At 70.7% G+C, this 85,719-nt stretch carries 82 protein-coding genes, 2 tRNA genes and 1 rRNA gene (2 of these 85 cut by a window edge); 23 read left to right on the top strand and 62 right to left on the bottom strand.

Going from position 1 to position 85,719, the window contains the following annotated elements:
* Window positions 1-152, bottom strand: a 16S ribosomal RNA gene (locus tag DEO23_RS08860); the annotation flags it as partial.
* 434 nt (window positions 153-586) lie between these two features.
* Window positions 587-1,285, bottom strand: coding sequence for a demethylmenaquinone methyltransferase (locus tag DEO23_RS08855; RefSeq protein WP_109275580.1), 699 nt, complete (start codon window positions 1,283-1,285; stop codon window positions 587-589).
* Between the two features lie 136 nt (window positions 1,286-1,421).
* Between DEO23_RS08855 and serC the strand changes: the two genes are divergently transcribed.
* Window positions 1,422-2,561 (top strand): phosphoserine transaminase, encoded by a 1,140-nt coding sequence (gene serC / locus DEO23_RS08850; protein WP_240613308.1) that lies wholly within the window; start codon window positions 1,422-1,424, stop codon window positions 2,559-2,561.
* A gap of 68 nt (window positions 2,562-2,629) precedes the next feature.
* Here serC and DEO23_RS08845 read toward each other — a convergent pair whose 3' ends face one another.
* From DEO23_RS08845 to DEO23_RS08775, 15 genes are all read right to left on the bottom strand, one after another.
* Window positions 2,630-3,154: a MarR family winged helix-turn-helix transcriptional regulator gene (locus tag DEO23_RS08845; protein WP_109275578.1), complete on the bottom strand. Its 525-nt coding sequence runs from the start codon at window positions 3,152-3,154 to the stop codon at window positions 2,630-2,632.
* A complete protein-coding gene (locus tag DEO23_RS08840) occupies window positions 3,151-4,644 on the bottom strand; it encodes an NCS2 family permease (protein WP_109275577.1) in 1,494 nt (497 codons plus the stop codon). Before DEO23_RS08840 ends, DEO23_RS08845 begins: the two co-directional genes overlap by 4 nt.
* 37 nt (window positions 4,645-4,681) lie before the next feature.
* Window positions 4,682-5,467: a glucosamine-6-phosphate deaminase gene (gene nagB / locus DEO23_RS08835; RefSeq protein WP_109275576.1), complete on the bottom strand. Its 786-nt coding sequence runs from the start codon at window positions 5,465-5,467 to the stop codon at window positions 4,682-4,684.
* A 288-nt stretch (window positions 5,468-5,755) separates the two neighbouring features.
* The gene (locus tag DEO23_RS08830) at window positions 5,756-7,126 is read right to left on the bottom strand and encodes an NAD(P)/FAD-dependent oxidoreductase (protein WP_109275575.1); all 1,371 of its coding nucleotides are present in this window, start codon (window positions 7,124-7,126) and stop codon (window positions 5,756-5,758) included.
* 68 nt (window positions 7,127-7,194) lie between these two features.
* Window positions 7,195-8,130: a Ppx/GppA phosphatase family protein gene (locus tag DEO23_RS08825; protein WP_109275574.1), complete on the bottom strand. Its 936-nt coding sequence runs from the start codon at window positions 8,128-8,130 to the stop codon at window positions 7,195-7,197.
* Window positions 8,127-8,687, bottom strand: coding sequence for a DUF501 domain-containing protein (locus tag DEO23_RS08820; RefSeq protein WP_420808019.1), 561 nt, complete (start codon window positions 8,685-8,687; stop codon window positions 8,127-8,129). Before DEO23_RS08820 ends, DEO23_RS08825 begins: the two co-directional genes overlap by 4 nt.
* Entirely contained in the window at window positions 8,684-9,409 is a 726-nt protein-coding gene (locus DEO23_RS08815; protein WP_109275573.1) for an FtsB family cell division protein, read from the bottom strand. Before DEO23_RS08815 ends, DEO23_RS08820 begins: the two co-directional genes overlap by 4 nt.
* A gap of 19 nt (window positions 9,410-9,428) precedes the next feature.
* Window positions 9,429-10,709: a phosphopyruvate hydratase gene (gene eno, locus DEO23_RS08810; protein WP_109275572.1), complete on the bottom strand. Its 1,281-nt coding sequence runs from the start codon at window positions 10,707-10,709 to the stop codon at window positions 9,429-9,431.
* A 139-nt stretch (window positions 10,710-10,848) separates the two neighbouring features.
* On the bottom strand, window positions 10,849-11,577 hold the full coding sequence (locus DEO23_RS08805; protein ID WP_240613307.1) for a MazG nucleotide pyrophosphohydrolase domain-containing protein: 729 nt from the start codon (window positions 11,575-11,577) through the stop codon (window positions 10,849-10,851).
* Window positions 11,574-15,176 carry a transcription-repair coupling factor gene (gene mfd, locus DEO23_RS08800; protein ID WP_109275571.1) on the bottom strand — a complete coding sequence of 1,201 codons (3,603 nt, stop codon included), beginning with the start codon at window positions 15,174-15,176 and terminating at the stop codon, window positions 11,574-11,576. The genes DEO23_RS08805 and mfd overlap by 4 nt, the downstream gene beginning before the upstream one ends.
* The gene (pth, locus tag DEO23_RS08795; protein WP_109275570.1) at window positions 15,173-15,778 is read right to left on the bottom strand and encodes an aminoacyl-tRNA hydrolase; all 606 of its coding nucleotides are present in this window, start codon (window positions 15,776-15,778) and stop codon (window positions 15,173-15,175) included. The genes mfd and pth overlap by 4 nt, the downstream gene beginning before the upstream one ends.
* 151 nt (window positions 15,779-15,929) lie before the next feature.
* Window positions 15,930-16,583: a 50S ribosomal protein L25/general stress protein Ctc gene (locus tag DEO23_RS08790; protein WP_109275569.1), complete on the bottom strand. Its 654-nt coding sequence runs from the start codon at window positions 16,581-16,583 to the stop codon at window positions 15,930-15,932.
* A gap of 253 nt (window positions 16,584-16,836) precedes the next feature.
* Window positions 16,837-17,817: a ribose-phosphate diphosphokinase gene (locus DEO23_RS08785; RefSeq protein WP_109275568.1), complete on the bottom strand. Its 981-nt coding sequence runs from the start codon at window positions 17,815-17,817 to the stop codon at window positions 16,837-16,839.
* Window positions 17,817-19,238, bottom strand: a complete 1,422-nt coding sequence (gene glmU, locus DEO23_RS08780; protein WP_240613320.1) for a bifunctional UDP-N-acetylglucosamine diphosphorylase/glucosamine-1-phosphate N-acetyltransferase GlmU — start codon at window positions 19,236-19,238, stop codon at window positions 17,817-17,819. The genes DEO23_RS08785 and glmU overlap by 1 nt, the downstream gene beginning before the upstream one ends.
* Window positions 19,239-19,400: 162 nt before the next feature.
* Window positions 19,401-19,472, bottom strand: a tRNA-Gln gene (locus DEO23_RS08775).
* Between the two features lie 70 nt (window positions 19,473-19,542).
* Here DEO23_RS08775 and DEO23_RS08770 point away from each other — a divergent pair.
* The 3 genes from DEO23_RS08770 to DEO23_RS08760 all read left to right on the top strand — a co-directional run bounded on the left by DEO23_RS08770 (window position 19,543) and on the right by DEO23_RS08760 (window position 22,744).
* Window positions 19,543-20,190 (top strand): TetR/AcrR family transcriptional regulator, encoded by a 648-nt coding sequence (locus DEO23_RS08770; RefSeq protein ID WP_240613306.1) that lies wholly within the window; start codon window positions 19,543-19,545, stop codon window positions 20,188-20,190.
* A gap of 39 nt (window positions 20,191-20,229) precedes the next feature.
* Window positions 20,230-20,739 carry a MarR family winged helix-turn-helix transcriptional regulator gene (locus DEO23_RS08765; protein WP_109275566.1) on the top strand — a complete coding sequence of 170 codons (510 nt, stop codon included), beginning with the start codon at window positions 20,230-20,232 and terminating at the stop codon, window positions 20,737-20,739.
* Window positions 20,740-20,866: 127 nt separating this feature from the next.
* Window positions 20,867-22,744 carry an ABC-F family ATP-binding cassette domain-containing protein gene (locus DEO23_RS08760; protein WP_109275565.1) on the top strand — a complete coding sequence of 626 codons (1,878 nt, stop codon included), beginning with the start codon at window positions 20,867-20,869 and terminating at the stop codon, window positions 22,742-22,744.
* Between the two features lie 87 nt (window positions 22,745-22,831).
* Here the strand turns inward: DEO23_RS08760 and DEO23_RS08755 are convergent, their stop codons facing one another.
* The 5 genes from DEO23_RS08755 to DEO23_RS08735 form a co-directional block, all read right to left on the bottom strand.
* The gene (locus DEO23_RS08755) at window positions 22,832-23,224 is read right to left on the bottom strand and encodes an ectoine synthase (protein WP_109275564.1); all 393 of its coding nucleotides are present in this window, start codon (window positions 23,222-23,224) and stop codon (window positions 22,832-22,834) included.
* 123 nt (window positions 23,225-23,347) lie between these two features.
* Window positions 23,348-24,619, bottom strand: a complete 1,272-nt coding sequence (gene ectB / locus DEO23_RS08750) for a diaminobutyrate--2-oxoglutarate transaminase (protein ID WP_109275563.1) — start codon at window positions 24,617-24,619, stop codon at window positions 23,348-23,350.
* 113 nt (window positions 24,620-24,732) lie between these two features.
* Window positions 24,733-25,293, bottom strand: a complete 561-nt coding sequence (ectA, locus tag DEO23_RS08745) for a diaminobutyrate acetyltransferase (RefSeq protein ID WP_240613305.1) — start codon at window positions 25,291-25,293, stop codon at window positions 24,733-24,735.
* A 245-nt stretch (window positions 25,294-25,538) separates the two neighbouring features.
* Window positions 25,539-26,504, bottom strand: coding sequence for a 16S rRNA (adenine(1518)-N(6)/adenine(1519)-N(6))-dimethyltransferase RsmA (gene rsmA / locus DEO23_RS08740; RefSeq protein ID WP_109275680.1), 966 nt, complete (start codon window positions 26,502-26,504; stop codon window positions 25,539-25,541).
* 98 nt (window positions 26,505-26,602) lie between these two features.
* Window positions 26,603-27,568: a TatD family hydrolase gene (locus DEO23_RS08735; protein WP_165831770.1), complete on the bottom strand. Its 966-nt coding sequence runs from the start codon at window positions 27,566-27,568 to the stop codon at window positions 26,603-26,605.
* Between the two features lie 262 nt (window positions 27,569-27,830).
* On the opposite strand from DEO23_RS08735, the gene rpmF reads away from it, so the two are divergent.
* Window positions 27,831-28,001 (top strand): 50S ribosomal protein L32, encoded by a 171-nt coding sequence (gene rpmF / locus DEO23_RS08730; RefSeq protein ID WP_109275561.1) that lies wholly within the window; start codon window positions 27,831-27,833, stop codon window positions 27,999-28,001.
* A 128-nt stretch (window positions 28,002-28,129) separates the two neighbouring features.
* Here the strand turns inward: rpmF and rsmI are convergent, their stop codons facing one another.
* The gene (gene rsmI, locus DEO23_RS08725; protein WP_109275560.1) at window positions 28,130-28,972 is read right to left on the bottom strand and encodes a 16S rRNA (cytidine(1402)-2'-O)-methyltransferase; all 843 of its coding nucleotides are present in this window, start codon (window positions 28,970-28,972) and stop codon (window positions 28,130-28,132) included.
* 52 nt (window positions 28,973-29,024) lie between these two features.
* Here rsmI and DEO23_RS08720 point away from each other — a divergent pair, with 52 nt between their 5' ends.
* Complete coding sequence (locus tag DEO23_RS08720; protein ID WP_240613304.1) at window positions 29,025-30,677, top strand: dolichyl-phosphate-mannose--protein mannosyltransferase; 1,653 nt, start codon at window positions 29,025-29,027, stop codon at window positions 30,675-30,677.
* A gap of 87 nt (window positions 30,678-30,764) precedes the next feature.
* Here DEO23_RS08720 and DEO23_RS08715 read toward each other — a convergent pair whose 3' ends face one another.
* Complete coding sequence (locus DEO23_RS08715) at window positions 30,765-31,250, bottom strand: S-ribosylhomocysteine lyase (protein WP_109275559.1); 486 nt, start codon at window positions 31,248-31,250, stop codon at window positions 30,765-30,767.
* 96 nt (window positions 31,251-31,346) lie between these two features.
* Window positions 31,347-31,793, bottom strand: coding sequence for a type 2 periplasmic-binding domain-containing protein (locus DEO23_RS08710; RefSeq protein ID WP_240613303.1), 447 nt, complete (start codon window positions 31,791-31,793; stop codon window positions 31,347-31,349).
* 389 nt (window positions 31,794-32,182) lie between these two features.
* Here DEO23_RS08710 and DEO23_RS08705 point away from each other — a divergent pair, with 389 nt between their 5' ends.
* Complete coding sequence (locus tag DEO23_RS08705; protein WP_109275557.1) at window positions 32,183-32,464, top strand: metal-sensitive transcriptional regulator; 282 nt, start codon at window positions 32,183-32,185, stop codon at window positions 32,462-32,464.
* A 203-nt stretch (window positions 32,465-32,667) separates the two neighbouring features.
* Here DEO23_RS08705 and DEO23_RS08700 read toward each other — a convergent pair whose 3' ends face one another.
* A complete protein-coding gene (locus tag DEO23_RS08700; protein WP_109275556.1) occupies window positions 32,668-32,850 on the bottom strand; it encodes a hypothetical protein in 183 nt (60 codons plus the stop codon).
* Window positions 32,851-33,248: 398 nt separating this feature from the next.
* Window positions 33,249-33,749 (bottom strand): winged helix-turn-helix transcriptional regulator, encoded by a 501-nt coding sequence (locus tag DEO23_RS08695; RefSeq protein ID WP_240613302.1) that lies wholly within the window; start codon window positions 33,747-33,749, stop codon window positions 33,249-33,251.
* Here DEO23_RS08695 and DEO23_RS08690 point away from each other — a divergent pair.
* Window positions 33,748-34,578: an enoyl-CoA hydratase/isomerase family protein gene (locus tag DEO23_RS08690; RefSeq protein ID WP_109275554.1), complete on the top strand. Its 831-nt coding sequence runs from the start codon at window positions 33,748-33,750 to the stop codon at window positions 34,576-34,578. The genes DEO23_RS08695 and DEO23_RS08690 overlap by 2 nt on opposite strands.
* A 244-nt stretch (window positions 34,579-34,822) precedes the next feature.
* Window positions 34,823-35,920, top strand: coding sequence for a fatty acid desaturase family protein (locus tag DEO23_RS08685; protein WP_109275553.1), 1,098 nt, complete (start codon window positions 34,823-34,825; stop codon window positions 35,918-35,920).
* A gap of 894 nt (window positions 35,921-36,814) precedes the next feature.
* Here DEO23_RS08685 and DEO23_RS16515 read toward each other — a convergent pair.
* Window positions 36,815-36,946, bottom strand: coding sequence for a hypothetical protein (locus DEO23_RS16515; RefSeq protein WP_276309444.1), 132 nt, complete (start codon window positions 36,944-36,946; stop codon window positions 36,815-36,817).
* Between the two features lie 630 nt (window positions 36,947-37,576).
* On the opposite strand from DEO23_RS16515, the gene DEO23_RS15950 reads away from it, so the two are divergent.
* Window positions 37,577-38,008: a hypothetical protein gene (locus tag DEO23_RS15950; protein ID WP_133249856.1), complete on the top strand. Its 432-nt coding sequence runs from the start codon at window positions 37,577-37,579 to the stop codon at window positions 38,006-38,008.
* A gap of 860 nt (window positions 38,009-38,868) precedes the next feature.
* Here the strand turns inward: DEO23_RS15950 and DEO23_RS08675 are convergent.
* The 4 genes from DEO23_RS08675 to DEO23_RS08660 form a co-directional block, all read right to left on the bottom strand.
* A tRNA-Ala gene (locus DEO23_RS08675) sits at window positions 38,869-38,941 on the bottom strand.
* 97 nt (window positions 38,942-39,038) lie between these two features.
* On the bottom strand, window positions 39,039-39,902 hold the full coding sequence (locus tag DEO23_RS08670) for an inositol monophosphatase family protein (RefSeq protein WP_240613301.1): 864 nt from the start codon (window positions 39,900-39,902) through the stop codon (window positions 39,039-39,041).
* 29 nt (window positions 39,903-39,931) lie between these two features.
* Complete coding sequence (locus tag DEO23_RS08665) at window positions 39,932-40,837, bottom strand: PRA1 family protein (RefSeq protein WP_109275551.1); 906 nt, start codon at window positions 40,835-40,837, stop codon at window positions 39,932-39,934.
* Window positions 40,838-40,874: 37 nt separating this feature from the next.
* A complete protein-coding gene (locus DEO23_RS08660) occupies window positions 40,875-41,501 on the bottom strand; it encodes a GNAT family N-acetyltransferase (protein WP_109275550.1) in 627 nt (208 codons plus the stop codon).
* Window positions 41,502-41,553: 52 nt separating this feature from the next.
* On the opposite strand from DEO23_RS08660, the gene DEO23_RS08655 reads away from it, so the two are divergent.
* The 5 genes from DEO23_RS08655 to DEO23_RS08635 all read left to right on the top strand — a co-directional run bounded on the left by DEO23_RS08655 (window position 41,554) and on the right by DEO23_RS08635 (window position 44,958).
* Window positions 41,554-42,234: a 5-formyltetrahydrofolate cyclo-ligase gene (locus DEO23_RS08655; RefSeq protein ID WP_109275549.1), complete on the top strand. Its 681-nt coding sequence runs from the start codon at window positions 41,554-41,556 to the stop codon at window positions 42,232-42,234.
* A 74-nt stretch (window positions 42,235-42,308) separates the two neighbouring features.
* A complete protein-coding gene (locus DEO23_RS08650; protein ID WP_109275548.1) occupies window positions 42,309-42,650 on the top strand; it encodes an FmdB family zinc ribbon protein in 342 nt (113 codons plus the stop codon).
* Between the two features lie 107 nt (window positions 42,651-42,757).
* A complete protein-coding gene (locus DEO23_RS08645) occupies window positions 42,758-43,393 on the top strand; it encodes an SAF domain-containing protein (RefSeq protein ID WP_109275547.1) in 636 nt (211 codons plus the stop codon).
* A 77-nt stretch (window positions 43,394-43,470) separates the two neighbouring features.
* Window positions 43,471-43,917, top strand: coding sequence for a large conductance mechanosensitive channel protein MscL (gene mscL, locus DEO23_RS08640; protein WP_109275546.1), 447 nt, complete (start codon window positions 43,471-43,473; stop codon window positions 43,915-43,917).
* Between the two features lie 129 nt (window positions 43,918-44,046).
* The gene (locus DEO23_RS08635) at window positions 44,047-44,958 is read left to right on the top strand and encodes an HhH-GPD family protein (protein WP_109275545.1); all 912 of its coding nucleotides are present in this window, start codon (window positions 44,047-44,049) and stop codon (window positions 44,956-44,958) included.
* A gap of 16 nt (window positions 44,959-44,974) precedes the next feature.
* Here DEO23_RS08635 and DEO23_RS08630 read toward each other — a convergent pair whose 3' ends face one another.
* The 4 genes from DEO23_RS08630 to DEO23_RS08615 all read right to left on the bottom strand — a co-directional run bounded on the left by DEO23_RS08630 (window position 44,975) and on the right by DEO23_RS08615 (window position 50,468).
* Window positions 44,975-45,484 carry an amino-acid N-acetyltransferase gene (locus DEO23_RS08630; RefSeq protein ID WP_109275544.1) on the bottom strand — a complete coding sequence of 170 codons (510 nt, stop codon included), beginning with the start codon at window positions 45,482-45,484 and terminating at the stop codon, window positions 44,975-44,977.
* Window positions 45,481-46,299, bottom strand: coding sequence for a DedA family protein (locus DEO23_RS08625; protein WP_240613300.1), 819 nt, complete (start codon window positions 46,297-46,299; stop codon window positions 45,481-45,483). Before DEO23_RS08625 ends, DEO23_RS08630 begins: the two co-directional genes overlap by 4 nt.
* 34 nt (window positions 46,300-46,333) lie before the next feature.
* Complete coding sequence (locus tag DEO23_RS08620) at window positions 46,334-48,994, bottom strand: ATP-dependent Clp protease ATP-binding subunit (protein ID WP_109275543.1); 2,661 nt, start codon at window positions 48,992-48,994, stop codon at window positions 46,334-46,336.
* A gap of 100 nt (window positions 48,995-49,094) precedes the next feature.
* Entirely contained in the window at window positions 49,095-50,468 is a 1,374-nt protein-coding gene (locus DEO23_RS08615; RefSeq protein WP_109275542.1) for an alpha-L-fucosidase, read from the bottom strand.
* Window positions 50,469-50,598: 130 nt separating this feature from the next.
* Between DEO23_RS08615 and DEO23_RS08610 the strand changes: the two genes are divergently transcribed.
* Window positions 50,599-52,086 carry a malate:quinone oxidoreductase gene (locus DEO23_RS08610; RefSeq protein WP_109275541.1) on the top strand — a complete coding sequence of 496 codons (1,488 nt, stop codon included), beginning with the start codon at window positions 50,599-50,601 and terminating at the stop codon, window positions 52,084-52,086.
* Between the two features lie 5 nt (window positions 52,087-52,091).
* Window positions 52,092-53,069: an aldose 1-epimerase family protein gene (locus DEO23_RS08605; protein ID WP_109275540.1), complete on the top strand. Its 978-nt coding sequence runs from the start codon at window positions 52,092-52,094 to the stop codon at window positions 53,067-53,069.
* Window positions 53,070-53,113: 44 nt separating this feature from the next.
* Here DEO23_RS08605 and DEO23_RS08600 read toward each other — a convergent pair whose 3' ends face one another.
* From DEO23_RS08600 to DEO23_RS08530, 15 genes are all read right to left on the bottom strand, one after another.
* A complete protein-coding gene (locus DEO23_RS08600) occupies window positions 53,114-53,437 on the bottom strand; it encodes a histone-like nucleoid-structuring protein Lsr2 (RefSeq protein ID WP_109275539.1) in 324 nt (107 codons plus the stop codon).
* 170 nt (window positions 53,438-53,607) lie between these two features.
* A complete protein-coding gene (locus DEO23_RS08595) occupies window positions 53,608-53,844 on the bottom strand; it encodes a hypothetical protein (RefSeq protein WP_109275538.1) in 237 nt (78 codons plus the stop codon).
* 1 nt (window position 53,845) lies between these two features.
* Window positions 53,846-55,369 (bottom strand): lysine--tRNA ligase, encoded by a 1,524-nt coding sequence (gene lysS, locus DEO23_RS08590; protein ID WP_109275537.1) that lies wholly within the window; start codon window positions 55,367-55,369, stop codon window positions 53,846-53,848.
* Between the two features lie 48 nt (window positions 55,370-55,417).
* Entirely contained in the window at window positions 55,418-56,260 is an 843-nt protein-coding gene (panC, locus tag DEO23_RS08585; protein ID WP_109275536.1) for a pantoate--beta-alanine ligase, read from the bottom strand.
* A gap of 51 nt (window positions 56,261-56,311) precedes the next feature.
* Window positions 56,312-57,229: a Rossmann-like and DUF2520 domain-containing protein gene (locus DEO23_RS08580; protein ID WP_109275535.1), complete on the bottom strand. Its 918-nt coding sequence runs from the start codon at window positions 57,227-57,229 to the stop codon at window positions 56,312-56,314.
* Complete coding sequence (locus DEO23_RS08575; protein ID WP_109275534.1) at window positions 57,226-58,902, bottom strand: PH domain-containing protein; 1,677 nt, start codon at window positions 58,900-58,902, stop codon at window positions 57,226-57,228. Before DEO23_RS08575 ends, DEO23_RS08580 begins: the two co-directional genes overlap by 4 nt.
* Complete coding sequence (locus DEO23_RS08570) at window positions 58,899-59,402, bottom strand: PH domain-containing protein (protein ID WP_109275533.1); 504 nt, start codon at window positions 59,400-59,402, stop codon at window positions 58,899-58,901. The genes DEO23_RS08575 and DEO23_RS08570 overlap by 4 nt, the downstream gene beginning before the upstream one ends.
* A gap of 161 nt (window positions 59,403-59,563) precedes the next feature.
* On the bottom strand, window positions 59,564-60,073 hold the full coding sequence (locus DEO23_RS08565) for a DUF3180 domain-containing protein (protein ID WP_109275532.1): 510 nt from the start codon (window positions 60,071-60,073) through the stop codon (window positions 59,564-59,566).
* Window positions 60,073-60,996: a 2-amino-4-hydroxy-6-hydroxymethyldihydropteridine diphosphokinase gene (folK, locus tag DEO23_RS08560; RefSeq protein ID WP_109275531.1), complete on the bottom strand. Its 924-nt coding sequence runs from the start codon at window positions 60,994-60,996 to the stop codon at window positions 60,073-60,075. Before folK ends, DEO23_RS08565 begins: the two co-directional genes overlap by 1 nt.
* Window positions 60,993-61,853, bottom strand: a complete 861-nt coding sequence (gene folP / locus DEO23_RS08555) for a dihydropteroate synthase (RefSeq protein WP_109275530.1) — start codon at window positions 61,851-61,853, stop codon at window positions 60,993-60,995. Before folP ends, folK begins: the two co-directional genes overlap by 4 nt.
* A 5-nt stretch (window positions 61,854-61,858) precedes the next feature.
* Window positions 61,859-62,476 (bottom strand): GTP cyclohydrolase I FolE, encoded by a 618-nt coding sequence (gene folE / locus DEO23_RS08550; RefSeq protein WP_109275529.1) that lies wholly within the window; start codon window positions 62,474-62,476, stop codon window positions 61,859-61,861.
* 1 nt (window position 62,477) lies between these two features.
* Window positions 62,478-64,541, bottom strand: coding sequence for an ATP-dependent zinc metalloprotease FtsH (gene ftsH, locus DEO23_RS08545; RefSeq protein ID WP_109275528.1), 2,064 nt, complete (start codon window positions 64,539-64,541; stop codon window positions 62,478-62,480).
* A gap of 1 nt (window position 64,542) precedes the next feature.
* Window positions 64,543-65,094, bottom strand: coding sequence for a hypoxanthine phosphoribosyltransferase (hpt, locus tag DEO23_RS08540; protein WP_109275527.1), 552 nt, complete (start codon window positions 65,092-65,094; stop codon window positions 64,543-64,545).
* A gap of 79 nt (window positions 65,095-65,173) precedes the next feature.
* Window positions 65,174-66,253, bottom strand: a complete 1,080-nt coding sequence (gene tilS, locus DEO23_RS08535) for a tRNA lysidine(34) synthetase TilS (RefSeq protein WP_109275526.1) — start codon at window positions 66,251-66,253, stop codon at window positions 65,174-65,176.
* A 33-nt stretch (window positions 66,254-66,286) separates the two neighbouring features.
* Entirely contained in the window at window positions 66,287-67,696 is a 1,410-nt protein-coding gene (locus tag DEO23_RS08530) for a D-alanyl-D-alanine carboxypeptidase/D-alanyl-D-alanine-endopeptidase (RefSeq protein WP_109275525.1), read from the bottom strand.
* 73 nt (window positions 67,697-67,769) lie between these two features.
* Between DEO23_RS08530 and DEO23_RS08525 the strand changes: the two genes are divergently transcribed.
* Window positions 67,770-68,282, top strand: a complete 513-nt coding sequence (locus DEO23_RS08525; RefSeq protein ID WP_109275524.1) for an inorganic diphosphatase — start codon at window positions 67,770-67,772, stop codon at window positions 68,280-68,282.
* Window positions 68,283-68,396: 114 nt separating this feature from the next.
* On the opposite strand, the gene DEO23_RS08520 is transcribed toward DEO23_RS08525, so the two are convergent.
* Both DEO23_RS08520 and DEO23_RS08515 read right to left on the bottom strand, forming a co-directional pair.
* Entirely contained in the window at window positions 68,397-69,143 is a 747-nt protein-coding gene (locus DEO23_RS08520; RefSeq protein ID WP_109275523.1) for a hypothetical protein, read from the bottom strand.
* Between the two features lie 109 nt (window positions 69,144-69,252).
* Window positions 69,253-69,933, bottom strand: coding sequence for a peptide deformylase (locus DEO23_RS08515; RefSeq protein ID WP_109275522.1), 681 nt, complete (start codon window positions 69,931-69,933; stop codon window positions 69,253-69,255).
* A gap of 220 nt (window positions 69,934-70,153) precedes the next feature.
* Between DEO23_RS08515 and DEO23_RS08510 the strand changes: the two genes are divergently transcribed.
* Both DEO23_RS08510 and DEO23_RS08505 read left to right on the top strand, forming a co-directional pair.
* Window positions 70,154-71,233, top strand: a complete 1,080-nt coding sequence (locus DEO23_RS08510; protein ID WP_109275521.1) for an ABC transporter ATP-binding protein — start codon at window positions 70,154-70,156, stop codon at window positions 71,231-71,233.
* Window positions 71,234-71,398: 165 nt separating this feature from the next.
* Window positions 71,399-72,640, top strand: coding sequence for a DUF4032 domain-containing protein (locus tag DEO23_RS08505; RefSeq protein WP_109275676.1), 1,242 nt, complete (start codon window positions 71,399-71,401; stop codon window positions 72,638-72,640).
* 38 nt (window positions 72,641-72,678) lie between these two features.
* Here the strand turns inward: DEO23_RS08505 and rlmB are convergent, their stop codons facing one another.
* The 4 genes from rlmB to DEO23_RS08485 all read right to left on the bottom strand — a co-directional run bounded on the left by rlmB (window position 72,679) and on the right by DEO23_RS08485 (window position 76,993).
* Window positions 72,679-73,674, bottom strand: coding sequence for a 23S rRNA (guanosine(2251)-2'-O)-methyltransferase RlmB (gene rlmB / locus DEO23_RS08500; protein ID WP_109275520.1), 996 nt, complete (start codon window positions 73,672-73,674; stop codon window positions 72,679-72,681).
* The gene (gene cysS / locus DEO23_RS08495; protein WP_109275519.1) at window positions 73,674-75,116 is read right to left on the bottom strand and encodes a cysteine--tRNA ligase; all 1,443 of its coding nucleotides are present in this window, start codon (window positions 75,114-75,116) and stop codon (window positions 73,674-73,676) included. Before cysS ends, rlmB begins: the two co-directional genes overlap by 1 nt.
* Before the next feature lie 112 nt (window positions 75,117-75,228).
* The gene (locus tag DEO23_RS08490; protein ID WP_109275518.1) at window positions 75,229-75,714 is read right to left on the bottom strand and encodes a phage holin family protein; all 486 of its coding nucleotides are present in this window, start codon (window positions 75,712-75,714) and stop codon (window positions 75,229-75,231) included.
* Window positions 75,715-75,826: 112 nt separating this feature from the next.
* Window positions 75,827-76,993 (bottom strand): LacI family DNA-binding transcriptional regulator, encoded by a 1,167-nt coding sequence (locus DEO23_RS08485; RefSeq protein ID WP_165831769.1) that lies wholly within the window; start codon window positions 76,991-76,993, stop codon window positions 75,827-75,829.
* A gap of 214 nt (window positions 76,994-77,207) precedes the next feature.
* Here DEO23_RS08485 and DEO23_RS16510 point away from each other — a divergent pair, with 214 nt between their 5' ends.
* From DEO23_RS16510 to DEO23_RS08470, 3 genes are read left to right on the top strand one after another with little or no spacing between them, the layout of a single operon-like run.
* Window positions 77,208-78,584, top strand: coding sequence for a sensor histidine kinase (locus DEO23_RS16510; RefSeq protein WP_109275516.1), 1,377 nt, complete (start codon window positions 77,208-77,210; stop codon window positions 78,582-78,584).
* Complete coding sequence (locus DEO23_RS08475; RefSeq protein ID WP_109275515.1) at window positions 78,581-79,318, top strand: response regulator transcription factor; 738 nt, start codon at window positions 78,581-78,583, stop codon at window positions 79,316-79,318. The genes DEO23_RS16510 and DEO23_RS08475 overlap by 4 nt, the downstream gene beginning before the upstream one ends.
* Window positions 79,318-80,145: a DUF4097 family beta strand repeat-containing protein gene (locus tag DEO23_RS08470; RefSeq protein ID WP_109275514.1), complete on the top strand. Its 828-nt coding sequence runs from the start codon at window positions 79,318-79,320 to the stop codon at window positions 80,143-80,145. Before DEO23_RS08475 ends, DEO23_RS08470 begins: the two co-directional genes overlap by 1 nt.
* Before the next feature lie 90 nt (window positions 80,146-80,235).
* On the opposite strand, the gene acs is transcribed toward DEO23_RS08470, so the two are convergent.
* Window positions 80,236-82,212: an acetate--CoA ligase gene (gene acs / locus DEO23_RS08465; RefSeq protein ID WP_109275513.1), complete on the bottom strand. Its 1,977-nt coding sequence runs from the start codon at window positions 82,210-82,212 to the stop codon at window positions 80,236-80,238.
* A 96-nt stretch (window positions 82,213-82,308) separates the two neighbouring features.
* Window positions 82,309-83,244: a hypothetical protein gene (locus DEO23_RS08460; protein ID WP_133249855.1), complete on the bottom strand. Its 936-nt coding sequence runs from the start codon at window positions 83,242-83,244 to the stop codon at window positions 82,309-82,311.
* Window positions 83,241-84,239, bottom strand: a complete 999-nt coding sequence (locus DEO23_RS08455) for a helix-turn-helix domain-containing protein (RefSeq protein ID WP_133249854.1) — start codon at window positions 84,237-84,239, stop codon at window positions 83,241-83,243. Before DEO23_RS08455 ends, DEO23_RS08460 begins: the two co-directional genes overlap by 4 nt.
* An 87-nt stretch (window positions 84,240-84,326) precedes the next feature.
* A protein-coding gene (locus DEO23_RS08450; protein ID WP_109275510.1) for an L-serine ammonia-lyase crosses the window boundary here: on the bottom strand, window positions 84,327-85,719 show its 3' portion. Its footprint extends 2 nt past the window's final position; the window shows 1,393 of its 1,395 coding nt (coding positions 3-1,395); the start codon is cut by the window's right edge — 1 of its three bases falls inside, at window position 85,719; it ends in the stop codon at window positions 84,327-84,329.
* Window positions 85,718-85,719 carry a 2-nt sliver of a DEAD/DEAH box helicase gene (locus tag DEO23_RS08445; protein WP_109275509.1) on the bottom strand. Its footprint extends 1,639 nt past the window's final position, so just 2 of its 1,641 coding nucleotides fall inside the window; its start codon lies off the right edge, out of view; the stop codon is cut by the window's right edge — 2 of its three bases fall inside, at window positions 85,718-85,719. Before DEO23_RS08445 ends, DEO23_RS08450 begins: the two co-directional genes overlap by 4 nt.

Below are 85,719 nucleotides of genomic sequence, written 5' to 3'. Positions count from 1 at the left end.
AGGTTATCCCGAAGTGGGGGGCAGGTTACTCACGTGTTACTCACCCGTTCGCCACTAATCCGACCGTGCAAGCACGGCCATCATCGTTCGACTTGCATGTGTTAAGCACGCCGCCAGCGTTCGTCCTGAGCCAGGATCAAACTCTCCATCAAAAATGAAAAACATAATCCTGGCACAACAAACAACTAGCACATTAAAACTAATCTGCTACATCATCCGTCATGCCAAACAAAATTTGGCATCAACAAACAGACACGCTATTGAGATCTCAAACAACACGCACACACCGTGATCAGAACCCTTCCGGGCCATCTCTCCGGGGCAACCCCTAAACCTTAGGGGAACTCGGTTCTCCACGTCAACTCGGCACCCTGTGATCTGGGATACCCGCCAAGCCGACTATCGAATTATCCGAGACCCGAACCAGCACCGGAGAAGAAGAAAACCATGTTCCGACTTCCCCGAACCATCGGCCGGGCACGAGGAATAAACTTACGCACTCCCGGCCCCCACGTCAACTCCACAGCCCCAGGTCAGAGCGTGTCCTGCACCACTCGTGCCTGGCGTGGGCCCCACGGCGCTCGCGTCAGCCGCGAGGGACGAAGCCGCGATGCAGCGCGACGATGCCACCGGTGAGGTTGCGGTACTGCACCTGCTCCAGTCCCTCCTCCATCATCCACTGACGGAGAGTCCCCTGGTCCGGCCAGTCGAGGATCGACTCGGACAGGTAGTCATAGGCCTCGGGACTCGGGGCCACGCGGTGCGCGACTGCAGGGATCGCACGCAGGAGGTACCTGCTGTAGACCGTGCGGAATGTCTTCGAGGTCGGCGTCGAGAACTCGCAGACGACGACTCGGCCTCCCGGCCGCACCACTCGGCGCATCTCTGCGATCGCGCGTCGGGGCCGGTAGACGTTGCGCAGACCGAACGAGATCACCGCCGCGTCGAAGGTGTCATCGGCGAAAGGGAGCTCCTGGGCATCGGCCGCGATGAACGGGATGTGGGGCTGCCGCCGTCGTCCCTCCTCGATCATGCCCGTGGAGAAGTCCGCGGCGAGAGCATCGGCGCCGGCGTCGACCAGAGCCGCGGTCGAGGTCCCGGTCCCGGCTGCGAGATCGAGGACCCTCTCCCCCACGGTGATGTCCAGGGACTCCACCATCGCCCGCCGCCACGAGCGCACCTGCCCGAGCGCGGCGAGATCGTTCATCAGGTCGTAGCGTCGCGCGATGCCGTCGAACATCCCAGCCACGTCGTAGGGGTTCTTCTCCAGATCGGCCCGGTTCATGCCCCCGATACTGCCAGAACACGTCCACGACCCGGAGGGATCAGGCATCCCGAGGTGCCGGGGACGACAATGGGACGACGACAATGGGAGGGCGACGCCCACCCCGTTCTGGATGAAGCACCCTCTAGGAGGCCCCGTGGCAGATCTCGACAGCATCACCGTCCCGACCCACCTGCTGCCCGCTGACGGCCGCTTCGGCTCGGGTCCCTCCCGAGTGCGTCCCGCGCAGATGCAGGCACTGGCGGAGGTCGGGACGAGCGTGATGGGCACCTCGCACCGGAAGGCGCCCGTCAAGGACCTGGTGCGCCGCGTGCGGGAAGGGCTCACCGAGCTGTTCGCCCTTCCCGAGGGGTACGAGATCGTCCTCGGCAACGGCGGGTCCACCGCGTTCTGGGACTCCGCGACCTTCGCCCTGGTCCGTGAGAAGGCGCAGCACCTCGTCCTCGGGGAGTTCTCCTCCAAGTTCGCGGCCGAGACCACTGCCGCCCCGCACCTGTCGGACCCCTCGATCGTGCGCGCCGAGCCGGGGAGCGCTGCCCGCGCGAGCGTCGAGGAAGGCGTCGACGTCTACGCATGGCCCCAGAACGAGACCTCCACGGGCGTGATGCTCCCGGTCGAGCGTCCGAACGGTGCCGGTGATGACCAGCTGGTGCTGGTGGACGCCACCAGTGCTGCCGGAGGCGTCGCCGTCGATCTCACCCAGGCCGATGCCTACTACTTCGCGCCGCAGAAGTCCTTCGCCTCCGACGGTGGACTCTGGATCGCCGCCCTCTCCCCCGCCGCGATAGCCCGCGCCGAGGAGATTGAGAGCTCCGCGCGCTGGGTCCCGGAGTTCCTGTCACTGACCGCGGCGATCGACAACTCCCGCAAGAACCAGACCCTGAACACCCCGGCCATCGCGACCCTGGTGCTGCTCGCGGAGCAGATCGAGTGGATCCTCGCGCAGGGAGGCCTGGCGTGGGCCGACGCCCGCACCCGCGCCACCAGCGGCCTGCTCCAGGAGTGGGCTGCGCGCCGGGAGGAGGTCTCCCCGTTCGTCACGGACCCGTCGGCGCGCTCGCAGGTGGTCACGACGCTCGATCTCGTCGACGACGTCTACGGCGCCGGCATCGCCGACCTTCTGAGGAAGCACGGCATCGTGGACATCGAGCCCTACCGCAAGCTCGGCCGCAACCAGCTGCGGATCGCGACCTTCCCCTCGGTGCCCGAGTCCGACGTGCAGGCACTGATCGAGGTGCTCGATCACGTCCTGGACGCCCTGCGCAACGACGGCTGAACGCCGGGAGAGCCGGGGCCCGCGCGCCCTGACCTGACGGTGGCCGGCCCGGTGGGTCGCTTCTGCTCTCAGCGGGCGGCGGCCCCGTCGGGGCTCGGGCCACTCCCCTCGGGACCTCCATCGAGCGGAGAGCTCGTCGGTGTGCCCGACGGGCTCTCGAGGAGCACCGAGCGCAGCGTGCGCACGGACTCGTCGAGGGCCTCGAGCTCGTCCGTCGAGAGATGCGAGATCCGCTCGCGCAGCCACGTGCTGCGCGCCCGTCGGCCTTCTGCGACGACCTCCCGGCCGCTCTCGGTGAGGGCGAGCAGGATCTGTCGGCGGTCCTGAGTGTCCTGCCGGCGCGCGATCAATCCGTCCGCCTCGAGCCGCCCGATCATCCGGGTCATCACGGGTGGCGAGACCCGTTCGAACTCCGCCAGCCGCCCGGGCGTGGCCTCACCCTCGCGACGCAGGTACGCGAGCACGGCGAACTGGGCGACCGAGACCGCGTCGGTGGCGGCCCGGGACCGCAGGCGCCGCGAGGACGCCAGCAGCACCTGGTGCAGGTCGGCGATCACCTCGTCGATGCGCTCCTCCGCGTCGCCGCTGGTCACGTCAGCAGGCTCTCGAGCGGTCCGCGCAGGAAGTAGAGCACGAACATCGCCGCCACCACGTACATCAGCCAGTGCACGTCACGGGCGCGGCCTCGCACGATCCGGATCACGACGTACATGAGGAACCCTGCGCCCATGCCCACCGTGATCGAGTAGGTGAAGGGCATCAGCATGATCGTCAGGAACGAGGGGATCGCCTTCTCCACGTCGCTGAAGTCGATCGAGGTCACCTGGGTCATCATCAGGAAGCCGACCATCACCAGCGCGGGGGTCGCCGCCTCGTAGGGAACCATCGCCACCAGCGGTGAGAGCAGCGTGCTGAGCACGAACGCGATCCCCGTGACGACGGCCGCGAGACCGGTGCGCGCGCCCTCGGCCACGCCCGAGGCGGACTCCGCGTAGCTCGTGTTCGACGAGACGCCTCCGACACCGCCCGCGATCGCGGCCAGCGAGTCCACCACCAGGATGCGCTGGGAGCGGGGGATGTCGCCGTCCTCCTGGAGGAGCTTCCCCTCGGAGGCGACTGCGACCATGGTGCCCATGGTGTCGAAGAAGTCGGCGAGCAGCAGCGAGAAGACGATCGCGATGGCGCCGACGACGCCGGCAGCGGTGATGCCGCCGACGGGGTCGACCGTGAACAGCGTCGAGAAATCAGGCATGCGCACGGGCGATTCCGTCAACGACGGGACGTTCAGGCTCCAGCCGGTGGGGTTGGCGGGGGAGCCGTCGGACCCGTCGGAGTAGGCGCCGACACCCACCACGGCCTCGATGACGATCGCCAGCACCGTCGCGGCGACGATCGCGATCAGGATGGCGCCCGGGACGCGCCGCACGAACAGCGCGAACATCAGCACCAGGCCGAAGATGAACACGGCTGCCGGCCAGCCGGCGATCGACCCGTCGTTGCCGAGCTGCACCGGGGTGCCGTCGGCCGGGGTGATGAAGCGGGCGTTGAACAGACCCACGAACGCGATGAAGAGGCCGAGGCCCACACCGATCGCGGTCTTCATGAACGGGGGGACGGCGTTGAAGACCGCGCGGCGGAAGCCCGTGAGGACGAGCACCAGGACGAGGATGCCCTCGATCACCACGAGCCCCATGGCACCCGCCCACGTCATCCCGGGCAGGGGCACGACCGAGTAGGCCAGCACGGCGTTCAGGCCCAGACCCGCCGCGAGCGCCAGCGGGAACTTCGCCCAGGTCCCCATCAGGATCGTCAGCACGCCGGCGACCACCGCGGTCCCCGCCGCCACAGCGGGCAGGTTCGGGGACGTCCCGCCGCCCAGGTAGTGACCGGTGGAGTCCGGGACCGTGCCGATGATCAGCGGGTTCAGCACGACGATGTAGCACATCGCGAAGAAGGTGACGATCCCGCCGCGCACCTCTCGACCAACGCTCGACCCCCTCTCGGTGATGCCGAAGAATCGGTCGAGCGCCGAGGGCTCCACGGCACGGTCGGGGGTCGACGTCGGTGGGGGCGAGGTCTGCATGGGTCGATGCTATCGGCGCGTACGACGCCCGCAGGAATCAGCGAGACAGACGCCCCTTCTGCGCCTGGATGAAGCGGTAGTAATCGGTGTGGGTGAGGTGCCGGGCAGCATCCTCGTCCACGACGATCGTGACGCGGGGGTGCATCTGCAGGATGCTCGCCGGGCACTCCGCGCTCACCGGTCCCTCGACCATCGAGTGGACGGCCTGCGCCTTGCCCTCGCCCGTGGCGATCAGCACGATCTGGCGCGCCTCCCTGATCGTCTCCAGGCCCTGGGTGAGGACATGGATCGGCACCTCCTCCGGGCTCGAGAAGAAGCGGGAGTTGTCCTTCACGGTCTGCTCGGTGAGGGTCTTGACCCGGGTGCGGGAGGCGAAGGAGCTGGAGGGCTCGTTGAAGCCGATGTGACCGTTGGCGCCGATGCCGAGGATCTGGATGTCGACCCCGCCCGCCTCCGCGATGGAGGCGTCGTAGCGGACGGCCTCGGCGCGGGGGTCGGGCGCCTCGCCGTCCGGGGAGAGCACCAGCTGGTCGGGGATGTCGACGTGCGCCGTGAAGTTCTCGCGGATGAAGCGGTGGTAGCTCTGTTCGTGGTCGGCCGGCAGCCCGATGTACTCGTCCAGCAGGAAGGCGCGCGCGGCAGCGAAGGAGAGCCCGCTCCCACGGTGACGGGCGATCAGCTCACGATAGGTGGCCACCGGGCTCGACCCCGTCGCGAGGCCCAGGACGGCGCCCTCGGTGCCGCGCTCGCGCAGCACCTCCTCGAAGCGGTCCGCGACGAGCGATGCGGCCTGCTCCGCGTCCTTCGCGATGATGATCTCCACGTGGGCTCCTTCGTCGGTGCGGGGGCCGCATGCGCGGCGCGGCCCCGAGGTGATGTCCGCGCACCGGGCGCCGGAGCTCGCGTGGTCCCGCGCCCCGGAGTCCGGACGGACCCGCTCGCCGTGACCGAGCCTGACCGTTCAAGGGCCTCTCTGATCACGTCTGGTCACATCATAGGCCACCGGGGACAGCATGACGACGGGCCCCCGGATCACTCCGGGGGCCCGTCGGCTCTGGGGACGTCGCCCGGCCGGGGCCGTGCGACGTCAGCTCAGCGCTGTGTCAGCGGATCACTTCTTCTTCGGACCGGCAGCGAGCTCGAACGCCCCGCGGGGGTTCGTGGACTGCGGGATGCCGATGATGTCGCGACGGGAGATCGCGGAGCTCACCCAGTCGGCCACGACGGCCGCCTTGCGGCCGATCGTCGGCATCGTGATCAGGTGGTAGGCGCGCGCCGCACCCCAGGCCGGCAGACCCTTGAGCTCGATGCGCTTGTCTCCCAGCAGCAGGTAGCCCATGCCCTTGTACATGCCCAGCGTCGCCATGGTGCCCATGTTCTTGTGGTAGTAGTCCACGAGCGGGCGACCCTGCACGGAGCGGGTGATGTTGTCGGCGATCCGCTTGCCCTGGCGCACGGCGTGCTGGGCGTTGGGCGGGCACAGCTTGTCCTCGCCCGAGGCGAGGTCCGGGACCGCCGCGCAGTCGCCGCCGGAGAAGACGTCGTCCAGCGCGCCCTCGGCGCCCTTCACCCGGAGATCGGGAAGGCACTCGAGCTTGCCCATCTTCGGACCGCGCTCGGAGAGCACGGGGATGTCGAAGGCCTCGGAGTCGCTGAGCAGCGGGTTCGGCTTGACGCCCGCGTTCCAGACGATGAGGTCGGTCTCGAACTCGTCGTCGTCGCTGGTCTTGACGACGTTGTTCTCGCAGGAGTTCACGAAGGTCTCGAGCTTGACCTCGACACCGCGCTCCCGCAGCTGGTTCAGCGCGTAGGCGCGCTGCTCCTCGCTGACCTCCGGGAAGATGAACGGGGCGGCGTCGATCAGCACGAAGCGCACGTCCGAGGAGTGCAGGTCGGGGTAGTAGCGCAGGGCGTCGCGGACCATGTCCTCCGCCTCGGCCACGGCCTCGCCGCCGGCGAAGCCGCCGCCGATGAAGGTGAAGGTCAGCAGGCGCTTGCGCGTGCGGGGATCCTTCGTGGACGCGGCCTCGGCGAGGTTGGCCAGGATGCGGTCGCGCACCGCGACGGCCTCCTCGACCCACTTGAAGCCGATCGCGTGCTCGGCCAGGCCGGGGATCGGCAGCAGGCGGGGGACGGAGCCCAGGCCGATCACGAGGTAGTCGTAGGAGATCTCGAGATCGTCGCCGTCCTCGGTCTCGACCGCCACGACCTTCTCGGAGCTGCGCACGCCCGTCACCGCGCCGGTGACGACCTTGGTGCCCGACAGCGCCTTGCGCAGCGGGGCGAGGGCGTTGCGGGGGTCGATCGAGCCGGAGCCGACCTCGGGGAGGAACGGCGCGAAGGTCAGGTAGGGACGCGAGTCCACGACCGTGATGGCGACATCGGAGCCGAGCGACTTGCGCAGGTCGCTGGCCGTCGTGAGCCCGACGGACCCGCCGCCGAGAATGAGGACATGGGGCTTTCCGCCGCTGATGGTGTTCATAGCGACAGGATAGGGCCAACCAGGCTTTCGGGTGAAAATCCTCCGGCTGGCAGGACGGGCCGGACGCCTCACACGAGCGAGAGGGCGATCCCGTCGAGGATGTCGTGCTCGGAGCTGCGTACGGTGGTCAGTCCCGATGCCTCCTGCACGCGTGCGAGCACCAGGTCCCAGATCAGGGCCCCCGCTCCGATCACGTCGATCCGACCGGGGTGGATGATCCGGTGGCGCGAGCGCTCGGCCGTGCTCATGGCGAGCACCTGCCAGCAGACCTCCCGCATGGCGGCGATGTCGATCTCGCTGCCGTGGGTGACGTCGGGGCTGTAGGCCTCGAGACCCTCCGCGAGCGCGGTGAGGGTCGTCACGGTGCCGGCGACCCCGACCAGGGTCGTGGTGGCGCCGAGAGGCACCTCGAGCTGGGCCTGGTCCAGCATCGTCTCGATGTCGGCGCGGGCCCGTCCGATCTGTTCGGACGTGGGCGGGTCGTCCCTCAGGTGACGCTCCGTCAGACGCACCGAACCGATGTCCAGGCTGATGCGGTGGCTGGGCACGTCGATGCCCGCGACCAGCTCGGTCGAGCCACCGCCGATGTCCACGACGACCCTCTGCCCCGCCGGGAGGTCACCCAGCGTGGTGACGGCCCCGCGGAAGGAGAGCTCGGCCTCGACGTCCCCCGGGATCACCTCGGGAGCGATCCCGAGGATCGCCCGCACGCCGTCGATGAACTCCTCACGGTTGGAGGCATCACGGGTCGCCGAGGTGGCGACGAAGCGCACCCGCTCGACGCCGTGACGAGCGATCAGCTCCGCGTACTCGCGGGTCGCGGCGAGGGTACGAGCGATCGCCTCGGGATCGAAGCGGCCGGTGCGATCGACCCCGTACCCCAGCCGGACGACCTCCATGCGCCGCTCGAGATCCACCAGTCCCCGGCCGTCCTCGGCCGGGCGCGCGATCAGCAGACGGATCGAGTTGGTGCCGCAGTCGATCGCGGCGACCGGGGCGCTCAACGGCTCTCCTCCGCCGCGCCGTCCGGGACGACCTCGCACCGGCAGACGTCGATCTCCGCTCCCGGCGCGATCTCCTCGAGCACGAGATCCGCCACCGGGTTCACTCCCGGGCCCTCGGCCAGGCCGTGACCGATGATGGCGTGCAGGCACTTCACGCGCGTGGGCATGCCGCCGGCGCTGATGCCCTCGATCTCCTCGACCACCCCGAGCTCGTGACGCCGGGCGAGGTAGTGCTCGTGCGCACGGCGGTAGCCCTCGGCCAGGGTGTCGTCCTCCGCCAGCTGTGCCGTCAGCTCGGCGAGACGGCCCCCTGCCTCGAGGTGCGAGGCCGCCTGCACCATCGTGGGCAGCGTGAGGTAGAAGCTGGTGGGGAACGGGGTGCCCCCGGGGAGCCGGGGCTCGGTGCGCACGACGGCCGGGCGGCCGCAGGCGCAGCGCCGTGCGACCGAGTGCACACCGCGCATCTCGCGTCCCAGCTGTCGGGCCATCTCGGCGAGGTCCTCGGCGCTCGCGGGCGTCTCGAAGGGAAGTGCGTCAAGCGCGCTCTGCGATGTCACTGGGGATCCTGACCGTTCTGATCGACCTGGTCGTGCTGCTGGGGTTTCCCGCCGCCGTCCGAGGACGAGCCGCCCTCGCCGTCGTGCTTGCCCGTGCCGGGCGCCTCGGGGTCGCCGCTGTGGCCGTCGGCCGGAGGCACGGACGTGCTCGCCCCGTCGGCGCGGCTCGCGCCCTCGACGCTGCTCCACAGGGTCGTGAACCAGTCGCCCTTGTCCTTGGTGGCCTGCTCCTGCTGGGCGCTGGTGAGGGGGACGTCCTGGCCCGAGGAGTCCATGAGCCGGTACTGCGTCTCACCCGGCATCGCGTACAGCAGACGTTCGCGGGCCTGGGCGGCGACGTAGTTGGGGTCGTCCCAGCGATTTACCTGCGCCTGCAGGTCCTTCTTGTCCTCCTGCTGCTGGGACACCTTGTCCTGCAGCTCCGCCAGCTGCTGGCGCTGGGCGACGTAGGAGTTGACCGTGGGGACGAGCGTCGCGAGCGCGACCACGATCACGGCGATCAGGATCAGGGCGCGGCGGGTGATGGTGATGACGGGACCGTCGGTCTCCTCCGCCGGGTCGGGGCGCGCGGAGCTGCGCGGGCGCGAGGCCGCGGCCGGGCGCGAGGAGGCGCTGCCGGGACGGGAGCCCGTGGCCGAGCGGGCACGCTCACCGCGTCGCCCTCGGGATGCAGGGACCGGGCGTCCCGCGGATCGCGGGGCGCCCGGTCGTCGTGCAGTCATGCGTTCGAGAGTAGCGCGGTCAGGCGGAGAACCGCGGGAACGCCGTGGCGCCGGCGTAGGTCGCCGCCTCGCCCAGCTCCTCCTCGATGCGGATCAGCTGGTTGTACTTGTTCACGCGCTCGCCGCGCGCCGGCGCACCGGACTTGATCTGGCCGCAGTTCACGGCGACCGCGAGATCGGCGATCGTGGTGTCCTCGGTCTCGCCCGAGCGGTGGGACATCATCGAGCGGTAGCCGCTGCGGTGGGCGAGATCGACCGCGTCGAGGGTCTCCGAGAGGGAGCCGATCTGGTTGACCTTGACCAGCAGCGCGTTGGCGGCGCCGGTCTCGATGCCCTTGCCCAGGCGCTCGGGGTTGGTGACGAAGAGGTCGTCGCCCACCAGCTGGACCTTCTGACCCAGCTTCTCGGTGATGGCCCTCCAGCCGTCCCAGTCCTCCTCGTCCAGCGGGTCCTCGATGGAGACCAGCGGGTAGGCGTCCACGAGCTCGCCGTAGTAGGCGATCAGCTCGTCGCTCGACTTCTGGCCGCCCTCGAAGGCGTACGAGCCGTTCTCGAAGAACTCGGAGGCGGCGACGTCCAGGGCGAGGGCGACGTCCGAGCCGGGGGTGTACCCGGCGTTCCCGATGGCCTCGACGATCAGGTCGAGCGCCGCACGGTTGGACTCGAGGTTCGGGGCGAAACCGCCCTCGTCGCCGAGCCCGGTCGACAGGCCCCGCTCCTTCAGGACGGCCTTGAGCGCGTGGTAGACCTCGGCGCCCATGCGCACGGCCTCCACGAAGCTCCCGGCTCCGATCGGCGCGATCATGAACTCCTGGATGTCCACGTTGGAGTCCGCGTGAGAGCCGCCGTTGAGGATGTTCATCATCGGCACGGGCAGGACGTGGGCGTTGGGGCCGCCCACGTACTGGTAGAGGGGCAGCGCCGAGGAGTCGGCTGCCGCACGCGCCACGGCGAGGGAGACGCCGAGGATCGCGTTGGCGCCGAGGGTGCCCTTGTTGTCGGTGCCGTCGGCGTCGATCATCGCCTGGTCGATCGCGCGCTGCTCCTGGGCGTCCAGGCCCACGACCTCCGGGCCGAGCGTGTCGATGACGGCCTGGACGGCCTTGGTCACGCCCTTGCCCAGGTAGCGGCCCTTGTCCCCGTCGCGCAGCTCGACGGCCTCGAACTGGCCGGTGGAGGCACCCGAGGGGACCTCGGCGCGGGCGAAGGTGCCGTCGTCGAGGAGCACCTCGACCTCGACGGTGGGGTTGCCGCGCGAATCGAGGATCTCGCGGGAGATGACGGCATCGATGAGAGCCATAGGGGTTCCTTCCTTCGGATGAGGTCAGGTCCGGCGCCGACGAGGGCGCTCGGTATCGGTCCCAGTCTAGACGGGACCGGTGGGGCGTTCCTGGGGCGCCCACGCCGGGCGGGGACGCTGCGGGCGGCCGGATCCGCGCTCAGCCGCGGGTGCGGGCGAGAAGGGTGCGCAGGGCCGACTCGGGGTCGATGTCCCGCTGCTCGGCGGAGCGGACCACCTCGAGCAGGGCGAGGGCCACGTCGGCACCCCACTGCTCGGCGTCCTCCGCCTCGGCCGCGGTCTGCGCGGTCTCGACGAGGTCCTCGATGCGTCCCGCGGAGCGTGCACGATGGACGGTCTTGGCCGCGCTCTGCAGCGCCGGCAGCGCGTGGGGGATCCCCTCGGACCAGGCGGGATCGACCCCGGACCCCTGGTCCTGCGCATCCGCTGCGGGTGACGCCTCGCTCCCGGCCTTCTCGGCGGCCTTGACCGCGTGCCACTGGGCGATGATCGCCTCGACGTCGTCGCGGTCCTCGAGGGCGGACTGGGGGCGGTCGCCGAAGACGTGGGGGTTGCGCCGCTCCATCTTCCCGATGAATGCGCGGGCCACGTCGTCGACGTCCCAGGCCGGGCTCTCCTCCTGGCCCAGGCGGGAGTGGAAGAGGATCTGGAACAGCAGGTCACCGAGCTCGTCGGGCAGGGGGCCGTCCGCGCCGGGACTCCCCTCCTCGATCGCCTCGAGGACCTCGTGGGTCTCCTCGAGCAGGTAGCGGGCCAGGGAGTGGTGGGTCTGCAGGGCGCTCCAGGCGTCGCCGTCGGCGGCGCGCAGGGCCTCCATCACGGCGACGGCGCGCAGCAGCTCGCTGCCGCGCGCCGGGACGCCGCTCATGCCGCGTCCCCGCCGGTGGCGGGACGGAGCACACCGATCGCGGTGCGCGCCCAGTCGAGCAGCTCGTGGTCGCGCAGCTCGACCCCGCCCAGCCGCTTGGTCATCGGCCGCGGCACCAGCACCTGACGCACGGCGGGTTTGAGCATGGTGCCCGGGTACAGGCGCTTGACGCGCATCGCCACGGAGTCCGTGAGCTCGAGGTGGGCGAAGCGGATCATCTTGCCCTGTGCCTGCACCTCCTCGATCCCGGCGTCCCGGCACTCCAGGCGGAAGCGTGCCACGTCCAGCAGCACCTCGACCGGCGGCGGGGGCGTGCCGTAGCGATCGCTGAGCTCGGCGCGCACCTCCTCGATGGTGGCGCGGTCGCTCGCCCCCGAGAGCTTGGAGTACGCCTCCAGCCGCAGGCGCTCGGAGGCGATGTAGTCGTGGGGCACGTGCGCGTCCAGCGGCAGCTCGACCTTGACGTCCTTGGTGGGGGCGGAGGACTCGCCGCGGAAGGCCGCCACGGCCTCCCCCACCATCCGCACGTAGAGGTCGAAGCCGACCCCCGCGATGTGACCGGACTGCTCACCGCCCAGCAGGTTGCCGGCCCCACGGATCTCGAGGTCCTTCATGGCGACCTGCATGCCGGCGCCGAGGTCCGTGTTGGTGGCGAGCGTGGTGAGACGGTCGGTCGCCGTCTCGGTGAGCGGCTTGGAGCCGTCGTAGAGGAAGTAGGCGTAGGCGCGCTCGCTCGAGCGGCCCACCCTGCCGCGCAGCTGGTGCAGCTGGGAGAGCCCGAAACGGTCGGCGTTCTCGACGATCAGGGTGTTGGCGTTGGCGATGTCCAGCCCGGTCTCCACGATCGTCGTGCAGACCAGCACGTCGAACTCCTTCTCCCAGAAGTCGACGATCACCTGCTCGAGCTGGTTCTCGTTCATCTTGCCGTGGGCGACCTGCACGCGCGCGTCGGGCACCAGCTCCCGCAGGCGCTGGGCGACGGCGTCGATGTCCTCGACCTTGTTGTGGATGAAGAAGACCTGGCCCTCGCGCAGCAGCTCGCGGCGGATCGCGGCGGTGACCTGCTTGTCGTCCTCGGCGCCCACGTACGTGAGCACGGGGTGGCGCTCCTCCGGGGGCGTGGCGAGGGTGGACATCTCGCGGATCCCGGTCACGGCCATCTCGAGCGTGCGCGGGATCGGGGTCGCCGACATCGAGAGCACGTCGACGTTCGTGCGCATCGCCTTCAGGGTCTCCTTGTGCTCGACCCCGAAGCGCTGTTCCTCGTCGACGATCAGCAGACCGAGGTCCTTGAAGCGCACCTGCCCGGTGATCAGACGGTGGGTGCCGATCACGATGTCGACGCTGCCGTCGCGCAGCCCCTCGATCGTGCGCTCGGACTCGGCGTCGGACTGGAATCGCGAGAGCCCCCGCACGGTGACCGGGAAGCCCGTGTACCGCTCGGTGAAAGTGTCCAGGTGCTGCTGGGAGAGCAGCGTGGTGGGCGCGAGCACGGCCACCTGCTTGCCCTCCTGGACGGCCTTGAAGGCCGCGCGGACCGCGATCTCGGTCTTGCCGTAGCCGACGTCCCCCAGGATCAGCCGGTCCATCGGCACCGACTTCTCCATGTCGCTCTTGACGTCGTCGATCGTGGAGAGCTGATCGGGTGTCTCGACGAACTCGAAGGAGTCCTCGAGCTCGCGCTGCCAGGGGGTGTCGGGACCGAAGGCGTGGCCGGGGGCGGACTGCCGGGCGGAGTACAGGCGCACCAGCTCGTCGGCGATCTCCCGGATCGCCTTGCGGGCCTTCGACTTGGTCTTGGCCCAGTCGGTGCCGCCCATCCGGTTGACCGTCGGGTCCTCGCCGCCGACGTACTTGGTGACCTGGTCCAGCTGGTCGCTGGGCACGTAGAGGCGGTCGCCGGGCTGGCCCTTCTTGGAGGCGGCGTACTCGATGACGAGGTACTCGCGGGTGGTGGTCTTCGCGCCGCTGCCCACGGTGCGGCTGGTCATCTCGACGAACCTGCCCACGCCGTGGTGGGCGTGGACGACGTGGTCCCCCGGCCGCAGCTGCAGCGGGTCGACCACGTTGCGCCGGCGCGAGGGGATGCGCCGCTCTCCCCCGCTGCGCCGCTGACCGGTCTTGCCGGTGACGTCACGTTCGGAGACGATCATCAGCCGCAGGGACTCGTCGACGAGACCGTCCGCGAACGGCCCGACGGTCACGAGCGGCTCGTCGGCCTGCGGCTGCTCGGTGAGCGGGTGGACGTAGCGGGCCGGGACGCCCTGCTCCTGGAGGGTCTCGGCGGCATGGCGGGCGCCACCGCTGCCGGTCATCGTGACCACGATCCGCCAGTGGTCGTCGCGGCGGGCGGTGAGGTCGCGGGCGATGTCCTCGCTGCGGCCGGAGTAGCCGGGATGGTTGGTCGCGCTCGCGGTGAGGTCGACGTCCTCGTCCAGGCCGAAGGGGGCGAGCGTGTGCCAGCTCTGACCGCGCTGACGGGCGTGGTCGCGGACCTCGCCGACGGGGACGAAGCTCGCCGCGTCCACGTCGATCGGGAGCCCGCCGCCCGCGGCGGCGCTCGACCACGCCGCGGCGAGGAACTCGTCCGTCGTGGAGACCAGCTCGGCGCCGCGGGCACGCACCCGCTCGGGGTCGATGACCAGGAACCGGGAGGCGGCAGGGAGCACGTCGACGACCTGCTGCATGGCGTCCACGAGCACGGGGCTGAGCGACTCCATGCCGTCCACCGCGATCCCGGCCGCGATCCTCTCGAGCATGTCGCGCACGCCCGGCAGCTTCTCGGCCATCTCCCGGGCACGCTCGCGCACGGAATCGGTGAGCAGGATCTCGCGGCAGGGCGCCGCGTCGAGCCCGTGCGGGACGGACTCCAGCGAGCGCTGGTCGGCGATGGAGAAGTACCGGATCTCGTCGACCTCGTCGCCGAAGAGGTCCACGCGCACAGGATGTGGCTCGGTGGGCGGGAAGACATCGAGGATGCCGCCGCGCACCGCGAACTCGCCACGCTTCTCGACCATGTCCGTGCGCACGTAGGCGGCGTCGACGAGGTCCTGCTCGAGGCGGTCCAGGGGGTAGTCCTCCCCCACGCGTGCCCGCACGGCGCGCAGGTCGCCCAGTCCGGTGGCGATGGGCTGGATGAGGCTGCGCACGGGCAGCAGCAGCACCGAGACGGGCTGCTCGGTCTCCGGGTGGGCGATCCGTCGCAGGGTCTGCAGGCGCCGGGCGACGGTGTCCGCGCGCGGCGAGAGGCGCTCGTGCGGCAGGGTCTCCCACGCCGGGAGCTCGGCGACGCCCTGGGTCCCGGTCATCGCTTCGAGCGCCGCGCGCGCGTCCTCGGCGGCGCGCGTGGTGGCTGTCAGCACCACCAGCGGGGCGTCCGGGGTCGCCCTGCGGGCGAGGTCCGCGATCGCGAAGGGGACCAGGGCCGTCGGGGTGATGGTCGTGGAGTCCTCGACGGCGCCCTCTGCCGGGGTGACGAGCTCGCGCAGGCGCGCGAGGTCCTCTCCGCTCGCGACGAGGTCGAGCAGCGGACCCAGGGGCGGGGCCTCGGCGGGCCCCGTGCCCTCGGGCTGCTGGTGTGTCGCTGCGGGCGCGGTCATCGCGGCTCCCTCGTGTGGACGATCTGCTGGGCGTCGGTGAGTCCCTTCAGCACCAGCGTCTCGATGGCGTCGGAGGCCTCGCCGATCACCAGGTCGAGCTCCTTCTTCTCGCTCCCCCGGAACGGGGAGAGCACGTAGTCGGCGGTGTCCTGGCATCCGGGCGGGCGCCCCACCCCCACGCGCACCCGCAGGTAGTCCTTGGCCCCCAGGGCCTTGGTGATGTCCCGCAGGCCGTTGTGCCCGCCCTCGCCGCCGCCGCGCTTGAGGCGGATCACGCCGAAGGGCAGGTCGACCTCGTCGTGCACCACGACCACGTTATCCGCCCCGATGCGGTAATAGCCGGCGAGGGCCGAGACCGGGCCGCCGCTGGTGTTCATGTATCCGGTCGACTTCGCGAGGATCGTGCGGGCGTCGGAGCCCGGCAGGCCCATCCGCCCCTCGAGGACGACGGCGGGACCGCGACGGGCGGCCGTGAAGCGTCCACCGGTCTGCGCGGCGATGTGATCGAGGACCATCTGCCCCACGTTGTGCCTGGTCGAGGCATACTTCGGCCCCGGGTTTCCGAGTCCGACGACGAGGAAGGTCCCGTTCGTGACGGTCATCGGGGCGTCCTCCAGGGATCGTGGGGCGGGGCACCGGCGGGCGTCGGAAGGACCGGAGGCCGGACCCAGAACGCTACCGGGGCGCCGCGCAGTGCGCGACGCCCCGGTGACGAGCTGTGAGCAAGCGATCGCACGCTGCGATCGCGCGGGCTCACTCCTCCTTCTCGGAGTCCTCGTCCGTGCTCTCCTCGGACTCGCCCTCGGCGGACTCCTCGGACTCGCCCTCGGCGCCCTCAGTGCCCTCCTCGAACTCCTCCGGCTCCTCCTCGACGCGGGGCAGCTGCACCGAGACCACGAGGATCTCCGGGTCGGTGACGAGCTCGGCGCCGCCGGGCAGGACGACGTCGCCGGCGAAGAGCTGGTAGCCCTCCTCCTGCTCCTCGACCGTGACCTCGATGCTCTCGGGCACGTGCAGGGCCTCGACCGAGAGGGTGAGGGCCTGCGCGTCGACGACCGCGATCGCCGGGGAGACGGGCTCACCGGTGACGAAGACGGGGATGTCGACCTCGACCTTCTCGCCACGGCGGACGAGGATCAGGTCGAGGTGGGTGATGTTGCGCGAGAGCGGGTGGCGCTGGAGCTCCTTGATCAGGCCCAGGTGGCTCTCGCCGCCGGGCAGGGTCAGCTCGATCAGCGCGTTGGGGTTACGGGCGATCAGCGCGGTCTCGTGGCCGGGCAGCACCATGTGCACCGGCTCCGTGCCGTGGCCGTACAAAACGGCGGGGATCTTGTTCTCCGAGCGGATGCGGCGGGCAGCGCCCTTGCCGAACTCCTCGCGCGTCTCGACGTTCAGCTTCTCAGCCATGGGATTCTCCTTGCGGTCTGCGGGGCGGCGAGCAGCGCCGCGGGAACCGCACCGCCCGTGCGCACGCACGAAGGGTCTCTCCCGCACCGCGTCGATCACGGAGAGCAGAGCTCTCCCTCGCCGAAGTGACCTGGGGAGGTTAGCACGGCCCGGGCCGACGACCGACGGCCCGGCGAGGCACTGTGATGCGCCTCGCCGGGCCGTCGGGAGCGGTCGTCCGGGAGCGTGCGGCGGCAGCTCCCGGGGGCCGGGATCAGACCTCGCCGTCGAACAGGCTGGTGACCGATCCGTCGTCGAAGACCGCGCGGATCGCCCGCGCCAGCAGCGGGGCGATCGAGAGCTGGGTGAGCTCGGGGAACTGCTTCTCCTCGGGCACCGGCAGGGTGTTGGTGCACACGACCTCGAGCACGCCGCTGTTGCGCAGACGCTCGGCCGCCGGGTCCGAGAGGATCGGGTGGGTGGTCGCCACGATCACGTTCTTGGCGCCGTTGGCGGTGAGGGCGTCGACGGCCTGCACGATGGTTCCGGCGGTGTCGATCATGTCGTCCACCAGCACGCAGGTCTTGCCGTCGACCTCACCGATCACGCGCTTGGCGATCGCCTGGTTGGGCTTCTTGGGGTCGCGGGACTTGTGGATGAACGCGAGGTTCACGCCGCCCAGGCGCTTGGCCCACTGCTCGGCGACCCGGATCCGGCCGGCGTCCGGGGAGACGACGGTGAGGTCCTCCTCGCCGTACTTCTCGCTGACGTAGCGCGAGAGGATCGGCAGCGCCATCAGGTGGTCGAGCGGGCTGTTGAAGTACCCCTGGACCTGCGGCGCGTGCAGATCCACGGAGATCATGCGGTCGATGCCCGCGGTCTCGTAGAGGTCTGCCACCAGGCGCGCGGAGATCGGCTCACGGCCGAGGTGCTTCTTGTCCTGGCGCGCATACGGGTACGAGGGGGCGATCGCGGTCACGCGCTTGGCGGAGGCCCGCTTCAGCGCGTCGATCATGATCAGGTGCTCCATCAGCCACTGGTTGATGGGGGCGGGCATGGACTGCAGCACGAAGGCGTCGGCCCCGCGCACGGACTCGCCGTAGCGCACGTAGATCTCGCCGTTGGCGAAGTCCCAGGCGTCCATCGGGAGCACGTCGACCCCGAGCTCCTCGGAGACCTCCTGGGCGAGCACAGGATGAGCCCTCCCCGAGACCAGGACCAGTCGCTTCTCGCCTGTCGCGGTGATACCGCTCATCAGTTCTCCTGTTCCTTCCCGTCCGCGGACGAGCTCCCCGGGGCGTTGTCCCGCTTCGCAGCTGCGCGTGCCGCCTCGTCGGCAGCGGTACCGGCGCGGCGACGCGAGGTCCATCCTTCCACGATCTTCAGGGAGGTGTCGTTGACGGCCAGCGCTCCGGGCGGCACGTCCCCGCGGACCGTGGTGCCGCCCCCGGTCACGGCGCCGTCCCCGATCGTGACAGGGGCGATGATCACGTTGTCGGACCCCACACGCACGTGCTTGCCGACGGAGGTGCGGTGCTTGTCCACCCCGTCGTAGTTGGCGAAGATCGTGGCGGCGCCGATGTTCGTCCCCTCGCCGATCTCCGCATCGCCGACGTAGCTCAGGTGCGGGACCTTCGCGCCCTCGCCGATCTGGACGTTCTTGGTCTCGCAGAAGCCGCCGATCTTCCCGCGCGCGCCGAGGACGGTGCCCGGGCGCAGGTAGGTGAACGGGCCGACGCTCGCGCCGGGGCCGATCTCCGCGAGCAGCGCATGGGTGCGCACCACGCTCGCGCCCTCGTCGACCTCGGTGTCCTCGAGGGTGGTGTCCGGCCCGATGCGGGCCTCCTCGCCGATGCTGGTCGCCCCCAGCAGCTGCACGCCGGGCTGGATGACGGTGTCCTGGCCGATGGAGACCTCGGCGTCGATCCAGGTGGTCGCGGGATCCACGATCGTCACGCCCGCGCGCATGTGCTTCTCGAGCAGGCGGCGACGCATCTCGCCGCCCAGCTGCGCGAGCTGGACGCGGTCGTTGGCACCCTCGACGAGCATGGCGTCGTCGGTGACCAGCGCCCGCACCGCGCCGCCGCCGGAGCGGGCGATCGCGAGCACGTCGGTGAGGTACATCTCGCCCTGCGCGTTGTCGGTGGTCACCTGGGCGAGCGCATCGCGCAGCACCGCCAGGTCGAAGGCGTAGATCCCGGAGTTGACCTCGTCGATCGCCCGCTGGGACTCGTCGGCGTCCTTCTGCTCGACGATGCCCACGACCTCCCCGGTGCTCTCCTCGCGCAGGATCCGCCCGTACCCGGTGGGGTCGGGGACGCGGGCGGTCAGCACGGTGACCGCGCTGGCGGTCGCCTCGTGCTCCGCGACCAGCGCGCCGAGGGTCTCCGAATCCAGCAGGGGGACGTCGCCGTAGGTCACCAGGACGGTGCCGCTATCGGCGCTGACCCGGTCGAGCCCGCACTGGACGGCGCGGCCGGTGCCGGGGACCTCGTCCTGGTCGGCGATCAGGACGTCCGGTGCGTGCTCGGCGAGGTGGTCCACGACCCGCTCGCGCTCGTGACGCACGACGGCGACCAGCTGGGCGGGCGAGGTTCCGCGCGCCGCCTCGAGGGCGTGCAGCACGAGGGAGCGACCGCAGATGGGGTGGAGGACCTTGGGGATCCTCGACTTCATCCGGGTGCCGGCTCCCGCGGCGAGCACGATGACGGCGGCAGGGGCAGGAACGTTCACGTGGTTCTCCTCGGTGCGCTGGCGCAGGGGGCGGATCCGAGCCGCAGCGACAGGTGTCGTGCGTTCCCGGACGGGCCGGACGCCGACGTTCCCGTCGGCGGACCGTTCCGCCATCAGGACTCGAACCTGAAACTTCAGAACCAAAATCTGAGGTGTTGCCGATTACACCATGGCGGATCGTCCCTCATGGACGCACCGGGATCCTATCGGCCGCTGGCCGGCGCAGCAGACGTGGGAGACTCTCCCCATGCCCGCCGCCTCGGAGAAGGTCCCCTCCCGCCCGCGCACCCCGCGGATGAGCGGACGCGAGCGCCGCGAGCAGCTCGTGCAGATCGGCTGCTCCGTGTTCGCCCAGAAGGGCTACGACGCGACCAGCGTCGAGGAGATCGCCGCGCGCGCCCAGGTCTCCAAGCCCATCGTGTACGAGCACTTCGGTGGCAAGGAGGGGCTGTACGCGGTGATCGTGGACCGTGAGACCTCGACCCTGCTCGGGGCGCTCGAGACCGCCCTGGAGGACCATCGCGCGCACCCACGCTCCCTCATGGAGCGGGCGGCGCTGGCCTTCCTGACCTACATCGACGAGCGCGAGGACGGCTTCCGGATCCTGGTGCGGGACTCCCCCGCGACCCACCAGGGCGGCTCCTACTCGACCCTGCTGGGGGACGTGGCCGCGAAGGTCGAGTCGATCCTGACCGCGCAGCTGCGCCTGCGGCGCTACACCGCCGCCGACGCCGCGCTCTACGCCCAGATGCTGGTCGGCATGGTCGCGTTCACCGGCCAGTGGTGGCTGGAGACCCGGATGCCCTCCAAGGAGGAGGTGGCCGCGCGGATGGTGAATCTCTCCTGGTTCGGCCTGGGCGCCCTCGAGAAGGCCCCTCAGCTGCGCGGCCGCTGAGTCCCTCTGGTCCCCCGCCGGATTCCGTACACTCGCCCCATGCCGAGTTCTCCCCTGCGCACCGACGAGGTCGACCGGATCGTCGCCGGCTGGGCGCGGGCCCGGCCGGACCTGGACACCTCGCCCCTCGAGGTCTTCTCCCGCATCTCGCGGCTCGCGCACCATCTGGAGTCGGCGCGTCGGGCGGCCTTCACCGCCACCGGGCTCGAGGGCTGGGAGTTCGACGTGCTGTCGGCCCTGCGTCGCGCGGGAGCGGAGCCGCTGAGCCCGGGTGCTCTGGTCCGTCAGACGCTCGTCACCAGCGGCACCATGTCCACCCGCCTGGACAAGCTCGCCTCCAAGGGCCTGGTGCGCCGCTCCCGCGATCCTCATGACGGGCGCGCCGTGCGTGTGAGCCTCGAGCCTGCTGGCATCGAGAAGGTCGACGCGGCCATGGAGATCCTGCTGGAATCGGAGCGAGAGGTGCTCGGCGGCGGCGATCCGTCCAGCAGCGTCGATCTCGCGCGCACCCTGCGCGATCTGCTGCTGCCCTTCGAGACCGAGCGCTGAGCGGCCTCGTACCTCGCACAGGTGCCGCTCGCCGGCGCCGGCCGGATCATTCCGGTGCTGCGGTCCCGGCCGCGGCCACTCCCCCGTCTTCCCTGCCCATCCCATCGACCACAGGAGTCCGACCCGCATGGCCCATCTGCTGGGAGCCGAGAAGATCCATCTCGCCCTGCCCGACCGCGTGCTCCTGGACGCGGTCTCCCTCGGCATCGACGACGGTGACCGGATCGGCGTGGTGGGACGCAACGGCGACGGCAAGTCGACGCTGCTGCGGATCCTCGCCGGCTCCCAGCAGCCCGACGACGGTCGCGTCACCGTGCGCGGCGGGCTGCGCGTGGGCGCCCTGTCCCAGCAGGACGTCGCCGAGGTCGGGGAGAGCGTGCGCACCCGTGTGGTCGGCGACCGTCCCGCCCACGAGTGGGCCTCGGACCCGAGGATCCGTGACGTGCTCTCGGGCCTGCTCGGCGAGGTCGATCTCGAGGCGGAGCTGACGAGCCTCTCGGGTGGTCAGCTGCGCCGGGTCCATCTGGCCGAGCTGCTGGTGCGCGACGTCGACGTGATGCTGCTCGACGAGCCGACCAACCACCTCGACGTCGAAGGCATCACCTGGCTCGCGGCGCACCTGAAGCGCCGCTGGTCCTCCCGCACCGGCGGACTCGTCGTCGTCACCCACGACCGCTGGTTCCTCGACGAGGTCTGCACGCGGATGTGGGAGGTGCACGACGGCGTCGTCGATCCGTTCGAGGGCGGCTACGCGGCGTACGTGCTGCAGCGGGTCGAGCGCGACCGCCAGGCCGCGGCGATCGAGGCCAAGCGGCAGAACCTGATGCGCAAGGAGCTCGCGTGGCTGCGCCGGGGCGCGCCGGCGCGGACCTCGAAGCCGAAGTTCCGCATCGACGCCGCGAACGAGCTCATCTCCGGCGAGCCGCCGGTGCGCGACACCGTCGAGCTCACCCAGCTGGCAACGTCCCGGCTGGGGCGTGACGTGATCGATCTCGAGGACGTCAGCGCCGGGTACGACGGCCAGACCGTCCTCGAGGACGTCACCCTGCACGTGGGTCCGGCCGACAGGATCGGCGTCCTCGGCCCGAACGGTGCCGGCAAGTCGACCCTGCTGGCCCTGATCACGGGCGACCTCGAGCCGATGAGCGGGCGCATGAAGCGCGGCAGGACGGTCACCGTCCAGCAGGTCACGCAGCAGCTCGAAGGGCTGGCCGGGCACCTCGACGAACGCGTCAGCGACGTCGTCGGCCGCTACCGCACCACCTTCAGAGCCGGCAAGGACGAGGTCTCCCCCGGGCAGCTCCTCGAGCGTCTCGGCTTCACCGCCGCCCACCAGAAGGTCAAGGTCGGCGCGCTCTCGGGCGGGCAGCAGCGCCGGCTGGACCTGCTGCTGACCCTCCTGGACGAGCCGAACGTCCTGGTCCTGGACGAGCCGACGAACGACATGGACACCGACATGCTCGCGGCGATGGAGGACCTGCTGGACACCTGGCCGGGCCCGCTCATGGTGGTCTCCCACGACCGCTACCTGCTCGAGCGCGTCACCGATCTGCAGTACGCGGTGCTCGACGGCGGCGTGCGGCACCTGCCGGGCGGCGTCGAGCAGTACCTGCAGCTGCGGGCGCAGGGCGCGGGGTCCGGGGAGTCCTCGAGCACGACGGCGGCGTCGGGCTTCGGGGCGTCCTCGGCGTCATCCTCGGCGTCGGCCTCGGTCGGCGGGAGCACGGCGGACGGTGCTGCGGCCTCCTCGCCCACCACGGGCTCGTCGGCCGGCCCCGCCCCGACCGGACGCGAGCAGCGGGAGGCGCAGAAGGCACTGGCCGCCGTGGAGCGGAAGATGGACAAGCTCAGCCGGCGCAGCCGCGAGCTCGGCGAGCAGATGACCACCCACGACCCCTCGGACTACGCGGGGCTGCAGGAGCTCGGCGCGCAGCAGCAAGGGGTGGACGCCGAGCTGGCCGAGGCGGAGGAGCGCTGGCTGGAGCTGTCCGAGCAGGTGGGCTGACCCGCTCGAGGTCACGACAGAGCGACGCGGGCCCCTCGCGACCGACCGGAGTCGGCTGCGAGGGGCCCGCGTCGTGGGGCGGTGGACTCAGGCGTCCTCGGTGACCAGCGGGTAGACGCCGTCCTCGTCGTGGATCTCGCGCCCCGTCACCGGCGGGTTGAAGACGCACACGCAGCGGATCTCCTTGCGCACCCGCACCTTGTGCTTGTCGTGCTTGTCGAGCAGGTACAGCGACCCCGGTGCCAGGGGGTGCACCTCACCCGTCGCCATGTCCTCGATCTCCCCCTCGCCGTGGGTGATGAAGACGGCCTCGATGTGGTTGGCGTACCAGAAGTAGCTCTCCGTGCCCTCGTAGAGAGTGGTCTCGTGCACGGAGAAGCCGACGCCCTCCTTCGCCAGGATGATGCGCTTGCTGCGCCAGTTCTCGGACTTGATGTCCGAGTCCGTGTCGGTGACCTCGTCGAGAGTGCGAACGAGCATGTGTGTCCTTCCGTCGTGGATCTGGTGGTGGTCGGCGGGTCCTCGGCTGGATCCCGCGCATGGCGCCCGGGCCCGGCCCGGGCGCGCGCCCCGGCGCGACCGCGCCGGGGCAGGGTCGGTGCCTCAGGCGCTCAGCACCTCGGCGACGGCCTCGTCGATGATGTCGAGGCCGGCCGTGAGCTGGTCGTCGGGGATGGTCAGCGCCGGCAGCAGCTTGATGACCTCGTCCGAGGGGCCGGAGGTCTCGACCAGCAGTCCGCGCTCGAAGGCGAGGGAGGAGACCTTCCCGGCCAGCTCTCCGCTGGGCATCTCGAGACCGCGGGCCAGGCCCCGGCCCTTCACCACGAGCTGATGGTCCTCGAACCGTGCGGCGAGCTGGTTGAAGCGGCTCTCGATGAAAGCGCCCTTGGTGCCCGTCGAGCGCTCGAGCTCGTCGTCGCTCCAGAACAGCTCGATGGCCTTGGTGGCGGTCGCGAAGGCAGGGCCGGGGCCGCGGAAGGTGCCGTTGTGCTCGCCCGGCTCCCAGATGTCGAGCTCGGGCTTGATCAGCGTCAACGCCATCGGCAGGCCGTAGCCGCTGATGGACTTCGAGAGCGTCACCATGTCCGGCTCGATGCCGGCCTCCTCGAAGCTGAAGAAGCCGCCGGTGCGCCCGCAGCCCATCTGGATGTCGTCCAGGATCAACAGGATCTCGTGCTTCTTGCACAGCTCGGAGAGGCCCCGCAGCCATTCGGCACGGGCCGCGTTGATGCCGCCCTCGCCCTGCACGGCCTCGACGATGACGGCGGCGGGCTTGTTCAGACCGCTGCCGGCGTCGGTGAGCAGGCGCTCGAGGTACATGAAGTCCGGGACGACCTGGTCGAAGTAGTCGTCATAGGGCATCGGGGTGGCGTGGACGAGCGGCACACCGGCACCGCCGCGCTTCAGCGAGTTGCCGGTGACCGAGAGGGCGCCGAGCGTCATCCCGTGGAACGCATTGGTGAAGTTCACGATCGACTCGCGTCCGGTCACCTTGCGCGCCAGCTTGAGGGCGGCCTCGACGGCGTTGGCCCCGCCGGGCCCGGGGAAGGCCACGGTGTAGTCCAGGCCGCGCGGCTCGAGGATGCTCGAGCGGAACGTCTCCAGGAACTGACGGCGCACGTCGGTGAACATGTCCAGGCCGTGGACGACACGGTCCTCGAGGATGTGGTCGAGCAGGACCTTCTTCAGCTCGGGGTGGTTGTGCCCGTAGTTCAGGGCGCCGGCGCCGGCGAAGAAGTCGATGTAGTCGCGGCCGTCCTCGGCGGTCAGGGTGCTGCCCTGGGCGCGGGTGAAGCTCACCGGCCAGCTGCGGGAGTAGCTGCGGACCTTTGACTCGAGCTCGGTGGTCTCGAGAGGTGTGGTGGTCGTGGTCATCTGTCTCCTCTTCCTGTCTGAGGTGTGATCGAAGATCTCTGCGGTCCTCGCATGGTCGGGACCGGCTCCGGGCGCGCGGGAGCGCCCGTGAGGACTGAGGGGACGCCGATGCGTCAGTGGGTCGAGCCGAGGTCGCCGATCACGTGGAGGTGCTCGGTCGGATGCCCCTCGTCGGGGAAGTCGGCCTCGGCGAACAGCGGCTGCGTCGAATGGGCAGCCCCGTGGCGCTCGGCGAAGGAGGCGAACAGCCGGTTGGAGGCGGCGTTGTCCGCGGTGATGGTGGTCTCGAGTGTGGTCACGTCCGAGAGGTCGTCCACCAGGGAGTCGAGAAGACGGGCACCGATGCGGCGCCCCCGCGCCACGTCGTCCACGGCGATCTGCCAGACGAACAGGGTCTGCGGCGCGTCCGGACGGCGGTACCCCAGCACGAAGCCGACGACCTCACCGTCCTGCAGGGCGACGCGGGTGGTGGCTGCGAAGTCCCGAGCCATCAGCAGATAGGCGTAGGACGTGTTCAGGTCGAGCGTGCCGCTGTCGCGCGCCACCCGCCACATGGCGGCACCATGATCGGCCGCCGGGGGGAGGATCCGGATCCGGTCGTCGCCGGAGCTCTGCGGGGTCTCGCTGTGATGGTTCGGCTGGTGGTCGATGGAGTTCGTCGTCAGGCCCGTCACGTCGATCGACACTAGCGAGAACGCCGACGGTTCGGGACCTCATGGTCCGCGGAACGGACGATCCTCGGACATTTTCCCGGATCTCGGGGCCGCAGCGCGCCCCAGAGGTCGTCGGACCTCTCCACCCCCCGGTATTCATACTCACCTGGAGGTTCATCGGGTGGTCGCGGCCACATCCGGGCCCGCTGCTCAGGCGTGTGTGATGACCGTCACCGAATCGACGCCGTCGGGGGTCCCCGGGCCGGTCACAGGGCCTCGCGGCCCGGCCCGCGGTCGATCTCCAGGTCCGTCGCGGGCTCGGTCTCGGGGTCCGTCCCGCGCTCCACGGCCCGGGCGATCGCGAGGAACTCGTGGACGGTCAGGGTCTCCCCGCGGCGGGTGGGGTCGATGCCGGCGGCGGCGATGATCCCGCTCGCCCGCTGCGAGGAGCCGGCCCATCCGGCGAGCGCCGCCCGCAGCATCTTGCGGCGCTGGGCGAACGCCGCATCGATCACCCGGAACGTCTCCCTGCGTTCGGTCTCGGTGCCCAGCGGCGTCTGCCGACGCGTCAGCAGCACGAGGGCGGAGTCGACGTTGGGGACGGGCCAGAACACCCGGCGCGAGATCTTGCCCGCCCACTCACGGTCCCCGTACCAGGCAGCCTTCGCGCTCGGCGCTCCGTAGGTCCGCGAGCCCGGCTGGGCGATCAGACGGTCCACGACCTCGGACTGCACCATCACCAGGCAGCGCTCGATGCTCGCGAAGCGCTCGAGCATCGTGAGCAGGATCGGGGTGGCCACGTTGTAGGGAAGATTCGCCACCAGCGCCGTCGGCCGGCCCTCCCGCTCCCGATCGGCCGACGGAGCATCGGCCGCGGCCCTCCGAGCTCGCGGGATCTGCGGCAGCTCGGTGACGGTCAGGGCGTCGGCGTGGACGAGGTGGAGACGGTCCTCGCCGACGCCGCGGGACGCCAGCGTGCGCGGGAGCAGCCCGGCGAGACCGCGGTCGAGCTCGATCGCGACGACGTCGGCCCCGGCCTCGAGGAGCCCGAGCGTGAGGGACCCCAGCCCGGGGCCGACCTCGAGCACCACCTGGCCGTCCTCGACGCCGGCGCGCTCGACGATCGCGCGCACCGTATTGGGGTCCACCACGAAGTTCTGGCCGCGCTGCTTGCTGGGGCTGAGGCCGGCCCCGTCGGCGAGCTCACGGATCTCACGGGCGCTGAGCAGCATCGAGCCGGACTCGGGGATGGCGGAGGGGGTGGAGGCGTCGCCGGTGTCACGGCTCGGCTCGCCGTGGCCGCGACCCTTCTCCTCGGGACGGTTCTCGTTCATGCCGCCGGCCATCCGTAGACCTCGCGGGTGGTGCCCGCGATCGTGGCGCAGGCCGTCTCGAGGTCGGTCCCCGTCACCTCGGCGATCGTGGCCATGGTGTGCGGGATCAGATAGGAGGAGTTCGGCCGGCCGCGATAGGGCACCGGCGTGAGGAAGGGGGCATCCGTCTCGACCATCACGCGTCCGAGGCCGACGTCGGCCATGGCATCGCGCAGGTTCTGCGCGTTCTTGAAGGTCACGTTGCCCGCGAAGGAGAGGTAGAAGCCGCGCGCCACGCACTCGCGGGCGAACTCCACGTCCCCCGAGAAGCAGTGCAGGACGGTGCGCTCCGGGGCGCCGTCCGCGTCGAGCACCTCGAGGACGTCGCCGTGGGCGTCGCGATCATGGATCTGCATCGGCAGACCGGTCTCCTTGGCGAGCGCGATGTGATGACGGAAGGAGTCGATCTGTGCGCTGCGCGCCTGCTCGTCCCCCCGCGAGGTGCGGAACCAGTCCAGTCCCGTCTCCCCCACCACGACCATGCCGGGGCCGCGCACCAGCTGGTCGATCTCGGCGAGAGCCTCGTCCAGCCCGATGAGCTCGGTTCCCTCGTGGTCGTGGCCGCGCGCGTGGAGGGCGGCCTCGTTGGGGTGGACGGCGACCCCTCCGCGCAGGCTCGAGGGGCAGTCCTCGTCGGCCAGCAGCCGCGCCGTCCACAGCGCCGCCTCCCGGTCCGAGCCGATCGTGATCTGAGCGCTGATGCCTGCCGCAGCGGCCTGCTCGACGTGTTCACGGACGCTGAGGCCCTTCTCGCCGTCGGCGAAGTCGAGGTGGCAGTGATTGTCGACCACGGCCACGGGGAGCGGCTCCGGCACGGGTGGCCAGGAGCGGTCGCGTGAGGACCGTCGCGGGTCGAGCTCCTCGCGGTGATGGACCGGGGAGGAGGGGTCGGTCGCGCGGGGGTCGTCGGGTGCGATCGGCATGCCACCATGGTAGGCGGGCGGGGGCATGACTCCGACGGGATCGCTCGCCGGCCGGGCCGTGACGGCAGCTCCCGGAGCCCGGTGGTGCATCTCACCCGCCTGGCCCAGGGATGCCCCCAGGTCCTGTGGCAGAATGGTGGACCGTTGCGTGTCCTTCCGCGCGCCCGGCGACGTCCGCGTCGTCTCAGTCCTCCGGGACGGGCCAGCTCGCAGGGCGGACACCCACGCCGACCATCATCCAGGACCGTCAAGGAGCGTTCCCATGGCAGTGCCCAAGTTCAAGATGTCCCGGGCTCGCACCCACTCGCGTCGCTCGCAGTGGAAGGCCCAGAACCCCGACCTCGTGCAGGTGACGGTCCGCGGCCGCAGCGCCGCCGTCCCGCGCCGTCTGGCGAAGGCCTACCAGCGCGGTCTCATCGAGATCGACGACTGAGCTTCTTCTCAGACCCTGACGAGAGGGCCCCGACCTGATGGTCGGGGCCCTCTCGCATGTCCGGCGTGCGCGGCCGGCGTGTTCGGTCGGCTGCCGAGCGGAGTGCCCCCGCCGCTCAGGCGCACCGCTCAGCCCCGCCGCTTCTGCGCGCCGTCGTAGAGCTCCCGCGCCCCGACGCCCGGGGCCGTGCGGGCGACCTCCTTGGCGGCGTCCTTCATCCGCTCCCCTGCCGCGACCCGGGCGAGCACCTGGTCCACGAGGTCCTCGGGATCGGCGGGAACGGTGTCCGCGCCGGCGACGACGATCGCGATCTCGCCGAGCACCTCGTGGCCGTCGGCCCAGGCCGCGAGCTCGGCGAGCGACCCACGCAGGACCTCCTCATGGGTCTTGGTGAGCTCCCGCGCGAGGACGGCCTGCCGCCCGCCGCCGAACCCCTGGACCATCGCAGCGAGCGCCGCGGCCGTACGGCGGGGCGACTCGAAGAAGACCAGCGTGCGACGGGCGTCGGCCAGGTCCGCGAACAGACGCTCTCGCTGACCGGGGCCGCGAGGGACGAATCCCTCGAAGGAGAAGCGATCGGGTGCGAGACCGGAGACGGCGAGCGCGGTGAGCACCGCCGACGGGCCGGGGAACACCTGCACCGGCAGCCCCTCGTCGGCGGCGGAGCGGACCGCACGGTAGCCGGGGTCGGAGACCACAGGCATGCCCGCATCGGTCACCAGCAGGACCTTCTGCCCCTCCCGCAGGGCCTCGAGCAGCCAGGGCGTGCGTTCGACCTCGTTGTGCTCGTGGTACGAGATGACCTTCCCCGAGAGCTCCACCTCGAGCGACCGCACCAGGCGCTGCAGGCGCCGGGTGTCCTCGGCGGCGATCAGGTCCGCCTCTGCCAGGGCGCGCATCAGACGCACCGAGGCGTCCAGCGGATTGCCGATCGGGGTGGCGGCCAGGACCAGGACTCCGGGAGCGAGCATGGGGACCATCGTAGAGCGCGGACGTGCAGGTCCGATGCCCTAGCATGACCGCGTGCAGGCAACCACCCGGAGCGACGAGGACATCCCGCCCCACAGCCATCTGCGGGACGAGGAGGCCGACGCCGGTCAGGCCGAGCACGATCACCCCGCCGTGCTGCGCGCCCTGCGCACGCGCCTGCACTGCATGGACCTGCCCCGCGGCCTCGGGAGCGTGCGCGCCTGGGCGGGCGTGATCCTGGTGACCGTCCTCGCCCTCGTGCTGCGCGTGTACCACCTGGGGTCCATCCACGACCTGATCTTCGACGAGACCTACTACGTCAAGGACGGCTGGACGCTGATCCACAACGGCGTCGAGATGAACTGGCCGGACAAGCCCGATCCGGCGTTCACCTCCGGGGACGTGAACTCCTACGAGGACAGCGGCGAGTACGTCGTGCATCCGCCGATCGGCAAGTGGGTGATCGGCCTGGGCATGCTCATCCTCGGCGGCGATTCGTCGTGGGGGTGGCGGCTCTCCGTCGCCGTGCTCGGATCGCTGTCGGTGCTGATGTGCACGCTGATCACCCGGCGTCTGTTCCGCTCCACCGGCATCGGCCTGATCGCGGGCCTGCTGCTCGCGGTCGACGGGCTGCACCTGGTCATGTCCCGCACCTCGCTGCTGGACCTGGTGCTGATGTTCTTCGCCCTCGCCGCCTTCGGCGCGCTGCTGATCGATCGCGACCGCTTCCGGGAGAAGCTCGCACGCCACGCCGCGGCAGCCGTCGTGCGTGGGGAGACCCTCCCCCTGCTGGGATACCGCGCGGGCTTCCGTCCCTGGCGGCTGAGCGCAGGGATCCTGCTGGGACTGGCGTGCTCGGTGAAGTGGTCGGGGATCTACTTCCTCGCGATCTTCGGGATCATGACGGTGCTGTGGGACTGGTGGGCCCGACGACGGGTGGGCGAGCGTCGCTGGATGGTCAACGGGCTGTTCCGCGATGCGGTCCCGGCGTTCGTCGCCATGGTCGGCGGCGCGCTGCTGACCTACCTCGTCTCCTGGACGGGCTGGTTCGCCTCCGACAAGGGGTACATGCGGAACTGGGCCGAGGAGAACGGTCATCCCGACGGCAACCCCGTCGTGAACGCCCTGCGCTCATTGCTGCACTACCACTCCGAGGCCTACGACTTCCACATCCATCTGGACTCGCCGCACCCCTACCAGGCCAATCCCCTGGGCTGGTTGCTCCAGATCCGGCCGACGAACTTCTACTACCGCTCCTACGACTACGGGCAGATGGGCTGCCAGGTCGAGAAGTGCGCCTCCCAGGTGTTCAGCGTGGGCAATCCGCTGATCTGGTGGCTGGGTGCGCTCAGCATCGTGGTCGTGATCGTCGTCGGGGTGTGGAAGCGCGACGGCCGCGCGTGGGCGGCCCTGGCCGGCATCGTCGCCGGCTACCTGCCGTGGCTGATGTACTTGGACCGCACGATCTTCACCTTCTACTCGGTGGTCTACGAGCCGTGGCTGATCATGTGCCTCGCCTACGCCCTCGGGCTGCTGGTCGGCCCGCCGGGCGCGGACCGGGAGCGCAAGCTCGCCGGGACGTTGCTGTGCGGAAGCCTGCTCACCCTGATCGTGCTGATCTCGGCATTCTTCTGGCCGATCTGGACGGGACAGGTCATCGACGTGCGGCAGTGGGAATGGCGGATGTGGCTCCCCAGCTGGACCTGAGCGCCCAGGATCGTGCGATGCCGCCGATCCGCGCGAGGGCGAGCCGATGGGCCGGGGCCACTCGGGCCCCGACCCGCTGCACCCGGCTCAGGCGCTCTCGGCGTCGTCGCCCACGTCCTCCCATTCCTCACGGCGCGCCAGGAACGCCTGCGCGGCGTCCTTCGCTCCGGTGAGGGTGTGGTGGGCACCCCAGCCGCACTGGACCTCGTTGGCCGCGGGGACCTCCTCGGCCTGCAGCAGGTCGTGCAGGGTCGCCTCGAGGACCGGGGCGAAGTCGGCGACCTCGTGCTCCCCGGCGAGCAGGGCGTAGAACCCGGTGCGGCAGCCCATCGGGGAGACGTCGATGACGTCGTCGGTGTGGTTGCGCATGTGCTCGGCCATCAGGTGCTCGAGAGAGTGGACGACCTCGGAGTCCAGGTGTGCCACATTGGGCTGGGCGAAGCGGACGTCGAACTTGGTCAGGACGTCGCCGTGGGGAAGGGTCTTGCGGTCGGCAATGCGCAGGTAGGGGGCGCGCACGGCGCGGTGATCGAGATTGAAGCTCTCGACGTTCATGCGGGGTGACTCGGTCACGGCTCGGCTCCTCGGTTCTCGGGATCGTCGCCTCGAGCCTATCGCCGCCCGCGCGGGCCGACGACGACGCGTTCACACAGCGCCGATGCCCTTGACCTACCGGGAAGAGCGGGGCGTGCGTCCGCGCACGGTGGCCACGAAGTCCTGGCGCACGTCGTCGTCCTCGCTCGTCGGCCAGGCCAGCGCGATGTGGGTCGACTCGGCGTCGGTGATCTCCCGGTGGACGACGTCCTTGCGGTGGTGAAGGCGCGCGAGGGACAGCGGCAGCCTCGCGTGCCCCACGCCGCTGGCGACCACGGCGATGCGGTCGGCCGCGTCGTCGTCGTGCTCGGGGGCGATCTCGGGATCCTCGGCGAGGTCGGCGAGGGTGAGTTCCTCGTGCAGGGAGAGCACGTTCTCGGTGCCGACGACGGCCGTGGGACGCTCCTCCCACAGGTTCACCAGGTGCAGCTCGGGAAGCTCCGGCGAGGTCAGCGGCAGACGCACGAAGCACATGTCGACCTCTCGCTCGGCGAGCACGGCGCTCTGTCGCGAGAGCGGCACGGGGATCAGCTCGAGGCGTGCGGCACGGCCCCCGCTCCTCCAGCGTCGCCCGAAGCGATCGGGCTCGACCCCCGGTACGAAGCCGACCCGCAGCACGGGCAGTTCGGCGGGCGAAGCGTCCGAGCGAGACGATCGTGACGAGGAGGGCGAACGGGAGGGGCGGGCCTCGGAACGGTCGCTCCAGCCGGTACCGCGGCCGGAGGGTCGTGCCGGACGGCCGGAGCCTGCAGCAGCGGAGCGGGACCGACGATTCATGGCCTCACCCTACGGCGCACGGTGCGCCCGGCGGTGCCGTTCCGTTCGGCGCGCAGCAGGCACCGCTGCTGGGCGGATCGTTGCCGGGCATACCGGGGAGGGGTATCGTGACGGGCCGGATCAGGAGGTGTCGAATGCACGGGTACAGCGACGACAAGGCCAAGCTCGAACGTCGGATGAAGCGCATCGAGGGCCAGGTGCGAGGTATCGCGAAGATGATCGAGGACGAGCGCTACTGCATCGACGTCCTCACGCAGATCTCCGCCGTGAACAGCGCCCTGGAGAACGTCGCGCTCGAGCTCCTCGACGACCACCTCGGGCATTGCGTAGCCGACGCCGTCAAGGGCGGCGGCTCGAACGCCGACGAGAAGATCGAGGAGGCCACGCAGGCGATCCGTCGCCTCGTGCGTTCCTGAGGATCTGCGAGGCTCGGCGCGCGGCGGGCGCGCCGCACGAGCGATCAGGATCAGAGGAGCACCAGCACCCTGAGAGCGTTCCACTGACGACGAGGAAGCCCTCCCACCCGGCAGGTGGGAGGGCTACCTCGTCTTTCAGCACCGTTCCCCCGACGCGTCCGACGCTCTCCACGAAGGTCAGCGCACGGACCGCGACGGACCCCTCAGGCCTGTGCTGCAGTATCGGCCAGTGAGGTGTCGCCGCCTACGCTGCGGGCCGGTTGCTCCGGCCGGGCGTTCTCGGCGACATCGAGCAGATGGTCGAGGTCGTCAGGACTGATCGGCGCCTTCTCCCCGTCGGCCCTGCAATCCGCCGCGAGCCTGCGCAGCTGTGCGTACGTGGACATCTCGCACCCCCTTGTTCTCCGTTCGTTAGCTCCACATAATCGCTCTTTTCCGACCGTTTCGTGGCCGTTCGCCCGAAAATGCCTGAAGGTCACAGAACGGGCGTTCCGAGCGAGGCGATGAGGTCACCGGCAGCACATCGAGAGCCGGCGAGGAACGGGGCCGCATGCCGCGCGACCGAGCCGTGGCAGCGCGAGGGCGCTCCGCCGACGGAGGGTCCAGACCTGCCCCACCCCCGATCGCACGACGTGTCGTGCGATCGGGGCGACTCCTCTGTGGAGCATGCGGGCTCGACCCCCATCGAGCCGCACGAGAGAAACGATAGATCATCTACCTATGCATTCGTAATCGTGGTGGCGGCGACCACAGTTCGCCCGAGGTCGATGCCCTCCGCACGTGTTCACCCCGCGGATCGCGCGTCGTAGTCGCCCTGGGCCTCGCGGACGATATCGGCGTGCGCGATCGTCCAGTCATACAGCTCCCCGAAGGGTTCGACCAGGGACTCACCGAGTGGCGTGAGTGCGTATTCGACGCCGATCGGCGAGGTCGGGATGACCCTCCGCGTGATCATCCCGTTGCGCTCCAGGCGCCGGAGCGTCTGGGTGAGGACCCGCTGGGTCACCCCGGACAGTCGGCGCTTGATCTCGTTGAAGCGCGTCGGCTGCTGGAGAACGGAGAGCGCCATCATCGACCACTTGTCAGCGATCTGATCCAGGATCGGCCGGCTCGGGCAATCCGCCGCGAAGAGCACGCCGTCGCCGCCATGAGCGGCATAGGGGCTGGTATCCGTCATGTGCCTTAGGACCTCCGAAGTGCGTTCTTGACGACGCCCGTGGGAGAGCGCAGGTTGGGTATTCATCGCAAACCTACATGCCTGACGAATACCCGAAGGGGCGTCCATGCAGCAGTCCTACTCAACCCTGCATCTCACCGTCACGGACGGCGTCGCGGAGATCGTGCTCGACAACCCGCCCGTCAACGTCATCAGCGCGATGCTGATGACGGACCTCGGCAGCGCTCTGGGAGATCTTCGGGAGGACCACTCGACCAAGGTCATCGTGTTCTCCTCGGCGAATCCGGACTTCTTCCTCGCCCACGTGGACATGCACATCCTCGACGACGAAGACCTCCTCACCGAGATCGCGGACGCCGCCCCCGAGGGCGTGAACGTCTTCCAGTCCGTCGGAGAGCTGCTCCGCAACCAACCGCAGCCGGTCATCGTGAAGCTCGCGGGCACGGCACGGGGCGGCGGTGCCGAGTTCGTAGCGGCTGCCGACATCGTGGTCGCCGCCACCGAAACCGCACGGCTCGGCCAGATCGAGAGCCTCATGGGGATCGTCCCCTCCGGCGGAGGAACCCAGTATCTCCGCGAGCGCGTCGGCCGCAACCGGGCCATGGAGATCGTCCTCACCGGCGACCTCTACGATGCCTCGACGGCTGCCGCCTACGGATGGGTCGACCGAGCAGTCCCTGCGGCCGAACTCGACGAGCACGTGGCACGCGTCGCACGCAACATCGCCGACCTCACGGACGGCGTCGCGCTCCGGACGAAGGAGATCTTCTCGCCCGCGCGACCTCTCGATGGCTACCGGCGCGAGCAGGCCGCATGGTCCCGCTTGGTCGCCGACCCGGCCGCGCTCGCGCTCATGAGCCGCGCCCTGGAGTCGGGTGCACAGACGCCCGAGGGCGAATCGGACCTGGAACACCTCATGCGATCCGCGGCGCGATGAGATTCGCGAGCGCCGGGTGTCATCGAGAAGGCGCTGCGTCTCGAGCCGGTCTCGAGCCGGGCGACATCTTCGAGCTCGAAGTGCCCAGCGACGTTCTGGGTGTCCTGGCACGCGCGCCCGACGCGCACCCCTTTCCTGGCGCTGCACAGGTCGAGCGCAGGGAGAGCCTGTACCGTCGGACACGTCGAGGAGCTCCTCGACGAACTCGGCGTTGGTTCACGCGCCACTGCGAAGGTAGGCCGCCATGGTCACTCGCCCACTCGAGCAGAGCTCGACCCTCTCCCCGAAGCACTTGGATGCAGAGTCCTTCCCGCCGCAGCTGCGGGCGTTCATGGAGGTCTCCAAGGACATCAAAGCCGCTGGACTTCTCGATCGGGCACGCTGGTACTACGTGCTGATCGGGGCGGCCATCTTCGCTCTGCTCGCCGCGTGCGTCACCGCGTTCATCGCCCTCGGAAGCAGCTGGTTCCAGCTCATCGTCGCCGGAGCCCTGGGCATCGCCTTCACGCAGATCGCGTTCATCGGACACGAGGCCGGGCACCGCCAGGTCCTGGCGGGCGGTAAGGCCAACACGCATCTCGCTCGAATGCTCTCGGGCATCGTGGGCCTCAGCTACACCTGGTGGGACTCCAAGCACTCGCGCCACCACGCCAACCCGAACAAGGTCGACAAGGACCCCGATGTCGCCGTCGACACGATCTCCTTCCTCTCCGAAGACGCCGCCAGAGCCCGTGGGCTCCGACGATGGATCACCCGTCGCCAGGGATGGCTCTTCTTCCCGCTCCTCACACTCGAAGGGCTGAACCTCCACCTCCACAGCTTCAAGCACCTTCTGCTGACCCCGAACCTGAAGCACCGACCCTCCGAACTCGCCCTCCTCACGGCACGCTTCGTGGTTGTCGCAGCGCCCGTGTTCCTGCTGCTACCCCTTGGCATGGCATTCGCGTTCCTGGGTGTGCAGTTCGCCGTCTTCGGTGTCTACATGGGTGCGTCCTTCGCACCCAACCACAAGGGCATGCCGGTCATCGCTCGCGGAGCACGCCTGGACTTCTTCTCCAAACAGGTCCGCACCTCGAGGAATATTCAGGGCGGATGGTGGGCGACCGCGCTGCTCGGCGGCTTGAACTACCAGGTGGAGCACCACCTGTTCCCCTCCATGCCGCGGGTTCACCTGTCGAAGGCCCGCGAGATCGTGCGTTCCAAGTGCGCGAGCCTGGACGTCCCCTACACCGAGGTTCCGCTCCATCGCTCGTACATGATCGTCGTGCGTTATCTCAACGACGTGGGCCTCGCCGCCCGCGATCCCTTCGAATGCCCGGTGCTCGCCCAATACCGGTCCTGAGGCCCGGCGCCACGAGCTCCCATTGCCGTGCGACGCTCTCACCGCAGCGCAACGCCCCCTCGGACGAGGGCAGGGCGTTCACGTGCTGCAGCGCTGCGGGTCTCATGGGCCACTCGTCGTCACTCCGAAGTCGCCGCGATGAACCATTCCCACGATCTCCATGACCAGCGCATCATTCGGGACGACAGCGGTTCCCCGACCCAGAATGAGCCGCGATCTCACACGACGCTCGAGGAACGGATCCGCGGGATCCATCCGACTCAGATCGCGATGGAGCAGGCCTGCACTCGTCGGGAACTCGCCCCGAAGCTCTTGGAGGAGCGTGACAGCCCTGTGCGTCATCTTTGCAGTCATCTGGTGAGGCTAAGCCCTCGTCATGTACGCACCCTGGCACTCGTACTCACCGTTGCGGACCCGACGCCTGCCGCATCCCGCACTCCGATCCGAGGGGTGGCGTTACGTCGAGATGCCACGGCATCAATTCCACGCGCAGCCCGCAGATCCTCGCCAGAATCCGACCCGGACCGATAGGACGATCTGCTCGATACGATCCGCAGCCGCGTGATGGTCGACCTCTCCCATGCCGTCTCCCGTCCGCCTGGATCAGGGGGCTCCTCGCCCCGGCGCATCCTCAGATGCTCGCGCGCCGCGCACGTTGCTCAGAGTACGGATGCATCTGCTGCCAGGTCCTCGTGCGCACCTCGCACCCCCGATACCTGCCCCGCTCCCGCCCGCTCGACATGCGAGCAGCGTTCGCCCTCGGGCGTTCTCGTGGGAATTCCACCAATCGCTTTCAGCACCATTCGGCTGAGCGTCACGTGCCAGCGCGCCATTCCCTTCCGCGAACTGCTGGGCCAATCGTCACAGCGCGTTCCGCAGAGGCTCGGTGAGTCGTCACGATGGCGGCCCGAGCTCGAACGCCCCCATGCCTGGCCGACCGAACAGCTCGGGGCGTTCGCTGCCGTTGCCGCCGTAGGTGATCGCGAACGCCTGCGACGTGATGTCGCTGTTCCGCTTCGGGAACATCCCGTTCAGGTAACGCGGGGCGTTCGCGTAGCTGGCCTGGAGCCGACGTCTCTCGGCCTCTCATCCGATGTCGCGAAAGGACCAGGACCGCTCCCTGTCGAGCACATGGAGGTAGCTACCGAGTAGCTGCCGAGTCTCGACAAGCGGTTGCTGTCGTCGCAGGGACACGTGCGCAGCACGCGACCCCGCGTACGGAGCGCCACCGGTGTCGTCGTCATCGCAAGCGTCGCCATCGCCTCCCGCGATGCCTACACCTTCCTCGTGCTCGCCCTGACAACGGGCCTCGCCCCTGAACACGGAGGGCACCGGGGAAGCCGCCTGAGCCGAGAGAGCGATCGGCAAGGACGCGATGCCTGAGGACTCCCGTGCCCCCGGTCACACCCAGAGTGCGACCGGGGGCTCCCCTAGGGGCCGGGCGCGGACTCGACCCCCATCGAGCCGCGCGGCGTAAGACGATAGGCAAACTACCTATCGGTTGCTAACTGAGGTGACCTCGGCCACTCGGCGTCAGCTCGAGATCACCGCCGCTGTATGCACGAACCCGTCGACTCGATCCCTCCCGCAGGGGCTCGGCGGTAGGGAAGAGAGGGAACTCGCTCAACGTTCCCGAGTCGCGCTACGGTGCTGGCCGTGCGAGCAGTCCTCAATGCCTTGGTCATCCTCTTCGCTGCCGGAGTGCTGGCGATGATCGGGATTCTGGCAATGGGGCAACAGCGGGCGGACGATCATTCCAAGCCCGTCGAAGTGCAGGCGACTGTCACACGCGCAACGTCGCGTCCGACGGGCTCACGGGGTAGCACTCCAGTGGTCTTCTTCCGTGCCGGTGACGGGCGTAGCGGGCACGTCGAAGGGCGGCATGCCGCAGTGGGAGATCGGATCACCGTCTACCGCCACGGCTCAGGCTCCTACTACTGGGCCCCGCAGACGGACTGGTTCTCGCGCAGCGTTCCCTGGGCTCTCTTGGCACTCAGCATGTTCGCCGTCCTGCTCGCCATCAACGAAGCCCGCAAAGGGATCCGTGGTGCAAGCACCCCGTCCCCTCCTCAACTCAAGGGCCAGTAGCCCCAGAAACCTGGCTAACCCCAGGCGCTGCAGTAACGTTCGTGAACGCGTTCTCGCAGGAGTTCGGCCCGAACTAACCCGCTCGAGCGCTAGGTTGGCCGACACGATGGGAGCCACAATGCGTGTAGAGGTGGATGGGCAGGAGTTCGAAGTCGAGAAGGGCCAAGGCGGCAGCTATCACTATTCGGCACTGTGCGGGCCCCATCCAAGCTCGGGATTCGCTGTCGGCCGGCCGGGCCCAGAGCCGTTCAGTCATCGCGAGCACGTCGAGCTGATCACCGACTGGCTTCGGGAGATCGACCCTTGCACCGGGTACTTTCCTGAGGATTCGTGAACTCCCCCGACGTCGACGGCCCCAACTCCCGCTGAAGTCCGGACGCGTCACCGCGCCGAGTGGCTAGAGCTTCGCCAAGTCACGACGATTTCGTTCGGCCTCCGACGTTCGACGGCATCTCCTACGTCGATCCCTACGATTACGTCGAGATGCACGACGTGCAGTGCGACGACATCCACGAAGTGCTGGACTGGGCCGAAGCGTTCCTCGCCACTTCTGAGCTGACCCCGGGGACCAGATACTTCGTTGCCATCAGGAGCCGGCACGCTGCCGATACCGACGGCGACAGGTCGGGGGTCAGCCTGACATGGATCACGCCGCCACCAGAGACAGCGTTCCAGTCACCGCATCCGGCCCCACGGGTGAGGTCGATGAGGCTGTACCGGTACGGACAGCATGGACTAGGCGTCCGAAGATAACTGCGCCGCAAGGTATCTCTCGAGCTCAGCTCGCATTACACGCACTCAGGTTCATCGAAACGAGAAAGACCCCTCACCGTCCAGGTGAGGGGCCTTCTGTACTTCCGTGGAGCTTAGGGGAATCGAACCCCTGACCTTTTCATTGCGAACGAAACGCTCTACCAACTGAGCTAAAGCCCCGCGCCGCCTGAGCGACCAGTCAAGCCTAGCATCGCGAACGCGGTGCTCACGACCGCTCCCGGCCCCCTTGACGAGGATCACAGCGCGGGCATCGCCCTCAGCCTTCGCGGGCGGCCTGGACCTCGTCCATGAGCTGATCGAGGACCCCCAGCCTCTCGGGTCCCGTGCACGCGACGTAGGCGGGCTGCTCCTGGACGGGGCGGTCCTGTCCCGAGGTGCCGGGCCAGGTGCGCAGGCTGCCGCCCGCACGCTGGACCAGGTGGAAGCCCGCCGCCACGTCCCAGGCGTTGATCGAGGGCAGCATCGTCGCATCGGCCCGGCCGGCGGCCACGTAGGCCAGCTCGATCGCGGCCGAGCCGAGGTTGCGCACGGCGGAGACGCCGTCGGCCAGACGCCGCGCGTGCCCGGCAGCGACCTCGGGCAGCTCGCGATGGGCACGATAGCCCGGGTAGCTGGTGAGCACGAGGGCGTCCCTGGCGTCGAGGGTGCGACGCGGCTCGACCTCCGCGCCGTTGATGCGCAGGGGCCCGTCGGCCGCGGAGAAGACCTCGCCGAGGATCGGGGCGTCGATCACGCCGGCGACCAGCTCGCCGTCGATCGCAGCGCCGATCGAGACGCAGAACAACGGCAGACCGGCGGCGAAGTTGCTGGTGCCGTCGATCGGGTCGACGTAGAAGGTCACCTCACCGTCGATGCGTGCGATCTCGTCGTGCGCGCCGGTGTTCTCGCCGACGGGCCGGCGCTCGCCGCCCTCCTCGCCCACGATCCGCGCTCCGGGCACCCGGCGCGCGAGCTCACGGACGATGATCTCCTCGCACGCGCGGTCGTGAGCGGTGACGATGTCATGGCTGTCGTTCTTGTACTCGCGCTGCAGGGCACTGCGGTCGAGGCCCCGCACGTAGTCGGCGGCGAGGCCTGCGGCGGCCTCGGCAGCTTCAAGGATCTGCTCTGCTGCGGTCACTCGGTCTCCTGTGGTCGGCGTGAGAATTCTCAGGCGCGGCGGCGGGCGAGGATCTCGTTCAGTCCGAGCTCGTCGGCCTTCGGCGCCTCGGGGTCCTCGCGCAGCGCCTCGTCGGCGACGTCCACGGTCTCGACCTCGAGGGCCACCTGCTGCGGAGCCACCGCGTGACGGTGGGCCGCGTGACGCGTCGCGAGGTCCTCGACGTCCCCGCGCATCGTGTAGGTGGGCCTGGGGACGGGGCGCGGCACCCATTCGCCCGGGGCCGCCATGGAGGCGCTCGCGGACTCGATCTGCTCACCGAGCTCCCCGGAACCGTCCTCACCGGAGGTCGCCGTGGCGAGGACCTTCGTGTCCTCGCCCGCAGCGTCGGCGCGGTGCGCCGGATCCGCAGGCTTCGCGCCAGCCCGCTCCGTCTCCTGCGGGGCGTCCTCACCGCGACGCAGCTCGCTCGCGCGGCGCAGCCGGGCACGGCGGTCGAGCTCGGCGCGGCGCAGGCCGATGATGTATCCGGCCAGCAGCACCACCGGCAGCAGCACGCTCCACACCGGCAGGATCGAGGACCCGGCGAGCACGGCCACACCGATGGTGAGGACGATCAGCCCGAGAAGGACTGCCCTCAGCGTGCGACGCTGTCGGCCGGCCTCGACGAAGGGGTCGACACGGGTGCCGGGATCCGTGTCGAATCGGGGCCGCGCGGTCGGATCGGCAGGCCTCAGCAGCAGGCGTTCATCGGACATGGCGTGCACCTCACGGGCTCTGGGACGGGTGTGGGCTGCCTCGGAGAGGTCCCGCGCGGTGCGGGAATCGCGGGAGCGCACGGCGTCGCGCGCTCTCGAGACCAGTTCCCTGCGCTCGGCGCTGCGCGGGACGGCATAGCCGACCCAGACGAGCAGCAGGAGCGCGAAAAGGACTGCTCCGAGGTTGAAGGTCTCCACCCGCCCAACCCTAATGACACCGCTGTGATTCAGCTGGTCACGACTCGCCCATCGCGCTCATGTGTTCTCGTCGGTACCGCGCGAGCACGCCGCGTCCGGCGGAGTCCGAGGAGACCTCCTCCGCCGTCAGCGCGAAGCTCAGGTGGTCGCGGAACTGGCCGTCGACGTGGATGAAGCGCTCGCGGATGCCTTCCTCGCGCAGGTGCAGCTTGCGAGCCACGCGCACGCTCGCCTCGTTCTCCGGGCGGATGTTGACCTCCACCCTGTGCAGGCCGAGCTCGGCGAAGCAGTGATCCATCAGCAGCGCCACGGCCCGCGGCGCGTAGCCGTTGCCGGCGCGGCCGTGGTCCACCCAGTACCCGATCGCGGCCGAGGACTGCGCCCCGTAGACGATGGGGCCGGCACTGACCTGGCCGGCCGCACGGCCACCGATGCACAGCAGCAGATTCAGATGCCGCCCGGCGCGGCCCTCCCTCTCCGCCCAGCGCAGCAGCTCACCGTGGGAGGGGCGACCGCGGCTGCGGTCCGGATCGGTCGCCTCCCACGGGGCCAGCCATTCGCGGTTGCGCACCAGCAGCATCTCGAAGGCCCGACGATCACGGCGACGCAGCGGACGCAGGGTCAGCTCGGCATCGGAGAGCGTGAGCGGCCAGGCATGGGGCATCCATCGATCGTAGCCACGCGCCGGCCTCCTGCTGCGGTGCCATGCTGGGGAGATGGACGACATCTCGAGGTCGGGCGAGCAGCAGGAGGCGACGGCGGTCGCCGGGGAGGCCGCTCGGCGGAAGCGAGCCCTGCGCACGTCGCTGCGGGCCGAGCGTGCGGCGACCTCCCACCGCGCCGTCGACGAGGACGCCCTGCTCGCCGCGCACGCGGACGCGGTGATGGACCTGCTCGACGGGATCCCGAGACCCACCGTGGCGGCCTTCGATCCCACCGCGACCGAGCCGGACGTCCGCCGACTCGTGCGCGCCCTGCTCGACCGGGGATCACGCGTCCTCCTGCCCGTACAGTCCGGGGACGGCGGCCTCGCGGGCGGCCACGGCCCCACCGAGCACGCGAGCGTCGACTGGGCCACCTGGGACGGTCGTGCACCGCTGGTGGCCGCCAGCGTCCGCGGCTTCGGTGCCGAACCGACGTCCGAGCGACTGGGCGCGGATGCGTTGGCACAGGTCGACCTGGTGCTCGCCCCCGCCCTGGCCGTCGACCTCTCGGGCACCCGGCTCGGTCACGGCGGCGGCTACTACGACCGCGCCCTCGCCCACTCCCGCGGGAGCACCGTGGTCGCCGTGGTCCACCCCTGGGAGGTGCTGGCGGCTCGTGCCCTCCCGCGTGAGGCCCATGACCGGCCCGCGCACGTCGCGCTCACCACGCAGGGGCTGCTGAGGCTCGGTTAGCGCACAGGGCGGCGGTACCATCGATCCGGCGCCGCCGACGGCGCCCCCGGATCCTCATCGCAAAGGACTGCCCCGTGCCCACCTACGTGTACGCCTGCAAGAACTGCGGACATCGTTTCGAGAAGTACCAGAGCTTCAGCGAGGACTCCCTGACCGTCTGCCCGGAGTGCGACGAGCAGGCGCTGCGGAAGGTCTTCGACAGCGTGGGCGTGGTCTTCAAGGGCTCCGGTTTCTACTCGACCGATTCCGCGGCTTCCAAGACCTCCGCGAACTCGGCGAACTCGGGGGGCTCCTCGCAGGACTCCGCCTCCTCGTCCTCCGGGTCCTCCGCGTCCTCCTCGGACTCGGCGGGATCGAAGGACTCCTCCAGCACCTCGAAGACGACGGCGACGGCGGGCTCCACGAGCTCGGAGTGACGCCCGGCAACCTCTGCGCCGGTCCTGCCGTTCCTCCACAGCACGCGCTCGTCCACAGCGGCGACTCCGCGGCCGACGGGGGCCGTTCGCGTACGTAGCGTGCTCGCATGCTCCGACGCCTCCACGCCTCACTCCCCCACTGGCATCGCGCGGTCCGCAGGCGGCGTCGGCTGCTGAGCGTGCTCCTCGCCGCGGTGATGATCGCCCTTCTCGCACCCGGCCTGCTGCCTGCCTCCGCCCACACCCGCAGCGTCGTGGTGGCCGCGCGGGATCTGGATGCCGGGACCGTCCTGGACAGTCAGGACCTGCGGAGCGTCGAGGTCTCCGAAGCACTCGCCCCCGAGGACTCGACGAGCACGACCGAGGACCTCAAGGGCATGCGCCTCTCCACGGCGCTGGGGAAGGGCACCGTCCTCGCACCGGGCCGTCTGCGCGCCGACAGCGAAGCCCCGGATCTGACCGGCCTCGCCGTGATCGCCGTACCGGTCGAGCCCGCACTGGTCCCCCGGCTCGGGATCGGGGACTCCCTGGCACTGATCACCTCGACCGAGGCCCCCGGCCGGACACGCCGCATCGACGCCACCGTGGTGGAGGTTCCCGAGAGCTCCGCTGGTTCGCGGGCGCTGGGAGGGACACCGCAGGTGGGCGGACAGGATGTCTTGGTCGCGATCGACACGGACGAAACCGGAGATGTCGCCCAGGCGGTGCGTGAAGGATGGCTCCAGAGCGCTCTCGTGTTCTAATTTCCCCTGCGGGTCCTTCCCCGTATTCCTCTGTGTCACCCCATCCCCCGCGCCGAAGCGCAGTTAGGACACGCACCATGAAGGGTTTCAAGGAATTCGTCATGCAGGGCAACGTCATCGACCTCGCGGTCGGTGTCGTGATCGGCGGAGCGTTCACCGCTCTGGTCACCGCCTTCGTCAACTTCATCATCAACCCGATCGTCGCCGCGGCCGGAGGTGCCGACAGCATCGGTCTGGGCTTCCACGTCATCGGCACGAACGACAAGACGTTCGTCAACATCGGTGAGGTCATCTCCGCGGTCATCACGTTCCTGATCACCGCCGCGGTGGTCTACTTCGTGTTCGTGCTGCCGATGGCCAAGGCGCGCCGCATGGCCGCCATCCGCCGTGGCGAGGACCCGGACGCCGAGCCGACCTCCCCCGAGGACGTGCTGCTGCTCACCGAGATCCGCGACCTGCTCCAGCAGCAGAACGCATCCGGCACCGCCGGCGGCCCGACCGGCGGGACCCAGCGCGAGCTCTGATCCGCGCCGCCGGCACGGCCGGTACGCGAAGAACCGCCGCAGCAGCGGCAGCCCACGACGGGGCGGGACCACCAGGTCCCGCCCCGTCGTCGCGTTCGCGCTCCCTCCCGCCTGGGGTACCGTTCCGGGGTGCCCGCCCCCGCCAGCAGCCTCCCCGATGCCCCGCAGGAGATCCTCGACGACACCGCGATCGACGCGGTCATCGACTGGTTCACCGTCGCGGGCCGGGACCTCCCCTGGCGCCACGACGATACGAGCAGCTGGAGCATCCTGGTCTCCGAGATCATGCTGCAGCAGACCCCGGTCGTTCGGGTGCTGCCACGGTGGCTGGAGTGGATGCACCGTTGGCCGACCCCGCGCGACCTGGACGAGGCACCGACCGCCGAGGTGCTGCGCGCCTGGGACCGACTGGGCTACCCACGGCGCGCGCTGCGATTGAAGGACTGCGCGCACGCGATCGTCACCGATCACGACGGTGAGGTCCCGCGGGGTCCCGAGGCCCTGCGTGCCCTGCCGGGCATCGGCGAGTACACCGCCGGCGCCGTGACGGCCTTCGCGCATCACGGGCGGGCGGTAGTCGCCGACACGAACATCCGCCGGGTGCTGGTGCGCAGCGTGAGGGGCGAGGCCTCCCCCGGTGCCGCCTTCACCGCATCCGAGAGAGCGCTCGCGACGAACGTCCTGCCCGAGGACCCTGCTCGATCGGTGCGCTGGAACCAGGCCGTGATGGAGCTCGGGGCGCTCGTGTGCACGGCTCGCTCCCCACGCTGCGACGCCTGCCCGCTGAGTTCCCGGTGCCGGTGGTTCACGGCGGGGCGCCCCGCGCAGCAGGGCCCGCCCGTGCGCCGTCAGGCCTTCGAAGGGACGGACCGGCAGATGCGGGGCCGCATCATGGCGCTGCTGCGTGAGGGCCCCGCCTCCGTCGATCAGGTCCTCGGCCTCGCCGACTCCACGGCCGACGACCGCCCGCAGCGATGCCTCGACTCCCTGGTCCGCGACGGTCTCGCGACCCTCGAGGAGGGGACCGTGCGCCTGCCCTGAGAGCGGTGGTGCGAGCTCAGTGTGATCCGAGCGGACGGATCATGCGGGTGTTGCCCAGGGTGTTGGGCTTGACCCGCGCGAGATCCAGGAACTCCGCGATCCCCTCGTCGTTCGAGCGCAGCAGCTCGGCGTAGAGCTCGGGACTCAGCGGGTCCGGGCCCATCTCCTCGAAGCCGTGCCGCGCGAAGAAGTCGACCTCGAACGTCAGGCAGAAGACCCTGTCGAGTCCGAGGGCTCGAGCCCGCTCGAGGAGGGCCTCCAGCATCCGGTGGCCCAGCCCCGTGCCCCGCACCTCGTCGCTGACGGCCAGGGTGCGCACCTCCCCCAGGTCCTCCCACATGACGTGCAGGGCGCCGCAGCCGACGATCGCACCGTCCTCGCGCTCGGCGACGAGGAACTCCTGGATCGCCTCGTAGTAGACCACGAGCTCCTTGCCCAGCAGGATCTGCCGCGAGGCGAGCGGCTGCACGAGAGCGTTGATCGCCCGGACGTCGGCGGGCAGCGCCGGACGCAGCTGGATGCTCATGTGGGGGATGCCGCCCTTCGGCCGTCGTGCCCCTCGTCGGTGGGGAGGTCGCGCTCGACGCTACGCGAAGGCTCCGCCTGCGCGTCGTCGCTGTCCACGTCCGCGCACTCGTCCTCGCTGTCGGCACGTACGGCGGCCGCGGCCTGCTCGGGAGCGTCCGCCTGCCCGGAGGTCTCGACCGCGCGGTCGTGGCGCCGATCGAGGCGATTGTTGAGCAGGGAGACCAGGCGCTCGACGATCAGGGCGACGACGACGGCGATCACCACGGCGACCGTGATCGCCAGCAGATGATTGTCCTCGAACCAGCTGCCGGCGATCGCGCCGATGGCGCAGGAGTAGGCGGACCACACGAAGGTCGCCGCCAGGGAGCGACGCCAGAATCTGCGCCAGGGATAGCGGACGGCGCCCGCGGTGAGGTTCACCGCGGTGCGGCCGAAGGGGATGTAGCGGGCGGTCATCAGGAACAGCAGGGCACGGCGGTCCAGCCCGCGCTCCGCGGCCTGGACCGCCGCCAGGCCTCGACCGCGGCGCAGGAAGCCGAAACGCTCCCAGCCCACGGTCCGCCCGATCAGGTAGGCGATGTTGTCCCCGGCGAAGGCGCCGCCCCACCCGGCCAGCGCCGTCAGCCAGATCGGCGGGACCGAGGAGGAGGCCCAGAGCGAGCTCAGCGCGACGATGACCGACTCGCTGGGCACCGTCGGGAAGAACGCGTCGACGGTGCACAGGCCGAACACCACGAACTGGACCCACCAGGTGTCACCTGCGGCCAGCACCCAGTCCTGGATCGCTGTCATCCATGTCGCGACGGTGTTCACGCCGGGCTGCTCCGGGCCTCCTCGATCCCCGCGATCAGCGGGACTGGCTCACGTCGGTGTCGGTCGCGGCGGCCGACCCCGAGGAGCCGTCGTCGGACGAGCCGTCGCCGGCGGCCTCGGACCCACCCAGGGAGGACGCGCTGGGCTCCCCCTCGGGATTGTCCGGGTGCGAGGCGTCCTCGGCGCGGGCCTCCGTCATCGCGCTGACGGAGACGTCGTCGGGCAGCGCCTCGAGGGCACCGCCCTCGCCGCGGCGGCGGAACAGCAGCTCGCCCAGCAGGCCCTCGCCCTCGGAGTCCACGACGATCTCGTCGCCTGCCGAGACCTGGCCGAACAGGATCCGCTCGCTGAGGGTGTCCTCGATGTCGCGCTGGATCGTGCGGCGCAGCGGCCGTGCACCCAGCACCGGATCGAAGCCCTTCTCGGCCAGCAGGCTCTTGGCCGCGGGGGTCAGCTCGATCGTCATGTCCTTGTCGTGCAGACGCTGGTCGAGCTTGCCGACCTCGAGGTCGACGATCTCGACGATCTCCTCGTGCGAGAGCTGCGGGAAGACGACCACGTCGTCGACGCGGTTGAGGAACTCGGGCTTGAAGTGCTGCTTGAGCTCCTCGTGGACCTTCGCCTTCATGCGCTCGTAGTCGGTGGAGAGGTCACCGCCGGCCTGGAAGCCGACCTGCACGCCCTTGGCGATGTCGCGGGTGCCCAGGTTCGTGGTCATGATGATGACGGTGTTCTTGAAGTCCACGACGCGGCCCTGCGAGTCGGTCAGACGACCGTCCTCCAGGATCTGCAGGAGCGAGTTGAAGATGTCCACGTGGGCCTTCTCCACCTCGTCGAACAGCACCACGCTGAAGGGCTTGCGACGCACCTTCTCGGTGAGCTGACCGCCCTCGTCGTAGCCGACGTACCCGGGGGGCGAGCCGAACAGACGGGAAGCGGTGTGCTTCTCGCCGAACTCCGACATGTCGAGCTGGATCAGGGACTCCTCGTCGCCGAACAGGAACTCGGCGAGGGCCTTGGCCAGCAGCGTCTTGCCGACGCCGGTGGAGCCCGCGAAGATGAACGAACCGCCGGGACGCTTGGGGTCCTTCAGGCCCGCACGGGTGCGGCGGATCGCCTGGGACAGCGCCTTGATGGCCTCGTTCTGCCCGATGACCTTCTTGTGCAGCTCGTCCTCCATGTGCAGCAGACGCGAGGACTCCTCCTCGGTGAGCTTCACGATCGGGATGCCGGTCGAGGCGGCGAGCACCTCGGCGATGACCTCCTCGGAGACCGTGGTCACCGCGTCGGTCTCGCCGTTGCGCCAGGCGTCCTCGCGCTCGTCGCGCTCGGTGCGCAGGGTCTGCTCCTCGTCACGCAGGGAGGCGGCCTTCTCGAAGTCCTGGCCGTCGATCGCCTCCTCCTTGCGGGTGCGGACGTCCTCGATCTTCGCGTCGTACTCCTTGAGCTCCGGCGGCGCGGTGAGACGGCGGATGCGCAGGCGCGCCCCGGCCTCGTCGATCAGGTCGATCGCCTTGTCCGGCAGGAACCGGTCGTTGACGTAGCGGTCCGAGAGGTTGGCGGCGGCGACCAGGGCACCGTCGGTGACGGTGACCCTGTGGTGCGCCTCGTACTTGTCGCGCAGGCCCTTCAGGATCTCCACGGTGTGGGCGATCGAGGGCTCGTCGACCTGGATCGGCTGGAAGCGACGCTCGAGCGCCGCGTCCTTCTCGATGTGCTTGCGGTACTCCTCGAGGGTAGTCGCACCGATGGTCTGCAGCTCGCCGCGGGCCAGCATCGGCTTGAGGATGCTCGCGGCGTCTATCGCCCCCTCGGCCGCACCGGCGCCGACGAGGGTGTGGATCTCGTCGATGAAGAGGATGATGTCGCCGCGGGTGCGGATCTCCTTGAGCACCTTCTTCAGGCGCTCCTCGAAGTCACCGCGGTAGCGGGAGCCGGCGACGAGAGAGCCCAGGTCCAGCGTGTAGAGCTGCTTGTCCTTGAGGGTCTCCGGGACGTCGCCGCGCACGATCGACTGGGCCAGGCCCTCGACGACCGCGCTCTTGCCGACGCCGGGCTCGCCGATCAGCACCGGGTTGTTCTTGGTGCGGCGGCTGAGCACCTGCATGACGCGCTCGGCCTCGCTCTCCCGGCCGATCACCGGGTCGAGCTCGCCGTCGCGGGCGGCCTGGGTGAGGTTGCGGCCGAACTGGTCGAGCACCAGCGAGCCGGCAGGCTGTCCCTCGGCGGGTCCGCCGGCGTTCGCGGGCTCCTTGCCCTGGTAGCCCGAGAGCCGCTCGATGACCTCCTGGCGCACCCCGGCGGGCTCGGCGCCCAGACGCGAGAGGACCTTGACGGCCGTCCCCTCGCCCTCGCGCAGCAGGCCCAGCAGGATGTGCTCGGTGCCGATGTAGTTGTGGCCCAGCTGCAGGGCCTCGCGCAGCGAGAGCTCGAGGACCTTCTTGGCGCGCGGGGTGAAGGGGATGTGCCCCGTGGGCGCCTGGTTGCCCTCGCCGATGATGTCGCGCACCTGGTCGCGGGCGGCATCGAGGGTGACTCCGAGCGCCTCCAGGGCCTTGGCCCCGACGCCCTCGGCCTCGTGGATCAGGCCCAGCAGGATGTGCTCGGTGCCGATGTAGTTGTGGTTCAGCAGGCGGGCCTCGTCCTGTGCGAGGACGACGACGCGCCGCGCGCGGTCGGTGAAGCGTTCGAACATGTCTCTCCCCCATCGGGTGGTGGTGATGGATCGAGCGTAGCGGCAGTGAGAGCGCGGATCGACGGCTGTTCGCCGCAGGCGTGACAGCGCCGTGGCCCGCTCAGTCCTGCGGCTCCTCGGTGCTCGCGCGCGACCCGGCGGGGAGGCAGGGCGCGGGGACGGGGCTGCTGTCGCCGTGGACGAGCACCTCGGTGAGTGCCGGGGCGGGAGCTCCGTCGATGCCGCCGATCTCGATCACCAGACGGTCCGTGGTGACGGGCGGGTCCAGGCGGTGGATGCGCCGCACGCCGACGGTCTCCCCGGCGGCGAGCACCGTGCCGGCCGGCCCGTCCGGCCGCGCCCCGTCGGGCCCCTCTGCCGGGAGCCGCACGGAGTGGGCGCAGATCCTCTGTCCCGCACCGAGCTCCTCGCGCAGTTCGAGGTGGTCGATCCGCTGCACCGCGGGAAGAGTGGCCTGCAGGCTCGTCCGCTGTCGGGTTCCCGGTGACTGCGGCCTGCCCGTGGTCTCGAGGCGGGTGGCCACGGGGGCGCCGAAGCGGGCGTCCAGGGCCTCGCGCAGCTCGTGCAGACGCGCGGCGTCGGCCGGGTCGATGCGGCCACGGCGATCCGGGGGGACGTTCAGCAGCAGCCCGGCGCCGAGGCCGACGGATCGGGCATGGATCGCCAGCAGGTGCTGCAGCGTCTTGGGCTCCTCCCCCTCCTGCCAGAACCAGCCGGTGCGCAGCGACACGTCGCACTCGGGCGGCAGGTAGCGGGCACGACCCAGGGCGGTCACCTCGTCGTCGTAATTGTTGAGGTCGGTGGACTCGGTGACGTACCAGCAGGGATCCGAGGCCAGACCGTCCTCGTTGCCCACCCAGCGGATGGTGGCCGGCCCCATGTTGAACACCATGGCGTGGGGCTGCAGGTCCTGGATGAGCGCTCCGATGCGGTCCCAGTCGTACTCGCGTCCAGCCGATCCCGCGCCGTCGAACCAGAGCTCGGCGAGCGGGCCGTAGTCGCTGCACAGCTCCCGCAGCTGGGCCAGGTAGAACTCGTCGTAGGCGGCGGCATCCTGGTAGCAGGAGGCGTGGCGGTCCCAGGGCGAGAGGTAGAGGCCCAGGCCCAGGCCGTGGGTCCTGCAGGCATCGGCGACCTCGCGCACCAGGTCACCTCCCCCGCCCCTGAACGGGGAGGAGGCGACCGAGTAGTCCGTCGTCGCGGTGGGCCACAGGCAGAAGCCGTCGTGATGCTTGGCGGTCAGCACCACGTACCGCGCGCCCAGATCACGGGCGGTGCGCACCCATTCGTCGGCGTCCAGGTCCGTGGGGTCGAAGCTCGATGCCGGCAGTGTGCCGTCGCTCCACTCCTTCCCGGCGAAGGTGTTCACGCCCACGTGGAAGAAGACCCCGAGGCCTTGCTGCTGCCAGCGCAGCTGGTCCGTGGTGGGGGCGGGGATGGTCGGGGCGGGGTCGTGCGTCGTCGCATCTGCCATGGGAGCAGTCTGCCAAGGGCGTGCGCCGGTGGTGTCCGCCCTCACTCTCCGCCCACCGCCCGACGGCCCGTGCGGCCGACGTTCCGGGGTAGCCTCGATGTCGTACATCGACGATGAGGACGGGAGTGTCATGGGCGAGCTCACGGTGGACGTGACCAGAGCGGATGCGGTGCTGATCGGTGGTGGCGTCGCGAGCGCGACGCTGGCGGCCCTGCTCAGCGAGATCGAGCCCGACTGGGACGTGCAGATCCTCGAGAAGCTCGACGACGTCGCCCTGGAGTCCAGCGAGGGGTGGAACAACGCGGGCACCGGCCACAGCGCCCTGTGCGAGCTGAACTACACCCCGCAGGACATCGACGGCTCCGTCAGCCCCGCCAAGGCGATCTCCATCAACGAGCAGTTCCAGGTCAGCCGGCAGTTCTGGGCGCACCTGGTGGAGTCCGGGAAGATCGCCGACCCGAGCGTGTTCATCAACTCCGTGCCCCACATGAGCTTCGTGCACGGCATCGAGAACGTGGACTACCTGCGCCGACGTCACGACGCCCTGGTGCGCAGCCCCCTGTTCGACTCGATGGAGTTCACCACCCGGCACGAGCAGCTCGCCGAGTGGGCTCCGCTGGTGACCGAGTCGCGCCCCGAGACGGAGACCATCGCTGCGACCTACGCCCCCGACGGCACCGACGTCGACTTCGGGCGCCTCTCCCGGGAGCTGCTGGACGTGGCCCGACGCGCGAACACGACGGTCTCGACCGGCTGGGAGGTCACCTCGCTGCGTCGGATGGGCTCGGACTGGGGCGTGATGGCACGCTCCGCCTCGGGCGAGGTGCGCGTGGTGCGCGCACCGTTCGTCTTCGTCGGCGCCGGCGGCAACGCGCTGCCGCTCCTGCAGGACTCGGGCATCCCCGAGATCCGTGGCTTCGGCGGCTTCCCGATCTCCGGGCAGTGGCTGCGCTGCACCGACCCCGAGATCATCGATCGCCACCAGGCGAAGGTCTACGGCAAGGCGGCCGTCGGCGCACCGCCGATGAGCGTCCCGCACCTGGACACCCGCTACATCGACGGCCAGCGCTCCCTGATGTTCGGCCCCTACGCGGGCTGGTCCCCGAAGTTCCTGAAGACCGGGTCGAACCTCGATCTCTTCGCCTCCATCAAGCCCGGGAACATCGCGCAGATGATGGCGGTCGCCCCGCCGAACCTGGATCTGATGAAGTACCTGGCCGGAGAACTCGTCGCCTCCCCCGCCAAGCGCTTCGACGCCCTGCGCGAGTACATGCCCTCCGCCCGCTCGGAGGACTGGGAGCTGATCACGGCCGGCCAGCGGGTCCAGGTGATCGCGCCGGATCCCAAGAAGCTCGGCGTGCTGCAGTTCGGCACGCAGCTGATCGCCGCCGGCGACGGGTCCATCGCCGGCATGCTCGGTGCCTCCCCGGGCGCCTCGACGGCCACCACGATCATGCTGGGGATGCTCGAGAAGGTCTTCCCCGAGCGCTTCGAGCGCTGGCGCGACGGGATCCGCTCCATGATCCCCAGCTTCGGGACCCATCTGTCCGAGGACGCCGAGGCCGCGAGAACGTCGCTGGCCCGCACCGCCCACCTGCTCGGACTCGAGGACAGCTGAGGACCATGCACCGCGCCGACCCCGCCTCCACGGACGACTCCCCCGCCGCCTCCGACGCAGCCGGCCCGCTGCGCGAACGCGGAGCGCTGCACCGGATCACCGCCGGGCCCTACGTCGCCGAGGTCTCGGAGGTCGGCGCGACCCTCGAAGGTCTCACGGTCGACGGCCGTGACCTGCTGCTGCGCAGCCCTGACGAGGGGCCCATGCTGTTCTACCGCGGCGCGATCGTGGCGCCCTGGCCCAACCGCATCGGCGACGGCCTCTACACCTGGGACGGCGAGGAGCTGCAGGTGCCGATCACCGAGGTCGAGCGCCACAACGCCCTGCACGGTCTGCTCAGCTTCCAGGCCTACGAGGTGGTCGAGGAGGCCGAGGACGCGATCGTCCTGGGCACGGTCCTGTATCCCACCACCGGCTATCCGTTCACGCTGGAGGTGAGGGTCGAGTACCGCCTGGAGGGGTCCTCGGGCCTGACCACGACGGTCCGCGCCCGCAATCGGGGCCGCAGCGACGCCCCCTACGGCGTCTGCCCGCACCCCTACCTGCTGGCGGGCCCGCAGTCGCTCGAGGAATGGACGGTCGTGTGCCCGGCCGCCACCGTCCTGGAGGTCAGCGAGGATCGACTGCTGCCCACGGGCACCGCGCCGGTGGATGCCGGCTCGGATCTGGACCTGCGGTCACCCCGGCCGATCGACGGGCGCTTCCTCGACCACGCCTTCACCGACCTGGCGGCGGACGCCGACGGGCGATGGCGGGTGCGGGCACAGGCTCCCGGCGGGACCGGGGTGGAGATCTCCGCCGACGAGAGATGCCCCTGGGTGCAGGTGCACACGGGCGATCGCCCGGAAGCGGAGAACAACCGCAAGGGTCTCGCGGTCGAGCCGATGACGTGCCCGCCCGACGCCTTCCGCACGGGCACCGACGTGGTGCGCCTGGCCCCCGGGGCGGCGCACGAGGTCTCCTGGTCGATCAGGGGCTGGTGACGGGCTCCGTCACCTCCGTGCGCGCCGCCGGGGTGCGCTCCGCGTCAGTTCGCGGCGTAGTACGCCTGGCGCAGCTCCTCGGGGATCCGGCCGCGGTCGGAGACCTCGTGGCCGTTCTCGCGGGCCCAGGCGCGGATCTTCGCCGAATCGCTCGAGGAGGCGGGGCTGCCGCCGGTCCCACGGATGCGACGGCCGGCGACGCGGCGGGCCCGTGAGGTCCACTCGCCGAGCTCCTCGCGGAGCTTGTCGGCGTTCTCCTTCGACAGGTCGATCTCGTAGGCGACGCCGTCGAGCGCGAAGCTCACCGACTCCTCGGCCTTGGACCCGTCGAGATCGTCGATGAGCTCAACGAACGTCTTCCGTGCCATGAGGGATTCTCCTTGATGTCGTGGGGCGCCGAACAGTCGTTGGACGCGGGCCCATTATCCGCACAGAGATGCTGAGAATTCAATGCGGATCGATAATCACGAGCGAAACGCGTGCATTTCTTCTCGATTCGCTCCCGGAAACGAGATGAGGCCCTGCGACGGTGAGCCCGTCAGGAATGGCCCTCGGTTCCGTGATGCGTCCCGGCTCCGTTCACAGCGGCGCGGGGTCGCTGGGGCGAGGACGCACGCCTCGCGGCGTCGTCGCGCAGCGCCTTCTCCGCCACCCTCTCCGCCTCGCGCTCACGACGGTCGGCGCGCAGGATCGCGCGGATCGCGAACCAGAACAGCAGCCCCACACCGATCGGCGGCAGCAACGACGCCGCCTCGTACCAGAATCCGCCGTCCATCTCAGGCCTCCGGCTTCACGAGGGGGAAGGTGATGGTCTCCCGGATCCCGAGTCCGGTGATCGCCATCAGCAGACGGTCGATCCCCATTCCCATGCCGCCCGTCGGCGGGAGCGCGTACTCCATCGCCTCGAGGAAGTCCTCGTCCAGGCGCATGGCCTCGTCGTCGCCCGCGGCGGCGAGCTGCGCCTGCTGCTCGAAGCGCTCGCGCTGGATCACGGGGTCCACGAGCTCCGAGTAGCCCGTGGCCAGCTCGAAGCCCCGCACGTAGAGATCCCACTTCTCGACGACTCCGGGGACGTCGCGGTGGGCGCGCACGAGCGGGCTCGTCTCGACGGGGAAATCGCGCACGAACGTGGGGGCGTGGAGGGAATCGCCGACGCGGTTCTCGAAGAGTTCCTCGACCAGCTTGCCGTGGCCGAACTTCGGGTGGTCCAGATCCAGATCGAGCGAGCGGGCGATGGCCCGCAGACGATCGACCGTCGTCTCCGGCGTGATCTCCTCGCCGAGGGATTCGGAGAGGGATCCGTAGATCGTGATGGATTCCCAGGAACCCGAGAGATCGTATTCGCTGCCGTCGTCGAGAGTGACGACCTGGGATCCGGTCGCCGCCTCGGCGGCCTCTTGGACGAGGGTGCGGGTGAGTTCGCCGATCGTGTCGTAGTCGCCGTAGGCCTGATAGGCCTCGAGCATCGCGAATTCCGGGGAATGCGTGGAATCGGCGCCTTCGTTGCGGAAGTTCCGGTTGATCTCGAACACGCGCTCCAGGCCGCCGACGGCCGCGCGCTTGAGGAAGAGCTCGGGGGCGATGCGCAGGAACAGATCCATGTCGAAGGCGTTCATGTGGGTCACGAACGGTCGCGCCGCCGCGCCGGAGGGGATCACCTGGAGCATCGGGGTCTCGATCTCCACGAAGTCACGGTCCGTGAAGGACTCGCGCAGGGAGCGCATCACCTCGGCGCGTCGGCGGACGGTGGTGCGGGCCTCCTCGCGCACGATCAGGTCGACGTAGCGGTGACGCACCCGCGACTCCTCGGAGAGGTCCGCGTGGAGCACCGGCAGGGGTCGCACGGCCTTCGCCGCCATCTGCCACTGGTCGGCGAACACGGAGAGCTCGCCGCGGCGGGAGGCGCCGACGCGTCCGCGGAAGAAGACGTGGTCGCCGAGGTCCACGTCGGCCTTGTAGGCGGCCAGGCGCTCCTCGCCGACCTCGGCGAGGCTCAGCATCACCTGCAGCCGCTCCCCCGCGCCGTCCTGCACGGTCGCGAAGCACAGCTTGCCGGTGTTGCGCTGGAACACGATGCGTCCCGCGATGCCGACCACGTCCTGCGTCTCCTGGCCGGCCTCGAGGTGGCCGTATTCGGCGCGGACCGCGGCGATGGTCGTGGTGACGGGAACGGAGACCGGGTAGGCCTCCTCCCCCCGCTCGATCAGCCGCTCGCGCTTGGCCTTGCGGACGGCGATCTGGTCGGAGGTGTCCAGGGCGTCCGGGGCGCGATGCTGATCGCTGGAGGGGTGAGAGTTCATGGGGGCGATTCTCGCATCATGGGGCTGTGCGTCCCAGGCCGGGTGCCCTCAGGGCCGTGTCGCCTCCACCACAGCGGCATCCAGCAGCCGCACCCCGTCGACGACGGCCGCGAGCATCACCAGTGCCTGCCCGCGATACCCGGTGGCGATCTCCTCGAAGGTCACGGGATCCACGGCGAGCGCATAGTCCCAGGCGACACCTGCGGACCCGGCGTCGCGAGCCCGCTCGAGAGCGGCGATGACGCCCGTGGTCGAAGGGGCGGCCTGCTCGACGTCCCGGATCGCGCGGGAGAGGGCGAGGGCGTCACGGCGCCCCTGCTCGCTCAGGCGCACGTTGCGGCTCGACCGCGCCAGCCCGGTCTCCTCGCGGGCGATCTCGACGGGGTCGATCCGCACCGGCAGTTCGAGGTCGCGCACGAGAGCCTGGATGATCGCGAGCTGCTGGGCGTCCTTGCGGCCGAACACCGCGACGTCCGGACGGGTCAGGGAGAGCAGCTTGGTGACCACGGTGACCACGCCGTCGAAGTGGCCCGGCCGGGAGGCGCCCTCGAACAGGGTCCCCAGGCGTCCCGAGCTCACGCCGACCGCGGGCGGCAGGACCGGGTACATCTCCTCGACGGAGGGGGCGAAGACGAGGTCGACGATGCCCTCGACCATCGCGACGTCGGCCGGGACGTCACGCGGATAGGTCTCGAGGTCCTTCGGGTCACCGAACTGGAGGGGATTGACGAAATCGGTGAGGATCACGCGGTCGGCGAGCTCCCGGGCGCGGGCGACGAGGGCCAGATGGCCCTCGTGCAGGGCGCCCATGGTCATCACCACCGCGACGCTCCCCGTCATCGCCGCGCGTGCCGTGCGCAGGGTGTCCTTGGTGGTCACCAGCTGGGTCATACGCGTCCTCTCAGCGTCCGCGGGGCCCGCGGGGTCCGGACCGGGTGCCGCTCATGCCTCGTCCGCCGCCTCGTCAGCGGGCCCCTGCGCCGCCCCGTCCGCGGGCCCCTGAAGGATCTCACGGATCGTCCGGTCCTCCTGCTCACCGAGACCCGCCCTCGCGAGCGCCGCCAGGGCCAGGGCGCGATAGGTCGAGCGGGTGTCGCCCGTGGCCCCGTCGGCCTCGGCGAGCGCCTCGAGGTGCGCGGTGACGGTGCCGGCATCACCGCGCGAGACGGGACCCGTCAACGCCTTGCGCCCGCGGCGGAGCGACTCCTCGAGGGCTGCCGTCAGCAGCGGGCGCAGGTAGACACCCGGATCCTCGATGCCGATGCTCGCGAGCAGTTCGCGTGCCTGGTCGACGAGCACCACCAGGTGGTTCGCCCCGTGCGAGAGTGCGGCGTGGTAGAGGGCGCGGTCCCCCTCGGCGAGGGTCACCGGCTCGCCCCCGATCTCGACCACGAGGGCCTGGGCGATCGGCAGGAACGACTCCCGTGCGGTGACCGCCACGGGGCAGCCCACCAGCCGCGGGAGATCCGCGGGCGTGCCCGTGAAGGTCATCGCCGGGTGCATCGCGAGGGCGATCCCGCCGGTGCGCTCGAGGGGCGCGAGGGAATCGATCCCGTGCAGCCCGGAGGTGTGCGCGAAGATCTGCCCGCCGGGGGCCAGGCCCGTGGCGGCGATGCCCGCGGCCAGCGGTGCGAGCTGATCGTCGGGGACGGCGAGGAGGACGAGTTCGCTGCGTTCGACGATCCGGTCGACCCCGAGCAGGGGGACGTCGGGGAGCATCTCAGCGGCACGCGCCCTCGACGCCTCGGACACGGCGTATGCGCCGGTGATCGCATGCCCCTCGGCGCGCAGGGCCGCTCCCAGGGCCGCTCCGACGCGCCCTGCGCCGATGATGCCGATCCCCAGGCGGGGTGCGCTCATGGTCTGCCTCCTGCATCGTGTGAATCGGCACGGTCCTGACGGGTCTCGGCTTCCGGCGCCCGATCACCAGCGGGTGCCGCACCGACCGATCCGCCCCGTTCCGTCGGTGACCCGGCACGGGGGGCGAGGGGTGGGACGGCCCAGCTCGCGCGGTCCCGGTAGCGGCGGCCACTGCCGGCGTCCTGGCGGAGCTCCCGCTCGATGTCGAGCAGGTCGGCGAGCGGGACACCGGCGAGTTCGGCGCTCGCGGCAGCCACCCCGACGCTCAGGGTGGCGCTGTCGGTCATCCGCCCGACCGGCCCCTGGGTGAGGGTGAGCCCCTGGATCCTCTCCCGCGGGATGATCTGGACGGTGGGCGCGATGATCCCCGAGCGCAGGACGAGCGCCCCGGGCAGCAGGAAGGCGCGGCGCGTCCGACGACCGATGACGAAGATGCGGTGGCGGGGACCGATGCCGCCGAGGTCGCGGGCCGGCACGCTCAGCAGACGTTCCAGCAGCTGCGGGTCGTCATCGGTGCCCAGCGGTGGCAGCAGGTGGCCGAGCGTGCGCCGGACCTCCTCCCGGGTGCCCACGGGGAGCACCTTGCTCGCATCCGAGGTGTCGTCGTCACCGAGTCCCGCGACGCTGACCCGGACGTCGCTCCATCCGGGGCGACGCCACAGCAGGGGTCTCCGCAGCCGCATCTCCTGCACGCGCCCGGCACCGAGGTTGTCGGTGCGGGTGGAGAACAGACCGCGGCGCATGCGGAGCCCGCGGTCGGTGTCGCGCGAGACGAACCCCCAGCCTCCCTCGATGCGGCGCAGCACGGCCTGTTGGATCGCGAGCAGCGCGGGCAGGACCACCGCGAGCAGACCGACGCCGACCCCGTCCGTGCGCCAGGCCACCACGACGGTGACGAGGATCCACAGCACGCCGGCGAGCAGGCCGAGCAGCCACCCGAGGTCGCGCAGCATCGCATGGAGGAGCCGGGTGGTGGGGATCCGCGCGATCAGGTCGCCCTCGGTCACGCCGTCCAGGACGACCTTCTCGAGATCACCCCGCAGGCCTCCTCGGGCGGCGCGGTCCGATGATCCCGGTGCCTCGGATCCTCCCGCCGCTGCGTCCGCAGCGGATGCGACCCGGCGCACCTTCCCCTGCCCGGCCACCGAGAGGATGCGGGTGCGGATCGCCTCGGCGTCGCGAGAGGTGACGTAGGCGAGGTCGAGGAAGGAGTCGGAGCCGCCGGCGAACTCGACCCGTACCTTCGCCAGGCCCAGCAGTCGGGGCACCGCGGGGCGCTGCACCGACACGGACTCGATGCGCTCCCGCGGAGCGGTGAGCCCGGTGCGGGTGACCAGCCCCGAGCGCCGCGTCACGCCGTCCTCGGAGATCTCGTAGGTGGTGCGCCACCAGGCCAGGGCGCTGAAGGCCACGGCGAGGACCAGGGCCACCGCGAGGGCGCCGACGCCCAGCAGTGCCCGGCGCACCGTGAACTCCTCGAGCAGCTGGGTGAGGTTCTGCGCGGCGATGACCGCGATCACCCCCGCGAAGATCTTCCATCCGGTCAGCAGTGGCGTGAGCGGATGGGTGCGCCGCGTCGTGGGAGCGAAGTCGTTGCGCCCGCCCGACCGGTCCGACCCGTCCGACCCGTCCGGTCCGTTCGCGGCCTCCTCGGGGCCCGCGGGGGCGTTCACAGCGACTGCATCCTCTCGATGCCGCGGCGGGTCAGCAGCTCCTTGAGCTGCTCGGCCTCCTCGCGGGTCAGCCCCGGGATGGTGCCGTCGGCGTCGTCGGACGCGGTCGAGTACGCCAGGCGCGCGATCCCGTACCGCCGCTCGACCGGGCCCTCGTGGATCTCCACGGACTGGACCCGCCCGTACGGGGTGGTGGTGACCGAGCGGAACATCAGGCCCTGCGCGAAGGTCAGGTCCTCCTCCCCCACCCGGTATCCCAGAGCGCGCACCCGCCGCGGCGTCAGCAGCAGACCCGGCAGGCACCACAGGATCGGCACCAGGGCGAGCAGGTGCATCCACCACCACCCCAGCCATGCTCCGAGGACCACGCATCCGATCGCGAGCAGCACCGAGAGCGCCCACCACGGGATCGAGGCGACGTAGCGGGCGGGCACGAGGCGTGGCGATACCGGGGTGAGACCCCGCCCTCCCAGCCGGGGCGGTCGTGTCGTGTCGTCCATGCGGACATCATCCCAGCCTGGCCGGTCCCGCACGGACCACGATGGGCAGAGGATCCCCCCGGACTTCCGTCGACGGGTGAGGGGAGAGCGTGCGACGTACGTCCACCCTCGGCCGCCCGGACGGATGGCCCGGGGCGCGATGAGGTGAACCCGGGGACGGGTCAGGAGGCGCTCGGGTGGGCGGCGCCCTCGCTGTCGCCGTCGTCCGGGGGCAGGGTGCCCCAGCGCTCGACGATCACGCCGAGCACGGCCAGGACGGCCCCACAGAGGGCGGCGAAGCCCGTGGGCAGCAGTGCGCCGACCGGGGAGCCGATACCGGAGAAGGCCAGGAACACGAACTGGCCCAGCTGGATCCCGCCGACGATCGTCCCCGTGTACGCGCAGGCCCGCGCGAGGACGACGATCCGGTACGCGGTGATCATGTCGATGTGGTGGCGACGCGGAGCGATGGTGGGCGTGTGCACCCGCTCCTCGCTCTCCTTCATGTAGCGCCGCAGGGGGATGCCGACGATCAGCAGCACGGCGGCGATCACGAGCAGCAGCAGCCCCGTGAACCAGCCGGTCACCGGGAACACCGCCCCGCGACCTGCGATGTACCGCGAGAGCACCACCCCGAACAGCGTCGCCAGGGCGCCGAGCAGGCCCAGCGTGGGCACGGAGACCGGGCGCATCAGGAGCCGAACCCGGGGACGTGGGGTCCGGGACGCACGCCGTCCCGGTCGGGCGCCGCCTCCAGCAGAGCGGCGATCGGCCCGTGTCCGGGCAGCATCGCCTCCGGGCGGGCGGCCTGCCAGGGGGCGAGCACGAAGGCGCGCTTCCGGGCGCGGGGATGGGGCAGGGTGAGCTCCTCGTCGTCCTGGACGAGATCCCCGTAGGTGATGACGTCGACGTCAAGGGTGCGCGGGCCCCAGCGGACCGCGCGCACGCGACGGGCGTCGCGCTCGAGGGCGTGGGCCAGCTCGAGCAGCTGCCAGGGGCCGCGGTCGCTGAGCACCCCGATCGTGGTGTTCAGGAAGGCCCCCTGGTCGACGCCGCCGACGGGATCGGTCTCGACGACGGGCCCGGTCCAGGCGACCTCGATCCCCTCGGCCGCGCGGAGCAGCTCGAGGGCGCGCGTCAGATGCTCCTCGCGGTCCCCGAGGTTGCTGCCGAGGGCGAGGACGGCGGGGACGGGTCCGGCGCGTCGACCGATGCGGACGCGCACGTCGCCGAAGGGGTGTGGGATCGGGGCCGAGGGCTTGTGGAGCATGACCTCGATCCGGCGCACCAGGATCTGCTCGGTGAGCACCCGCTCGGCGATCCGGGAGGCGAGGGTCTCGATGAGCTGATGGGGCCCGCCCTCGATCTCGGCCACGGCGGCGTCGGCGACCTGGGCGTAGTTCACGGTGCGTCCCAGGGCGTCGGTGCGGGCGGCGGGTGCGGTGTCGACCTCCATCGTCAGGTCCACGAGGAAGTCCTGGCCCTCACGGCGTTCGGTCTCCAGCACGCCGTGGTGGCCGCGGGCCCGCAGGCCGATCAGCTCGATCCGGTCCGTGGGCTCCGGCCGCAGGGCGGCGGCGAGCTCGCGCGGAAGGTCCTGCACGGAGATGCTCATCTCTCGCTCCGCTCGTAGCGGGCCTGGACCGTCAGGGCCGTGACGGAGGAGGCGACGTCGTGCACGCGCACCGCCCAGGCCCGCTGCCGGCCGCTGAGCTGGCTGACGGCGGCCGTTGCTGCGTCGACGTCTCCGCCCAACCTCGCGAGGAACCGTTTGCGGGAGGCACCGATCAGCACCGGCAGCCCGTGGGAGCGCAGCGCATCCCAGTCACCGAGGACCTCCCAGTTCTGCTCGCCGGTCTTGGAGAACCCCAGTCCGGGATCGGCCACCAGCCGACCGTTCTCCACGCCGGCTTCGCGCAGCGCGTCCAGGCGCTCGCCGAGCTCCCGGGCGACGTCGCGGGGGGCGTCCTGGTAGGTCGTGAGGTCGTTCATGACGTCGCTGTGGCCGCGCCAGTGCATCGCGATCACGACCGGCGGGCCTCCGAGACGGGTGCGGGAGGAGGCCATCACCCCGGGCATGCGCTCGTCGGCCGCACCTCCCGAGACGTCGTTGAGGATCAGGGCGCCGGCCTCCACCACGGCCTCGGCGACGGACGCGCGCATGGTGTCGACGCTGACCACGACATCCTCGGCGGCGAGAGCACGCACCACCGGCAGGACGCGACGCAGCTCCTCCTCCGCGTCCACGCGCTGGGCGCCGGGGCGCGTCGACTCGCCGCCCACGTCGATGATCGCCGCCCCCTCGGAGAGCATGCGGCGGGCGTGGTCGAGGGCGGCCGCCGGGTCGTCGTGCCGGCCGCCGTCGGAGAAGGAGTCGGGGGTGACGTTCAGGATGCCCATCACCACGGTGGTGTCCCGCTCGAGGGACTCCGGGAGCCCTTCGGGCCGCAGCAGCTCCGCGCGCGTGCGCATCGGCCTCAGCCCCTCATGATCAGGGACATCGCCTCGGAGCGGGTGGTGCCCTTGCGCAGGATCCCGCGGACGGCGGAGGTCACGGTCTGCGCACCCTCGGCGCGCACCCCGCGCATGGACATGCACATGTGCTCGGCCTCGAGCACGACGATGGCGCCCGCCGCCTGCAGCTCCTCCATGAGGGCGTCGGCGATCTGGCTGGTGATCCGCTCCTGGACCTGCGGGCGCCGCGCGTAGACGTGCACGAGGCGGGCGATCTTGCTGAGTCCCGTGACGCCCAGCGCCCCGGGGATGTAGCCCACGTGGGCGGTGCCGAAGAAGGGCAGCAGATGGTGCTCGCACATCGAGTGGAAGCGGATGTCGCGCACGAGCACGAGCTCCTGGTGCTCGATGTCGCCGAAGGTCACCGCGAGCGGCTCGTGGGCGTCCATCCCCAGGCCCTCGAAGACCTCCTCGTACATCCGCGCGACCCGACCGGGGGTCTGCACGAGCCCGTCGCGGTCGGGGTCCTCCCCGATCGCGGCGAGGATCTCGCGCACGGCGGCCTCGACCCTCGGGCCGTCGATCAGCGGTGATGCGTCACCGGTGGTCGACGGCCCGTTCGAGGTCGCCTCGTCGGTCATCTCAGGCACCGTGCGACGAGTCGTCGGTCCGGTCCGTGCCGCCGCCGGGGTGACCGGGGATCTGCGGACCGTCGCCACCCGGGGAGGGCAGCTCGGGCGGTCCGGGGGTGAGCGGCTCGCCGGCGTCGCCGTGCTCCTCGCTCGCGTCGAGGGGCTCGCCGCCCACGAGCGGCGCGGTGAACACGGGGCGGGTGTCCGAGGACTGCCACACGTCCCGCGACGGGCGCTTGACGACGTCCTCGAAGACGGCGGCGAGCTGGTGCTCGTTCAGCGTCTCCTTCTCGAGCAGCTCGAGCACCAGTCGATCCAGCACGTGGCGGTTCTCGGAGATCACGGCCCAGGCCTCGGTGAGCGCGTCGTCGAGCAGACGACGCACCTCCTCGTCGATCAGCTGCGCCGTCTCGTCCGAGACCTGCACCTCGCCGCCCTGCTGCATGCCGACGAAGACCTCGTCCTGGCCGCTGCCGTAGAACACCTGGCCGACCTTCGCGCTCATGCCCAGCTGGGTGACCATGGTGCGGGCGATCTTGGTGGCGTTCTGCAGGTCCGAGCTGGGCCCGGTGGTGACGTCGTGGAAGATGCCCTCCTCGACGGCGTAGCCGCCGAGCGCGTAGGAGAGGCGGTCCAGCAGCTCGTTGCGGGACTGGTAGTTGCGGTCCTGGGTGGGCACGACCATCGTGTAGCCGCCGGCCTGGCCGCGCGGCAGGATCGTCACCTTGTTGACCGGTGCCGAGTAGTTCAGCGCCGCCGCCACCAGCGCGTGACCGCCCTCGTGGTACGCGGTCATCTGTCGCTCGCGGTCGCTCATCACCTTGGAGTAGCGCTGCGGGCCCATCGAGACGCGGTCGATGGCCTCGTCCAGCGCCCGGGAATCGATGATCTGGTTGTTCGAGCGTGCGGTCAGCAGCGCCGCCTCGTTGAGCACGTTCGCGAGGTCCGCGCCGGACATGCCGATGGTGCGCCGCGCGACGATCTCGAGGTCGACGTCCTCCGCGAGCGGCTTGCCCTGCGCGTGGACGCCCAGGATGTGCAGACGGCCCTTGAGGTCCGGCAGGCCCACCGCGACCTGGCGGTCGAAGCGGCCCGGGCGCAGCAGCGCAGGGTCCAGGATGTCCACGCGGTTGGTGGCCGCGATGAGGATGACGTTCTGGTTCTCGTCGAAGCCGTCCATCTCGACGAGCATCTGGTTCAGCGTCTGCTCGCGCTCGTCGTGACCGCCGCCCATGCCGGCGCCGCGATGGCGGCCGACGGCGTCGATCTCGTCGATGAAGATGATCGCTGGGGCGTTCTCCTTGGCGGTGGAGAACAGGTCGCGCACGCGGCTCGCGCCGACACCCACGAACATCTCCACGAAGTCCGAGCCGGAGATCGAGTAGAAGGGCACGTTCGCCTCGCCGGCGACGGCCTTGGCGATCAGGGTCTTGCCGGTGCCGGGAGGCCCGTAGAGCAGGACGCCCTTGGGGATCTTCGCACCGACGGCGTGGTACTTCTCCGGGGAGACCAGGAACTGCTTGATCTCGTCGAGCTCCTCGACGGCCTCGTCGGCGCCGGCGACGTCGCCGAAGGTGACCTTGGGGGCCTCCTTGTTGAACAGCTTGGCCTTGGACTTGCCGAACTGCATGGCCCGGCCGCCGCCGCCCTGGGCGTTCATGATCAGGAACCAGAAGGCGCCCAGCAGCAGGAGCATCGGCAGGAAGGAGATCAGCAGGCTCGACCACACGGAGCTGGTGGCCACCTCGTCGGTGAAGCCCTTGTCCGGGTCGGACTTCTGGACCGCGTCGACGACGGAGTCACCGCGCGCGGTGACGTAGGAGAAGTAGACCTTCTTGCCCTTGTCGCCGTAGTCCTCGGTCAGCACCAGGTCGACCCGCTGCTGGTTGCCGTCGATGATCTTCGCCTGCTCGACCTTGCCCTGGTCCAGCAGCTGCAGTCCCTGCTCGGTGTCGACCTGCTGGTAGCTGTCGCGCCCCAGGAACGTGAACGCGAGGACGCCCAGCAGCAGGGCGACCGCGATCCAGATCGCGATCGACGCGCCGGGGCGCTTCTTCTTGGTGGTGCTTGCCATCTCAGTCCTCGTACACGGAGCGCTTCAGGACGCCCACGTAGGGAAGGTTCCGGTAGGACTCGTCGTAGTCCAGGCCGTAACCGATCACGAATTCGTTGGGGATGTCGAAGCCGACGTACTTGACGTCGATCTCGACGCGCGCAGCGTCGGGCTTGCGCAGCAGCGTGGCGACGTCCACGCTCTTGGGGCCGCGGGAGCGGAGGTTCGCCAGCAGCCACTTCAGGGTGAGACCGGAGTCGATGATGTCCTCGACGATCAGCACCCGGCGGTCGGAGATGTCGGCACCGAGGTCCTTGAGGATCCGCACCACGCCCGAGGACTTGGTCCCCGAGCCGTAGGAGGAGACGGCCATCCAGTCCATGTCGACGTCGAGGTCGATCTTGCGGGAGAGGTCGGCCATCACGAAGGCGGCGCCCTTGAGGACCCCCACCAGCAGCGGCGGGTCGTCCGCGTAGTCCTCGGTGATGCGGCTGCCCATCTCGCGCAGTCGCTCCTGGATGGCCCGCTCATCGAGCAGGACGCGCTGGACGTCCTGATGGGGGGTGGTGGACACGCGGTCTCCTCCGTGGGTCGGGTGCGGGTCGTCCTCGCGTGCACGGCTCCGGGCGCCGGCGGTCGCATCCTCCCGGGTCTCAGGCGGATCTCCAGACCAGCAGCCCGTCGCGACGAGCGACCTCGATCCTACCCGGAAGAGGCACGGCTGACTGACCGTGCCATGAGACGACGAGGGAGTCGACGGCCAGCACCTGGCGGCGCATCAGGGACTTGTCCGACGGGGCTCCGCCGCGATCCTCGGCCAGACGTGACGCATCACGCAGCACGCGCGTGCGCAGCGGGGCAGCCAGAGGGGCGAGGGCATGCACGTCCAGGGCGAGCAGGTCCCCGTCCTGATCCCGGCGGGAACCGTCCCTCTCGAGGCCGGGGATGAGCTCGGCGGCCTCCGCGTCGAGCATCTCGGAGTCCGGGCGCACCAGGGCCGCGGTGCGGGCGAGGTTGCTCGTGATCTGCTCCCCCAGCTCCTCCCGCAGCATCGGCAGCACCCGGTGGCGCACGCGCGAGCGCAGCATGGCGGTGTCCGCGTTCATCGGGTCGTCCCACCACTCGAGGTCGTGCAGCCGGCAGATCTCCTCGGTGTCCGGGCGCGAGATGGCGGTGTCCTCCTGACGGCCGTCCCCCAGGAAGGGACGCAGCAGGGGGCCGCGGGTGGGCGGCATCCCTGCCAGCGCCCGGGGACCGGCTCCCCGGGCGAGCGCCATCAGCACCTGCTCGGCCTGGTCGTCGAGGGTGTGGCCGAGCAGGAGGGCGAGGGCGCCGCGCCCGTCGAGGAGGTGCTCGAAGGCCTCGTGGCGGGCCGAGCGGGCGGCGTTCTCCAGCCCGCCGGACGCGGCCGTGTCCACGTCGACCCTGATCACGTGGACGGCGCTCGCCCCGAGTCGTTCGGCGCTCGCGCGGGCACGTTCGGCGACCTGGGAGGAGTCCTCCTGCAGGCCGTGGTCGATGATCACGGCCTCCGTCTCCAACCCCATCCGGCCCCCGACCCAGCAGGTGGTGGCGAGCAGCGCGAGCGAGTCCGCCCCGCCGCTGAGGCCCACCAGGATCCGGGCTGCGAGACCCCCGGCGGCGGTGTCGTCCGCGAGCAGGGCGAGGCGCTCGAGCAGAGCCGCACGCACCGCGGCACGGGCGCGGGCGACCACGCGGGGCGGACCGGGCATGGGGTTACCTCCTCGGGGCGGCGGTGTGCGGGGTCAGGACGCGCGGACGAGCTCGGCGGCGACGTCGTCGGAGGCGGCCTTGGCCTCGTCCGCGTCGGCGCCGTCGAAACCGTGGACGACGATGTCGAAGGCGACCGTGCGCCCGTCCGGCAGCACGGTCACACCGGCCAGGGCCGAGGTCCCCGCGAGGTACCCGGTCTTGCCGCGCACCACACCGCGTGCCCAGGCGGCGTCCTCGTGCCCGAAGCGGTCGGCGAGGGTGCCGCTGAGCCCGGCGACCGGGACGTCGTACAGCAGGGGCTCGAGCTGCGGCGCCCCACCGGAGGAGACCTCGCCGAGGATCGCGCTGAGCATCCGCGGGGGGACGCGGTCCTGTGTCGACAGTCCGCTGCCGTCACGGACGACGAGGGCGTCGAGGTCCTCGGCCGGGACGCCGACCTCCTTCCCGAGAGCCCTCACCTCGGCGCCGACGGCCTTCGCGGCGTTCTCCGGGGTGGCCTCCATGCCCTGTGAGCGGGCGACCAGGTGGGCCATCAGCTCGGCGAGCGTGTTGTCAGAGGTCTCCAGGGCGTGCTGGAGGATCTCGCGCAACGGTGCGGAGCGGGTGATGGCCTCCTGGACATCGCCTCCGACCTGCGGGGCCCGGCCCGGACGGACATCCCCGGAGATCTTCACCCCGTGCTTCTCGAGGCGCGCGGCGAACTCCTCTGCCGCGTCCTTCTCGGGGTCCGCGGACTTCTTGCCGTACTGCTCGCCGTCCAGCCAGCCCTCGTCGACGGCGAGCGCGGCCGTGGGGGTGACCCATCCGCCCTCGCGCCCGTTGTCACCCCAGGCCGGGTTGTCCCCTCCTGGCAGGGCGCTGGTGTCCAGCCGCAGGTCCACCGTCGTGACGTCGTTCGTCCGTGCGAGCTCCGCGGCATCCTTCGCGAGCGCGTCCAGACGCTTCGGGGTGAGGGTCATGTCTCCCTCGCCCACCAGGGTCAGCGTGCTGCCCTCGAGGACGGCGCGCGTGCGCAGGCGCGAGTCGCCGTCGACACTGCGCAGCAGGGCGGAGGCGGTCAGCAGCTTCAGGGTCGATGCCGGCGGACGCGGGGTGTCGGCATCCCGCTGGGCGATCACCTCGCCCGAATCCGCGTCCACCACCGAGTAGGCGAGTCCTCCGGCGATCACCGGGTCCTTCGCGTGCCCGGCCAGCCGGTTGCTCAGGGAGTCGTCGGCGGCGTCCGTGGCCGAGGTCGCAGGGGTCGGGACGACCGCGCGGGCGTCCTCGCGCTCGTAGTCCTCTCCCTGCGCGCGGGGACCGGCCGGCTGCTCGGTGGAGTCCTGCCGGAGGGTGAGCACGCCGGGGAACGCATCGGTGAGGTCCCCCACGGCATAGAAGCTCACGGGCACGGCCGCACACAGCGTGATGGCGATCGCGCGCCAGACCTTCTCTGTCCGCATGTCTCCACGATATAGAGTGTCAGGACCATTGACCGCGCCCTCAGGGCACGAGCATCGCAACGGAGCCGCACACGTGGAGTTCGACGTCACGATCGAGATCCCGCGAGGGAATCGCAACAAGTACGAGGTGGACCACCACAACGGGCGCATCCGGCTGGACCGGATGCTGTTCACGGCCACCCGCTACCCGGACGACTACGGGTTCATCGAGGGCACGCTGGGTGAGGACGAGGACCCGCTGGACTGCCTGGTCCTGCTCGAGGAGCCGACGTTCCCGGGCTGCCTGATCCGCTGCCGCGCGCTGGGCATGTTCCGCATGCGCGACGAGTCCGGCGGCGACGACAAGATCATCGCCGTCCCGGTGGGCGATCAGCGCCAGGTGCGCCGCCAGGAGCTGACCGACGTCTCGGAGTTCCACCGCCTGGAGATCCAGCACTTCTTCGAGGTCTACAAGGACCTCGAGCCCGGCAAGAGCGTCGAGGGGGCCCACTGGGAGGGCCGCAGCGACGCGGAGGCCGAGATCCGCCGCTCCTACGAGCGCGCCAAGGGCACCGAGCACGAGAACGAGTTCACGGTCGAGGTCTGACCCCGGGGCCGCCCGCGGGCGGCCGTGGACGAGAGTCGGGCGCATCCCGGCGCCAGGATCCAGGATCCTCGCGTCGGGATGCGCCCGATTCGTCTGTGGCGGCGTGGCCCGGGATCAGGACCCGAGCTGGGCGCGGTCCCCGCTCGCGCCCGAACCGAGGTCGTCGACGTGCGAGAAGATCTCCCGCTCCGCCTTGAGGATGCCGCGGGCCACGAGCCGGTTGCCCACTCCCCCGACCACGGCGCCCACGCCGAAGGGGATCAGGCGTCCGGCCCAGACGCCGCCCATGCGCGCGGCGATCTTGCGTCGGATCCAGCGCTTGATCTGCTTGTTGACGGTGGAGACGACGAAGTCCGGGGCGACGCCGTTGAGCACGGCACCCCACTGCAGTCCCTGTCGGCCCATGGCCTTGGAGACCAGCTCCTCGCCCTTCTCGCCGCCCAGGACGCCGAGGACGACCATCTTCCGGCTGCCCTGGTCCCCCATGTCGACGCCCCGCACCTTGGCGACCGCGAGCATGAGGAAGGCGCAGGCCTCGGCGAAGGCCGCGCCCTCACCGGAGGTCATCGCGATCGCAGCGGCCGTCCCCACACCGGGGAGGGCGGCGGCACCGCCCACGCCCGCACCGGAGACCGTGAGCAGGCGCAGGAACTGCTTCTCGACGTGCTCGACGAGCTGGTCGTCGGAGTACTCCGGGTGCTTGCCGCGCAGCGAGGCCACGTACTTGTCGGCCACCGGCCGCTGGATCCTCAGGGCATGGTCGACGAGCCCGAGCACCCTCTCGTCGGGGGCCTGGACACCTCCGGTGCCCGTGCCGTCCTTCGCGGCGTCCTTGTCGTTCTTCGCGTCCTTGCTCGCCACGATCGACTCCCCTTCCGCTGGACTGCACCTCCGGGTGTTCCCGGGGCCGTGCCTCACCCTAGCGTCGCCGTCCGTGCGGAGCATGTGGACGGCGGCTGCGGCCGACGGCTCAGCGCAGGACGACCTCGCCGGGCGCGAGCTGCGTGATCGGTCCGCTCAGCCCCAGCCCCTCGATCGCCTCGGAGAGATCGGCCCACCGCGCGGCGTACCGCGAGTCGACGAGGGAGCGCGGGACGCACAGGTCGTGGCAGAGGATGCCGTCGAGGTGGTCGGTCTCGTGCTGGAGGATCCGGGCCGGCCAGCCCGAATGCTCCTCGTCGACCTCCACGAGCGTCCCGTCCTCCTGCAGCAGACTGCCGCGGAAGGCGATCCGGCGCGCTCGGGGGACGATCGAGCTGAGCCCGTCGACGGAGAGGCAGCCCTCGTGGGCGAAGACGGTCTCGCTGCTGACTGCCCGGTAGGAGGGGTCGAGCACCGTGCGCAGGGAGAAGGGCACGCGCTCGAGCAGGTCGTCCTCGGGGTCCCGGTCGGCCGCGGCGATCCTGTCTTCCGCCACGAACAGGCGCAGCGGCACCCCGATCTGGGGAGCGGCCAGACCCACGCCGGGCGCATCGCGCATGGTCACCACCATCGCCTGCACGAGAGCGCGCAGGAGCTCCGGCTCGAGGCGTCCGCGGGCCTCGCGCATGGGCCCGCGCAGGGCGGGATGGCCCGCCTGGACGATGCGCAGCGGCTCGTCGTCGCGGGAGCGGCGGGACAGCAGGCGCTGGACGTACTCGGTGAGATCCATCGGTCCAGTATCGCTGCCCGGGCGGATCCGCAGCGGCCCCGACCGCCACGCCGGACACCCCGCCGGGGCGTTGTCCGGAGCACCCTGAGATCTGGGATACACTTCCGATCGCCGGTGCGATGTTGCCCACATGCCTTCGAGGCGGTGCACTGCTGCATCGGCACTCATGACACTTCACAACGGATCGTCCGGCACGTACCTGCCGGTGGAGGGAATCACCATGGCTACAGTCACGTTCGACCACGCGAGCCGCGTCTACCCGGGCCAGGAGCGCCCGGCGGTGGACGGCCTCGACATCGCGATCGAGGATGGTGAGTTCCTCGTCCTGGTGGGCCCCTCGGGCTGCGGGAAGTCGACCTCCCTGCGCATGCTGGCCGGTCTCGAGGAGATCGACGCGGGTCGCATCCTGATCGGCGAGCGCGACGTCACCGACGTCCCGCCGAAGGATCGCGACATCGCGATGGTGTTCCAGAACTACGCGCTGTACCCGCACATGACGGTCGCCGACAACATGGGCTTCGCCCTGAAGATCGCCGGCACCCCGAAGGCCGAGATCCGCAAGCGCGTCGAGGAGGCCGCCAAGATCCTCGACCTCGAGCAGTACCTGGACCGCAAGCCGAAGGCGCTCTCCGGTGGTCAGCGTCAGCGTGTGGCCATGGGCCGCGCGATCGTGCGTTCCCCGCAGGTGTTCCTCATGGACGAGCCGCTGTCGAACCTCGACGCGAAGCTGCGTGTGTCCACCCGTACCCAGATCGCCTCGCTGCAGCGTCGTCTCGGCGTCACCACCGTGTACGTGACGCACGACCAGACCGAGGCCATGACGATGGGTGACCGCGTCGCGGTGCTCAACGGCGGCGTGCTGCAGCAGATCGATTCCCCGCGTCGCATGTACGACCACCCGAACAACGTGTTCGTCGCGGGCTTCATCGGCTCCCCGGCGATGAACCTGGTCGAGCAGAAGCTCACCGACCAGGGCGTCCAGTTCGGTGCGGTCACCGTGCCCGTGGACCGCGCGACCCTCTCGGACACCGACGAGACCTCGGTGACCGTGGGCGTGCGTCCGGAGGACCTGGATCTCGCCGAGAACGGCCTCGCCGTGGAGGTCGACGTGGTCGAGGAGCTGGGTGCGGACGCCTACGTCTACGGCCGCCTGGCCGGCTCCGACGAGAACGCCAAGCCGATCATCGCGCGCGTGGACGGCCGCAAGCCCCCGATGAAGGGCGAGACCGTGCACTTCCAGCCCAAGGAGGGCCACGTGCACCTGTTCGACGTCAAGAGCGGCGCGCGCCTGGGCGACTGAGCCCCGGCCGGCAGCTGACACGATCGGCCGCGGCGGGTCCCGAGGGGGCCTGCCGCGGCCGATCTGTGTCGGGGGCGGCCGCTGCGCGACCCCGCGGGCAGCCTGCGACCTGTGCGTCCCTCGTCCCCGTGCGCGAGGATCCGTCGGCAGGGCAGAATGGACCGCATGGCATCCCTGGAGATCACGGCGTCACGCCCCGACCCCGCGCTCCTCGACCTGCCCTGGGAGAAGCCCCTCGAGGACTGGCCCGAGTCCATCCTGGCCGCCCTCCCCCGCGGCATCTCCCGCCACGTGGTGCGCTTCGTGCGTGTCTCCGGGAGGGTGCTCGCCCTGAAGGAGATCAACCGCGACCTCGCCCAGCGCGAGTACGACATGCTGCGCGTGCTGCGGAAGATCGGCATCCCTGCGGTGGAGCCCTTCGCGGTGATCAGCGGGCGCGCGGACACGGCCGGTGAGCCGATGGACGCCATCCTGATCACGCGTCATCTGCAGTTCTCCCTGCCCTACCGCGCGGTGTTCTCGCAGATCTCCCACGAGGACACGGCCCGGCGTCTGCTGGACGCGCTGGCCGTGCTGCTGGTGCGTCTGCACCTCGAGGGCTTCTTCTGGGGCGACGTCTCGCTGTCCAACACCCTGTTCCGCCGCGATGCGGGAGCGTTCGCGGCCTACCTCGTGGACGTCGAGACGGGCACCCTGCACGAGAGCCTGACCGACGGGCAGCGCGCCTACGACCTCGACCTGGCACGCACCAACATCATCGGTGAGCTGATGGACCTGCAGGCCGGCGAGCTGATCGACGAGGACTCCGACCCCGTGGACGTCGGCGACCAGCTGCTCGCCCGCTACGACGAGCTGTGGTCGGCGCTCACCGAGCGCGAGAGCTTCGCGGCCGACGAGCGCTGGCGGGTCTCGGCGCGCATCGAGCGGCTCAACAAGCTGGGCTTCGACGTCGGCGAGCTCGAGCTGACCACCGACCTGGACGGCACCACCGTCTCCATCCAGCCCAAGGTCGTGGATGCGGGGCACCACGCCCGGCGTCTGATGCGGCTGACGGGGATCGACGCGCAGGAGAACCAGGCACGCCGGCTCCTGAACGACCTCGACCAGTACGGGGCGATCACCGACCAGCAGGCCGAGGAGGAGGAGTTCGTGGCCCATGAGTGGCAGCAGGAGCACTACGAGCCGATCGTCCGCGCGATCCCCCGCACCATGCGCTCGAAGCTGCAGCCCCCGGAGTTCTTCCACGAGGTCCTCGAGCACAAGTGGTACCTCAGCGAGAAGCAGGGCCGGGACGTCCCGATGAGCGAGGCCGTGGCCGACTACGTCGAGACCGTCCTGCCCCACCGGCCGGATGAGAAGTCCCTGGTGACCACCGAGACCTCAGCCCTGCCGATCGTCGAGAGCTGATCCCGGGCCGACCGGAGGGGCCGAGTGCTCGGGTCGCCTCAGGCCAGCCCCGTGCCTCCCCGGACCCCCGCGATCTCGTAGAGGGCGATCGCCGCGGCGACGGAGGCGTTCAGCGACTCGGTGTCCCGACCCATCGGGATGGAGACGACCTGGTCGCAGGTCTCGCGCGCCAGACGCGAGAGCCCCTTGCCCTCCGCGCCGACCACCAGCACCACGGGCTCGGTGCCGAGGGAGCGGTCCTGCGAGGCGAGATCGCGGGTGGAGACGTCGCCGTCGGCGTCCAGGCCCAGGGCGAACACACCCTTGGTCTTGAGGTCCGCCAGGCTGCGGTTGAGGTTCGTGACCTGTGCGACGCGCACGCGGCCGGCGGCGCCGGCGGCGACCTTCCAGACGCTCGCGGTCATCGAGACGCTGCGACGCTCCGGGAGGATCACCCCGTGGACGCCGAAGGCGCCGGCGCTGCGCAGGATCGCTCCGAGGTTGCGCGGATCGGTGATCCCGTCCAGGGCGATCAGCAGCGGCGGCTCGAAGGAGTCGTGGGCGATGTCCAGCAGCTCGTCGACGCTCGCGTACTCGTAGGGCGGGATCGTCAGGGCGACGCCCTGGTGCACCGCGTGATCGGTGATCCGGTCCAGGTCGGTGCGGGTGGCCTCGGCGATCGGCAGGCCCTGGGCGGTGGCCAGGCGCAGGATCTCGCGGACCCGCTCGTCGGTCTCGATGCGCTGCAGGATGGTCAGCGAGGTCGCGGGGATCCTCTCCTGGAGCGCCTCGAGAACGGCATTGCGTCCGGCGACCTGGTTCTCGGCCGAGGACGCAGGCCCGCGGCCCTTGCGGCCACCGGCGCCCCCGCGCCCGGATCCGCCGCTGCCGGATCCCCCGGAGCCGCCCTGGTAGTTCTTGTGGCCGGGGCGGTCCGTGGCCTTGGGCGTGGGGCCCTTGCCCTCCAGGCCGCGACGGCGCACGCCGCCGGAGCCGACGGACGCGCCCTTCTTGGAGCGGCGGGTGGCACCGCGCCGCGAGCTGTTGCCTGCCATCAGGAGTCCTTCCGATCTCGGGGTGCGAGGCTCCAACGGGCGCCCTCGGCGCCGTCCTCGACCCGGATGCCTGCGTTCTCGAGCGCGTCGCGGATCGCGTCGGCCCGTTGGTAGTCCTTGGCCGAGCGGGCCTCGGCGCGCTCGGCGAGTCTGTCCTTCACCAGGGCGTCGAGAGCGGCGTGCGCGTCGTCGCCGGCGCCCGCGTTCTCCTCCCAGCTGACGGGGTCCAGCCCCATCACGTCGAGCATGGCGCGCAGCTCGGCGAGCAGTCGGCGGATCTCCTCGTCGTCGCGGCTGCCCGCTGCCAGGGCCGTGTTCAGCGCACCCTGTGTGCGGTGGATCGAGGCCATCGCCTCGGGGACCGAGAGGTCGTCGTCCATCGCCTCGACGAAGGCCTCCGGCAGCTCCACGGCGCGCAGGTCCTGCGCGAGCACGTCCTGCTCTCCGAGCTGTTCCCGCGCGCGGCCCACGGTCGCCGCGAAGCGCTCCCAGACCACCTCGGCCTCGCGCAGCGAGGTCTCGTTGTACTCACTGGTGGCGCGGTAGTGGGAGCCCAGCAACGCGAGCCGGACGGCCGGGGCGGGGTGGGCGGCCAGCGCGTCCTCGCCGGTGACGAAGTTGTCCAGGCTCTTGCCCATCTTCATGCCGTCCACGGTGAGCACGCCGACGTGCATCCACGTGCGCGCGAAGCCGTGACCGGCGCCGTGGGACTGTGCCTGCTCGTTCTCGTGGTGGGGGAAGCGCAGGTCCAGGCCGCCGGCGTGGATGTCGAAGGTCTCCCCGAGGTAGCGGTGAGCCATCGTGGAGCACTCGAGATGCCAGCCCGGTCGGCCGCGTCCGAAGGGCGTGTCCCAGGCGGCGGTCGCCGGCTCAGAGGGCTTGGCGGCCTTCCAGAGCGCGAAGTCGCGGGGGTCGCGCTTGCCCGGCTCGGGCTCCTCCCCCGCGTCCTGCATGTCCTCGAGGGCCTGGTGGGTCAGGGAGCCGTAGTCCTCGAGGCTGTGGACGTCGAAGTAGACGCTGCCCTCGCCGTCGGCGTAGGCGTGGCCGCGCTCGATCAGGCGCTCCATGAAGGCGATCATCTCGGTGACGTGACCGGTCGCCCGCGGCTCGTAGTCCGGGGTGCGGCAGCCCAGGTCGTCGAGGATCTCGTGGAACTCGCGCTCGAAGCGGTAGGACCAGGCCCACCACGGCACGTCGTTCTCGGCCGACTTCGCGAGGATCTTGTCCTCGATGTCGGTCACGTTGCGCACGTAGGTGACCGCGTACCCGCTGCGCTCGAGCCAGCGGACCAGCACGTCGACGGCGAGGAAGGTGCGCAGGTGCCCGATGTGGGGCGCCCCCTGCGTCGTCGGACCGCAGGCGTACAGCGACACCGCGCCCTCTCGCACGGGGCGGAAGGGCGCGGTGTCGCGTGTGGCGGTGTCGAAGAGGTTCAGGCTCACGGCACCAGGGTACGTGGCTCGGGACGCTGCGCGCGCCGCCGGGCGAGATGCATCTCCTGGTCTGCCGGCCGGGTCGGCGCGTGGACGCCGACCGTCGGGCAGCCCCGAGGGGTCACTCGGAGACGCGGGCGCTGACCTGCTTGCCGTAGAGCTCGTCGAAGGTGTCGTCGTAGGAGACGGCGTTCGAGCGGCGCTTGCCCTGCACCGCGTCGACGGCGCCCTTGGCGGTGTCGATCGTGGTCTCGGGAGCGCGGATCTTCTTGACGACCAGGAAGGCGACCAGGCCCGCGATCGCCGCGACGACGATGAACACGCCCGCGACGATCAGGTAGGAGGCCCACCAGGGCAGCCCGGCGGCCTGCAGGCCGGAGGCCGCGGCAAACAGCAGCATCACCCAGGCGGAGAGCAGCAGGAAGAGCAGCACGGCCGCGCATGCGGCGACCACGCCCGCCTTGATGGCGATCCCGGTGATCTCCTTCTTGGCGATGTCGATCTCGTGGTGCACGACCCCGAGGACCTCGTCCTTGATCGAGGCGACGAGTTCGCCGATCGACCGCTGGGTGGGCGGTGTCGTCGGGTCGTTCGTGGTGTTGATCATGATCGGAGCCTATCGCAGGTGGTGGATGACGTCGCGCTGTCGGGGCGCGATGCGGGCGGGGATGTGGCCTGTCCGTCCGCGCAGGTGCGGGCGGAGCGGCCGGGTGCCGGGGTCAGTCGATGTGGACGCGGGCGCGCCGCTCGACCTCCGGGCGGGGACCCGCGGCGGTGCTCTGCCGCGTGACCAGGGAGGGGGCCACGGCGACGTCCCGGACCTCCTGCTCGTGGCCGGAGACCCGCTCGACGAGGAACTGCGCCGCGAGCGCCCCGAGTCGATCGGAGTTGGGATCGACGCTGGTCACCTGGGTGACGCCGGAGGAGGACAGCGAGGTGTTGCCGTACCCGGCGACGGCGAGCTCGGTGGGCACCTCGTAGCCGGCGTCACGCGCGGCGGCGAGCACACCGAGCGCCGTCACGTCGTTCGCGCAGGTGACGGCGGTGGGCACCTGGCTGCCGCGCAGCAGCATCGACCCTGCCGTCTGCCCGACCTGCTCGGTGAAGTCCCCGGGCTCGACGCGGGCGTGGTCCTCGAGGTTCTTGCGCTGCATCGCGAGAGTGAAGGCGTCGGCACGCTCCCGGGCGACCTGGGACCCGACGCCGCCGACGTGGGCGATCTCGGTGTGGCCGAGGCTCACCAGATGGTCCACGAGCAGGCCCTGGCCGACCTCGTCGTCGATGCGGATGGTGTCGAAGCGGCCCGTGAAGGAACGCGAGCAGCCGATGCCCACGAAGGGACGTCCCGCGGTGGCCTCGATGACGCTGTCCACGTCGTGGAGGTCGGAGACCATCAGGAAGCCGTCGACCCCGAGGTCCACGAGCGAACGCACCGCATCGGTGTCGGCCGCGATCGGGTACTCGGGCACACGCCGCCTGGTGGGCACCACCACGGCCGAACGTCCGGTCGCCGAGAGCTCGATGCGGATGGCCCGCACGAGATCGGAGATCCAGGTGTTGCGCATGGTGTTGACCAGGACGGCCACGACGCCCTTGTGGGCGTCCTCCCCCGCGAGCTCCTCGAGGGGGAAGTCCAGACGTTCGGCGGCCTCGCGCACCCGCGTCTTCAGCTGGGGACGGATGTCGTCGAGGTCGCGCAGGGCACGCAGCGCGACGGCGCTGGAGATCCCCAGGCTGTCGGCGACGTCGCGCAATGTTCCGCGCGTGGGCCCCTGGTCCGACGCGACGGATTCGCGGACGGACTCGCCCTGCTCGACGACCTGGTCCGTCGCACCCTCGTCCGGGGCACCGTCCGAGTGCGGGTCGACGCTGTCCGATCCCTGCATACCGTTCGCTCCTTCGCTCATGGATTCATTGAACCCCACGTCGGGGCGTCGGTGCGAAGCAGCACGCTGGCCGGGACGGGTCTCACAGCATCACCGGCCGTCCCGGAGCGGGCACAGCGGGAGGAAGCGGGCGCTCACCCGGTGGGGTTATCCCCCGCCAGGAACTGCGGTCCGCCCCGGTGCGCCCCCGCGGTGCCGCGCCTACGGTTGCTCCATGAGCTCCGCCGCCGCCCCTCTCGACGCCCCTCGGTCCCCGGATCCTGGCGCCGTGCATGCCGCGCATGCCTCTCCCGCCGACGACGCGGAGGTGCCGCGCGCGCACTTCCTCGTCGGCGCCGCGAGCGTCCTGGTCTCCGGTCTGCTGTCGATCAGCTGGCTCTGGATCAGCGTGTGCGTGCTCCTGATGGGGATCGCCTCGATCGCCGCCGCCCTCACCGGGGTGCTGCTGATCATCCTGTGGGTGCTCGCGATGCGGGTCGCCGCCGCCGGCGAGCGCCGCCGCGCCCGGGCCGTGCACGGGGTGGACGCCGTGGTGCCCTCCCGCAGGGTCTCGACCTCCCGCGGGTTCGGCGGACGGCTGCAGAACCTCGCCCTCGACCTGATCTCCTGGTCGTTCTGGCGCTCCGTGCTGCACCACCACCTGACGATGCTGATCGCCTTCGTCCCCTGCACCGTGTTCTTCCTGGGCCTGTGGTGGGCCTGGACCTTCGGCGAGCTCGCGCTCACGCTGCCGGACGCGCGCCTGGGCGGATGGCAGCCCGGGCCGCTGCTGCTCGCGATCGGCTCGGTGCTCGCCCTGGCGATCGCCCTGGGGGCGCTCGCGGCCGGGGTCCTCGCCGAGCGCGGACTGGCCCGGGTGATGCTCCCGAGCACCGACGACGACCTGCGCGAGGAGGTCGCCGAGATGTCGGTGCGCCGACAGGGCGCCGTGGACGCCGCCGAGCAGGAGCGGCTGCGGATCGAGCGGGACCTCCACGACGGCGTCCAGCCGCGCCTGGTCGCGCTCGCGATGACGCTGGGCATGGCCCGCTCCAGGATCACGGCCGACCCCGACGGCGCCACCGAGCTGGTGGGCGAGGCCCATGAGGAGGCCAAGGCCGTGATCACCGATCTCCGTCAGCTCGCCCGCGGCATCCACCCCGCCGTCCTCACCGACCGCGGGCTGGACCCCGCCCTCTCCGCCCTCGCCGCGCGCTCCCCGATCCCCGTGGACCTGCAGGTCCACGTGCCCGGGAGGATCGGGCGCGAGCAGGAGGCCGTGGCCTACTTCGTGGTCGCCGAGGCGCTGACCAACGTCGCCAAGCATTCCGGCGCGCGCTCCGTGCGCGTGGACGCGGACGTCCGCCACGACCCCGGCCCGGGACGGAGCGTGCTGCACCTGCGGATCGCCGATGACGGCGAGGGCGGGGCGACGGTGCGCCGGGACGGCGTCTCCACGGGCCTGGCAGGGCTCACGGACCGGGTGCGCGCGACCGGCGGCCAGCTGGACGTCACCAGTCCCGTCGGAGGCCCGACGGTCCTCGAGGCCTCCATCCCCCTTCCCGGGGACACCCCGCACGACGAGCACTCCCCGAAGGAGACGACCCGATGAGCACCCCTGCTGCCTCCCCGCCACGACCGACGCGCACGTCCGGCGCCTCGGCACAGGTGTCCGGCTCTGCCGGTCACGGGCTCCGGGTCGTCATCGCCGAGGACTCCGTGCTGCTGCGCGCAGGGCTCGAGCGCCTCCTGACCGCAGCGGGCCACACGGTCGTCGCCGCCGTCGAGGACGCCACCGGCCTGCTCGACGCGGTCTCCCGTCACCAGGTCGACCTGGCGATCGTGGACGTGCGCATGCCGCCCACCTTCACCGACGAGGGCATCCGCGCGGCCGTCCTGATCCGGGCCCAGAACCCGCAGGTGGCTCTCCTCGTGCTCTCCCAGTACGTCGAGGAGCGCTACGCCTCCGAGCTGATCGCCGACTCCGGCGGTGCGCTGGGGTACGTGCTGAAGGACCGGGTGGCCGACGTCGAGGAGTTCCTGCGCGTCGTGCACACCGTCGGCGCCGGCGGCACCGCGCTGGACCCCGAGGTGGTCCAGCAGATCCTGGTGCGCTCGCGCAAGCGCTCGGTGCTGGACTCCCTCTCGCCCCGCGAGCACGAGGTCCTGCAGCTGATGGCCGAGGGCCGCTCGAACGCCGCGATCGCCGAGACCCTGTTCGTCTCCGCCGGCAGCGTCGAGAAGCACATCTCCTCCCTGTTCGCCAAGCTCGCCCTCACCCCCGTGGACGGCGAGAACCGCAGGGTGATGGCCGTCCTGCGTTACCTGGAATCGGAGGAGCGCTGATGCCCACCACCCTGCTCCCGCCCCGTCCGCTCGGCGCCGCCCGCGGCAGGGACCGCACCGTGCGCGTGGTCCTCACCGTGATCGCGCTGGTCGCCGTGCTGCTGAGCGTCGGCGGTATCGCCGCCCGCAGCATCGCCTCGCACATCGAGGCCTCGACCTACCCGGTGGTCTCCTCCCGACTGGAGGCCGGGGACCCCCGCGACCTCACCGTCACCACCGACGTCACCGACATCCGGGTGATCCGGACGGACGAGGCCGACGAGGTGACCCTCGCTCTCGTCGACCCCGGGACCACCACCCTTCCCGCGGCGGACGCCCGCCTGCGCGCCCGCTGGATACGGAGCGGCGACCAGGACAGCGGCGAGAGCGTGAGGGTGAAGCGACCTCTTCTCGACGGGCCCACCACCTGGTTCCGAGGCGAGTCCCGCGACCTGCTGATCGCGGTGCCTCGCGACACGGCCCGGGACCTCACCCTGCGGGTGCGCAGCTCGGTCGGGGGGATAGACGTCGACGGTTCCTTCGCAGGCCTGGACCTGCACGCCGACACCGGGGACATCACCGCCTCCGAGGTCTCCACGACCGGGACCCTGCGCGCCGCGACGGACGTCGGCGACATCGACGTGTCGTTGGCCGACGCCGGAGCGGGCGCCATCCGTGCGACCACCAGCACCGGCGACATCTCCGTGCAGGCGCCCTGCTGCAAGACCTGGCAGGTCGACGCCGACTCCGACGTGGGCACGGTCGACGTGGACCCCTCGCTGCGTGGTGGCCAGAAGACACTGCGGACCCATTCCGACATCGGTGACGTGACGGTCGTCCGCCGATGACGAGGTGATGCCGCGGCTGCCGTGACGCGCTGCGCCCCCTCACCTGTCCGGTGAGGGGGCGCAGCTCATGGATCGGAGGAGACCCTCAGGTCACTTGCCGTCCTTCAGACCCTCCTGGATCAGGTCCATGACCGAGGAGTCGGCGAGGGTCTGGGTGTCGCCGATCGTGCGGTGCTCGGCGACGTCCCGCAGCAGGCGACGCATGATCTTGCCCGACCGGGTCTTGGGCAGCTCGGTCACCAGCAGCACCTTCTTGGGCTTGGCGATCGGCCCGATCTCGCTGCCCACGTGGGCGCGCAGGATCTTGGCGGCCTCCTCCTCGCCGCCGGCGGCCTCGACGTCGTCCTGGGTGCCCTCGCGCAGGATCACGAACGCCACCACGGCCTGGCCGGTGGTCTCGTCCTCCGCGCCGACCACGGCCGCCTCGGCGACCCAGTCGTGGGAGACCAGGGCCGACTCGATCTCGGTCGTGGACAGGCGGTGCCCGGAGACGTTCATGACGTCGTCCACGCGTCCCAGCAGCCAGATGTCGCCGTCCTCGTCGCGCTTGGCGCCGTCGCCGGCGAAGTACTTCCCGGAGAAGCGCGACCAGTAGGTCTCCTTGAACCGCTCGGGATCGCCCCAGATACCGCGCAGCATGGAGGGCCACGGCTCGGTGAGCACGAGGTACCCGGTGGACTGGTCCGTCACGCTCTCGCCGTCATCACCTACCACGTCGGCGCTGATGCCGGGCAGCGGCACCTGGGCGGAGCCCGGCTTGGCGTCGGTGATCCCCGGCAGCGGGGAGATCATGATGGCGCCGGTCTCGGTCTGCCACCAGGTGTCCACGATCGGACAGCGGTCCCCGCCGATCACGCCGCGGTACCAGGTCCAGGCCTCGGGATTGATGGACTCCCCCACGCTGCCCAGCAGGCGCAGCGAGGACAGGTCGAACTTCTCGGGGATGTCGTCGCCCCACTTCATCGCCGTGCGGATGGCGGTGGGCGAGGAGTAGAAGATGCTCACGCCGTGCTTCTGGACGATCTCCCACCAGCGGCCCTGGTGCGGGGTGTCCGGGGTGCCCTCGTAGATGACCTGGGTGGCGCGGTTGGCCATGGGCCCGTAGACGATGTACGTGTGACCGGTGACCCAGCCGACGTCGGCCGTGCACCAGTAGACGTCGCGATCGGGCTTGAGGTCGAAGACGTCGCGGTGGGTGTAGCTGGCCTGCGTGAGGTAGCCGCCGGTGGTGTGGACGATGCCCTTGGGCTTCCCCGTGGTGCCGGAGGTGTAGAGGATGAACAGCGGGTGCTCCGCCTCCACCCAGACGGGCTCGTGCTGATCGGAGGCGGCGTCCCGGGCCTCGTGCCACCAGACGTCGCGGCCCTCGCTCCAGGCGACGTCACCGCCCGTGCGACGCACCACCAGGACGTTGGTGACGCTCGGCGCCCCGCCCTCGAGGGCGGCGTCCACGGCATCCTTCAGGGGCAGCGCCTTGCCGCGGCGGAACTGGCCGTCGGCGGTGATGACGACCTTCGCCTCGGCGTCCTCGATGCGCGAGCGCAGGGCGTCGGAGCTGAAGCCGCCGAAGACGACCGAGTGCGGGGCACCGATGCGGGCGCACGCCAGCATCGCGAAGACGGCCTCGGGGATCATCGGCAGGTAGATCGCCACGCGGTCGCCGGTGGTGACGCCGAAGCCCTCGAGGACGTTGGCCATCCGGCTGATCTCGTCCTTCACCTGGGCGTAGGTGAAGGTGGCGTCGGCGCCGTCCTCGTACTCCGCCAGCAGCGCGACCTGGTCGCCGTGCCCGGACTCCACGTGGCGGTCCACGCAGTTGTAGGCGGCGTTCAGCTCGCCGTCGGCGAACCACTTCGCGAACGGCGCCTCGGACCAGTCGAGGACCTCGGTGGGGTTCTTGTGCCAGCTCAGCGAGGCGGCACGCGACTTCCAGAAGCCCAGTCGGTCGCGCGCGGCCTCCTGGTAGAGCGAGGGGCGTGCGTTCGCGTTCTGGACGAAGTCGGAGCTCGGGGGGAAGGTGCGGTTCTGCGCGGTGTGGGTGCCGGTCGAAGTGGCGTCGTCGGACATCATTGCTCCTGCGTACGGGGCTCGGCGACCGTGGTCGCGGGCTTGTCGGTCTTCGCTCTCACCGTATCGCAGGAGACCCACGTCACGGGAACGCGCTCACACTTCGGCGGCGACCGGACGACGCTCCCATTCGTGCAGGCAGGTCCCGGCGGCGACCTCCGTCATCACGGCCTTGAGCACCGGCCCCTGGGCACGGAGCACGCGGGGCGGCTCGCCGCGAGGTCGTTCGCGCCCGACGGTCGAGAGCGTGCGGCGCACCGTCCACGGCTCATCGGCGGATGGCAGGTGGATCTCGGCGATGGCGATGTCGACGGGTCGGAGGTACACGGTCAGGAAGCGGCCTCGTCGCAGCAGGCCAGGCACCGGACAACTCCATCGGACGACGGCGCCCTCACCCGCCACGAGCCGGCGAGGGAGCACGATCTCGATCGCGCTGAGTTCGTCCGAGAGGGGCGCGACGCGCGCGAGCCGCCCGCCGATCTCGATCCTGAGGTCGGTCTCGAGCGACCCGGCCGAGATCCCCACCACGAGGAACAGACGGTCCGCTCCGCTGCGGTTGGCCGACAGCACGACCTCGTGGTGCAGACGCTCCTGGCCCGTCGTGGCATCGAGTGCCAGGACGGTGTGCACGCACTCGCGGCGCATGCCGTCATCCCACCGCAGCCCCCAGTCTCGCCGCACGGCATCGATCTCGTCGCCGTACGGCAGCATGCCGGCGACCTCGGCCGCGCTGCGGTATCTCCACGTCTCAGCGTCGATGTCCACCAGGTCCACGAGCTCGCCGTCCTCGAGGGCGAGGCACTGCTCGATCGCGCGCACGACCCCCAGACTGGAGCGGCGGCGGGGCCTGGAGCGTCCGCTCACCCAGTAGGACAGGGTCGTCGAGGAGGTGGGGGCCCCGGCGGCCGCGAGCATCCCCGCGAGCTCGGAGAAGCCGACACCGCGGGCGAGCATCATCTCGCGCAGTCGCCGCGCGAACGCCGCCCCCTCGGCACCACCGGCAGCTGCCGGCGCCATCGTCCTCTCGCTCATCGCCGGCCCCACGACCACGACACCCGAACGGACCCCGCGTCCAGGCCATGGACGACGACCGTCGCCCCGCCGTCCGGTCCGACGTTCACCGGCCACTGCGCGAGCGAGCGCGGGGCGGCCTGCGACTGCACGCGGCAGTCGGCCTCCGCGGGCAGGACCGAGGGGTCGAAGCGGGCCTCGAGGACCGTGCTGGAGACCGGGAACTCGGTGTGGAAGACGTACCCGCCGTGGTCACCCAGGCTCGGCCCGCCGATGTCGACGGGCTCGACCGCGTAGTCGAGGATCCCGAGCCCGCCGGGCACGATCGGCTCGTCCAGGAGCAGCTCGGTGAACAGCAGGCCCCGCTCCGGCCACGCGCGCTGCCGACCCACGCGCACGCCCGGTCGCGGCACCAGACGCAAGGCCGTGCCCGAGGCCCCATGGGCGGTGACGCCGATCCTGGAGACCCGCTCGCGGGTCGCGCGCAGCACACGGCGCACGCCCACCCGCGTCAGGCGGTGCGCCCGGTCGATGTGCAGGCAGTGGTGGATCAGCAGACGCTGGAGGGTGTCGCCCTCGTCGAGTCCCATCTCCGCGCGTGCTCTCTGCACGGGGTCCTCGGCGATGCGGTCGGCGCTCCAGTGCCGGGCCGGAGCCTGGCGCACCAGGGCGTCCAGGAGGTAGCCGCGCGGCACACGCAGCACGACCTCGAGCTCGGCGACCGCGCGCATCGCCTCGTTCCGACGAGGGCGCGAGCGCCCGTGCCGCCACAGGGAGAGGGTCGAGGGGGAGATCGCGCTGCCGGCCGTGCGCAGGCGCTCGCACACCCGCTCCAGCGCCAGCCCCCTCGAGCTCAATGCCGCGTCGAGGCGGGCCCCGAAGTCACCGTCGGGGAGGGTGGAGGCCGACGGCGAGGGCGCGCTCGCCCTGCGAGCGCGGGCCTCCGGAGGGGCGGTGCGCGGCGCGGTCGCACCGGGCATGGCGGTGCCGGGACCCATGTCCCCTGCTCCAGCCATCTGCGCCCCTGGATCGACCGTCGGCCCGCCGGTTCCGGGCCCCACCCCGGACACTCTATCCAGCGCGGGGCACCGGGCCCGGGCGGATCAGCACTCCGGGAGCGAGACGGGGACCGCCGTGACGGCGAGCCCGCCCATGGCGGTCTCCTTGTAGCGCTCGGACATGTCCTTGCCGGTCTGGCGCATGGTCTCGATGACGGTGTCGAGGGAGACGAAGTGCTCGCCGGTGCCGCGCAGGGCGAAGCGCGCGGCGGTGATCGCCTTCACGGCCGCCATCGCATTGCGCTCGATGCAGGGGACCTGGACGAGACCGCCGACGGGATCGCAGGTCAGGCCGAGGTTGTGCTCCATCGCGATCTCGGCGGCGTTCTCCACCTGGCGCGGCTTGGCGCCCATCACCTCGGCGAGCGCGGCTGCCGCCATCGAGCAGGCCGAGCCGACCTCGCCCTGGCACCCCACCTCGGCACCGGAGATCGAGGCGTGCTCCTTGTAGAGCGATCCGATCGCACCGGCGGTCAGCAGGAAGCGCACGGCGACGTCGTCGGGATCCGTGTCCGGCAGGTAGTGCGTGGCGTAGTACAGGACGGCCGGGATGATGCCCGCGGCGCCGTTGGTGGGCGCGGTGACCACCCGGCCGCCGGCGGCGTTCTCCTCGTTGACGGCGAGCGCTGCCAGTGACACCCATTCGAGGGCGTTGATGGCGCTGTGGTCTGGGTCCTCGGCGCTCAGGGAGTCGTACCAGGAGTCGGCACGGCGGGTGACGTCGAGGCCTCCCGGGAGCACCCCGGGGGTGCGCACCCCGCGCTCGATGCACTCGCTCATCACCTCCCAGATCCGCAGCGCGCCCGCGCGCACCTCGTCCTCGCTGCGCCACTGCAGCTCGCGACGCATCATCGCGGAGGAGACGGAGATGCCCCGCTCCTCGCACACGCGCATGAGCTCGTCGCCGGTGGTGAAGATCGCGTGCCCGGCCTCCTCGGAGGCGACCTCGGCGATCGAACGGTCCATGTCGGCCGCGTCGACGACGAAGCCGCCGCCCACGGAGAACATGGGCCGACTGAGGACGGTCTCCCCGTTCTCGTCGTAGGCCTCGAAGGTCATGCCGTTGGAGTGCTGCGGCAGGAACGTGAGCGGATGCAGGACGATCGAGGAGGGGCGGAGGGACACGGGCAGGCGCCCGTCCAGCAGAAGCCCCCCGTCGCGCTCGATCGCGGCGACGCGTTCGCGCCCCGCGACCGGGTCGACGGTCTCCGGGTCCGCGCCCTCCAGACCCATCACGAGGGCATCGAGGGTCCCGTGTCCCTGCCCGGTGGCGGCCAGGGAGCCGTAGAGGTGCACACCCACGTCGGCGACCCGGGGCCCGACCTCACGGTCCTCGAGGGCCTCCCGGGCGAACAGGGCGGCCGCCCGCATCGGGCCCACGGTGTGGGAGCTGGAGGGCCCGATGCCGATGCTGAAGAGGTCGAACAGGCTGATGCTC

Source organism: Brachybacterium endophyticum (genome assembly GCF_003130585.1).
In the GTDB taxonomy this organism is placed as follows: domain Bacteria; phylum Actinomycetota; class Actinomycetes; order Actinomycetales; family Dermabacteraceae; genus Brachybacterium; species Brachybacterium endophyticum.
The sequence above is the reverse complement of the archived record's forward strand: the minus strand, read 5'-3'. Positions and strand labels throughout refer to the sequence as shown.

What these genes read in the sequence shown, in the direction of transcription:
- DEO23_RS08855 (WP_109275580.1), bottom strand. Translation starts at nt 1,285, where the DNA reads ATGAACCGGGCCGATCTGGAGAAGAACCCCTACGACGTGGCTGGGATG.
- DEO23_RS08840 (WP_109275577.1), bottom strand. Translation starts at nt 4,644, where the DNA reads ATGCAGACCTCGCCCCCACCGACGTCGACCCCCGACCGTGCCGTGGAG.
- DEO23_RS08830 (WP_109275575.1), bottom strand. Translation starts at nt 7,126, where the DNA reads ATGAACACCATCAGCGGCGGAAAGCCCCATGTCCTCATTCTCGGCGGC.
- DEO23_RS08815 (WP_109275573.1), bottom strand. Translation starts at nt 9,409, where the DNA reads ATGACTGCACGACGACCGGGCGCCCCGCGATCCGCGGGACGCCCGGTC.
- eno (WP_109275572.1), bottom strand. Translation starts at nt 10,709, where the DNA reads ATGGCTCTCATCGATGCCGTCATCTCCCGCGAGATCCTCGATTCGCGC.
- DEO23_RS08805 (WP_240613307.1), bottom strand. Translation starts at nt 11,577, where the DNA reads ATGAGCGGCGTCCCGGCGCGCGGCAGCGAGCTGCTGCGCGCCGTCGCC.
- mfd (WP_109275571.1), bottom strand. Translation starts at nt 15,176, where the DNA reads ATGACCGCGCCCGCAGCGACACACCAGCAGCCCGAGGGCACGGGGCCC.
- pth (WP_109275570.1), bottom strand. Translation starts at nt 15,778, where the DNA reads ATGACCGTCACGAACGGGACCTTCCTCGTCGTCGGACTCGGAAACCCG.
- DEO23_RS08790 (WP_109275569.1), bottom strand. Translation starts at nt 16,583, where the DNA reads ATGGCTGAGAAGCTGAACGTCGAGACGCGCGAGGAGTTCGGCAAGGGC.
- DEO23_RS08785 (WP_109275568.1), bottom strand. Translation starts at nt 17,817, where the DNA reads ATGAGCGGTATCACCGCGACAGGCGAGAAGCGACTGGTCCTGGTCTCG.
- glmU (WP_240613320.1), bottom strand. Translation starts at nt 19,238, where the DNA reads ATGAAGTCGAGGATCCCCAAGGTCCTCCACCCCATCTGCGGTCGCTCC.
- DEO23_RS08770 (WP_240613306.1), top strand. Translation starts at nt 19,543, where the DNA reads ATGCCCGCCGCCTCGGAGAAGGTCCCCTCCCGCCCGCGCACCCCGCGG.
- DEO23_RS08765 (WP_109275566.1), top strand. Translation starts at nt 20,230, where the DNA reads ATGCCGAGTTCTCCCCTGCGCACCGACGAGGTCGACCGGATCGTCGCC.
- DEO23_RS08760 (WP_109275565.1), top strand. Translation starts at nt 20,867, where the DNA reads ATGGCCCATCTGCTGGGAGCCGAGAAGATCCATCTCGCCCTGCCCGAC.
- DEO23_RS08755 (WP_109275564.1), bottom strand. Translation starts at nt 23,224, where the DNA reads ATGCTCGTTCGCACTCTCGACGAGGTCACCGACACGGACTCGGACATC.
- ectB (WP_109275563.1), bottom strand. Translation starts at nt 24,619, where the DNA reads ATGACCACGACCACCACACCTCTCGAGACCACCGAGCTCGAGTCAAAG.
- rsmA (WP_109275680.1), bottom strand. Translation starts at nt 26,504, where the DNA reads ATGCTGCTCAGCGCCCGTGAGATCCGTGAGCTCGCCGACGGGGCCGGC.
- DEO23_RS08735 (WP_165831770.1), bottom strand. Translation starts at nt 27,568, where the DNA reads ATGCCGATCGCACCCGACGACCCCCGCGCGACCGACCCCTCCTCCCCG.
- rpmF (WP_109275561.1), top strand. Translation starts at nt 27,831, where the DNA reads ATGGCAGTGCCCAAGTTCAAGATGTCCCGGGCTCGCACCCACTCGCGT.
- rsmI (WP_109275560.1), bottom strand. Translation starts at nt 28,972, where the DNA reads ATGCTCGCTCCCGGAGTCCTGGTCCTGGCCGCCACCCCGATCGGCAAT.
- DEO23_RS08705 (WP_109275557.1), top strand. Translation starts at nt 32,183, where the DNA reads ATGCACGGGTACAGCGACGACAAGGCCAAGCTCGAACGTCGGATGAAG.
- DEO23_RS08700 (WP_109275556.1), bottom strand. Translation starts at nt 32,850, where the DNA reads ATGTCCACGTACGCACAGCTGCGCAGGCTCGCGGCGGATTGCAGGGCC.
- DEO23_RS08690 (WP_109275554.1), top strand. Translation starts at nt 33,748, where the DNA reads ATGCAGCAGTCCTACTCAACCCTGCATCTCACCGTCACGGACGGCGTC.
- DEO23_RS08695 (WP_240613302.1), bottom strand. Translation starts at nt 33,749, where the DNA reads ATGGACGCCCCTTCGGGTATTCGTCAGGCATGTAGGTTTGCGATGAAT.
- DEO23_RS08685 (WP_109275553.1), top strand. Translation starts at nt 34,823, where the DNA reads ATGGTCACTCGCCCACTCGAGCAGAGCTCGACCCTCTCCCCGAAGCAC.
- DEO23_RS16515 (WP_276309444.1), bottom strand. Translation starts at nt 36,946, where the DNA reads ATGTTCCCGAAGCGGAACAGCGACATCACGTCGCAGGCGTTCGCGATC.
- DEO23_RS08660 (WP_109275550.1), bottom strand. Translation starts at nt 41,501, where the DNA reads ATGCCCCATGCCTGGCCGCTCACGCTCTCCGATGCCGAGCTGACCCTG.
- DEO23_RS08655 (WP_109275549.1), top strand. Translation starts at nt 41,554, where the DNA reads ATGGACGACATCTCGAGGTCGGGCGAGCAGCAGGAGGCGACGGCGGTC.
- DEO23_RS08645 (WP_109275547.1), top strand. Translation starts at nt 42,758, where the DNA reads ATGCTCCGACGCCTCCACGCCTCACTCCCCCACTGGCATCGCGCGGTC.
- mscL (WP_109275546.1), top strand. Translation starts at nt 43,471, where the DNA reads ATGAAGGGTTTCAAGGAATTCGTCATGCAGGGCAACGTCATCGACCTC.
- DEO23_RS08630 (WP_109275544.1), bottom strand. Translation starts at nt 45,484, where the DNA reads ATGAGCATCCAGCTGCGTCCGGCGCTGCCCGCCGACGTCCGGGCGATC.
- DEO23_RS08620 (WP_109275543.1), bottom strand. Translation starts at nt 48,994, where the DNA reads ATGTTCGAACGCTTCACCGACCGCGCGCGGCGCGTCGTCGTCCTCGCA.
- DEO23_RS08615 (WP_109275542.1), bottom strand. Translation starts at nt 50,468, where the DNA reads ATGGCAGATGCGACGACGCACGACCCCGCCCCGACCATCCCCGCCCCC.
- DEO23_RS08610 (WP_109275541.1), top strand. Translation starts at nt 50,599, where the DNA reads ATGGGCGAGCTCACGGTGGACGTGACCAGAGCGGATGCGGTGCTGATC.
- DEO23_RS08605 (WP_109275540.1), top strand. Translation starts at nt 52,092, where the DNA reads ATGCACCGCGCCGACCCCGCCTCCACGGACGACTCCCCCGCCGCCTCC.
- DEO23_RS08600 (WP_109275539.1), bottom strand. Translation starts at nt 53,437, where the DNA reads ATGGCACGGAAGACGTTCGTTGAGCTCATCGACGATCTCGACGGGTCC.
- DEO23_RS08595 (WP_109275538.1), bottom strand. Translation starts at nt 53,844, where the DNA reads ATGGACGGCGGATTCTGGTACGAGGCGGCGTCGTTGCTGCCGCCGATC.
- lysS (WP_109275537.1), bottom strand. Translation starts at nt 55,369, where the DNA reads ATGAACTCTCACCCCTCCAGCGATCAGCATCGCGCCCCGGACGCCCTG.
- panC (WP_109275536.1), bottom strand. Translation starts at nt 56,260, where the DNA reads ATGACCCAGCTGGTGACCACCAAGGACACCCTGCGCACGGCACGCGCG.
- DEO23_RS08580 (WP_109275535.1), bottom strand. Translation starts at nt 57,229, where the DNA reads ATGAGCGCACCCCGCCTGGGGATCGGCATCATCGGCGCAGGGCGCGTC.
- DEO23_RS08570 (WP_109275533.1), bottom strand. Translation starts at nt 59,402, where the DNA reads ATGGACGACACGACACGACCGCCCCGGCTGGGAGGGCGGGGTCTCACC.
- DEO23_RS08565 (WP_109275532.1), bottom strand. Translation starts at nt 60,073, where the DNA reads ATGCGCCCGGTCTCCGTGCCCACGCTGGGCCTGCTCGGCGCCCTGGCG.
- folK (WP_109275531.1), bottom strand. Translation starts at nt 60,996, where the DNA reads ATGAGCATCTCCGTGCAGGACCTTCCGCGCGAGCTCGCCGCCGCCCTG.
- folP (WP_109275530.1), bottom strand. Translation starts at nt 61,853, where the DNA reads ATGCGCACGCGCGCGGAGCTGCTGCGGCCCGAAGGGCTCCCGGAGTCC.
- folE (WP_109275529.1), bottom strand. Translation starts at nt 62,476, where the DNA reads ATGACCGACGAGGCGACCTCGAACGGGCCGTCGACCACCGGTGACGCA.
- ftsH (WP_109275528.1), bottom strand. Translation starts at nt 64,541, where the DNA reads ATGGCAAGCACCACCAAGAAGAAGCGCCCCGGCGCGTCGATCGCGATC.
- tilS (WP_109275526.1), bottom strand. Translation starts at nt 66,253, where the DNA reads ATGCCCGGTCCGCCCCGCGTGGTCGCCCGCGCCCGTGCCGCGGTGCGT.
- DEO23_RS08530 (WP_109275525.1), bottom strand. Translation starts at nt 67,696, where the DNA reads ATGCGGACAGAGAAGGTCTGGCGCGCGATCGCCATCACGCTGTGTGCG.
- DEO23_RS08515 (WP_109275522.1), bottom strand. Translation starts at nt 69,933, where the DNA reads ATGGATCTCACCGAGTACGTCCAGCGCCTGCTGTCCCGCCGCTCCCGC.
- DEO23_RS08510 (WP_109275521.1), top strand. Translation starts at nt 70,154, where the DNA reads ATGGCTACAGTCACGTTCGACCACGCGAGCCGCGTCTACCCGGGCCAG.
- DEO23_RS08505 (WP_109275676.1), top strand. Translation starts at nt 71,399, where the DNA reads ATGGCATCCCTGGAGATCACGGCGTCACGCCCCGACCCCGCGCTCCTC.
- rlmB (WP_109275520.1), bottom strand. Translation starts at nt 73,674, where the DNA reads ATGGCAGGCAACAGCTCGCGGCGCGGTGCCACCCGCCGCTCCAAGAAG.
- DEO23_RS08490 (WP_109275518.1), bottom strand. Translation starts at nt 75,714, where the DNA reads ATGATCAACACCACGAACGACCCGACGACACCGCCCACCCAGCGGTCG.
- DEO23_RS08485 (WP_165831769.1), bottom strand. Translation starts at nt 76,993, where the DNA reads ATGCAGGGATCGGACAGCGTCGACCCGCACTCGGACGGTGCCCCGGAC.
- DEO23_RS16510 (WP_109275516.1), top strand. Translation starts at nt 77,208, where the DNA reads ATGAGCTCCGCCGCCGCCCCTCTCGACGCCCCTCGGTCCCCGGATCCT.
- DEO23_RS08475 (WP_109275515.1), top strand. Translation starts at nt 78,581, where the DNA reads ATGAGCACCCCTGCTGCCTCCCCGCCACGACCGACGCGCACGTCCGGC.
- DEO23_RS08470 (WP_109275514.1), top strand. Translation starts at nt 79,318, where the DNA reads ATGCCCACCACCCTGCTCCCGCCCCGTCCGCTCGGCGCCGCCCGCGGC.
- acs (WP_109275513.1), bottom strand. Translation starts at nt 82,212, where the DNA reads ATGTCCGACGACGCCACTTCGACCGGCACCCACACCGCGCAGAACCGC.
- DEO23_RS08460 (WP_133249855.1), bottom strand. Translation starts at nt 83,244, where the DNA reads ATGAGCGAGAGGACGATGGCGCCGGCAGCTGCCGGTGGTGCCGAGGGG.
- DEO23_RS08455 (WP_133249854.1), bottom strand. Translation starts at nt 84,239, where the DNA reads ATGGCTGGAGCAGGGGACATGGGTCCCGGCACCGCCATGCCCGGTGCG.